Here is a 115,343-nt window from a genome sequence, read left to right as displayed (position 1 = left end):
TTTCTTTCGGCTTAAAAAGCTTATATGGATCTTTTATAAATTGATTATCTTTTAATATTTTAATTGCATCATCATATCTAGTAATTAACCAAGCAGTTTTCTCACTAGGGAGTGAAAAGCGAAATACAGGATTATTTACTCTAAGACTTTCATAAAATAAATAAGCATCTTTCTTAAACTCTGATGAAAATAAATCAATTTGTAATCCCTCTTGATAGGATAACGATTTAAATGACATCTTTAAAACTCCCTTCATTTTTTTAATACATCACTACCGTTTATATAGGGCCTTTAATCTAATATATATGTAATAAAATAATTATAATTTCTCCCTTTTTATTTCTATATATTTACTAGATTTTTTCTTTGATTCTAGATTTAAAAGAAGTAACGAAGGTATAAAAGATGTTACTAAAAGTACAGAAATCCATTTTTTCATCACGTTTAACCCCTTGTATACGAATATGTAATTTTTTATTTATAAAAGAAACCACTTATATACATTAGATGATTATAAGCAGTTTCTTTTTATATGTTTTTGATGATTAATTTCTAACGGTATATATTACTTAATATCTAACTTACGAATGAATTTTAATTATATCCCTCTAAAATAAACAATTTCTTCTAAAGGTGCTCTACTAGTTTTATATTGATTCTGTTCATGCTCAGAATCCCCATATCCAATAGCAATTCCTAACATTATTTTAAGATGGCTTGGAATATCTAAAATTTCTCTCAATTTATCTGGATATGTTACAAAAGTATAAGAAGGAGCTGAATCTAATCCATGAGCTTGTGCAGCTAACATTAAGCTTTGTGATAATTGTCCTATGTCTAATACTGACCATTCAGATAGAGAAACGTCCATACATAAAAATGCTACAACTGGCGCACCAAAAAAGTTAAAATTATTTTCTATATGCTTTTGTCTAGCCTGTGTATCGTCCCGATCAATACCCATATTTTCAAATTTCTCAATAGCCATTTGTTTCATACGATCATCTAATTTTTGGGGCCAATTTTGTGGTCTAGGAATATCTGAATTAATGGGAACTCCATTTTTAAATGCTGTTAAATAAGCTTTTCTTAACTCTTTTAGTTTATCTCCCCCTGCAACAAAAATTTCCCAAGGTTGCGAATTGGCCCAAGAAGGCGATTTTGTTGCATCTACAAATACTTTTTCCAATAGCCCCTTATCAACTTGTATATTTTTATATGCACGGCAAGTATAACGGGATCCAAATAATTTAGTTTCATTTAATGTAGAATTATTCATATTTTCCTCCTGAGAATTTATTTCAAATAATACTCAATAGTATTTCTAATTGTATCTTCCAATTTGTATTTAGTGATAAATCCCTTTTTCCTAATTCTATTATCATTTATTAATCTATTTGTTGAAAATGCCTTAACTGTAAACGGAGTTAAATTATACTTTTCAATTTGCTCACTGGTTAGATTTTTAGGTAAATTAACCGTTTGTGATTCTTTGCCTATTACATCATCGATTGCTTTTTTTAATTGATACCAAGTGGTATTAAATCCCTTTACTAAAAAGACACTATCATTTTCATTATTGCACTCATATGACCCTAACCAAGCCATAGCACGGCCAATATCTCTTGCATCAATAAGAGATACTTCGGGATTCCCTTTTTCTATAAGTGGATATAGATTATTAGAATGAGATTCTAATAATCTTGTGAAAAATGAAGATCTATCCCTAGTTCCAATAGAAATAGCTGGACGTAATATGCAAGTTTTAATTCCGGTTTGTTGACCAATTTCCCGAACTACTTTTTCCCAGTGAATACCTAGTTTTTGAATCTGATATTGAGGATTTGGGACATAGAATTCATCAATATTATCCTCTTTTTGAAAATCGTATATTAAAATTGTGCTTAAATGAATAAACTTAGAAATTTTAGTGTTGGAGGAATAAATAATAAGCTCTTTGGTAAAGTCTATTTCCTCTTCAATATCTTCTAAAAAGCTATTATGTAATTTATCCTCTATGGATAAATTGTAAACAACATCATGTCCTTTGATAATTTGTTGAATTGAACTAATATCCGTTTTATCGAACTGAACAATATTGACTGCCATATCTCTTAAAAAACTTATATTATCGATATCTTGTGTAGCTATAGTTACCATATATCCGGCTGAAATTAGTTGTTCAATAATATGACTGCCAATATAGCCAGTTCCTCCAAAAATTATTGCTTTCATATTCTCATCCTTTCATTTATGAAAACAACTCTTTTAGTAATATAAAGCATATATTTAAAACAGTGTACCTAATGATTCAACTTGGAAAGGACGTAACTCATCAAAACGACCATCACGTACTTTTACTGCCCAAGCAGGATCGGCTAATAAAGCACGACCAATAGCAACTAAATCAACTTCTTCTTGTTCGAGCATATCAATTAATTTATCAATATTCGTATTATTAGCACCTTTACCTTCTAAAAAAGCGCTTAAAAACTCATTATCAAGACCAACTGAACCAACTGTAATAGTTGGTTTTCCGGTTAATTTCTTAACCCATCCTGCTAAATTAAGTTCGGAACCTTCAAATTCAGGTAACCAAAAACGACGAGTTGAACAATGAAAAATATCAACTCCTGCATCTACAAGAGGGCGTAAAAATTCGTCAAGCAATTCAGGTGTTGAAGCTAATTTAGCGGTAAAATCTTGTGTTTTCCACTGTGATAAACGGAAAATAATTGGGAAATCTGGTCCCACAGCCTGACGACATGCCTCAACAATTTCAGCAGCAAATCGCGTACGAGCAACCATATCCCCACCATAGCCATCCTCACGCTGATTGGTTCCCTCCCATAAGAATTGGTCTATTAAGTAACCGTGCGCTCCATGAAGTTCAATTCCATCAAAGCCTAGACGCTGAGCATCAGCAGCCCCTTGTGCAAAAGCTTTAATTACTGCTTTAATATCTTTCTCAGTCATTGGATCAGTTACTTTTACACCTGGTTTTTCTAGACCAGAAGGACCAATTGGTTTAGCTTCAGGGTTTGGTGAATCACCAACTTTACGGTCCATTCCCACATGCCACAATTGTGGAATAATACGTCCGCCTGCAGCATGGACTTCTCGAACTACCTCTTTCCATCCCTCTAATGCATCTTCACCATAAAAGCGTGGAACATTAGGGTCACTTGCAGCTACTGGGTGATTAATGACTGTACCTTCTGTAATAATTAAACCCACACCGTTCTCAGCTCGGCGTTTATAATATGCTGCAACATCAGGTCCGGGAACTCCATTTGGAGAACATTTACGGGTCATTGGAGCCATAACAACTCGATTTGATAAAGTTAAATTCCCAAGATTAAATGATTCAAACAAAGGCGTAACAGATTTGGACAATAAAATTTTATTATTATTCATGAAAATACCTCCAATTTTTATATGAAAATTTTTGATATGTTTACCTAGTTTTTTAATATTACATATTAGCCGCTTCAATTTCAATTTGCATTTTTTTGACTTCTTCATTCGCTAATGCAATAGCTTTATCAATTTCCATTACAGGCTTTAAATTATATATTTTCATTATTTTCTCTAATCTTTCTTGAATACTTCCCGATACTATATGATATTTAATCTCAAGTTCATCGAGTGTTCTAAGTAATAATTCATCCGATAATTGTCTAAACCTTTCTGATACAGGTCGGTGTCCATCTGCCACTAATGGAAATTCTACTGGTAAATGAATAAACTCATCATAATTACGTTTAGCATGCTGTTTCATAACAGCTCCCATATTATCAATGACTTCTTCAAAAAACACCATACTAGCATCTTTTTCTATGTCTTTATTCATTCCCACTGTATCATTTGGGTTAATTCCAACTCTAATTCTTATTTTTCCATACACCCATTCATGGAGTGAGGAACCATCAGATATAAAACCATTTGGCAAATGACTTTCATGTACTGCACGTTCGACCAAACGACGCATACCTAATTGGAAAAGTTCTGCTGGAGTACAATCTTCTAGTCTTTTTCCTGGCAATGCATCAGGTAAAATTTCACGCATAGTTTTTGCATGTGTTCGTGGAATCCCTGTTAAATAAGCTAATGCCAATGTAGTTGTTGTTTTACCTGAAGAATAAGTACCTGAAATCGCTAAGTTCATATTCTATTCACCTCATTTTATTATTTAACTATGTTATTTTTTTACCTAATTAACTTTTTCTTGTAAAAAAATCTTTAATATTATTTCAATCAACAGATGGTAATTCGTGAGCAAGGTAATAATGTAAACTATAATTTTTATATTCTCCAAACATTTCAGTTGTTCTCCACATACTACCTTTTAATTTCAATAAATTACTTTTTGAAATATATGTTGATGCAACAAAGGGCTCATATGGCTGATAAGGGTTTTTATTTTCAATAATAACTTTTCTCATCCAAAGGGTATTACTATTGCTACGATCAATATCATCAACTTTATATATTAGCGCTTGAGCCATTTGGGCAACAGTTATCATACAGTCGATAATTGAGAAAGATGGGTAATAGGCAGCCTCCATCCCCTCCAACTTAAAAGGACTTTCATTTATATGTGTCACATTAACTAACGATGTAACTTTTTGATTTTGAAAATCAAATTGCACATCTTCCATGATTTGTTGTGGATTTTTATACATATCTCCGTAATATCTTTTGCTATGTAATCCTAAAATTTGATCTATGCTATCAAATTTAGCTCCTTCATTGCATTCTTTTTCTATATCGTGTTCTATTTCACACCGAATTTGCATAGAGCCAATCTGAGATTCAAATATAGATACGTTTGTACCTAAAGAGTCAGAAACATTTTTTGTTTTAATATGTTGAGTGCTAATTATAAGTTTATTTAAATCTTCTTGAGGTGTTGTTCCTGCTTTCAAAACAATACGCTTCAGCCATATTTTTCTTCTTTGAGCTTCTGTAATCCCAAACTTTTGCATAATGTAAACTTCATTTAGTTGTAAACTCAATACTGTAGCATCAATAGTACTAAGATGAGGTTTTAAATCTGTATCTTCTGACTTTTTAGACCAGTCAGTAGGATAGCTAATATCAGCTGTTGCTACAACACATTTTTCACTAACCTCTATATCATATATTTGATGATTTACTTTTTTAAATCCCGAGCCAAAAAAACGTTGTTCTCTAGATCCCAAGATATCATCAATGTCTTTATATCTAAGATCAGTAGCTAGCATACTAGTCAACTCCTTCTTATTTTCGATATAAATTTTTTTAACTCTATAAACAAAAATATTGATTTTATTTCTGAAAACAAATTGTTCCTTCTTTACAACTAACTTTACTTGTTATGAATCACCTCCTTATCCTTTTGTTATATTCGATAAATAAATTCCCTTCTTAAGATTCCTTATATTCAAATAACTTTCTTTTACATTTGTTATTATAAACCTATTAGTAAAAAAATTCCAAAGTTATTTTTCTACATTTTTTGACATTTAATTACATTAAATTACTTTTAATTACATAAAATTACACAAATATCCTTATATTTATAAAATAAAAATCTCTTTTCTAGAGATTTATATTTTATATAAACTCCAGAAAAGAGATTTTTATTAAAGTATTTTAAAATTATATTTCAGTACGTACAAATCGCCAAGTTAAGAAAGAAGCCACAAGATAAGCAATACTCATTACCAAGAAAGCAATAGTTGCTCCATTGTACCAACTATGTGCTTCATGAAGTACTACCCCCATTATAGCGACACCTACTAACGCCCCAACTTGACGATTAGCATTTAATGTAGCTCCTGCTATATTTGCATGTTCCTTACCTGCTGCCTGCATTACAGTAGCAGTCATTGCCGGGACCGCAACGCCTACTCCTAAATTAGCAATCGCATAAATAACAGCCAATATCCAATAGGGTGCACTAGAAACACTAAACATTAAAAGTAGTGAACCTATTCCCGCTATTGTAATCGATACTAACATTGGAATTTTAACTCCTAAACGTGTTGTTAATCGTGCAAATAATAGATTTCCTATTACAAATACCGCCATAATTGGTAATAATTCCACGCCAGCTATAAAAGGGCTTGCTCCTTTTGCTTTTTGAAGAAATAAACCAAACATGAAAATTCCTCCAAATAATGCAAAATTAATTAAAAATCCAACTAAATTGGCTGATGAAAAACTTGAATTATTGAATAATTTCATAGGGATAATTGGATCTTTTACTCTACGCTCTATAGATATAAAAAGAGTTGCAGTAACAATCGTTACAATAAGTGCAATTATTATTGAAGAAGATGACCATCCCAATGATGGGCCTTCAATAAGAGTGAAAGAAAGTCCAGCTAAGGTAATGATACCTAGAATATGATTAAAAATATTCAGATTACCTTTTTTCCCAGGGGAAGATGTCACAATAAAATAGGCCATTAACAGTCCGATAATACCTATTGGGATATTAATTAAAAAAATGCTTCGCCAACCAAATGTATTAACCAATACTCCACCAACAAAAGGACCTAAACCTGAAGAGATGGAAACAATAGCAGACCATATCCCAAACATTTTTGCACGTTTGTTCGCATCTGGATAAGAAATTGCCAATAAACTTAAGGAACTCGGCATAAATAATGCTGCTCCAACTCCCTGAATAGAACGAGCTACTATAAGTATAGTTCCAGTAGGTGCTAAGGCACATAATACAGATGCAATCACGAAAATTGTTAGTCCAATCAAATAAATATTTTTAGCTCCATATCTATTTGCTAATGAACCACCCGCTAAAAGTAAAGAAGCAAAAAATAACATATAGCCATCAACAATCCATGTTGTACTTGAAAGACTAATTTGTAGTTTTTCTTGAATATCAGCAACTGCTACATTTACTACAGTAACATCAAGTGTCGCCATGATAAATCCCATTGCTAAAGATACTAAAATCCAAATATCAGAAATAGTGCGGGTATGCGTCTTAAGTAACTCTGCTCTATTATTGTCTGTCTCTTGTATTGTCATTTTTATCCCTTACCCTTCCCTTTAATCTACATATATTGATAGTGATTTTATAGTTTGTTATGAATTTACTATTCATAAACTATTGGAGATCTTAAAATTACATATCTTCTCGTACTATTCATATTATCACCTCCTTTAAACTAATAACCCTTGTGTATTCCGGGAAAATAATTGATGATTAAATTTATTATTTACCATTAGTTCTTTATAAAATATAATAAATGAAGTGCTACAATTATAAAAGTACTGATTTTTTGTATAGTAACTATATTTATATATAGTATCAGGAGGGAATAATGTATGCTTAAACAAGAAGAAGAAAAATTGTCTAAATGCCCTATAGAAAAAACAATGCTGGTAATTGGTGGGAAGTGGACATTTGTTATTCTTAGAGACCTTTTTTCGGGACCAAAACGGTTTGGTGAATTAGAAAAATCCTTAAAAGGAATCAGCCCTAGAACACTATCCATGAGACTAAAAGAATTAGAAAATGAAAAAATTATTCAACGTGTAATTTACTCTAATATCCCACCTCATGTAGAATATTCCTTAACTGATAAAGGACAAACTCTACAGCCTATTTTTAACGAAATGAAGATATGGGGAAATACATGGGATGTATTAGGACTTAAGAAAGAGCAATGCAGAAAATAAATAGTTTGTATGGCTGATTTTAATATTAAAAGTGTAAAGCATGTTCATATAAAAACGAATATTATAGAGTATAATTTAAATTCTTATATTGAACTATAAAAATATGAATACATCTTGTATATAATAATTTTTAAATCCTATTAAAATATATATTTCAAAAGGGATAATACTTTACCAACAGTGTTTCTGTCTCTTTTTAGTTATGTATGCAGAATGAGAAAAGAGAATCCATTAAGATTCTCTTTTCTCAAAGTATTTAAGTTCAACATTCCAGGATAATCCAATTTAGAAAGTTCAGCACCATATGAAATCATTAGGATGGAAACCTACAGACCACCACTGACTACCATTAACTTATTGGTTAGAAGAACAGGAACTAAAGGTTGTGCTCTTGAATACAACCTATGTGAAAAAGTCCAAGAAACTGAACGATATCCGCGAAGGAATGAACTGTACGAACGAACATCTCATAAAGAATCTTCAAGCGGTTTGAAGGCTCGTTCATCAATGAATTAACTGGTACTTCCCTAAGTAGACAAAGGTCTTTAATGGTTGAGAAAGGAAAAACACCTTACAAGATTAATTATAATTCTCAAAAAATTAATCCAATGGAACCTTTTATTAAAACTATGGATACATATTGTATAAAAAAGTTCCATTGTTTTGTTGAACTTTTTATACAAGTGCTTTCTATCGTTAAATAGTGAACTTTTTAACGATACTATTCCAACCTTTTATTTATCGCCAGCAATGATATTCATAAACAAAGAATTCTTGTACACTTTCAATCTCTATCCAACTTGTCGTATAATCATTCTCAATAGTAAATACTATATAATCCTATTCATTGTTCTAACTAAAATCTATTCCACTATATAGTAATCCAATAAACACTATATCGACATTCTGATCAGCAGTAGTAAGGTGTCCAGTAATTCCAATAATATCCTTCGTTAAAATATTGACTTTTAAGACATAAAAAATAAGAAACCCTTTAATATAAGGTTTCTTATTTTAATTTATGCACAATTCATTTTTGTACTATTTTTAGCAGATAAACGAACGGCCAAAGCAAGGACTCCATTGTACTCTTCAAAGTAGTCTACTACTTTTTTAGTTGGGAAATCTATTAGTATTTCCTTCATCTTACGTTGCATGGGTTTAACTTTAAGGGAATCAGTACACCATCGTAGTCTACTATTTCCTGTTGGTGGAAGAACACCTCTACCTAGTAGTTTATACCAATATGAATCTTTCATTAATGGTCTAACACTATGTACTATAAACGGAAGGTTTTGCTTATCCGCATTCTTTTGGATTTTCTTTAATGTACGTGAGATATAAGCAGTCATAACAGGTGTTTCTACCCCAATCTCGGAAGTTAATATATGAATAGGTTTTGTACGATCTTGTAGCGACAGCTCGGAAATCGCATCCCATAGCAATGTCAACATAGCAGAACTATCTTTCCCCCCGCTATAACCTACAAAACAACAATCGCGAGATAAATAGACTTTTTTCATTTCCTCTTTAATTAGTGTGTAAATGTCCATAATTATATTGTTAGCCCCTAGCAAAATAAGATTTTATTTTGTTATGTATGGGGCATTCCTCCTCTTTTTGAGATAGAAAAAGAGAGTCCCTTATTAAGGCACTTTCTTTTATGTATTTCCTCTATATTTAATCGATTACGATTTTATTTATATTTAGCTTGTTTAAGGTCTCTTTATAAAAACGAATTACTTTTTGAGCATGTTGTATAGCTATTAACCCATCTTGAACAGTAAGGGCTTCAAAATACGGATAACGAATGTCTGTAGCATAACCATTCAGCTGCACGCATTGTTCTAAAATCAATGAGAACTCCTCATCTAATCTACAACAAAATTTATGCAGCATTAAAAGGTTATGAGTTTTAGGGACTGGCCTACCGTTTAGTGCAAGAAATCCTTTTAGGAGTTTCTCCACACATTGTTGACTATGATAACAAATAATTGCAGTGGGGAAAGGTTTCATATCAGATAAGTAAATAGCAGAATCTAAATCGGATTTTGCAATGAATACCCACTCTTTTAGATCCTCAATATTTTTCATATAGGACCGTCCCTTCTAGTGCAATCTTATGTTCCATAGTTACAGTACGACTAGCACGTTCTTGAAACTCTTCTGGCCCATACACTAAAATATCAACTGGCGTTTCCATTACATCGTAAATTCCCCAATTAATACGATTAATGACTTCCCTTTTTCTTTCTCCTACACCTTCCACAACAATACAGAGATCAAAATCACTGTCTTCATTTGGTGTGCCATATGCATGAGAGCCAAAAAGGATGATTTTTTGGACAGAAGATACAGTTTCACGAATCTTTTGCACCAATAGGTCCAATTCTCTTTGTACCTCTTCGTTAATCCGAATCACCCCTCGGATAATGTAATTAAATTGACGTTTAAGTATATTATACATGCGTTTCTCTTCTCCCTGCTATTATATATATTTTTTTTATTCATTTTAGCCAAGAAGACTCCTTCTTCAAGGAACGCGAAGTGAGTAGGTGGGAGATGAATTGGCTTCGAACAAGGGATGGCAAGGAGCCATCTTAATTGTTCGACATACATAAGGTGTTACTTCACTATCTATCGAATGTACGTTCGGTGTATAATAATCATATACCGAAATGGAGGTGAATCAAATGATAATTAATAAAGCCTATAAGTTTCGTATCTATCCAAATCAAGCACAAGCAATTCTAATCAACAAAACGATAGGTTGTTCTCGCTTTGTATTCAATCATTTCCTATCCCTATGGGATCACGCATACAAAGAAACTGGGAAAGGTTTAACATATGGTACATGCTCTGCCAAACTACCTGCCATGAAGAAAGAGCTTGTTTGGCTAAAAGAAGTGGATAGCATTGCGATTCAGTCGTCTGTTCGCAACCTTGCGGATGCCTATACGCGCTTTTTCAAAAAACAGAACAGCGCACCGCGCTTTAAATCTAAGAAGAACAACGTACAATCTTATACCACAAAACAAACAAATGAAAACATTGCTGTTGTAGGGAACAAAATAAAGTTGCCGAAACTAGGCCTTGTTCGATTTGCCAAAAGTCGCGAAGTAGAGGGGCGTATTGTAAATGCTACAGTTAGACGGAACCCTTCTGGTAGATATTTTGTGTCACTATTAGTTGAAACAGAAGTACAAGAACTTCCGAAAACACATTCTTACATTGGAATAGATGTAGGACTAAAAGATTTCGCTATTTTGTCAGATGGAACTCACTATAAAAATCCGAAGTTTTTCCGATCATTAGAAGATAAGTTGGCGAAAGCACAGCGCGTTCTTTCTAGAAGAATGAAAGGATCTTCTCGCTGGAATAAACAACGAGTAAAGGTAGCTAGAATTCATGGATACATATCAAATACTAGAAAAGATTACTTGGACAAAATTTCAACTGAAATCATCAAAAACCACGATGTTATCGGTATAGAGGATTTGCAAGTATCGAATATGTTAAAGAATCATAAGTTAGCAAAAGCAATTAGTGAGGTATCTTGGTCGCAATTTCGATCCATGTTAGAATACAAAGCAAACTGGTATGGAAAACAAGTCATTGTCGTATCGAAAACATTTGCTTCCAGCCAATTATGTTCTTGTTGTGGATATCAAAATAAAGACGTTAAAAATCTAAACCTACGTAAATGTGTTTGCCCTTCATGTCAAACACATCATGATAGGGATATTAACGCAAGTATCAATCTAAAGAATGAAGCGATAAGGCTTCTAACCGCAAGGACTGCGGAGATAGCCTAATCAATTAGAGTTCGATAGAACTCTTTACTTAGGAATCCCCCACTTTCACTTCTAAACGAAGTGAAAGTGGGGGTAGTTCAAAATAGATTTTATTATTACTAATATGATTGTTAATAAGATGTAAGACCTAATTGAAAATATTTGTAAAATCCGTTATAATAATGGTAATTAACATATCATTACTCCCATGTAAAAGGACAAATCTACGAATCCTTATTAGGACGAGATTTGTCTTTTTTTCATTGAAAATAAAAAACAACATATCAAAAAGGAAAAGGGTTGTTTGTCCGTTTTCCTTTTTGATATGCCAGCAACCGAGCGTAGCAAAGGGCGGTAGCAGGTCTTTCACTTATTTTTTGTTATAATATATGATAAGAATTTAGATGATTATAATGAACAAGGGTATTAGTTTAGAAGTAGCATTAGAAGGATTTTTTTGCTTATTTAGCAGAAAATGAACGTAAAAAATCTAGGGTTGAACGTTATAATTACGATATTAAAGGTTTTTATAAGTGACTAAGAGTAAATGAGAAACTCCTACATATCGAATCATGGAGTGGAACTACCTAAAGAAAATTATTAGGAGTATTTCTATGAGCTAGAAAACAAGACACAGAATATGGCGGTTCTTAAATAAATTGAACATGTCTAAACTTCAGTATATGATTTTCACCTCTCCTTAATTCCTGATCAATCACTCAGTGATAAGGATTTTATGATCGAAGCAGAAAAAAACTATTAAAACAAACTATACTTCCAACAAAAGGATTAACAGAAAGATAAGTTAAATATCGCCCTCTTATTATGGATAGAAACGCTTTTATAATAGATTTAGTAGTAAAACTATGGGTTGTCCTTACAAGAGCTTGTATCGCCTAATATGAGCCATATACAGCTTGCTAGGAACACTATAATTGTTCCATGTGAAAATGGAGCTACTAGATCTGTCTTCTTAACAGTTGAAGATACACAGCAACTTTACAAATATTATTCGACTAGGCCTGAACCCGTAAGACCTCGACAACACACAAATAATCCCCTATTTGTGGCATTTGATTTTAATGGAGGTACTTATATCGATGGGTTTACGAAAATGATGCGCCTAAGGCTTTGTCTGAGGTTGCTATACAAAAGATGAATCGACTTAAAGTAAAACGAGTAGGGTTGAATAAACGTATCTTGACGCAGCAAATGCGAAATAAATTCATTGTTCGTCTTATTAAGCAAGGCTCTTAATTATTGTTATCGTGAGAGGTTTAGAAGTGTATGAACAAGCGATTAGCTGCTTGTTTATCTGTATTAACCTAGATATTTTGTATAATGTCTGTGAGATATCAGCCATCATAGCAAGTGTTTCTACTCCAACTTAGGAAGCTAAGATATGAATAGGTTTTGTACGGTTCTCTAGCAGAATCTCAGCAATTGTATTACATAATAGTGTCAACGGACTATCTTTTCCCCACTGTAACCTACAAAACAACAATCTCGAGATAAATAGGCTTTTTTCATTTCCTCTTTAATTTCTCTATAAGTATTCATCATTATAAAACATGCCTCTTCTTTTCTACATAGAAAAAGAGAGTCCCTTGCTATAGGAACCCTCTCTTATGCATATCCTCTATTTTTAATCAATCACAATTTCATGTATATTTAGCTTGTTTAATTTTTCATTATAGAAACTCATTACTTTTTGAGCATGTTGAGCCATTAATCCATCTTGGACAGTAAGTGCTTCAAAATACGGATAACGAATGTTTGTAACATAACCATTCAGCTGCACGTATTGTTCTAAAATCAATGAGAACTCCTCATCTAATTTAAGACAAAATTTGTGCAGCATTAAAAGGTTATGAGTTTTAGGGGCTGTTCTAATGTTTAGTGTAAGAAATCCTTTTAGAGGTTTCCCAACACATTGTTGACTATGGTAACAAATAACTGAGGCAGGGAAAGGTTTCATGTGAGTTAAGTACCTAGCAGAATCTAAAATAGATTTTGCAATGAATAGCAACTCTTCTAGATTCTCAGTATTTTTCATATAAAACTTGCCCCCCTAGTGCAATTTTGTATTCCATGGTTACATTACGGTTAGCACGTTCTTGAAACTCTTCAGGTCCATATACTAAAATATCAACTGGTGTTTCCATCACATCGTAAATACCCCAATTGATAAGATTAATCACTTCTCTTTTTCTTGTTCCTACACCATCCACAATAATACAAAGATCAAAATCACTATCTTTATTTGGTGTACCATAAGCATGAGAGCCAAAAAGGATAATTTTTTGGATAGAAGACACGGTCTCACAAATTTTTTGTACTAATAGGTTTAGCTCTCTTTGTACTTCCTCGTTAATCCAAATCACCCCTTGGAAAATAGAATTATATTGACGTTTAAGTATATTATATATGCGCTTCTCTTCTCCTTACTATTACATATTTATTTTCATATTGTGCCCTTATTTCTCAACGTCCTTCAATGCTTAATAACATTTGTAAACCTTCTTGAAGTCTTGTTAGAACCCATCATCACAGATACCTTATTCCTTAACTTTATGAAGGACGAAAGTCCAAAGGTAAGTGAAAGTTAAATTAGGGGTTACTTGTAATAGAATGCTTTGTTCCTCTGTAGTTGTATATGAAGCAATGTTCTGTATGTAAATACATCTAAAGATTACCTTTCCAGTGGTCTTTAGATGTACTCCGCAATTTAAGTTTTTTAGAAAGCCTTTGTTTTTAATAATGATATCTTGGAGGTAGTGGCTGTGGATTGAGTTCTACAAAAGTACCAGGAAGTAGTGGTTGCGGGTTGAGCTGTACAAAAGTATTCCATGACCCATATGGAATATACTGCATAGGATTTGGTGTAAATGATGTATATACCTGTAGATGACAACACGGAACTATATGCATTAATATTTCATCTCCTTCAAAATAATAATTCGTTCATGACAACTTATGTATTTTAGATTTAAGTAAAGTAGTAATACTGCCTAATTTTTAAAAATAGTTAAATCCAATTTACTAGGACAAAAATACATTCATACAATGAATATATTTTTGGATGAGAGGGGATATTTTATGGGATTTGAACCAAAAGACACAGTCTTAAAAATTGCTGAATTGGATAATATCCGCTTAACTAAAATATACTTTGCCCCAGGCTGGATTGTATTCAACAGTAGTACTGGAGATAAAAGCGATGTTTTTATGTCTATATCTAACGTTACTGGTACAGTTATGCTAAATTCTGATAAGAGTAGTCAAGTTAGTTTTTCATACATCCTAAATAACAACAGGACCCTCTTGGGGGAAGTAGTGTGGAATCCGGTTTTTAAGATTCTTTATTTAACCAAAGATGGAGGGTTCCTTACTGAATGGCGGGATATTGTATCACCTGATTGTAGGTTAAAGAACTATACTGTCACGCACACTTGGACTATTCCACGCAATATTTATGATGACTTTGGGAAAATTCGTACTTTTCTTAGTACCTCCTCAGCACCTTGGTATCCTTGTCCTAGGTAACAAAAATTATTAGTCAGATTATAAAAAATAGGATGTCTCAATTTTAAATTATTGGCTTTTATCGCTAAAAATTTAATAAACTGTCATCTAAAAAGAAACTCTAGGTTAGTCAATAATTCGTATAGGGTGCAGTTTCTATTTCATTTACAATATTTATTATACATGCTTCTCTGCAGTGTAATAAAAAAGACATTGAACAAATACGTTTAATGTCTTTTTCCCTCTAATATACTTGCCTTTTTTATCTTGTATTTATATACCAAGTAACTGCTTCTTTTTGGCGTTAAACTCATCTTCTGTAATAACACCCATATCACACAGCTCTTTGAATTTCTTTAATTCGTCTGCTGTTGATATTGGAGCAGATACTGCTTGTGGTTGAGCTTCAGTAGGTTTGCTTTTTAAAGCATCTAGAACTTGATGGATATGATTATTAATGGATTTTGCTGAATCTTTATCTAACGCAACTTTGATCTTTTCTTGCGGAGTATCAATTGTTAGAAAGCCTAACCACATCCCTATTTCAAAAGATATATCATTTATCTTTTCATGATCTACTGCTTTGAATTTTTCACCAGTCATTGTTTTTTGTCCGAACATAATGCGTTTATTACTTATGGCGTAGGCATAATAACCATCATGCTTTGTTGTAGATTGATAATCGTGCATTCCGATATAAGTCATATGAATTTTTTCGCCATTCATCAAGTTATCTTCTAATACCTTGAAGTGTTTTACACCCCACTTTTCATTAAAGCCAGAACCGAATGTATTATCTATACAGAATTGATACATTCCTTCAGCGCATGACAATGGATCCTCAGCAAGTTTTGCTACCTTTGCATCGATTGTAGCTTTCAATTCTTCGATAGTGTCCGTACTTACACTTACAACACCCAAGCCACCTGCTTTATGAAAGCAATCTGGGCATAGCCATGCATCAGATTTTAGTATTTTATAACGATTTAAACCAACCTTTATATCACAAACACCACATACTGCCTTTTTAAAAAAAAACATAATTTTCCCTCCAGTTATATATATCGAATAGTAGCAAACAAACCTAACGTTCTACGGAATATTATAATTTACAAATATAAGTATAACACACCTAAAACACTATAGGATGCCAAACAAAGCCTTAACCATTTGTTCCTCTATAGTTTAAAAAGAAAAAAGACATTGAAACAAACTGTTCAATGTCTTTTTTTCTTTTTAAATGTTTGTATACTCAAAGTATAATTTTTCTGGTTTTCCATATATGTTAATTTCATTTTGATATAGGACAGCTAATGGCTGAGACATCTCAATGCTTTCCGCATAGGATAATGAAGCAGTTGCTTCTATTTTTTCTTTAATCTCATTAGGAATGGCTGAGTAAGATAAGTTATTCATTTTACTTCCTAGTTTAGTATCTGTAGCAGCTTCATAATAAATTTCGGTAATTAAGACTTCATTATCATCTGGATTATACATGTATCCTCGATTAACTGTAATCATATTATATAACTCCTCTCAAGTTTCATATTCTAATTCCTTGTGCTTTTAGCATTGCAACAAGTACTTTACATATTTAAATTTCCTTGTTCTTCCCTTCCAAATGCCATTATGAATTAATAGTTATTATCTTACTTCATCGTCAAATTTTGAAGTTTTCAACAATATAAAGAGGCGATAAAGGTTTTATTTTATAGATAGTAAGTTCATAACTTTTAACGTATTTATTAATTTTTTTCTTTTGAAAGGTTTAAATGATACCCCCTATTGATAATGTTGGCATATCCAAAGTAATTGCATGTTCATATTTCATCATAAATATCCTCTCTTCTAAATAAAAAGCACGAAATATGTGCGTTTTATCCATATTTTTTATGCTATACTCTGTAAAAATTCATATAATCTCTCCTCTAAATTAAACAAAAAGCACAAAATTTGTGTTTTCTCATTTAGCATACTTTTAGTCCTGAAGGTTTATGTATAAGTGATTCCTAACTCGAAGACAACACAAAAAGGACTTCTTCAAGTCGATTAAAATGTGCATAGCAAAATAAGCTATATATACACTAATCGGCTCAAAGAAGCCCTTTCATAATTGAAACAAGAATACAACTTGTTTCTAAAACTCAACCACAACACATAGGGTGTGGGAATAGACGGAATCAATTAAACAATAAATATAGATTTATATTAAACCATTTTTATATTATATTCAATTGTTTTCAATAGAACAGGGATAAGAAGGAAGTTTATATGCAGATCCCACATGTATTGTATAATAATGCCCCTAAATCCCCTGCTATAAATCCCCTCTTATATTCAGGCCCTGGTGTTACTTCATGTACTGTATTTCAAAATATAGTTTTTCGGGCTTTTGATTTTGAACTAAATAACAAAGTATTTCCTTAATATTTTTTTCTTCTACTTCAACATTTTCCATATAGGTCATACTTTCGTTTTCCTGGACCTTTTCAAAAATAGCAATAGGTACTTTAACTGGATCAAATATCCCCATTTTACTGCCTAACTTTTTTTCTGATGTACCATCATAGAAAATTTCATTTACTATTACCTCATTATTATCAGGATCGTACATGTACCCTCTTTGTATACGTAGCAATATAGTACTCCTTTCTTGTATATTCCTCCAATGAAATAACTATATTTGTATATAATGTTATTTTATTAACAGGTATCAAAGAATATTATTTCGCAAAATCCTTGCTTTGTATAGAGGTAGATACAGGATTATTAATTTTGTTAAGTTTTTTTGAATATTCCAAGCTAATTATAAAATAAACAAGCCACCCTTGAAGCGAAAGCTTGTAAGGTGGCTTAGTTTTCTATAAATAGCTTTGTATCTAATTGTTTAATCTCCCCTTCTGCAAGAGGTTGATAAAAAGCGTGTTGTAATCCTTGAAAATGTAAAGATTCCCCTATGCATAACAATACTTTACCAGGAATTAAATCAAGTAATAGTTCATTATTAATTTGCTTTGCTTGTTTTTTAGTAGAAACATAAATAACTAAGATTGTAGGGTTATTCCCTAAGTCCTGCATAATAACATCTTTTCCTGACTCTACAAAAGTCTTCCATCTAGCAATTATTCGTTTTAATCGATCCTTTTGATCAGATAATAAGGTGGAGTATACAACAAAGTTAAATTTACGTTCTTTTCCTCCATTTATTATAAAACTTAAAGAAGGGGTAAAAACCCCTTTACTAATAGATGGATGCATAATATGACCTAAAAATGAAGGAGCGTAGCGTAAATGACAAAGTAGGTCTATGTCATGCCAATAACGCAGGTGAACATATTTACCATGATTGTCAAGACGCTCTGGGGCAAAGAAGAACATATTTCCTTGCCAGTATTTTAGTAGTTTAAATCCATTATTGGATAAGGTATATGTTTCTTCAAAGATTTCCATATCAAAAATTTCTACTTGCCATTTTTCGATAAATTGATAGTAAAGTAATCCTTGAAGTGCATTGTTAATTTTCTTCCGCGAAAATTTATTCTTGAATAGATATAATAAATGATTAAACCGAACGGATGTATGAACACCAATAAAATTGAGTATAGCATATTGTTCCTCTGTTAAAAGCTGCTTAAACTTAACTAATTCGTCATAAGAGTGGAATATATAGGTTTTATCCAAATCATGTATCCGATATATTTGAAGTCCTTGTATATCCTCACTTGATAAATGAGGAATAGAAGGAATATAAGTAGACATTTGTTTCTCTATTGTACGCATAATCATCCATTAAAATTGGTAAATTGACGAATTAGATTTTTTACTTTGGCCTTGCGGATAATTTAGGATACGTACAGTTCCTCTTCTATTTTTAGCATCAATATTAAGCAGCTCACATGTAACAATTGTTTGGTTTACTGCGTCATCCACAGTTGGATTTGCCAGATTACGACCCTTTAGCCCTTTAAACTGAATACCTGGTGCAACTTCTACGAAAATCCCAGCAATAGCATCTACACCTACAATTTTACCTACAAAGCGGTCACGTCGTTTTTTTAATTCTAATAGTTTTTCCATTGGATCCGTTTCAAGTTTCTTTTTATTTCCTCTAAACTCATAGCGCCCATCCTTTTCCACTACTTTATCGATGATAAGCTCTACAACATCGCCAATAATAATATCCGCCGAACGAACGAATGAATGAGACCATTGCGAGTATCTTACTCCTACTGTTACACCATGAACTTCAACCAGAATAGTTTGTGCAGATGGAATATGTCCAGAAACTGTTCCTGTGTATACTTTATTCCCCTCTTGCTCTACTATTTCTTCATATAATTTTCTTTGCAGTGCAAGTTCTCCTGCAGTGATAGATACAACAGCAAAGTTCCCTTCCTCAGTTCTTTGGAAATGCTCAATAATAACGGGTTTTGTTTTACCTATTAGCCATTGAGGATTTTTAGGAATATTTATACCTGCCTCTGTAAGTGGACAATATGCTGTCGTATGAGTACCAATTTGCATTGTGAGCACTTGTATCCGCTCAGATGTCCCGTTTTTAGTTGGGAATAATTTTTCAGATACTATGGTAATTAAGCCTTTCCCTACAGTACGTTCACGTTTCATACGAGCTAATTCTTCTAATTCATGTTCACGTATTCTTTCAAATTGATTGAAAGTTGATTCTATAAAGATGTCCTCTAGCGTGTTATCCGGTTCAAATGCCATCCCTAGTTCTTTTGTAATATGAGTATTTACCTTATCTTCAACCATTATATTTTCCTCCTAGAACGTAAAAAAGGACACACCTGTACCGTTGGAATGGTACGTAAGGTGTGTCCTTCACGTAAGTCATGTTTTATTTGTATAATTATTAATTAAAATATAACGTTTTTATGTAATTTGTGCAAGTATTATTTTTTGAAAAGGGAAAAGTTAAAATACTATATCTAACCTTTCCTCCTAATTTAAGTTAGATTTTCCCTAAAAATATAATCTTGAATAAAAAGTTATTTTAGGTTTCTATAGGTATTAATCAAAAAAATCATCTAATTCCTTACTCATTACATTAGATGTATTTTTATTTTGTTGCTGGTTTTTATTAAGTAGTGAATTTGTATTGTTATACGTATTCTTTTGTTTGGCTTTTAAGTTTTTTTTGCGTTCTTTATAGTCGATATGTTTATCTTCATGCTGCTCTTCATTATTTCTAGTGTTCTCTACCATATTCTTTTCTAAGTTTTGATGAACAGTAATGCTAATAGATTCGTAAACTTTTGCAACCTCTTCATCAAGTTTATTTTCTTTAGTGGGATTAACTGTTTTTGTAGCTGGTTTCAAATTAGTTTTCATATCTGTTTTTGTTTCCTCTAATACTGTGGTTATAAGTCCCTCTGTTAGAAGCTTTTTTTGCAATGGATCAGTTTCTACAGGAATTCCTAAATGAATTGGGTAATCTATATCCCTTTTTGGTTCCAGCATAGTATTAGATACCTCTTTCTTCCGTTCTGCTAGCTCCATATTTTTTTTAGGACCTACTATTTCCCTATGTGTCTCTTTTGTTATATTCGGCAGCTCGCCATTCCGTTGTAGGGCATCTTGTAATCTTGAAGCACGTGTATAATCAATTTTAAATGCGTTCTGTAGTGCATGTATAGAAGAATTCCCTGATGCCTTAACAAAGGCTACTACATCATCATATAGGATGTCTTTAAAGAAGCCTGTTTCCTCTTGCTTTGCTTCTGATTTTTCGTTTGGAATGCTATTTTCTCGTGAAGTCGTATTATCTAAATCTGTATTAGATGAAGGAGTAGTATTGATTTGAGAATCCTTTGATAATATCAACGTATTATTATTGTTTGAAATTAAAACTTTACGAGGGCTATTCCCGGTGTAAGTGCTCACAATGTGATTTTGTTCTAACTTCTCAATAAATTTTACAGCCTTTATATGGCTGATTCTGAATTTTCTTTGCAAAAGAGATGGTGAGATTTGTTGTGATTCAATAACGAATGCCTTAATTTCTTCATACAACTTATTTTCAGTTTCTTCAATAACATTTCCCTGTTGACTGACACCCTTAAAATAATTAGGAAAAGTTACATTTTCTACAGTGTTTGTTTCTATGGAATTATTTTGTTCTATTTTATCACCATGCATAGGTGGAAATGATTCTATCTGTTTTTTATTATTTGCATCTACATGTTTCATAGGATTTGATTTTGCGATAGATTCTTCAATGAGTCGAAGACGTTCAGTTTCCCAATATTGTCCAGACTTGATCTCTACTTGAATGATTGCTTGAGCAAATTCCTCTTTGGGTACAAAGTTACTAGTAATTTGTTGTACAGGTTGCACATGATTGTCTTGTACAATACGCGCAGCACAAATGAAGGCACCTTGTGCCATAATATCTCCTGGTGACATAACGACTTCTTTTAATTTTTGATATGTCGAACCTAAGCGACTAACGGGATTCTCTTGCATAGGAGAAATCCCTTGTTCGGATTCGGATTCTTTAAATTCCTCTGTTTCACCAAACATGTCAGAGAAAATTTTCGCATCATATGGTGTTACATCACCAAATATCATCTTGTTACGGAACGAACCTAGTAAAGTAAACATATACTGCTCTGTGAAATCCAAAGCTAATTGAGATAGTGTTTGACTTGCAATTGTCAGAATGACTTTATATTTACGAGATTGTGCAGGGAACTCTTTGAACGGGCGCACAACATAATCAGGGAATTCATCCACAATAATATGATGGTATGGTGAAATATTTGGTTCTCTTCGGAATACAGCATTTTGCATACTTAGTAATACGAATTTTCCTAGTACATTAGAAAGATCTGCAAGTTCTCCTTTGGCTGTATTTACTAGTAAAATACCACCTTGCTCTAGGTGAACATCAAAATCAAAATCTGATTTTCCAAATAAAACACGTCGTATTAAAACATTTGAGGCTAAATCTTTTAAGATGTTACGCAAACCTTTTACATATTCTTCTTCCCGGTCATAATGCATTGGTTTTCCACGATATTTTCCAGATTTATAAACGGCCGGTTCCCCTTGGAAACCCGTTTTTTCACGAATGGTATTATCGAACCATTCATCGATACCTTTTATAATCTTATATTCGTTTTTTTGATCACGTGAAGCAACACCACTTTGAACAAAATCATATAATTTTTCTACCTGTACTTTTAATAGTTTGTGCATACGGTGTACACGTTCTACATCGTCGTACATATCTATTAAGTCATCAAAGGTCACATCTTTTTGTGGGTTATGTAGTTTTAATAAATAAATATGTTGCTTAAGGTGGTTCCGTTGTGCTTGTTCAAAGAATGCATTATTAGATTCCGACAGACCCTGGATAACCATTGCAAAAACCTCGGCTACTTTATCAACTGGTCCACGTAAAATATTAATGTTTTTGGTATCAGGGTTTGTGGGATCAATATAATAAATTGAACTTTCAGGAATCTTGTGTGCTTGTACTAACTTAAATACCTTTTGACATAAATCATTACTCGGTTCAATAACAGTTATCCCATTTAAAAATGTTCCTTTTACTTCTTCTGTATCATAATTATTCTTTTTATACGTATTTTCAAACTTATTTATAAAACGTACCATCCAGTGTAAATCTTGATTAATCATTGGAATAATTAAACTAGATGTCTTACCAGAACCAATAGGACCAATAATAATTCCATTTAGGGTTCTATCTTTCCCCTTGATTCGAATCATTTCTTTGTGCTTAATATGAGGACCTATATCAACATCAGGATATATTTGTTCCTCTTGGCTATTAAACCACTTTTGCAACTTATGATTTTTATATTCGTATTTTTGTACCCACTTTAAGATTTCTTCTCTGTAACGGATAATATGGCCACTATACCAAAGAGTAAACAAAATCATAAATACGGTCGGTAAGAATACAAATATCATGGTGAGTGTATGGAAATTTCCTGTTAATACATCCCCTATTGCTTGATATTCACCAAAATTAACATGTTTTGCTTTATTCATAAGATAAGGAATAACTTTCGCATGGATAGGAGTAGTTGCAAACCATAAAAACTGAATATCTACTGCAATATGAGAAGCAATTAAAATTAATAACTTGCCATTTTGAAATTGTAAAGCTGGGATACGGCTGTAGAACCTAAAACTAAATTCTCCTAATAGCAAAGAGAAGAACATTAAAAATAGTGGTACATATGTAATTTCTATAGGATAAGACGGTGGTTCAAATGCATAGTAGAGTAACTGGATGTAGTTTGCTACACCAAATCCAAATGAAAGGATAAATCCGCTAATTAAGGCGATTGTAGTGTATAATGGTAATCTTTGCTTAGATGCCTCCATAAGGGTTCACCTACTTTTTAAAGACATAGTTGAGCTTTATGGTGTAATGTAAAACGATTATGAAGTTCTGGCTTGAATTGTTCCTTTGATTTTTTTAGAAAGAACTTCGCTGCATCTTCAGTTTGTTTTAAATATAAGTCAATACTATCTCCTTCACACAATTGGTTATATTCTTCTTGAGAAAGTACTGCAATATTTATCTCTAGTTTGTTACTCGCCGCAGTTTCAATTATTACATCGTACCAATAATAATTAGGTTTCCCTGGAATTTTGATATCTTGTAGGGAAACGCAAAATTTAGCTCCCCCTTCTGTAATATGTTTAAGGACTAGTTCTGGAGTTTTAAATGCTTCTCTTGCTGAGAGCACTCCCCCAGTAGTTGTTGCAAATTGTAAGTTCATTGTCATTTTCCACTTCCACCTTTCTCCATACAAAAAAAGGCAAGCGACACCCACTGTAAAAACAGCGTGTGTCGCTTGCCTTAATTTCATATGTTCTGATTTGATTGTAGTTTTGAGTGTTTAGTTCAAACGTTATTCTATCACCTTAAATAATAAAAATCAATAAAGTTATATAAAAATATATAAAAAATAAACGATTAATATAATTCTACAAGTTTACGTCTTTTCGGATTAACGTTATTTGCAGCATGTACCATGATCTGTTCATCGGTTGCTATATTTGTATTTTGAATGGATAGAAGTAGTACATTATCATAAGTGTCCATCAGTAGAATATCTCTAGGATTTTCACGTTTAGGATAGATAACTACAAGCGGAACGCCTTCATCTCCATCCCTTCTTGAAAACACGACATCATCTAATCTTGCAATCATTCGGTAATCATTTTCATTTCCAAAAATAAAAAAGAAATCTTGAATAGAAGCTTTATCTCTCTTGTATGTGCGTCGAAGGCCACCATCTATTGATTCTTTAAACGTTTGAATTTTTTCGACAAAAGTGTAACGCCAATTGACATCTCCTACTGTACGTTGAGATAAAGGGAAAAGAATATCTTGTTCCAAGTTTTGATTATCATTTGTTCCTAGAATGATATCTGAAATAACATCCCCAGCATCTTTCAATGAGCAAATGTGTACATTTAGATTTGGTATATTCATTAATAATTCATGATGCTTCCGCATAGAAAATAATAGATTTTTCATACGTATGTATGGCGGTTCTGCATCTTCAGCAAGGAACATTGATTTGTCGTACATAACAAAGACAACCGTTACATCCTCATTTGTTTTTTTTGCATATTCTATGTACTTCTCTACTTTTTCAACTAAGATAGAATTTGTCTCTTTGCACATGTCCATCTCAATATGGATATTTTTATCTTGGTATGAAATATGTTCATCAGGAATCAAGGCCAATTGGTTGTCCTCAATTTTTATATTTTTTTTCTGGTAAAAAGAACGAATATCCAATTCATATAATACTTCATTGGTTTGTGTCTTCTTTGTAGTCGCTAAAAGAGTACGGATCATGACTTCACGTGAACACATAGTGTGAAGAGAAGTTGTTCTTGAGTACCGTCTTTTTGAACTTTTTTTGGGAATTCTTCCTATTTCCAATAAGAATTCAATTGTCTTTTCTTTTAAGGAAAATAAAGCGCGTTTCGTAATGCTGTCAGCCCTTTTATCTATTCTTTTAGTTAACATAGCTCCATATTGTGAGTACCGGTCAAGCTTTGTAAATATGCTAGCTTCAGAACATTCTCTTCCCTCAAATGCACTATATAACTGCGTGATTTGCCTTGTTGTAAGTGCTCTTTTGTAATATAAAACTGTAAAGACAAATATGTCAGCTTCTTTTAAGTGAAAATGTTTTTGGGTACCTGATCTTCTATATTTATACACTTTTTCGGACAATGCATACACCTCTTATATTGAATTAAACTAAATTAAATACTTATTATTTTTAATATACTATTACATTGATGTGGTGGTTGTAAAACCTGAAAAGATAAATAAGACATTTTAATTTTTAGAGGTACTTCATTTTGTACGTTGAAGTTGAGATGAAAACTACTCTTATAAATCTCTTATAAATTATTGATTTATAAGGCTCTATTAAATCGTTTGTTTTGTTAGGACGAGCTACTACTAGATACCTAACAATAGTTATAATGAAATTCTATTTATAAAATAATGTTATGACGTCCTAACATTTATTAGATAGCCAAACTACTATTTTAATTGATTAAAATTATTCAAGATTTATAAAAAGGTTTATTGATAATAAAGAATAATTTTTTCTATCCTTAATTCGAAATTCAACTTTTTATTAGTGATGAAACGCTCTTTTCAACTTTTACTATTTGCTCAATGTAAAATTCCACCTTTTTCTTTTATGTTTTTTTCTTGTATAGAATCATAAATTCACTTAGACAAATAATATTAATTGTTTATACCAAATCATAAATAAGTTAACAATATGTCTATAGATACTTAACATATTGGTTTTAGTCAATTGAATTACCTTCACTTTTTCTTCGTTAAACAAGGAGTTATCTTAACTGAAATAATAAAATTGAACAGTTGTTAATTTTATGTGAGGTTGTAATTGCTATCATCATTCCTCCTGCATTACAAAAAATTTTATTATAATGTAAGTATCACTTTGATGTTAATAAGATGAGATTTCACTTTTAATAATCTAGTTTGAACAAATGTTTCTTTTTTATAATAGAGATGTGATTGTTAGCCTACTACTTTTAGAATGTCAAAGTTGATTTATCCTAGTACTCCCTTTTTAATATGTTGAATATCAAGGATATTGATGCTGTTCATATGAAATTAACAACCTCTTCTACTGGCTTTTGAGGAATGAATGAAATTGACAAGGAATTGAATTCAAATGAGGAAAAGAGGATAATTTTTCTTATAACATATATAATAATCTGAACTAACAAGTACTAAGTGAAGAACAGTACATTAACATAACATTAACAATGAGCGGTCTTATAAGTGATAAATCCCGTTAAAACAGCTAGGTAACAAAGAAAAACTTAGTGTGAATTGCTATAAGAATGTCTTGAAATCTCCCTAGTAATATAAATACACTCGAATAATATTTATTGTTGGAATAGTAAAAAAGTTTAGTTGAATTATATAAGCTTTACAAATACAGTTTACATACAAGTTTTATATAAGGGTCTTATATAAAACTTGTATGTAAACTAGATAATTTGTTTTTTGATTTAACTACGATATAAAAGCGTTATTTTATACATTTTATATGTAAAGCTTATATATAAGGTGTATAAGTTTTTCTGGAATTTTTATGCTAAAAAAATTAGTGGTTTTTTATCTGTTTTTTAGAATTTTGATTTGGTTTTTTTAATAATCTTTTTTGAAATGTCAATCACATGAAATTTAAGATTGATATAACATGTATACGCATTATATATAAGGCGTATACATAAACCCTTATAAAATATATATTAATTCTATTTTTAATTTTATAAGTCTTATATACAAGTCCTGTATATAAGTTTTATTTATAATGACTTGATATACGACGTGTAATGATGTACTATGTTTCTAGGAATAATTAACCAGTGTTTTAAGGGGGGGACGACTTGAACGAAGTTTTAAGTGAAAAATATCAAACAATCAAGTTTGCAGATGAAGTAGTAAACATGTTTGCTGATATACTTGAACAAGATGAGATACTCTATAGTGTATTTCTATACATAGGAAACATAGTAAATAAACAATTTCAAGAGACGAAGTACATGAGGGGCATATCTATTAATGAAATAGTGGAAAATGTAGTTATTGATAGGAGAGTAAAGAAAAAAAAGGGAAAATCCTATTCTTTAGAGGTTGAACGTACGAATATATCTAGACGTTCAGCTGAAATAAGTGTGAGTACACTATCATCAATGTCTTTAATCTATGAAAAAACCATGCACCCATATAAATTTTTGATCTCAACTTATAGAGGGCAACAAGTACTGATTGAGTTAGGGAAAAGAAAAAAGATAAATAAGGAGAGATAAAATAATGGCAAAAAACTTCTTGAAGAATGAAGTGGCAGTTAAAATGACGATGGTCGGTTTTGGTCAAGCTGGTACTAGAATGGTAGATAAATTTGCGGAATATACACATACAGATGGTACAGCAGTATATAATTGCTTAGCACTAAATAGTAATGATGGAGATCTAGCTGAATTAAAAAATGTACCCAAAAGTAATCAAGTTTCACTGAAATTAGGTGGTTTAGGTAAGAATCCTGAGCGTGCAGTAAAAGTCCTTGATTCAAATGAGGAAGCAAAAGAAAAGCTAAAAGAATTTATTACTGAACGAGTAAGACCTTCGGATGAACTTGTTTTATTTTTTGCAGGTTTAGGTGGAGGAACTGGAACTTCTACAATCATTAAGGCTATTGAAGAATTTTCGGCTTTTCATAACAAGCCAGTAATCAGACAAGAATTACAAAAAGTTGCGCAGCTATATCCAATGTCTGAAATCAAGGCGAATCAAGCGAAGTTTGCGAGAATAGCCTTTGAAAATGCTATTGAGCGCAAAGACTTTATTAAAATGGGGATTGTTGTAACTCTTCCCGTCCGAGCAGATGGGCCTGATGTATTACGACAAGTAAATAAATTTTCACAGGAAATTTGGAAATTAGCAAATGATAAATCAAAAGGTGTAGCATTTGTTGTGTTTGCTGATAACCAGCATTTTTACGATGAATTTAAGGAATTGAATGAAAATGAGAAAAAAGGTATCGCTAATTCACGAGATTATGCAAATCAACGTATTAGTGAAATTATTCATGAGTTAAATACCGCTGCTAATGGATCTGGTACATCTGTAATACTGGATTCTCAAGATTTTAAACGTATTTTACTTGAGAAAACGGGCTGTTTAGTAATTAATAAGGTTTCACGTAATATGAATCAAATAGAAAATAGCCATGCAATTATAGAAATGTTCCAAGAATCATTAAGAGGAAGCTCTTTCCATCCCCCGATTGATTTGATGAAGAAGAACGATGATGGTTCTGTTGAAGCATCAAAAGTACATCATTTTGGTATGCTTGCTATCCTAGATGAGCAAAAGAATATTAATGATTCCTTTATGGATGACGCTAAGGTAGAAGTTTCAAATAATTTACCTATAAATGGTACAGTTTTTAATGGATATTTGGTAAGTAAGAATGATTTCTTAGGAACTGTATATACCTTCTATAAAACCGATGCATTACCATCGAGATTATCTAAAGGTTTAGTTGAAGAATTTAATGAATTTAAAGAAAGACAAAGCCAAATTCAGTATAAAAAGTCTCAAATTAGTACGATTGAAAGTATAGATGAGGATGAGGATTTAGGTTTTGCATTTGGAGATTTTATTGATATGGGTAGTGACGAAGAAAATAATAATGCTGGAGCAAATGAAGATGAAGATCTAGCAGATTTTCTAGATCCAGATAAGATGTTTGGTACTACAAAATAATAAAAAAGTCTGGACTAAGTTCCAGACTTTTTTATTATTCCACTGAATCCATAAGAGATTTTATATACTCAATAATATTATCTTGTATGTACTGCTCTATGAAGAGTTGTTTTTTACTCAAGTCTTCCTCTTTTTTAAACCAGCCTGCTTTTCTAGTGCGTTCTTCCTCAGGTTTGTTATTCCATAAGCTCTCTGCTTGTTTTCTTAATTCCTGACGTGCCCTATGCTCAATAATAAAATTATCAAGCCTATCTTGGCGTTGGCGTAATTTTAGCGTTTCTACATCTTCTGGTTGTGGTAACTGCTTTAATATACTTTCTACCCTCTCTTCATAATGAGATTCAATATGTTTTATTTTTTCTTCTAACTGTTTAGTTACCATTTTTTCAATAATTTCAGCAGTAGCTTGAAGGTTTAATTCAGTGGATACCTCATTTGTTTGATGTTCTGGTGAAACTGGTCTTAAATCAAATTGGTGTGGTAAAAGGTCAATAATTGCATCTAGAGACCATTTCTCATCCCTTTTCTGCTTTATAAATAGAGCAATTTCAAGATCTAAAGCATTATAGAGTTTTTCATTTGTATTTTGAGTTCTTAAAGTTTCATGAAGTCCCTTTTCTTCTAGGATATTGAACCAATTATAAACTGTATTATGATGACGTCCTACTAGTTTTGAGAATTCTGTTATTCGCCATGCTTTTTCGAAAACATTATCATCTAATATATCATCATCGTTAATTTGATGGTCTTGTTTTTCATTTTTTTGCTCAATCATTGTAACTACCTCCTCAAAAATCAACTCATAAATAACTAATTATAATTAACATGTGAGCTGAGATTAACATGTTAGCTAGTATTTCGATAATATTTGTAAAAATCCCTACCAATCCAGTGAATTACATGAAATATAGAATTAACATGTAAACATATACTTGTTAACAAAACATTGACGTTTAGCATAGAATTCGGTGAATCATTAACAAAACATTACCAATTTGAAATATATAATTGGTAATGTTTTGTTAATGGGAATATATATATTATTGTAGTAGCGCTACTGATAGTTGCTATGAGATTAACAAATTAGGCTACTTAATATTAATGATAAGGAAATAAAGCTATTTTGTAAATAAGTTATAAGGATATAATCCGGTTATATAACGGAAAATACACAAAGTAACGCTCAAAATCTAATTATCACGTATAAAAGCTAGTAAAAAGTAAATAATATTAATGTAGAGTTAGTATTGTTCAATAAACAAAACGGTATTTAAGGATATAGGAGTACAATCATAATGCTTCGAAGAGGTTCGTCCTACTCCCTATTTACTTGCTACATACAAGTTAGGATCTACTTATGTATATTAATTTAGTATAGAATGTACAATTTAAGTTGTATATTGCATGTCATGATAGAAATTTATGTAGTCAGTATCAACAAAATGATCTTTATCAGTATTAAAGAACAGATTGAGCCTGTGAGTTGACATTAACATGAAACATGACATTGACATGAAATCAATACTACAACCACCTACTAATAACATACGAACACCTATTGTTAATGTTTTGTTAACTATAATAGATATAGATCAACCCTTTGTATACATGCTGATCTAAAAAGATTACCTTTTAACATGAAATGTGAACCATAAACGAAGGATTTTATAGATAATTTTGAGGAAGTTTTTAAGATACTAAGGTTCGACTTAGAATACTAGAATAATCCAAGTGATGTATTTTGTAGATATCCGATTTCTAGTATATGTTTACATATATTAATAAGATCATAAACAAGACAATGAGATTGATATGTTAACGAAAATTAGATAAGCATACTTCGAATATCCATAAAGATAACATTGACATAAAATGAGGTATTGCTATGAGATTAATACGACATTAACAAAAAACACCCAAACAAAGGATAAATCATCCTAATTGTTAATGTCATGTTGATCAGAAATAGAAAACTACCATTTACATTTAGAGATACTAGTTATTCTAATGGGTGTTTATGACTTAAATACCCATTAGAAAGTTAATAAAAGTAATTAGTAATAAAATATAGCATGCGCTGGTTTGTTAGTTATTACATTTCAGTAACTAATGATAATAAATGTAGATCTACTAATTGGTTTTACGTTAATTTATATCTGAGTATCATCGGATTGATATAACACATAAAATATCAATATGAAATTAACATCTGTACATTTTTATTTCCTTTCATATCAATGTCAATTGATATGTTAATTTCATTCGAGGGTATTAGTGTTGGTTAATTGTTTATATGACATTAACAAATTTGGGTTGTGTACTTCAAATTGTGTTAAAAATTAAATGGAGATAGACTTTCTTTGAAACCTTCTTGATCAAGGAGGTTTATAAAAAGAACGGTGTAGCATATTGGGAGTTTTGGTTATAAATAGCAGTTGTAATACTTAGGTATACGACTTATTTATTTGGGCATACTATAAGTATGAGTTCTTTTCTATGATAAAAAAAGTGCAGCTAATATCTTTACAATCTATAATTATAGATTGTAGTTTTTATAGTATTTGAGTAGAAGAAATGATTTTGTGTATCATTCCAATATAAGTATATACTAACTAAAAGTCATTTTAATTGTTACAAGAAAAATATGTTATGGATGTATATTCATTATTAGCGTGCTTTTTGTCTAATAACTAAAATAGGAACTTAAAAGCAATTTTATAATTTTTGTTTGCGAAATATGTAATTAATAAATTGGCTTAGGTATGAACTGGATGGTTAGTTTAACTTGTATTCATCTCTCAATATGAAATTTCATGTCGATGTCAGTTGATATGTTAATATCAACTGAACGAGTTTGTGTCGCTTTATTGTTTACATAACATTAATATGCTTTAGTCGTTTGCTGTTAGTTATGCTATGAGTAATATAAAGATTGTTTTATATTTAAAGTTCTCTAAGGTAAGGAATATATTAAATGAATGTTTTTTACTTTTGAAATTTAGTTGTAAATAAAAAAATCGAAATTTTGTTATGAAAATCCTATACTTAGATATACTAATAGTATTAACTGAATTAGGTTATTAAATGACATATGCAAAAAAGAAAAGGTTAATCAATTAGAAGCATTATTTTTGTGAGTTTATTTAATAATTGCGAAGTAGTATTGACATTTAGATATTATATAGATAGTCTTATACATAAGTTTTATTGTTTAAAATTAATATACAAATCGAGAGATATTTAATTCTTGCTAAACGGACACACCGAGGGCATATACCTGCCATTGGTGTGTCTTTTTTTATTTAATAACTAGAAAATGATAAGGAGAGTATTAAAGAATGAATGAAATTATTAGTGAAAGTAAAAGAAGATTTGATAAATATTGTAAAGATAATCAAGTTTTTGAGGAGAGAATTAATTCTCTTATTAACTACTATTTTTTACTGCTTGCTGATCGTGTAAACATTTTACAAGATAGAGAATTTAATAACGAGGTCGAAGAGAAGCAATTTAAAAGCAATCTCAAAAGATTTGAAACATTATTCCCAGCTGCTGCTAAGAATGCATTTCTAAAAGGATATCAGCTTGGTTTAGAGTTTTTCAAACATCCAGAGACAGTGATTCCGGATTCTCTATTTATAAATCCTAATTTTGTACAAGATATTCCTTTTGCAATTGTAAATGCAGCGGAATTTAGCATGTATGAATTAGTTCGAACGGATGAAACACAAGAATTTAGTGTATTTGCTGTTCGAACGTATGAAGGCATTAAACCCATAATGGAACAAGTATTTTGTGAAATTGCATTGTTTGGTGCGGAAATTTCGCTTGAGCATGAACGTGAGGAAAGAGGACTGAAAGTAGTTGAAGGAAAAACAACTACTTTTACAAATGTTCCAGTAGATCGTTTATTTACAATTACTCCATCTGTAGCTGCTAATGTTGTGCATGCGGATGGCCGCTGTGAAATCTGGAGTCTAAACTGGAATACAAAATTAACTTTAGATAATCCTTTTATTGAATTAGCACAAGTAACCATTGTTTACAAAGACAAGACAGAAATACAAAAAAATCTTCAGGATGGATTTATATATGAACAGAGTTTATTTAGTGCGATGCCGTTAGAAGAAATAGAGGATCGTTTAGAGGTTAGAGTCAAATATAACCTTATTGATAATATGCCATGTAATTTGGATGGATTTGAAATAGAATCGCTTCTCACCGAACTATTAACAAAAATACAAAACGCAACAAAAGTGCCTTTTGAAAACATGCTATTACTTTAAAGTGATTTTCTATCAAAGAGGAGTTTTTTATAATGAAAAAGATTGTATTAGCTATTAGTGATACTGTGTATACGGCATATTTACGTGAGGATTTTGTTGGTGCAGGATTTGAAGTAGCTGATAGTGATGTTATGCACATAAAGTATTTAGATGAAATTCTAGATACGGAGCAACCTGATATTCTATGTATTAATGACAAACGATTAAATATTGATGCGGGACACGAAGATAAGCGAGAATTAATTATTTTACAGAAGTTAAGAGACATTCGCTTTCAGCGGGATATTCGCATTGTAGTATTTACAGAGCGTGAAAATAATGATGAATTTTTAGCGAAGCTGATTTATTTAGGTATCTATGACATTTTTAACTCTCGTAAAATTGATATTGATAATAAAGTCATCCCGCAGCTGCTACAGGAATCGGATATTAAAAATGTGGTGGAAATTGTAGGAGCAAGTCAAGCACCGCAACATACGAAATTGCCTGAAGTGCCTTTTGATGAGGAAGAAGCGAAAGTATCAAGTGAATTAGAGGAAGGTAACAACAGTGAATCACACTCTAATTTAAAATTATTTAAAAACAAACAAAAGCGTAAGTCTATTCAGGAAGAAACGCCAAGAGCGCCAATTATAAAAAAACAGTATAAATTGGCTTTTGAGCCAGTATATGAGAAACAAATTGGTATTGCTATTCCAAGAAGAACAATTGTTGTGGCCAACATGAATAGGAGAAGTGGTGCCACTTTTGTTTCACATCTTTTAGCCGCTTACTTAAATGAACTACAGATTGATGTGAATTATATAGAGAATCTATATGATGATGGTTATACGTATCCGTTATTAAAGGGATATACAGAAGCTCCAGAAAACTATCGTAGTGAATTTATGTTGCAGCGATATAAAGAGATGCTACAGAAGGAATCTGATATATTATTAATTCCAAAATGGAAGCAAGGAAGAATAAATTATATTGTAAAGAATCCTATAGTTGACCAAGAGCTTCAAAACGAAACAGAGCAGGACTTCGACCATTTTATTAAGGTTTTATTGGCCAACCAAGAAGCACCTATATCTATTATTGATGCAGGGAGCGATTGGGATAAAGATTTATACCATGAGATATGTGAAATGGCGGATTACATATTCTTTGTAGCGGAACCAGATCTGCATCAATTGCTAAAGATAGCGCATCCTCTTACACAAAAAGAGAGAAAGCTCGTTTCTTACTTAGGTTTAGAGAAAGTGAGGATCATTGGGAATAAGTTTTCTCCTGTACTTTTAAAGCATGAAATAGTAGAAGAATGCTTTGGAGATAAGGTATTAACTGCTTTACCACCATATGAAATAGAAGATGTGTTTGAGTCACAATTGAATAGTAGTACGTTACTATCAAGTCGCAACTATTATAAAGAGTTAGAAGGAATAATGAAGGAAATAGCAGAGTTATTGCTACCAAATCAATTGTTGAATTCCAAAAAAAGTTCCATTTTAAGTGGATTTCGATTTCGAAAGTCTGAAAGTTAAGGAGGCTGAAGAGGAATGCAAAAGTTTATTGTTGCAGCAAGTATGTTGCTGTTATTTGTAGGTTGTCTATTCTTTGTAACTGATATGGTGATTGGAGATACAACACATACTGATAATAAATCGTCTTTAGAAAGGGGAGGTGAGATAGCTGTGGCTAAGTCTGTAAAAGTAGGTACTCTGCGTGCAGAAGAAGAAATAGCTATTGATCCAGAAAAAGCGAAACAAGAGTTTGAAAAGGCGTATAACGGTAATGCGGATTTTAAAGATCCCGCTTCAAAACGTAACTTCACTGTACATGATGTACAGGAAAAACCAGCAATGATTGCTGTCGAAGGTGATGCAGAAGCTGCTAGTTATTTTAAGCAATTTGATGAAAAAAAAGAAACGATAAAGAGTAAAGCGAGAAGTATTATTATTTATGATGCGAATGGAAAAGAAAAACAATTAGGTGGAAACGTAAAATAAAGAAAAAGAGTAGGTGCATTAAAAATGCAAAATACAGTAACTACGGCTCTATTCCTTACCTTTTCTTTATTATTAATTAGCCTTTTACCCGAAGGCGTTTTGTATGGAATACAGTTAGTGAAAGCACATAACCTTGCTGCCGATATAGTAGAAATTGCAGAAAATAAGGGTGGATTTCAATATGATTACAATGGAAAAAGGGTGGATTTAGTCCCTGGGATTGAGAAAAGAATGAAAGAAGAAAAGATGGATGGATGGAAGTATGAGTATACAAAGGGACGCATCGATCATAATCAATCCCTTTCTTTTAAGGTGAAAGCAGAACACCATTTCTTCATATTTAAGCTGATTGGTGTAGATGGCATAAAAGCTCCGATATGGGCGAGTAAAGAGGGATTGGGACAAGTATATTTTAAATAATGAAAATTCTAAGATTTGTACTATAAAAGACTATGCTAAAAAGTATAGTTTTTTTGCCAGGAAAATATACCTATATAGAACAGAAGTTATAAAAAATGTTAATTAATTAATTAATTTATATGTTAAATTATCTGGATTTTATGTTTAAATTAGGTACAATAAAAGAATCTATGAAAAATTAATATATTTGGAGGAACAATCAATGGCTAACAAATTTTTAAAAACAGCAACAGCACTAACAATTATGGGTACATCATTACTAGGAGCAGGAGCATTTACTGCTAAGGCTGATAACACAGACTCATTAAAATTCAATGATGTTCCAGCAAATCACTGGTCTACAAAAGCAATTTATAATTTAACAAATCGTAAAGTAGTGCAAGGGTACGGAAATAATATCTTTGGCTTTGGTGACAATGTAACTCGTGGGCAAGTTGCTCGTATGATTTATATGTACGTAAAACCAGCAGATGCAGATGCTAGCTTCAAAAATCCTTTTACTGATATTAAAGGACATTTGTTTGAAAAAGAAATCTTAGCACTTGCTAAAGCAGGACTTGTAAATGGATTTGGTGATGGAAAGTATGGTCCAGATGATATTTTAACTCGTGAACAAATGGCGCAAGTGCTTACAAATGCTTTTAAATTTAAGGCAACGAAAACAACAAAATTTGCAGATGTTGATAAAAATTCTTGGTCTTACGGTGCAATTAGTGCATTAGAGGAAAATGGGGTTACAATTGGTACAGGAGATAATATGTATTCTCCAAAAATGTTTGTAACACGTGAAGCGTATAGTCAATTCTTATATAACTCTATTAATGCAGTTGAAAAAGAAACAAAACCAGAAGTGAAGCCAGATCCAAAGCCTGAAACAAAACCAGAAGTGAAACCAGATCCAAAGCCTGAAACAAAACCAGAAGTGAAGCCAGACCCGAAACCTGAAGTTCAATTGCCTGCAGGTATGGATTCTAATCTAGTCACAGAGAATATTGAATATTACCCTGAAGCAGTTGAAAAAATGCCAGTTGTAAAGCAACAAGTTTCGAATGAAGCACAAAGAATAATAAAAGAGGTTAATGGAAGATTCGGTACAAATTTAAAGTATAGTGAAATTAGTAACGATGTATCTTTACTCGATAAAAATATGTATCTTCCTGCAGGTACTATTGGAGCGCAATTTGTTGTGCAATCAGATAATGAAGGGAATTATAAGATTATATTTTTAGATAACAACAAAGCTACAGTATCTTTAACTAAAGAGTGGACGAAATTATTAAGTGGTTTGAACTTAGATAATGAGTTACAGGAAGCAATTGATACACAAAAAACAAAAGTATTTGAGAAAGATAATTTTAAAATCCGTATTGCACACTCAACTGCGGAACATATGATGTATGTTGAAGTGGAAAAGAAATAAAGTTGTTATTATCAGAGAAATTTGATATCATTATACACGTAATATAACAATAAAATAATTTTACGATAATTACGTAAAGGACACACCTTACGTACCTACTAAAGGTACAGGTGTGTCCTTTTTTGTTTTTTAGGGGGATAAGATATGAAATTAAAAAGGAAATTATTAATTAGTTGTACGTCTGCATTGTTGTTATTACCTACATCGGCACATGCAAAGAATAGTGATGTACCCTTCTTTGATGGGGATGAAGAAAAATTTATGAAAGCAAAAGAACTGCAAATGCCAGGAAGGTTTTATCGTCCAGGAAGTGGGTATGCCGCAAAGGAATCACTATATTTAAGTGACTTACATTATCCAGCTGTATATAATGGTTCTTTTAGTTGGGATAATTCAAATGAAAACAAAGTACAAAATGAAGAACTCTCAGAACCTTTTGTTCGTATTGCTAATGAAGGATACCTAAACAATTCAGTTCCAGCAGGAGATCGTATGGTAACCGAAGTACAAAGAATTAATGATGACATAATAGCTAGTAAGTATTGGGGGAATCCTGAATTTGTTTTAGCAGAAATACTGAAGTATAGACTTTCGCAGTATCAAGGAAGTAAAGTATATGGCGATTTTTACTGGATTCGTGATATTGCCTATTTATCCGGAGGGTATGCTGGATCCGGAGGAAACGCTAATAAATATAATTTGTGGTTTGTACGTACAAGTAAGCCTGAAATAAAAGACATTAAAGCCTCTAGTAGCAAAAAAGATGTACCTGTTAAATTTATATTCAACGGTTTTGAATATGTAAGTAAAAATAAAGGATATAACGATCGAGATCCTAATGGAACAACAGTAAATCCTTATCAAAGAGCTGCAGGTGAACGTAATCGAGTCAAGTGGATTCTTGATATTATAAAAGATGGCGAAACTGTTCATCATCAAGAAAATTACTTACGTTCAACTCCACAAAAAGATAACCAAAAACCAAATGAAGGAGATGCAGGGCAATTTAAGTCAGAAGAACTAAAGTGGCAGCCACAAATGTGTGGACGATATACTGCGAAATTTAAAGTCCTTGATGCTGTTCAGAGGGAATCAAACGAGAAAACTGTTGATTTCACTATAGATGGTAACTGTGGTACTGAAGTAACACCTAACCCAGATCCAGGAGATGAAGATGATTTTAAGTATAAAATTGATTTTTCTGCTGATCGAATTGAAGGAGAAACAGCAAGAGAAGGAAAGAATATCAAAACAAGAGTAGATGTATCACGTGATACACTTAAACTAGAGCGTAATCAATATAGAGCAAAGGTAAATAATAATATTAATAAGTCCCAGCAAGAAATAAACAGCGCTGAATCTGATAGAGATAGTGCACAATCCAGCTTAAGTTATTGTCGTCGTAATCCAATTCATGAAGTAGATGCCGAGGGAAAGGACCACTATTATGATAGAGACTGCTCTTGGGAAGAAAATAAACTAGATAGTGCGGCAAGTAGGCTAGATAATGCAAGGCAGAAACTAGAAAAAGAAAAAAATAAAATTAAAAAGTTAGATGTATTAGAAGAAAAATATATGAATCCTGAAACAGTAGTTGTGTTAAAACATAACGGACAACAAGTATCATCACAAAAGGTAAGATTAACTGAGGGAGAAAGGAAAACCTTGAACCTTGACTGGCAACATAAAGGGAAAGGAACAATTCAGGCAGAAATTAACCCAGATGGTAATCGTATAGACATAGAGGAAACTACGTATAAAAATAATCCTATTAAAACCGCTATCTATGAGCCTTCAAAAGAAAAGGCAATGTGTGGTGTAACGAGTGTGAAAGGTGTAGTAGAGACAGTAGGTGAACGTGTGTCGAAAGAGGATACGGTGGGAGAAATGTTCTATGAAACATTAAGTGGAAGTATAGATAATTTGGCACCATCTAAGCTTCATTCTGGCTATGGGTTTTCGTATGAAGTAAACGGAACATATAAAAATCAGTGGAATGAAAATTATCCTGGTGTATTTGCAAAAGCAACGGCACAATATCCGTTTGCTGATGAGGGATTAAAATCTAAGCAAGATTTAGAATCTAAGAAAAATACAGGTTCTATATCAAGTTTTTCTCCAAAAAATATGTATCTATCGGAGAAAACGGGCCATGTCTTCGATAGTAAAAGACCAACTAAGTCTTTATATTGGGATGGACAAGAGAAAATCATTGATGGTGGCCAAAAATGGTATTCACCACTGAAGACAAAAGATGGTGTATACACTTTTAATGTAGAAACAGCTCCAGCAGGTATCAATGAAATGAGTCTATGTTTAATTGAGCAAGTAGAGATTAAGGGTGTTGCGTATGATGATTTCATAAAAAGAAGAGTATTTCCTGACGATCCATTTCCTGGAGGAAGTGGAGTTGGTTGGAATTGGGTTGGTAAGGAAGACGTACTTTATAAATTAACAGATTGGTATTACATGAGAAATAGGAAATGAGAATAAAATATAGTATAATTAGATGAATCAACACAATAAGATATCCTTCTTAAACTAGTAGCTGAATGGATAAACCAAAGGCACATCCCTTAATGGGATGTGTCTTTTTTTGTAGAAAGGGGAATATTGAATGGATAAAAAGAAAAAACAACGTATGAAACGTGTAATTTTCATTGGAATTATCGTAATGATTGCATCGTTATATATTGGAAGTGAATTTCAGGATCGGAATGGGAAAAGTTATGCTCCTGCAAAGTATTTTGAAACAGGAACAAAATTGATTTCGTTTTAATAATAATTTTGCCTCTTGCATCAACTATTGTGAACAGTATTTCCATGCGATCGCTTCTTTTCTCCATAAAATGAAAGAGAAAGGATAGCAACCGACCACCTTGGAATATTCAGTTGTGTTAGATTAATTACAACATATTTTTGGGACGCTTAATAGGTTAGAAACCTTGTTATAACAGGGTTTTTGGAGCGAGATTAATTATCGATTACGTGTTTTAAAATAGAAAAAACAGATATTTTTTAGAAATGATTGACATGAAACTATATATATCATAATATTGAGATTGTAATATTAAAGAAAATAAATCCAACATTTTCATATAGACTTTAGATTAGCTAAAAGGACACACCTAAGGCGTTTTACGCCATAGGTGTGTCCTTTTTTGCGTTTAAAGGCTACATAAGGAGGAATATAAACATTGAAGCCGTCTAAGTTTCAAAAGAAGCAGATTACAGCGGTAGGTTTAGCTGCTATAACAGTAGCGGGTATCTATGGATACAATCATTTTGCAGTAGAAAATGCAGTAAAGCCAACGAAAGTTGTTGTAGCTGCAAAGGATATACCTGCGCATACAGAGATTAAAGAAGAAATGCTAGTGGAACGAACATTACCTGGTGATGGGATTCCTCCAAATGCATTACGCGTAAGTAAAAAAGAGGTTATAGGTAAGTGGACAAATGATGGACAGCCCATCACCGAAAATAGCTATCTTTTTAAAAATAAAGTAGTAAAGAAAGAGGAGTTACCTGACTCTGCAATTTTAAATTTGAAAGATGGAGAAGTTGCATTCCCGTTACTCGTTGATTTGGAAACAAGTTCAGGTAATAGTATCATCCCTAACACTTATGTGGACTTGTATTTCAAGCAGGTTGTGAAGGACGGGGACAATGAGAAGGTAGTATTCGGTGGTCTTTTCCAAGGTGTACGTGTTACGGCTGCAAAGGATAGCAATACAGAAGATGCATTTGTACTAGAAAAGAAAGAATCAAAAGAGGAACAAGAAGGAAAACAAAAGCCAAAGGTAACGCGATTATATACATTGGCTGTTTCACCAGAACAACTTCAATATCTAAACCGTGCGAAAACACTTGGAGATGTAATTCCTGTTGCAGTTGGACAAAAGGTAGAACAAACAGGGAAAGAATTAGAACCAGCAGAAGGATTCTCGCAAATATCTGACCAGAAAAATATTTTAGACTATGTAGAGAAGCATTCAACCAATCCCATATCTAAAAGTGTAAAAGAATATGTTGCACAGTATCTGAACGAATCCAAATAAGGAAGGGGCTTTTAAGATGGACCGGCAAGTAAGAATGGTTGCCTTTTATGCGACAAACGAAAACGTAGGAAAAAGTACGTTAAGTATTGCGATGGCAAATGAGTTAGCTCATTTAGGGAAAAAGGTGCTTTATGTAGAAGCGGACCAAGTAAGACCAAACTTCGCGGTTGGAACAGGTCTTAGCCATGAGAGTAAAAATATGCTAGGGCTTGTAAGAAAAGAAAATGAATACAATCTCTTGCAGTATATTTGTACCAAGCAAGATTTACTAGAAAAAAAAGTGAATCCAAGGTTGACGCAAAAATTACACGATAAGATGGATTTTCTGGTGTTTCCATCAGGTTATAGTTTAACTCAATTCCCAGAGATTCAAAACAAAGAATTGTTTGTAACGACATTTATCGAATCACTTGTAGATACAGAATATGACTACATCATCCTATCGGTACCAACTGAATTATCCGAGGTGCTTAGTTACCCAATCCTATACCAATCAGACCTTGTTGTTCATGTGCTAAATGGCAACCCTCGTGGTGCGTTAGCAATTAAAAGAGAATTACAACTAATAGAAGAAGCAAAGCTAACATTACCTCGTATGATTCATGTTTTGAATATGGGAGACGAGGACTATGTAGAAGATATTGAAAAGCTTTCTTCCCAAAACATTGCAGTGACAATTCCGTATGACAGAGATCGTACGAGTTATGAATGGGGGATGCAATTTGGTTCCCCGCAAATTAATGCAAAGGTCCATCATATTATGGAAGTAGCTGGTCTTAATATTCCATCCCAGCACTCCTCTATGAAAAAGGGTCTCTTTGGTTTACGAAATTAAAAAGGTGGCAAGTAGTATGTGGGGCTATTTACAGGAAAAACAAGTATCCTTAAAGCGAAATCGAGTGGATTTATATCACTTTGGTTATAGGATTCGTTCTAAATCGGTTCGAAAGTTAGGAACAACTACAGCTCAACAAATTAAAGATATTACAGATGAAATTCGTGCATTTTTAGTAAAAGAACATCGTGATATCTTAAGCGAATCCTTTATGAATAAAGAGAAGAGAACAGCTGTGGAGCAAATTATTAAAGGCTTTTTACTAAGCAATCAAGTCGTTGTTTCAGATGTACCTTCGGAACAGTTACTAAATATGGTGTGTGATGAAATTGTTGGATTTGGGATTATAGAACCTTTAAAAGAAGATAAGGATGTAACTGATATTTATATCAATGGCACAAAAGAAATCATTTACGAAAAAATCGGAGAGGGAGAATGTACATTTCCTTACCGATTTGAGACAGAAGAAGAAGTGAAAGCCCTAGCTTATAAGATGGTAAACAGTACATCAGAGTCATTAAATACAGCAAAGCCGTATGTGGACTGCGTATTTCCGTATATAAGAATCAATATAGCCCTAGATGAGCTAGGGGGGCTAGGAACAACAATAACGATTCGTAAGAATGCAGATCACCTCCGTGCCTCTAAAGAACGTATCTTATCTACCAATCAAGCATCGGAAGAAATGTTACACTTTTTGGCTGCAGCTGTGAAAGCCAAAATGAATATTTTAGTCGCTGGAGCAACAGGTACAGGAAAGTCAGAGTTTATGAAGTATCTTGCTTCTCATATTCCAAATGGGAGGAAGAAAGAACGTACTCTCGTAGTAGAAGATAACCCCGAACTCTATTTACATCGCATATTTCCGGAACATCACTTCGTTCCGATGCAATGTAGGGCATCGGAAGTAGAAGAAAATGTAATCGATTTTGACAGACTGTTAACAAATGCTTTACGTCAGGGACCAAAGCGATTAATTGTAGGGGAATCGAGGGGGAAAGAAGCGTTAAAAATGATTAACTTCTTTCAAACAGGGCATCCTGGTTTCACCTCTGTACATGCAAGAAGTGCAAAAGAAGCAGTTAGGCGTTTAATGCTTATGTGTCTGCAAAGTGGTGCGAATATTGATGCTCAGTATTTATATGAATTAATTTCACAGACATTTGATGTGATTGTCTTTTTAGAAAAGAAAGATGATGGGAATCGCTATATTACAGAGATGATTGAATTGTTGGATTATCAAGATGATATACAGTTCAATCAGCTTTCTCAATTTATTCCGTCGGGTAAGGAATACGATGAAATGAATGAGAGAGTAGGAAAGATTCATGGAGATCATATCATTACAGCAAAAATGTCAGCTGAAATGGAGAAGAAATTCCGTTCTTCTACTGTAAATCCAGCTCTTTATGCGCCATTCCTCTCACAACAGGAGGTGCAGTATGCATAGTTTATTGGCTTATGGATGTATATTTTTAATCTTTATTAGTGTTGGATTGCTCGTTTTACTTTTTACAAAGTCTAAGGGTTCTGCTCTCTCTCAATTTGTACAAGAAAACGAGAAAGAAGAAAGGCGTTTGGAATTAAGGAATATTAAAGGGATACGAATGTATCTACCACAATCCGTTATCCAAGAAGCTCAAAAGTACGAATGGAAATTGACAAAGAGTATGTACTGGGTATATACGATTCTTTCCGGAATGAGTATTGCAGCAGTATTCTATTTTTCCTTTGGTAGAGATCCTTTTACACTGATTACCGTTTTATCTGGGTTTTTAGTTCCAAGGTTTCTTCTCTATCGAAGAAAAAAACGTTACTACTTGGTTGTCATTGACCGTCTTTCTATCTATATGAAAGCTGTAGCAAATGCACTTCAAATTAGTAACAATGCAAAACGGGTATTAGTTCAGGTGAAGCCAATGATGCATGAAAGCATTCAAGAAGAAATAGAGAAAGTTTCTCTTTTATTAGAAGGTGGAACCACAATGCATCGTGCATTTAGAGGATTCAATGAAACGTTTAACTTTAGAGAATTGGTTTTCTTCCATGAAATGTTGGAAGTGTGCAGCCGAGAAGGTGGAACAAATTCAGTTCAAGTCTTACTAGATATTGCAGAAGATTTCGAAAAACAAAAGCTATACCTGGCAAGATTGCGTTCTAGTTTGTCGCAAGCGCAACGTGCCTTTGTACAGAACTGCTTAATTGTCATTGCTATGCCGATTGTTATTATGTTGATGTCAAAAGAAGCATATGGATTTTTAGCAGGTTCTATGATGGGAAAAATCGCGTTAGCGGTAAATATGTTCATTGTCTTTTTCTTAGCAACCCGTGTAGAAAAGATTGCAAATTATAACCCAACAGAAAGAGGGGAATAAGGTGGCTACGATTTTAGCTGTAGTGGTATTCGTTGTCATGTACTGGGTATTCTCTACCTTTCTACAAAGTAAAAAAGATAGCGGTAGCTTACTTACGAACTATGTAGAAAATGCAAAACGAATTGAAAAGAAGAATTTAAATCAGATGATGCTCGCGCCCTTCCAGTCGTTATCACATAAGTACCTGACAGAAGAAAAGAAAGAGCAGATTCAGAAAAAATTAGAAGAAGCTGGCCTGGATACGAAACCAGAAGAATATTTAAAGATGAAGGTAGCATATCCCATCATTTTCACCTCTGTTTTCTTGATATGTACGGTGTTCCATGATTACTACTTATTTAAAGTGGGAGTTTTGATTTCACCACTGCTTTACTTCTATCCTGATTATCTATTAAAGAGAAGAATCAAGCAGGCGATAGAAGCTAGGAAGTTCGAATTACCAGAGTATCTAATTCCTATGCTGCAGCTGTTAAAAACACATACAACATTAGAAGCAGTAAAAAAGGCAGAGATATATGCTGTAAGACATCTTCGTCCGTATGTATCTACACTTACTGCGGAATTAGAAATGTATGCTGGCTCGGATCAACCATTTCGAAACTTTGCTGCTGCTTTAAATAGTCCAGAAGTAAATACCTTTACGATTGCATTGCAACAAGCGCAAAAAACGGACAAGGTACAGAGTCTTCGTATTATGGATGCACAGATTAAAATGATGCGTGAGTTAAAACATGAGAACTATAACCGTCTCATTCAAAATAAGCCGATGGAAATGAATAAATTTAACGTCGCAGTTATTGGATGTATTGTGATTTATCCAATGGTGATTGTTATTCAATCCTTAATGCAAGGATTTGCAAGTTTATAGAAGACGTTATCAAAAATGGAATAGGTAAAGGAGCATTACACATGTTAACAAAAATGAAGAATTGGTTAAAAAACGAAGACTCACAATTATCATCAGAAAACGGTATGTTAATCGCGTTAGCGGTGATTATCGTATTAGTAATTGGCCCGTTTGTATGGAAAGCAATTCAAGGCGGGTATGATACAATTCTAGCTCGATTTACAAAAGCATCAAACAATGCAGATGTGAATTCTTGGAACAAGTAATAGAAGTTTTAGATGAATGATGTTTATTACGTATAGCTCAAATAAATGGAGAAGGGAGATTCAATCATGTTAGCAAAAATGAAAAATTGGTTAAAAAATGAGGATTCGCAACTATCATCAGAAAACGGTATGTTAATCGCTCTGGCGGTAATTATCGTATTAGTAATTGGCCCATTTGTATGGAAGGCGATCCAAGGTGGTTATGATACGATCCTGGCAAGATTCACAAAAGCATCAAGCAATGCAGACGTAAATTCTTGGAATAAGTAATTAAAGATTTAAATAGATAAGTTCTAATTTTAGTAGATACTTAAAACTGATATATAAAGGAGACGAAATGAAATGTTAGCAAAAATGAAAAGTTGGTTAAAAAACGAAGACTCACAATTATCATCAGAAAACGGTATGTTAATCGCGTTAGCGGTGATTATTGTATTAGTAATTGGCCCGTTCGTATGGAAAGCAATCCAAGGTGGTTATGATACAATTCTAGCTCGATTCACAAAAGCATCAAGCAATGCAGATGTTGATTCTTGGAACAAAAAATAAATATAAAAATAAACGAGGGGGCTACTCTAAAAGTGGTTCCCTTTTTTACACAGTATTTTTATATGAAATTAAGAGGGGAGTAAAGAAAATGAGCCTGTATATCATGGGATTATTTCTAAGTTATATGGTACTTAATGTATTTACCGACTTAAAGTATAGAAAAACAAAAAATATATGGCATTTCATTTTTTTAGTAGTAGGTTTAGGTATCACGTATTTTGCTGGAATACGAACGGGAAAAGAGATTGTAATTGTACTAACTATGGCCTTAGTATGTGGCTTATTGTTAGAGACATTTAAATTTTCTTCACCCGGTGATACGAAAATGCTTGTGGTGGCAGCTCTATATGTTAGCGATGTAGCAGAGGAATCGGCTATGCTTACCGCTATTACATTAACAGCTTTCCATTTACTATTCTTTTGGATTGCTAGCGTGTATCGTTTAATTAAAATTCTAGGGTTTGTAGGAGCGATTAAAGACCAATTGGAGCATGCTGCTTCTATATTTGGGGCAAAACTACCAAAGAAAGAAATACAGCTGATACAGAGCTTTCCAGGGGCTTGTTCTATTTTATTAGGAGCAATTGTGTATATTGCTTTCACTATTTATCAAAATGGAGGTATCTTGGCTTGAACAGTAGAATCATTCATCAAAGAGAAACCTATATTTACCTTACAATTTTTGCTCTAATAGGCGTTATTATTTTAAACATGTTTATTAATATATTGTTTGTATTAGCATATCCTTTACTAATAGGATTAATTGTGCAGGTTATCTTGTTGCAGAAGATAAAGAAGCCATTTTATCGGAGCGGAAAAGAATTAACAGAACAGTTAAAACTAAAAAATATGTTTCTAGTAGAATCAAATATTTTAGGAGATGAAGAAGGAACAGTTTATGAGGTGCATCAAATGCCTTTTACAATCTCTAATGGATTAATTAAAAAAGATAAGACTTATAAAGTGATAAAACAAGAGTATGAGAGAAAAGTCAAAGAGGATTTAACGAAAATTTCTAAATGGCAAGTTACAACAAAAGCTAGACTTGTTACGACAACTCATTTTCGTTTATATACAATTTGGCAGAAAAATAGTACCGGTTATCAATTGAAAAAAATTGAGGAGTGTGTTGATCCACACGCCAAGATGAACCTTATACAATGGATGATTGCTTCATTTTGTACGACTGGTCGTATTAAGTACGATAAGAAACCAAAAGAGTGGGCAAGCTATGAATGGATTACTTTAAGGTAAATAAAAAAGATAGAAAATAATAAAATGTACCCTATAGAATTGACACTAGAAAAAAGTCTATTCTATAGGGTACATTTTACATTGTATGTGTTTTTTCTCTTTGTGTAGTTTTTCAACGAAAAGAGCGCTTTTAAGGCGCTTTATGGCCAATAACTATATTGATAAAGATGCTCAGGATTCCATTGTATGTATGTCTTTTAGATATGTGTAGGTTTAGACAAAACCGTTATCTCGTAGTAAGCAAAAAGAGCATACATGTAAGTATGCTCTTCGATAAGAAAGGTAGATCTCTATGAGCGGAGAGACTACATACAAAAGCGTATGTTTGTTTCCTTTAAATGTGAAGAAAAAATCAACAAAAGGTCAACGTGAACTCAATAAAAATGCAACAAAAACGCTATTTTATAAAAAAATCAAGTCAGAAATAAATATCTGATTTGATTTGAAATTAAAAATATAAACCTTTGCCTACTGGCTGAACAGTTTCTAGCACAGTATCAACCATTTCGTCATTAATTAATGTTCTTATAATCCAAGCTGAGAGGTCTTGTGCAGCAAAGCAACCTGCAGCAGTCGAAATATTGCCTTCGTTTACGAAACTTTTTTCAATAACGTCTACATCAAACTCTTTAAGTTGTTCAACTACGGATGGATATGTAGTTGCTTTTTTGCCAGTTAACAATTTTTTAGCTCCTAGTAGTAGTGAACCAGAACACATAGAGCCTATTAATTGTCTTTGAGGATCTACATGGATTTTATTAAGATATTGTTGATTTTTATATAAATCTTGTACACCCTTACCACTTGCAAATATTACAGCGTCAGCAGAAGGGATATCGGATATGCTTCCTGTCATGGGTATACGTAAACCAGACATGGATACATGAGTCTTTTCTGTTCCTAATAGTTGGACCTCCCAATCAGAAATACCACCAACTAGACGTACACGATTTAATAAATCCCATGGTAAAAAAACATCTATATCAGTAAAGTTATCGAAACAGACTATTGAAATTTTCATTCTCTAATCCTCCGTAATCGAAATGTTGGAAATGTTTAAATTATAACACTTTCAAATATAGTTAGTAAGGTTTAAGTTTTTCACTAAGGATAGTAGATAGGAAAAAGTGTATTGGATTGTAGAGAAACATCACAAAAATTTCAATTTGTATTAAGTTGGAATATAAAAAGAGTACTTAGTAATGTGCTCTCGTGACGAGCCTCATTTTATAACGACTATTTTATAAAGAAATGAACTCAGAATATTATATGTGCGCAGTCAATTGAGTAACTTGTACAAATAAAGAGCAGCTAGCAAAAGCTAACTGCTCAGGTAATGGAATATGGTTCGAAATGGGTTGTCTACAGTATTGACGGAATATTGGTTTTTATTCGTGAAGAATTACGTTTAACTTAATGCATAGCCAACGGTCAAAGTTAGTGTTAAAAACACTGATAATAAAAGTATTAGTAGAACGGTTGCTATGTTTCTAAGCATCGCAACCCAATTATTTATTTTAGAAAATCCTTTCATACCAGCAAAAAAAGTTCTTATTGTTAAAACTAGTAAAAAAATAAAGGGTAGATAGGTAGTGAATTCATAATAAAGGTTTTAACGATTAGGCATATTTAAGAATCTCGAACATAAGATGGTAATGACACCGAGAAGAATTCATTGTGTTCGCTACTCGCGTTAATACGTTTCGAAAAGGCACCTATTTAGGTGCTTTTTGTTTGCATCTTTCGAGATGGACGAGCATATATTGGAATGTGTGGATGGAAACCAATTTATATATCAGAGCACCTATCAATTATGGGTGTTCTTTTATTATGTAAACATTTTAACATTTTAGCCAAGAAGACTTCTTCCTCAAGGAGCGTAAAGGACCAAAGCTTAGTGAGTAGGTGGGAGATGGATTGGCTTGGAACATGGGATGGCAGGAAACCATCCTAATTGTTCGGCATACAGAAAGTGTTACTCCACTATCTATAGAACGTACGTTTTGTGTATAATAGTCATATACTGAAATGGAGGTGAATCAAATGATGATTAATAAAGCCTATAAGTTTCGTGTCTATCCAAATCAAGCACAAGCAATTCTAATTAACAAAACGATTGGTTGTTCTCGCTTTGTATTCAATCATTTCCTATCCTTATGGGATCACGCATACAAAGAGACAGGAAAAGGCTTGACCTATGGTACATGCTCTGCCAAACTCCCTGCCATGAAGAAAGAGTTTGTTTGGCTAAAAGAAGTGGATAGTATTGCGATTCAGTCGTCTGTTCGCAACCTTGCCGATGCTTATACGCGCTTTTTAAAAAAACAAAACAGCGCACCGCGCTTTAAATCTAAGAAGAACAACGTACAATCTTATACCACAAAACAAACAAATGAAAACATTGTCGTTGTAGGGAACAAAATAAAGTTGCCGAAATTAGGCCTTGTTCGATTTGCCAAAAGTCGTGAAGTAGAGGGACGTATTGTAAATGCTACAGTTAGACGGAACCCTTCTGGCAGATATTTTGTGTCACTATTAGTTGAAACAGAAGTACAAGAACTTCCGAAAACACATTCTTACATTGGAATAGATGTAGGACTAAAAGATTTCGCCATTTTGTCAGATGGAACCCCTTATAAAAATCCGAAGTTTTTCCGAGCATTAGAAGATAAGTTAGCGAAAGCACAGCATGTTCTTTCTAGAAGAATGAAAGGATCTTCTCGCTGGAATAAACAACGAGTCAAGGTAGCTAGAATTCATGAATACATCTCAAATGCTAGAAAAGATTACTTGGACAAAATCTCAACTGAAATCATCAAAAACCACGATGTTATCGGTATAGAGGATTTGCAAGTATCGAATATGTTAAAGAATCATAAGTTAGCAAAAGCAATTAGTGAGGTATCTTGGTCACAGTTTCGAACAATGTTGGAATATAAAGCAAAATGGTATGGCAAACAAGTCATTGTCGTATCGAAAACATTTGCTTCCAGCCAATTATGTTCTTGTTGTGGATATCAAAATAAAGACGTTAAAAATCTAAGCCTACGTGAATGGGACTGTCCTTCTTGTCGTACACACCATGATAGGGATATTAACGCAAGTATCAATATAAAGAATGAAGCGATAAGGCTTCTAACCGCAAGGACTGCGGGGTTAGCCTAATCAATTAGAGTTCAGTAGAACTCTTTACTTAGGAATCCCTCACTTCTAAACGAAGTGAAAGTGGGGGTAGTTCAAAAGTTGTGTGAGAGTTGATAAATAGTATATTATCTTTCTCAATGTACATATTAAGAAAAGTTTTTAATATCATACATAAAAGGCGGGATAATATGAGTGAAAATAAGAAAAAGGAAGAATTGAATAAGATAAAGAAGTATTATTTTAATAAGGACAATCAACCAGTAGCTGGTATAGAGTTAATTTTGCCGCCGGATATAGGAATCATGTTAGACCCGAAATCAGTTAATGATGAAAGTAGAGATATTGATAATGAATAAGTTTAATTTAAGCATCCATGCGGGTGCTTTTTTCTTTGTTATATAGAAATTACACATTAGCCCCTTTAATACATGACTTAGGCATAGTTGGGAATGAGATCATATAATGATACTGAACGGTGTCCAACATGTTTCCCTATATTTTTTTAAGCGAGAGCACTTATTGGGGGAGTGCTCTCTTTTGCTTGCACATAAGGAGGCTTTCATCATACAATATTGAGTCAATGCCAACCAACTTATTCCTTTTCCGAGAGCTATATATATTCCGCTATAAAGCTCTTTTAGGTTGCGCCATTAGAACGGGCAAGGCATTGTCGTATATTTTATACTCAGAAGCTTAGGGCACTTTATAGTGTTCTTTTTTTATTGAACAAAATGGACATTTGAATAGAAAACATATCCTTAAAATAACCTTAATTTAACCATGGATTTAATAATACCTGAAAACTAAATGGTATAATTTTCTAAAGAAACTCAAATAAAGTTTATTTTAGAAAAGGGGTAGAGGAAAAATGTTTCAGAAACTTAAATTTTATTTAATGAGCATATTAATTAGTGCATTTTTAGGTGGGATTATCATAGGTGCTAATTTCTTGGTACATAACATATATAATTTAGTTGCAGGTAAAGAATATCAATTTAATATGTGGTCTTCTATTATTATATTTAGTGTTGTATTTATTTCGGGTTTCTCGTACATGTTGAAGAAGGGACCAGATATACTTGTTAATGATTAAACCAATAGCAATTATCGTAGGCGCTGCCGTGATCTGGGTAGCGTCTTGTTTGTTGTTAAGGAAAGATAAAGGATGAAATAGACTTGCAAATTGAAATATTATTAGTCTAAAACATAAAATATAGACTAATAAACAAGCTGTTTTCACCTTTTAATCATAGAATATGATGAATTCTATTTTTAGAGGAGGGAATCATATCTATGGGATGGAATAATAATTTTGGACATTCTCGAGATTGTAATAGATTTTGGGATGATTTAGTATTTTGTGGATGCGGTCGTAGACGTAGAAGAAACGATTTTAACGACTGTCATTGTAGACGCGATTGCGATTGTGATGAGTGTCGTCGTAGACGTGATCATGACCGCAATCGTGATCATGATCATGGTGAACATCGAGATTGGTAAAGTCTTTTGAAGGAGTGCATATCTTAATAGCACTCTTTTTTATTTTATAAAGAATTCACTTTAAACATTTCTTATAACTAAGAATACTTATGTAAATATGGGAAACATATTTAATTCTTGGAATGAGGGGATCGATGTGGATATAACGCAAAGTATTGCAAGAATAGTTGTTAATGGGATAGATCTTCCGTTTACTTCAGTTAGAACAACTGCATGGATTAATGGACCTGCAAATGATTTAATTGTTACGACTAGGCAAAGAGTGAATGAGCTTTATCGTGTTATGTGGTCGCGGGTGCCAGTCATGCTAACAATGTATTTCATTCATGGGGCGGACATAGTGAGATTTGCTAGAGTTGCAGGAGTTGATGAAAGTATAACGGGAGAATATATATATCATTTTATTTGGTGATAAGACAAACTTTAAGTAGCCTAACAGCTGCTTTTTTATTTTATAAAAAAACCTGCAAACCTGCAGATTCTCCTGATAATGATTTATGGAGCAAGACCCGAAAATATAATATAATAATTCGAAAATGAGTTCAAGTAAATAAAAAGAACAAGCTGGAGTTCGGGCCCTTTCAGAAGTGATGATGTATTCTCGGCTTGGGAACTGAGAAAAACACAAAAATATAATACATCGAGTTTTAGAGAATTTCAATATTAAATTAAATATTATCGTGGAGGGAGTTATATCATTTGATGAAGAAAACAAGGTAGTGATAAAGCATATGAATTTTAAAAAAAATGAGCAGGGTATCTTAAGAAAACATAAAATTATTGAATTTTTTGTATGAATTCATTAATATGGAATTATATTTATTGTTTAATTGATTCCGTTTATTCCCACACCTTATTGTTTTGTGGTTGAGTTGTAGAAGCAAGTTGCGTCTTGTTTCATTTATGAAAGGGCTTTTTGAGTCGATTAGTGTATATATAGCTTATTTTGCTATGCACATTTTTAATCGACTTGAAGAAGCCCTTTTTGTATTGTCTTCAAGTTAGGAATCATTTGTAAAAAGGTCTTTAGATTTAGGTATACAAATAAAAAAGGGGGAATCTATTTGTATCATGTCTATTTCAATGGATGTATACGAGATTTCCTTTTTTATTGGAGAGATGCTTTAGAGGGAAAAGTTATCGATTTACTGCAATCCGTGATTTTCTAGAAATGGATGCCCATTCTACACAGCTATCATGTAAAAACTGCAGATGTAGATTGTCTTTTTAATGTTACTTGTTACTCGTTATAGGGAAAGTTATCATGCAATGAAGAGTGAGAAATCAAGAATTATAAAAAATATAGTATGTTGGAAATAATATATTTAGATGTTATAATTAAAATCTCTAAAACTACCCAAAAAAGACTACCAATATGAAATTGTACCCCAATTGTTAATTATGTGTCTAACAATTGGGGTGCACTTCACAAATGGTGATCTTTTTTATATAGGTGAGATTGTACTAGTATGATAAAGTAGAATTAACTGTATATTGTGAGGGTGATTATTTATTCCTTCTTTCTATTTGAAAGAAAAGGGGGAGAGAATATATCTATAGATTTTTTGTTTGAGCTTCTAAAAGAATTTGTGAAAGCAATTGTAAGTGAAGTTTCTGCGTATGTTTTTAGGAAACAAACTTTAGAAAAAAGATAACAAAAAACAATCCCCGTTGCCATCGGAAGCAAAAGGGTAGGTTTCGTAAAAATAAATGATATAACTACCATCCTGACGGTAGCAATTACTAGAAGTGAAGTTAGCGCATCTCTTCTTTTTTATGTACATTTGACATAAAAAATTAATGAGCACGTAATAGATATAATGTACAAAAGAAAAGACACTCAAAAGTGTCTTCTTACGATTTGAACCGTCGTAATATGGCATTGGATACCAATCCGAGCATTATTTTCCCACGTTAAATAATTTTGGTTATTGAGAAAGAATAAAAGCACTCTTTCGAGTGCCTTCAACTATTCAACTTTTAAATTAATTTCTTTACCTGTCATACCGCCACTTGCTTTTAAGAAAAGACCTTCAGCATCTTTTGGTATATCAAATACAATTTTACCTGTCTGTGTTAGACCAGGATTCAATTGTTTTAAGAAGAAGTCAGTTTTCCCACCATTAGCTAAGTCAAAAGATGTTTGACCTTGTGTTGAATATGTGAATTCACGACCTTTGCTATCTACTAATTTAAAACTATTAGCATCAACAGTGATAGCGTCTTTTTGATTATTAGTAAGTGTAACTTCTAAAATTTTAAAGACACCTTGTGCTTGTTCTTTTGTATATTCATTACCCACAGAATCTACTGTTTCCATAGATCCTACAGCGATTTTTACATCAGAAGATACACCTTCTTTTGATACTGCTTTAGTGTCTGTTGAAGTTTTTTCAGTTGTGTCTCCACCACCAGCGACCATAGCAATTATTCCGATTACAAATAAAGCTATAATGCCTAGGCATCCAAATTTGAATATTTTTCCCACGTTTGTTCCTCCAATTATGTAAAATATAAGATTGCCAAGCTAATAATAACAAACTATATATAAAGATATTGTCATATTATGTCGAAAGGAAATAAAAAAGATAGTTTAGAATTTTCAGGCTAAAATTCCGTCTTATAACCTATTTTTCCTCGCATCTTGGCTGTACTTCTTATTCATAAAAAAAGACACCTAAAGGTGCCTTCTTCCTACTTAAACCACTTTAATTTTTGGGCTCTCATTCTTACCGAATGGAAAGTAGAGATGATTCAATTATGTACCGATCTGGAGCGTCTCCTATATAGTCAAAAGGATAACAAGTTGTTAATGTTGGCTCAATTTTTTCTACAATAACTGTTCGATCTTCTGAATCTGTTATCCAATGCTTGTTAATTTTATATGTATATGTTTTATTTTCATATTCCACGATAAGTTGGTCATTTTCCTTTAGTTGACCAAGATCGGTAAAAACAGTATCTCTATGTCCACTTAAAACTGTATGACCATTTCCAGATGGTGTAGTAGTTAAGCCACTAACAAACATACCTACACCCTTTTTTAGTACTTTATCATCAGCTCCCCAATATACAGAGTATTTCTTTATTTGAATAAAAAATGGTCCTTACATTACGTAAGAACCTCATAATCGAAGAAAAAAGTCGTATGTGAAACCATGTAGGAATCACAATAATATTTCAACACCTATATATAGTTGTCTATATATGATTGAACAAAATAGTTATTTAAACGAAGGAGCTCTAGATTTAGGGATCTAGAGCTTCTTGTGTTGGTATAACCCACACGGTTTATGAAAAGAAAAGAACTTACTGAAGATAACACATGAATGTTTCATAAATGTATCAAAAAAGTGAACAAAATAGTTATTTTATTAAAGAAAAAACATGCACAAAAATTGCGCATGTATAATAAAAATCTATGTCTTGTCTATGTAAATATATGATTGGCTTATAAAAATCGTGAGGGTGTTTGAAGAAAACGGTTATTTATTAACAAATCAAAAGAGCGCTTTTTAAGGCGCTCCATGACCAAAACTAATATTGACAAAGAATACCACATGATATTTTATGTATGTTCTTAATAAATGTGCAGTTTTTAACCAAATTCTTATTTTGCACAACAAAGCAGCTAGTTCATAAAACTAACTGCCTGTTGTACAAAGGAAAAGCCGCACTTACAGAAATAGTTTGTAACTTTAAGTTACAGAAATAGTATGAGCAGATTTGAAAATGTTATTCGGAAATAAAAGAAAATAAAAAAGACCAGCTAGCAAAAGCTAACTGCTCTCCAGAAAAGCATTAAGAAGGAAGTTCAGAACTCAAGTGCATTTATAGTATGGACCAAAATATCAAGTTTATGTAACAAAAATAAAAATCGAGCAGTTAATGGGAGAAACTACTCGATTCGATACAACATGGGTAAGAAGCAGATTGTATTGTGATTAACATTAACGGAATATTGAATTTTATTCAACTTTTAACAAAATCGTTATTTGAAAATAAATAACCACAATAACGTCAGGCAATCAAGTTGCCTGCTATGTTCTTGCATGGTAAATGATAGATTTCCCTACAAAAGAGAAAAATAATAAAAAAGGTTTTTAAATGAAATTCATAAAAGTTTGATAGGCCATGCCGAGGGAAAATACCGTTGCTACCGCATGGGCAGTCCATTTAGGCATATTTAACTTTAATATAGTGTTGTATAAGATTCCATATACGATACAAATGGCTAATACAAATGCAATTAATTGAACTGCTAACAGAAATAGTGGTTGTTCTAAAGCACTAAATTCAAGTTGTTCCATTAATTTATCACACCCTTTATTTAATATATTAATATAATTAATTAAAAAATAAAGGATTTATTTCTATAAAGTTCCAAATGTATGAGGTTATAGAGTAAGAAAGTGAATTTGAACCAAAACGCTATTTTAATAAGAGTTGGTTCTCACTCGAAAGCAAGGATTGTATAGGAAGTCCCAAAATGTTCTTTTTAGATGTATTAATAGTTAGGGAAACATAAATCTGGAAATAAAACTTGATATTCTGGGATTAATCGAAGGTCAACAGTTGTACTTGCAAAGGATTTATATTTTGTTTCTAATTCAGCTAGTGTAACTAGGTGATGCGTACCTAAGCCCTTCTGTATGCTATGTTTAGAAAGGGTTGGACCAATTTGTAATTTTCGATTTTTCATAGCTATGTTCCATGGACTGTAAAAGAATTTTAAAACGAAAGCAGGGTACATGTAAACGATAAAGGAATGATTTGACCAATGCCTTCCGGCTATATAGTTACCATGCGAATAATTGTGGATTAGTCTACCTCCGTAGTATGGGGCAGGTGGAGTAGGATGGATTATTCTCCCGTGATAACGCTGTTTGACAAGGGGAATTCCGTATCTCGGATTGGAATAACCATGAGTCGGGTCATCTACCATCAGAATAGTCCTAATAGCATACATGTTTTGCCCTAAAGTGACAAGAGATGAGAAAAAGGCTTCCTTATCAAAACAGCAAAGAAATTCAGTGGTATTTAATACCATTTTCCACCCTGTAATTTCTTTTTCTATGTTCATTACTTCTTGATCAACTAATATGGCATCAAACTCTACTACTTTTGAATGGCGGATTTCCCAATGAGGTGCAAATAATCTACATATTTCTACTGAGCGATCAGTAGATCCTCGATTAATAAGAATACCGTGATCAAATAGTCTTGTGTGGTGCATTAGCCACCATGGGAGTAGATACTCTTCATTGTAAAAATGGGAAATTAAAGTTGTATTAATGAAAAAACCCTCCTTATAAATATGGATAAAATATTTCTTGCACTAGTATAATGTTTATCCTAGTAAATATGCATGTCGTGAGTATATTTGAGCAAAATGTTTATTGACAAATATAAAGAGCGCTTTTTAAGGCGCTCTAAAACAAGATATATTTTGAAAGAGGAATCAAAGCATTATATGCATACTGTTTTAGAATGTTGTAGTTTGAAAGTTTAATTGTAATAAAAAATAAAGCCAACATATAAGTGTGCCTTTATGAACGCTTTGAATGTGTATAGTGACTAGCTAGTCACTATACACCATTATTAGGATTTTAATTCCAATAATGGTTGTTGAGAAATAAAAATCTTATTTTGCACAACAAAGCAGCCATCTCTAATTAGCTAACTATTTGTTGTACAAAAGAAATTAGGCCCTACAAGTTCGGATATGTAACTTTAAGTTACAGTTATAGTATGTACAAGACTCCACATGTTATGTGGGTGCAACTTAATAAAAATTTCATTTTGTATTAAGTTGGAATATAAAAGAGCACTTAATAAAGTGCTCTCGTGACGAGACTCATTTTATAACGACTATTTTATAAAGAAAGGAACTCAAGATATTATATGTGAACCAGTTAATTGAGTACCTTGTACATATAAAGAGCAGCTAACAAAAGTTAACTGCTCAGGTAATGGAATATAGTTCGAAATGGGGTATCTACAGTATTAACGGAATATTGAGTTTTATTCAGGGAAGGTGCTGTTAGTTGAGGAAATGGATCCAACTGAAAAAATTGAATGGAAATGTATTGGATTTCCGAGCTATAAAACCTTAGAAGAGATTTATAAGGAGAAAGAAATAAACAATTTGGTCTGAAGATACGCTGTGTGTGGTTGTAAGTTTAGAAAACTGAACAAAATCATCCTTTTAAAATAAAGTGAGGTTAGGAAAATGAGAGTGAGCTTAGAAGGTGTGAAATTTTTTATAGAAATACTCGATGGAGAAAGTGTGGAAATATAGTAGACATAGTAAAAGATGCTGGTAGTAATGGAATGTTCGAACTCGCCATTAATGAAGAAGTAAAAGATGGATATACACTGCATTCAGTTGTTCCGTAATTAGGTCCAAGTGGTGAAACTGAGAAATACATTATGATCTTTTTCTATGTTCACGATGATGAAGAAGATGAAGAATAGATAATAAAGAAAAGGGAATCCATAACGAGTGCTTTTTTCTTTGTTATATAGAAATTACACATTAACCAGTTTTAATAGATGTATTAGTTATAGTTGGTGAATCCATATTATAATAATACTGAACGGTTTCCTACATTTACCCTTATATTTTTCAAGAGAGAGCACTTATTGGGGAGTGCTTTCTCTTGTTTTCACCTTTTGATGAGGACAAGCATATATTGAAGTGTAGGGCAGGCTTACTGGCTTGTATCTATCCTTATTTTAATGCTCATTGAAAACCCTTATCACATTAAGAGGATCTACTGGCGCAGGTCCTCATTTTTTATTGAACAAAATGGACATTTGAATGGATAATGCCTTCCTTAAAATAACTGTAATTAAAAAATAGTTTTTATAAAAAGTGTAAAATTAATGTTATAATGACCTAAATAACCCCAAATAAAGTTTATTTTAGAAAAGGGGGTAGATGGAAAATGTTTCAGAGGCTCAAATTTTATGTAATGAGCATATTAATTAGTGCATTTTTAGGTGGAATTATCATAGGTGCTAATTTCTTGGTACATAACATATATAATTTAGTTGCAGGTAAAGAATATCATTTTAATATGTGGTCTTCTATTATTATATTTAGTGTCGTATTCATTTCGGGTTTCTTGTACATGTTGAAGAAAGGGCCAAATATACTTGTTAATAATTAAAACAATATCAATTATCATAGGCGCTGCCGTGATCTAGGTAGCGTTTTGTTGTTGTTAAGAAAAGATAAGGTATAAATCAAAAAAAGAGAGCTAATGCCCTCTTTTTAAACAAAACCTAAGGTTTATGCACAAATTGGAATCCCTAATGCTATTAAAGTCAATGCTACTTGAAGAGAAAGCTCTAATCTAGCAATTTCGATTCCGGCAACTGAGACCACTAAAAAAGGTTGTCCATTAACGAATAAAACACAACTGTCCATGCTTACGCCTCCTTTCTAGTAATCTACTACAGTATATGAATAAAATCTTTATATGTAATAGTTGAATTAATCGATTTAATAGAATTGATAGATTTGTCCTGTTTTACAAAACAAACCAACACAAAGAACGAACATAAATGTCCTGTGTACCAGTCTAAAAGTTGATGCTTTTAGATAATGCGGAAAAATTATTGAAATCACACCTTAAATCCATCTAAGGGTTAGTCTGAAATAAAATATGCAAAACAATGATAACTCTTAAATAGTATCAGGGGATGATGATGGGATATCCAAGAGCTAGTATAAGAGAGGAAGATCTAGAATTACAATTTAACATGGTAGAAACATATGGTTGTACAAAAATATTCATTCAAAAGGAGAATAGGGCGAAAAATCTTAAGGAAATATAAAGTTGTTGAAATTTTTGTGTGAATTCATTAATATGTAATTGTATTTATTGTTTATTTGATTCTGTTTACTCTCACACTTTATAAGTTGTGGTTGAGCTGTAGAAGCAAGTTTCGTCTTGTTTCAATTCTGAAAGGGCTTCTTTGAGCCGATTAGTGTATATATAGTTTATTTTGCTATACACATTTTTAATCGACTTGAAGAAGCCCTTTTTGTGTTGTTTCCAAGTCTATTTAATTGGGAGAACCAATTATCAAATTGGGTAAAAATTTTCATTTAGGGGGATTTAATTATGATAATCAGTTATGAAGTATCATTATTTTATTCTGCACATCCTGATGATCCTATTCAGAGTTTACGTGCATTACAAGCACTTAATCTGATAAAAGAGGATGTATTCTCTTTAATAGGTGTCAGTGTATCGTAATGAATAATTTACAGAATTAAATGGTAGTATGCAGACAGAGGGAATGACAGAAATTCGTAGTGAAGAATTACTATGAATTTCTGTCTTTTATTTTATCAGGAGCAATAAAGACACGTATGGAACGTAAGATTGACAAAGAATTCAAGAGATTTACACAAATGTTGGTTTATTTTTATGAAAAATAGGTGGAAAATTTGATGGAATGTCTTGTCGAGCGAAAGTGTCTGTGTACTTTGTGATACAACAATTAAGTTAGATAAGAAGAGAAGCAAAAAGTATTAGCCTACAAATCACGAGATGTTTGCTAGAGCATTTGAAGCATACGTAGAATCGGATTTGCAAAATCAAGAACATAGAAATGATTATTTAGTTTGTAATGCGTATCCTTTTGTATATCCATTAGGTGATTATACGTAATATCCTAATGTAATTATAAAAAGTTTAATGGAAGTAATAGTCCCATATATAATAAACAGTATATAAGGAGTGGGGAAAAATGAATTATAACATTCAAAAAGGACAGTTTCGTTTAACAAGTGCTTATCCGAGAGGTAGTTGGTGGGAGTTTTACCGTATACCTTGTCCAGTTTGTTATGATACAGGCAATTGTATGCTGCACGTTTCGCAAGATAAGGTAGCATGTACACGTGTAGAAAGTAAATGGATTTATGGAAAAAACACGGGTAATCCAAGCTACATTCACTACATAAAAGGAAAAGATAAATATCAATTGCCTGAGGTGGATGAAATTCAGATTCATGATAAGAAAAGTAATGAGGAATTAAATGTGTTTAATCGTAAATTAATGGAGTTCATATCATTAAAAGAGCATCATCATGCACATTTATTAAGAGATAGAAAAATGAGCGAGGAACAACTACAAGTACGTCAATATCGTTCTTTCTTAAAACAACAAATTGTGTTAGAGGAGGATAATACGTATACGACTGTTTGGGAGCAGCTATTTAAACAGATGGGGAATAAAAATTGCTGGCAGGGGATCCCGGGTTTCTATGAGATGAAGAAAGGTCAACTTTCTCTTCGTTTGATGTCAGGCTCTCCTGGTATGTTGATTCCTTTTCGGAATCAGTACAATCAAATTGTTGGATGGCAAGTTCGTGTGGATGAAGTGAAAAACTCCGTTCATGTGAAATCTGCACCTACTGGAGTTCAAACAGAATTAATCGAACAGCCTAATGTTGTGAAGATAACTAAAAATGGTAATTGTATCTTTGAAGGCGAACTAGAAGTGAGCAAAAAGGTAGAGATTCCATTTCAAGAGGGACAAATTGTTGTAAAGATACATAAAGGGCAAAAATATCTCTGGCTCTCATCAGCAAACAAAAATCATGGAACTGGGGCAGGCGGTAGTGAAAATCCACTTCCTGTGCATGTGGCGGTACCAAGTTCTCATTTAAAACATTGGAATTCTGGTACACTTCATCAAACTAAATCAGTAATGATTACAGAGGGAGCTATGAAAGCAGATCTGGTTGCTGATTTGCTTTCAGAGAGATTTAATAAAGAGGAGCTTTCTGAAATAGGAACAACCGTTCTTGCGATTCCTGGTGTAAATGCTTGGCGAATTACTATGCCTGTATTAAAGGATATGGGTGTAGAAAATGTCTATTTAGCGTTTGATGCCGATTTAGTAGAGAATCAAAAAGTAAGAAAAGCTCTTATAGACTTTGCGACAAAGTTAAAGACAGAGGGCTATAACGTAATCGTAGCTGCATGGAACCCAGCACAAGGTAAGGGGTTGGATGATGCAATGCAAGCGGGATTTAAACCTGTATTTCAGATATTGTGAAATTTAAAAAGTAGGTTGGTATTTTCATAAATAGGTAGATTGAAAAAGATAGAATTTTTAATTCTATCTTTTTCTTATATCCAATTACCACAAAGGATAAAAATTCACTAAAAGAAAGGTAGAAGAGAATATGAATACATCTATGAAAAAAAGTCTAGTAAATTTACGAGTTGATTTTGCTTTCAAGCGCTTGTTTGGAGTAGAAGGAAACGAGGATATACTCATTGGTTTTCTTAATGCGGTATTACAATCCTCTTTAGATGAGGAAATTATTTCTTTGCATTTAGATGATCCACATCTTCCAAGGGAACAAAAGGATGATAAATTGTCTATTTTAGATTTGCGAGCTACCCTTAATAGTGGTATAAAATTAAATATAGAGATACAGGTTCGCGACAAAAAAGACATGATCGAGCGATCTTTGTTCTACTGGGCTGGCATGTATTATTCTCAAATGACTCGGGGGATGAAGTATACAGAATTAAGACCAACTATTTGTATTAATATAGTGGATTTCATTCTGTTTCCAGGAGAAGAGGACTTTCATAATGTCGGTGTAGTCATGAACAAAAAATCGGTGCACATAATTTCAGAGAATATGCAATTGCACTTTCTTGAGATTCCAAAGGTTATTCGAGAATGGCAAGAAGATCGAATGGATCCATGGGAGGATATATTAGCACGTTGGCTATTATTATTTCCTGCATATGAAGATGAGAATTTAACTACAATCCTGGAGGGAATCGCGATGGAAAAAGATCCAGTTTTGAAAAAGGCAATAGAGGATTGGGAGCGTTTAAGTAGTGATAAGGACTTTTTACGCTTATATGAGGCGAGAGAGAAGGCAATAAAAGATAGAATATCAGAAATAGAGACGGCAGAAGAAAAAGCTGCAAAAGAAGCTAGAATAGAAATGATTCATAATTTAATTAAAGTAGGTGTACCTATAGAGAAGATAGCGGAAGCCACTGAATTAAGTGTCGAAAAGGTTAATGAAATTTTAAGAAACAAAGAGTAGATAGAAGTAGTGAAAAACAGGTACTTGTGAAAAACGCACAATTACCTGTTTTTTGTTTCTAATGAATAGTTTGATAAACACAAGGCTTAGACACTCCTTAATAGGTAGTATACTCTTATTAAGGAGCATAATAAGTTGTTGGAGAGATTAAAATGAATAAGAAAAAAGAAGCGCATACCCTTAGAGATAAAATTCCAAAATGGATAAAATAGAATTATGTTGCTCACTGAAAGAAGAAATGAATGCTCTAGGTCTTAAGGACGGTAATATTTTTAAAATTCTTATAGTATGGTACGATCCTAACAAAGAGGGTAGAAATAAAGGTGTAAACAAGGACTTGTTTTTTTAAAATCGTATTGCTATAATATAAAGGTAATAAGATTTTACAATAAAAATATAAAATTAATCAGTTCGCATATAAGAGAAGACCTCAATATGCGCCATGTCCTTAGGGGACGTGTGCGTGTATTGAGGTCTTTTTGCGTTTTGCGAGCAAAAACACACCTGGAGGTGCAGGAATTATGTTGAATTGGTTGTCTGCAAAACTTATGACAACATCAGTAGGAGATTTCCTATTGGCAAAAAGTAGCTTTACGAAGGGTCTTGGTGGTAGTGGTAGTGGTGCCAATGCTGAAACCGTTCAAAAAAGCATGAACACTTTGGTGAAAACCTTAATTGGTTTTGGGGGAATTTGGGTGGCAGCTTGCGTTGTATTTGCAGCTATTAAACTATCTGGTGCACAAGGGAAGAATCCTGAAAACCGTACACAAGCTATGATTGGTTTAGCTTGCGCAGCAATTGGAGGCTTTGTAATGATCAAAGCGTACGATATCGCTGCTTGGGTTACGACAATCTAACATAAGAGTTTGTACAAGCTCTCCTCGATTTGGGGAGAGCTTCTCTTATACAAGGGAGGAAAAAGAATGAGAAAAGTAACCGTTCCTGTTGATATGACTTCGGAACAAAAAACACTACTAGGTGTGCTGAGCAAGCGCCAATTGATTTATCTATTGGGTGGCGGAGCATCCCTTTATTTATATGTACCATTTTTATGGCGACTATTTGCACCTATTGATGCAGTAGTAGCATTTTTTATTTGCTTAATTTTAGCACTACCAACGGTAGTAAGTGTAGTAGCGTTTGCGTTTATATATAAAGAAAAACAACACATGTATCTAGATAAGTATTTAATTATTAAAATGCGTAGCCGCTCCGAAAAAGGTAAGTGGAGAAAAGGGTACGAGCCAACTACATGGGCAAAGGAGAATCTGTAAATGTTAGAAATGATATATTTTGCGGCGATAGCCATTGTAGGATTTTTCTTTTATCGGAAAATGAATGGAAAACCGCTGTTTGGTTCTAAGAAAAAAGGGAAAAAGCAAGGTGGAGTAGAGAAACACACTACTGAAAAAGCTGGAAAGAAAAATAAAAAAAATATGTCTGCTGAATCGGAAATTGATGAGGATAATGTTGACTTCTTTCGTATTTTTGTAGAAGACATTAAGGAAATTGATAATCATATGATTCGGTATCATGATGACACATTTGTCCTGATTGCGGAAGCACATCCAGTTAACTATTATTTACTTTCCAATATGGAACAAGAAGCGATTGATATCAAAATTGAATCATGGTTAACCACATTAGAGTTTAATACGAAAGTATATATTCAAAGTAAGTTTGTAGATTTAACAGATCCTGTACGAAAAATGACAGAAACGATGAAAGGTGCGAAGGACCTTACACCAGAGACGGTTCTATATGGTCAAGAAGTTATTGATAATTTAGAGTACTGGCAACGTTCGCAACCTCGATATGAACAAAAACGTTATTTAATTTATCCATACAAGGTTGATATTAGTACGATTACGGCTGATACAGAGGACGAGTTAGAAGAAAAGATTGTAGATAAGGCATTTAACGAACTATATCGTCGTTATAATGCATCTCGAAATCTACTATCGAAAGCAAAAATTAATGTAGAAATGTTAACGAAAGATAAATTAATAGAACTTTTATATGTAGCATTTAACCGTCGTAAAGCTATAAAAGCTCGTTTCCAGGATTTAATTGAAAACGAGAATTTCTCCCTCTATTCAACAGGGGAAACGAATGAAAGAAAACTAGAGTTAATGAAGAAAGTGCTAGCGGAAGAAAAGGCAGAAAAATCAAATAACGGGGTGGCGTAAACATGAAGTTGTTCGGAAAAAAGAAAAAGGAAAAGAAAAAAATAGAAGCAGAAGAGAGGGACGAATTGGAGCTAGAGGAGGAAGAGTTGGAAGAAGAGGAAATACCGACGCAATTAGACAATCAAACAACAGTGTTTGATGTTATTGCTCCAGAAGGAATGAAAATTGATGCAGAAGATTATGGGGTCATTAAACAATCTTTAGGAAGTAATACGTTCTTTCGTCCGTTTTATATTCCACGTGATGGGTACCCGCGTATGATGCAAACCAATTGGCTCAACATGTTAACTTCGGCTGGGGAAGTGGATGTCATGATCGATATTCATAAAGAACCAAAAGCTAAAGCAATGCGATCATTAGATATGCAGCTGACGATGTTACGTTCCAATCTTTCTTTCCAACGTACACGAGGAAACATTGACCAAGAAAAAGACTTAGATGCAAAAATTCAAGATACAAACAATTTAATGGATGAAATCCAGTTCAATGAAAACGACTCCTATATGGTGAGTACAATGGGTGTTGCTTACGCAGAATCAAAGAAAGAATTGGACGTTTTATGTGAGTATATTGAAGATGAAATGCAAGCATCTCACTTTAAGATAGCAAGTACTTGGAATCGTGTGAAGAGTGGTTTGAAAGCTGTTATGCCGCTAGGAGCACTAAATACGTTACAAGATACCTATCGAAATATCGATAGACGTGCGTTATGTACATTTGCACCTTTTGTGTCAGGTTCTGGAAGGTTTAATGGTGGGATACCAATAGGAAAGAACAAAATTACTGGGCAAGTAGAATTTTTAAATTCATTCGGGAATGCAGATTATCGTCCTCCAAACTATAACATTGGTGTAACAGGGATCTCAGGTTCCGGAAAAAGTTTACTTTTAAAAATGAAGTTAGCCCGTGAAACGTCACTTGCAGATACGCATGCAATGATTATCGATCCAGAAGGAGAATTCGTAAAAATTACAAAACGTCTAGGTGGCATTAATTTAAATATTTCACCTGAAAGTAATATCATTATCAACCCTTGTGCAATTGCTGTAACAGAACTTCAGATTACGGATAAAGATGAAGAGCTAGAAGCACTTGAACAATATGATAAGAAAGAACTTGTAGAGCGTGATGGCGTGAAGTATGTAAGGTTTGTACCGATTTTAGAGAAAATCAATGAAATACTTGGATTCTTTGACATTATTATTCGCGGACAAGACTTTGATCAACCAGGATTAAATGTATTCCAGCGTACAATGCTAGAAGATGCAATTCGTGAAGTGTTTGATAAACATGGTATTACCTCACACCCTTCATCTTTATATATGGATGAAGTGAAGAAGGTGGATGGACAATTAATTCAGTCTCAAGTGAGAAAGCCAGAACCAGAGTTAAAAGAAATCTACGATGTCATAGTAGAACATCATGGAGACGATGTGAAAGCAGAAGAGTTAATTGCTGCGATTCGTCCATTCTTACGCGATGGTTCAAAACCATTATTTGATGGACAAAGTCATTTTGGCCGTGGTGTAGAAACACAGTTAAATGAATCTCGTGTTGTTAATTTTAATATTAGTCATTTAGAAGAAGGATTCTTAAAACCAATCGCTTTCCACGTTATCTTGAACTATATTTGGGAGCATTGGATTAAGAGTCCAGAACACGCTATCAAGCGAAAAGTATTATATGTGGATGAGATGTGGCAGTTTATCGACTATGAACAAACGGTTAACTTCTTGGAAAAAGTAGCACGTCGTTCACGTAAAAGAAATGCTGGTATGTGTTGGGCGAGTCAGGACTTCGTTCGTATTTTAGAAAATGTAAAAGCTCGTGGTATCTTGCAATCTACTTTCTCCTATTTCTTCTTAGAACAAAATAAGATAGATAAGAAAAAGATCCAGGAGAACTTTAACTTAACTGCTGGGGAGCTTGATATTATTCTCAACAACCCTGGAAAAGGAGAAGGGATTTTCCGAGTAGGAGATAGTTCGGTTTGGATTCAAACTGATCCATCTGACAAAGAAATGATGTTCATTGAATCGAATGAAGCGGTACTACAAGAGCTTTTAAACAATATGAAGAAAGTACAAGGGTACGCAGGATAATAGCGTACTCTTAAAAAGGAAGGTGAAATTATGCTTGAGAAAATAGTAGAGTGGGTCGGAGGCTTAATTATTGCTATAGTAAAGGCTTTTCTTAGTCCGGTATATGCAACTTTGGATCCGCTGCCAGTTTTAGTGTTTGGAGGAGAGGGAACAGAAGGAAAGGGGACAAACTTAGATTTCTTATTTTCAGGTAATTCTTTAACCAAAGTATTAGACACAGGCATGCCTGTCATGTTCAAGCTTGTTGCTTTTTGTGTCCTTGTCAGTGTAGTTATTACGGCGGCAAAATATTCGGCAACAGCTATTAATCCTAATAATAGAACAGCATTAATAGAGTATGCGAAGGATTTGATGATCATTTCAATTTTTCTTTGGCACCTCGATTACTTCTATACACTCATATTTGAAATCAATTCTTGGATAATAATAGAGTTTAGAGACGCTGTTAATGTAGCAAGTGGGGGGGATTTTGATCCAGATAAGGGTACTAAATTTCTACAACCTGGATTTGGTGGGGCTGGACTTACCATTACTGAGCTGGGTTTGAAAGGTCATGAAAATGACTATATGTTTATTATATTTGGTTTGTTTATAGAAGCTGGTCTCATCGTCTGGGCAAACTTTTACTACTTAATGCGAGCGGTGTCACTATACGTTTTAATGTTAATTGGTCCGTTAATGGTAGGTATGTGGCTATTTCCACAAAAGAAACAACAGACATTATATTGGATACGTGAATTTATAGGAGCGGTGTTCATACAAGCAATTCATGCGATTACCTTATGGCTCATTATTTTTTTAATTGGAGCAGCAAATAGTCCGTTAATCAAATTAATTTTACTTGCTATGTTTATCCCAATAGGTGAGATTGTGAAAAGTTTTATTGGCCTTAGTACCAATGCATCAGGTGGTATTCATAGAGCAGGTACGATGATGGGTATGGGTGCTTTAGCAAGTGTGGCTGGACTGGTTAAAGGTGTTCGTGATGACTATCGTAATTCAAAAGCAAAACCTGATGATAAAGGGGATAAAGAAAAGACAAAAGAAGATGCTGATAACCCGAAAGATGCATTAGGAGCGAATTTAGGGACAGATGTTGGTACAACATCTCGTGCAGCTCGTATGTTAAAAGCTGGTCAAATTGGAAGTTCAATTGGTAAAGCGGCTGGTGGACTTGCAGGTATGACAGCAGGAGCTGGTCTTGGACCAGAAGGAATGGCAATAGGGACATTCGCTGGCAGTAAAGCGGGCGGATTTACTGGTGCAGTTACTGGAAGATCTGCTGCTGCAGTTGGCGAAGGGGCTGTAGCCTTAGGAAAACATATTGGTTCCAGTGTAAAGAAGGGTGCGGACACGTATTCAAATCTAAATGGCGAATCTTATCCGGAACTAACCGATGAAGATATCGCACAGGATTTAGCTACAAAAGACTTTGAAAATTGGAAAGCAGATAATCCGGATTCTGCAGTGGCAAGTCGCTTGAAACAAGCATTCCCTGGTGCGTCCGATGCGGAGATTGCTAAAAAAGTAGCGAAAACAAATAGTGATCAAATGTCTCGTTTCTCAAATCAGCGGAAACAGGATTTACAAAATATGAAGAAAGCCGCTACACCATATGGAAATGCTAGAGATTTAGTAAAGGCTGCAACGAATGCATTCCAAAAGGGTTATGAGGCAGACCATAAAGATACGTTTATGAGTCAGTTACCAGAAAATATGTCAGCAGAAGAGAAAGAGAACCATTGGAACGACCATCTGAACACAAAAGTACAAGGATTTAGAAACCACGCAGAACAAGCTGCAACAAAAGCAGGAGCCATGCCAGTTGATGCGAAGGACAAACAAGGAAATAATCTGTTTGATAAGTCCTATGTGAATAAAGATGCGTTTGCTTCCCGACTTGCATTAGGAAAAGTCGGAAAAGCAGTCGAGGATGTAAAAGGAGAAACGTTGGAAAGTGGCCATCAAAATATGGGACAAGTCGGTGCTCTTGTCGGTGCTTCTACTGCTGCATTTAAGAAAGCGTATAGTGCAGACCATAAGGCTGGATTTATGAAACAATTCCCTGCAGATATGCCGCAACAAGAAAAAGAAGCAGCATGGAATAAGCATTTAGATCAAAAAGTACAAGGCTTCAAAAATTATGCACAACAAGCGGCGGAATCAGCTGGTATTGTACAGCAAAAAGACGGTACAAACTATGCGAATAAAGAAGCTTTCGCTTCTCATTTATCACAACAGTTACAAAAAGATCCTGGTTTAAATGCTATGGGTATATCCAGTTCGGCAGGTATTCAGAAGGCAGTTAATGGTGTGAAAACACACGGTTTGACAAGTGGAAATGGAAGTCAGCAAGCAAAACAAGTAAGTAATGTTGGGAACCTAGTACAAGCCTCTACAGAATCCTTTAAACAGGGCTATGCAGCAGAACAACAGGCAAGCTTTATGAAAAAGTTGTCTCCAACTATGTCTCAACCACAAAAAGAGCAAGCTTGGCAGTCGCACCTAAATGAAAAAGGAAATGAATTTAAAGCAGTTGCACAACAAGCGGCAGTACAAGCGGGAGCGATGCCCGTACAGGCAAAAGATACGAGTGGTAAGAGTCTACATAATCAATCCTATATTAATAAAGATGCCTTTACTTCGCAATTAACAAAAGGTTTACAAAGCCATGCAAGTCTTGGAAAGGTAAGCCAACAAGTAGGTTCTGGAATTACTAGTGCGATTCAAGGTGTTCGTTCACATGGTGTTGAGACAGGTGGCGCAATCAATAAAGCTGTATATGCAGCGACACAAACGCAAGCGAGTATAGCACGTGCAGGAGGTTTTTCCGTTGCGGAAATTGAACGCTCTTATGCAGATGCATCAACAAGTGTAGCAAATATTGCACAAAGTGCTGGTAAAATGTCTATCCCAACATCTGCAGTGGGACGTATGACACAGCAGAGTACAAAACTTGGCATGAGTGTAATGGAAGGTGCGAAACACCTTATGCTTGCGGATAGCATTGATACAGTATCAAATGCATACTATAGTGCTGCGAGTGCTGTACAACAATCTGGAGGGAATGCAGTACAAAGAGTGATAAGTGGAACTAATGCTGCTGTTAATACATCATTAGGAGGGAATGCAGCAGAGCGTCACTATAATGTGACAAAAGGCTTAAGTTACGCCGCGGGTGTGATTGGTGGTGCGGGTGCTTATCAAGCGACTGCACGTATGGTAAGTAAACATAATCCTTATAACAATGCTGTTCAAACAGAGGCAAAAGAAATTCAAGAGATTCAGAGAATGGTACCAACAACAACGGATGCTACTGGAAAACAATCGGTTGTTCAAGGTGCAGTACGTCTTGTTACGACAAATAATAAATCCTGGATTGAAGCAAAAGATTCTAGTGGTGTGACGCAAGTTGTATCTCGTTACGCTAGTGGTGATAGTAGTATTGGTTCGGGACAAGTCGTATATCAAGATTTAAATATTTCGGAGGGACAATTAACGCAGTACCGTAATGGTATGAAAGCTACACCAGCGTATGTTCAAGATTCTAGTGGTGGAAAAATCAATATCAATCGCTCGATCAATGTAAATCCAAATCAATTAGTAGGAAACCAAAATCAAAGACCGTTACAACAGAAACCGGTATTTAATGAACCACCACTTACGGTCAATCACAAAGTAGACAATGGTCACTTCTATATGTCTGATTTAGACCAAGGTGGCTATAAGAATGTACAAATGGTTGTAGAAAGAGATCGTAGTTACATGGTTGCGACAACAACAGACGGTACAGTGTCACGTATTTCGCCATTCGGAAAAGGAGATACGCGTTTACAAGCAAACCAAAGGATAGAAAGAGCTTGTGAAGTGAAAGACAGTAGTATTAAGCCAAGAGAAGAAATCTTAGTAACACAAACACAGGAAGAAGTAGTCCGTACAGAGACGCATTTAAATTTATCAGAACATGACCCACAAAATCTGATTCCATTTGCGCCAAACCCTCGCTTAGCACAGCGAAGAGGAAGAAATTCTCAAAATGGAAAATATGGTGTGATAAGTCTATGAGTCAAAATCCTAACGATCCAAATGAACAGAAAAAAAGTAATCCTTTAAAAGATGTAGCTTCCCACTTTATTAAGAAAAAAGGGATGCAAGCGCGCGGGAAGATGGCAAAATTGGCAGGAAAAGCAGGAAGGGCGGCAGCGAAAGCTGCTGCCAAAATGCTAAAAGCAGGTATATTAAAAATTGTGGGTGCTGTTGTGGCAGCGGTTGGAGTACCTGCCGCTTTAATTATGGGAGTAATTATTGCTGTGTGTGTGATTTTAGTCTCTTTTGTACCTTTTACCGATGATGAAGGTAAGACAGAGGAACAAGTAAAAAAATATATGGAAGTTTCAATGGCATTGAATGTGGATTGGAAAGAGGTTGTCGCATTTGATATGGCGCGATACGATAATGATTTGACTGGTAAAGATCCGCACGATGCTATATCATATTTCTTGGATATCCAATATGAAGAATATACGGAAAAAGAGGTATGTGAGGCAGGACCGAATGGTCCTTGCGAAAAAAAGAAAAAGGAGATGCAAAAAACAAAATCTGAAAGTTACTCCGGACCAGATGTAAAAAAGATATTAGGAGATACAGATTTTAAGAAAAAAATAGATGAGATTAATGCGAGTGGAAGTAAAAAAGTGACAACATCTTCTCATGGGCTAGAGAAAGCGATGGAACTCGCAAAGTTTAGTAAAAGTCAAAAAGAGCGTGCGCGTGAGATATTAGAAGCCGGGATGTTAGAAGGTATGTATGGACATCTTGCTCCTACTACTGGTGGATTTATTGGTGGTATGTGTGTAGGTAATGTGAGTCCTGGCGGAGAGCCTGTTAACCTTAATGCAAAAGTTACAGGATATCTTCCTAAGATTAAAGAAATGGCAGAAAAACATGGTGTTGCTCAATATGTTGGTATTTTGGCTGCTCAAATGATGCAGGAGTCACAAGGAGAGGGAAATGACCCGATGCAAGCGGCAGAAGGGAGTCATGGAAACTTAAGTTCATACTGTGTAGGTCTAAAAGGAAGTGCCCGTATAGGGTGTATTAAAGACCCGAATATTTCCATTGAAGCAGGCGTACAAGAGTTTAAAGATGTGTTAGGAAAGGCAAATGGAGATATAGCACTTGCCTTACAGAGTTATAATTACGGTCCTGGATTTATTAGTTATGCATTAGCAAGAGGTGGATATTCAGAAGAAACAGCTATTGCGTTTTCTAGGGAGCATGCTGATGAAAATAGAGCTGGGTGCAAAGATCCAAACAATTTTAGAACTAAAGTCGGAGCGTGCTATGGGGATTATACTTACGTTTCCAAAGTTTTGAAATATTACAAAGATTTAGGTTGTGTAGCAGATGTATCTGGCGAATGGATATCTGATAAAGGTTGGAAATGGCCAACGAAAAGCGGGCGTATTACAGGTACATTTGATGAAATTCATGCTAGCAAACCGCATAATGCTGTAGATATTGGGGCCATGACCGCCGGAAAACCAGGAGACCCCGTATGGTCGATGGAAGCTGGTATGGTTACGGATAAAACAGGAAATGTAAACAACGGTGGTTTAGGAGTCTATGTTGACCATGGAAATGGCATTGTATCTCGTTACTTACATTTGAGTAAAATCTTAGTTGCACCAGGAACTATGGTAACAAAAGGACAGATTATTGGGGAAATGGGGGGATCTAACTATGTCGGTGGTATTCTTAATATGTTTGGATACGCTGTCCATTTAGATTTCCAAATTCGTATTAATGACCAGCCAACGGATCCAATGAAATTCTTTAAGAAAAATGATGATCCAGGGTTATCATCAGGTGGTGCTCCTACAATGACAAATGCTAAACGACAAAAAGTATTAGAAGAAGCAAAAAAATGGCTTGGGCAAGGGAAAGTGAGCTATGTATCCGGTGCTAGAAATCCAGCTGCAGGTAGTGCAGATTGTTCTGGATTCACACAATATGTATTTAAAACCAGTATAGGTGTCCAGCTAGGAGATTGGACAGGTGCTCAAATTGGACAAGGAAAACAGGTGCCAGATATCGGTCGTGCACAACCAGGAGATTTAATTTTCTATGAAAATCCGAACCATGTATCAATTTATTTAGGAAATCAGAAAATGATTCATATTGGTGATAATAAAGGTGTACAAATTACAGGTCTAAACTATACTGCTAGAGGACAACATATGACGCAAATACGTAATGTTATAGACTGATTTGGGATGTGAAGAAATGAAGAAAGTCATGAATATGTTAGCGAATCTGCCTCGTAAGTACTTAGTTATATTGGGGATTATTGTGTTAGTAGTAGGCGTTGCTACTTATAATACTATTCATCGTTACATGATGAAATCTCAAGTACAAGAGGAAGAGCAAGTAAATCAAGATGAAATCGAGATGCTTGGAGATAAGCCAAAGGGATTTGATACAAAAGAAGAGGAATATATCGCAAAGACAAAAACTGTAGAGGATTTACTACGAAAAATTTCTAATAGTAGTTATGATGTACCGTACTTGTTTACAAAGGCTGGATTTGGTATTGAACCAATGAAAATGACAAGCAATGAGCGTATGCTGGCTACAGAAGCTGTTCAAAGGTATTTCCTAAATGGGGATAAGTTTTACAATGCGCGAATTACCAAAATTGACCGTGGGAAAAAAGTAGATACGTTTCATATTGAAGTTTTAATTCAACAGGTAAACTTCTTAGAACCACGACAATTTAAAGTGCAGGTAAACAAATATGCACAAATTGTAACACCAATTGCAAAAATTCCACATGGACAAGAAGAAGTACCTGTGGATTAAGAAGGAAATGAGGGTTGTGGAAGAAAAAACACAACCCTTTTATAAAAAAATAAAGAGTACCTAATTTTTTTATTTAATATTCGTAATTTTCCGATATAATAAAACCATAGTTAAATAAAATTTGTATATAAAGCTAAAACGATGTGGATATGGAGAAATACAAATGAGAATGTTAATTGGAACAGCTGCGAATTATGTTTCTGGGTATTATATAGGACGAAATTCTGGATTATTAGGAACGTTGCTTGGCTGGGCTTTTCTGTTGGGTGGTGGCTATCTGTTAATAGAAAATTGGGATAGTATCACAGTATGGATGCATAGTTTGAATATTGTACAAGGACTAGATGGTTACGAAGACATGAGCAATAGCTTTATTTTATCTGCTTGGTAGTAAGTGGCTTTATTCTCATCTTGTTGTCACCGATTTTCGTTATATTATTAGTAATTTGTTTCGTGTTGATGAATATTTTAGCTTGTACACTTGTGTTATTAACATCACCAAGTACATACATAAAGAAGAAAGATAAGGAGAGTGAATGGGGATGAGTACAATTCTAGTTTTAGGTGGATCAAATGGAAGAACGTTAGAGAAGTAGGCCAAAAAAAAAGAGACTGCCAGGTTATTTTCCATGATGGGAAAAATCACGGAGGCGTAAAGAAAACCTTTCGAAGTGTTATAAAAAAATGTGATGTTATTGTCATTCAAAAAGGTGCATGTGGCCATGTATCTATTGATGTAGCAAAAGAGTAAGCAAAGAAGTATGATGTCCCCTTTTTATTTAATCAAGGGTTTGGGGGAACTGGTGCGCTTGAAATAGGATTAAAGCATTTGCAGGCTGCATGAGGTTTGATACATAAGAATGGAATAATTATTTTAAAATTAATATATAACATTAAAAAGGTAGTGGCACGCAAGTGGTTTTTCTAGAAGAGTTTAGAGGGTATTTTGCAGTTAAGTTTTTACAAGAAATTAGTTTGTTAGAAAACTAAGCAAAATAGTTATTTGGGAGAGATTAGTAGCTGAAATGCTAGATATCTAGCATTTCAGTGGGGTGTTTATCCATTTTTATTATGGGAGTTTTTCAACTTGCTATTAGAAGAAATAACTCCACAAAATATAGCAATAAAGATTGCGGCCCAGGTTCCCATAGACATAGAGATTCCTCCTAGTAATAAAATGAATTACTTCTATATTTTAACATTATTAAATGTTCTGTTGTTAAAAAATTGATATATTACACAAATGAGATGTTATAAAATTAAACAAAATCCTTATTTAAATAGAGAAGCCCTAGAGTTAGGGGGTCTAGGGCTTTAGGTCTGAGTATATCTCACACGGTATTATAAAGAGAAAAGAACGTATTGAAGATAACATATGAATGTTTCATAAATGTATCAAAAAAGTGAACAAATTTTTTATTTTATTAATTTGTAGGTTGATACAGTTCCCCAAACGAAAAGAACCAAGTAGAAAAGTCTTTGTAGTAGGCCTGCAGGTAAGGGGAAAAGAAAAACAAGCGAGATAAGGATTGTTATTACTATTAAGCTTATTAAACAGAAATATGTCCATTTTCTAGCTTTTTTAAGATTCTTAGCAAAAATAAATAGTCCTGGAAATACAGTAAGCATACCTATCCAAACTAGAATAGAATGTCCAATTAGGTTTACATCTGCAGGAATTAACCCTGAAACTATAGTGGAGACTCCTATTATAAGTATAAAAAGTGTTGCTATTCTATTAATTCTTGTTTTTTCTAGATGTTGTGAAATATATAGTATTCCAATACAAAATGTTATTCCATTAATAACAAAGAGTAAATTCATCCAAAAATGATAAGGAGAGCATATTTCATACGGAGCTATTTCGTAGGTGAATTCTCCACAGGTTGTTACACCTAGATCACTCATTGCGTGACGCAAATAGTTATAAGGTGCTGTAGAAGTGAAAATAAAGAAAGGTTCAATTAAAAAGTATATGCAAGTTGCAATCCAGCTAAATAAGCCAAACTTGTTTGATATATGCATTAGATTCCTCCCTTGGAAAAAGTATATTTCCATTATAAGTTGTTACATCATTAAAAGTGAAAATTTTCAAGTTGGGATTCGATAACCCTGTTCAACAATATGAGATTTTCTGGAAAAATGTGTTTAGCGGAAAGACGTAGAAAAAATGGATAAATCAAAATTTAACAAAATTGTTTATTAAATAACAAAAAGTGGAGGGTAAATACATAAACATGAATAATAGTAATATACATAAATCAGGTTATATCATACTTATATATTTTATAATGACTCAATTTGTTGGAATTATAGGTGTACAATTGCTAGCGAAGACGGGCTGGTATGATATTCAGGGAAATCAACAGCAAGCAATTCAACAACTTCTTGTGCATTGGGAACTAATTGGGTTTTCACTTACGCTAATAATCATTTTTCTTATATATATTAAAGAATTAATGAACAATCCAAAGTTATCGATTAAATTATCAAGAAAATCATTCATATGGATTTTAGTTGGGATCATATTAGTATTTCTTGCGCAGATGGTTGGTAGTGTATTAGATAAGAGTGTATTTCAGCTAACTACGCAATCAGCAAATACGTCTAATACAGTCGCTGCTGCAGCAATATCTCCTGTGGCACTTATTTCAATTGTTCTTCTTGCACCGTTAGTAGAAGAGTTTGTTTTTCGTTATGCGGCCATAAACATTTTAATGTCTAAGTTTAAGCAAACTTGGAGCATACTAATAAGCGCATTGTTCTTTTCTATCATGCATTTTGATTTTCCGTTTATATTTGGATATTTTTTAATTGGACTTGTACTTGCTGTAGTATATGTGCGTACCAATAGGTTACTAGTATCATTTGTTGTCCATGCTAGTATGAACTTAATTGTTGTTATACTCCAGATTTCTTGATGAAAAAGCAGCGGATTCGCGCAACTTACTAGTGATTTAGTTTTTTTATGTTTATGAATTTAAAATTATGGTAGACTTAATAAGACTATATTTGAAAATGTGGGTTCAAGTTGCTGTATTGACTGAATTGCACCAAAAAACCAATTCCATTACACGGGAATTGGTTTTTTGGTGTGTGTTGTTAGCATAATTATTGACGGCCTAAAGGAGATTTGTTTCTTTGTAGTTTAGTATAACTTAGATAAAAAGAAAATTCAAAAACAAAATGATTAATTTTTACATATTTTTAAATTACAACACAAAAATGTAAAGATATGGTTTATAATGAGTGGTGAAACACTCTCCTATGTTTCTAGTGATTGTATTTTTTATCTGTTTTTGGTGCGAAATCTGTTGATGGATTTTGCACTTTTTTATTTATTGTTTAATAGGTTTAATTTAATTATTTGAAAGGGGGAAATTAGTATGTTTGGGAATAAAGAAAATGAAATTAAAGAATACCTTATACAAGAAGGTTATGAGATTAAAGAATATTTAAGAAAAAATGGAGATTGGTACTATTTTAAAGTACATACTTTTTGGTCTGGAAAACATTTAGTAAAAGTAAAAGATGGAGTATTTGGTTTTAGAATAGAAAAAGCGTAAATCCCATAATAAAAATACTGTAACTAGCAAAATTAAAGTTTACTTTCATTTCTTTCATCTTTAACCCAATTAGTTCTATAAGGGGTCTTGCAAACAAAACGCGGATTTCGTACGTTATCAAGACCTAAATCCAAAAAATACTTAAAATATCACGATCCTAACATATTGTATATGACTAATATGTTAGGATCATTTATTTTGGTAATGAGTTTTGAAACTAAATTTGAATAGTATTTTTCTCAATCTGGATAGAAATAAGAAAAATACCATAAACGGTCATTTTTAGGACTACTTTCTCTTAAATTTGATAGATAAAATACCTTATTAATGAAAAATCACTTAATTTGCCCTTACGGGAAATATCAAATATTAATATAAATATGAAAATTCATATAATTATATATAAAGAAATCATAAAATTAGCACTGATATAGAGGATATATCTTGAAAAATAGAATAGGAGGTAAATTTGTGAAAGTAATTAAGAAATTATTTTTAAGTTTTATGACATGTATTTTATTATTCAGTACATTAGGAACAACTTTTGCAGAACAAAATAGTCAAGGGAATGCATTATCTTTTATTGACGTACCTAAAACGCACTGGGCGTATAAAGAAATGATGTATATGGCTGAGAATAAGATTATAACAGGCTACGGAAATGGGTATTTCGGTGCTGCCGATCCTATTATTCGCGAACATCTTGCTGCTTTCTTGTATCGGTATTTAAAACCGCAAGATAGTACAAAAAATCCATTTGTTGATATTGGTGACAGCAATTTCAAAAAGGAAATCTTGGCACTTACTGCACGGGGCGTATTTAGCGTAAATGCAGAGAAACAATTCAACCCCAAAAATATTATGACACGGGCTGAAATGGCTGCAGTGCTTGTTAGAACATTCGATTTAAAACCGCAAGGAAATGTTGAATTTACAGATATGAAAGGTCACTGGGCCAATGAATATGTAAAAATTTTAGCTAGCAATAACATAACGAATGGTACAGGTGACGGTAACTTCAATCCAAATGGTTTAGTTACAAGAGAACAATTTTCTGTATTTTTATATCGAGCAATTATGAAAGTAACAGATATAAAAAATAACGAATCGGTTGCAACGTATAAAGAGTATGTCATACAACGGCCGACTTTGTTATATAGTGAGCCTTCTTATTTGAAACTAGCAAACGATGACATCAATCCCCGTACTGTCACGGTAACAGAAGAAAAGGAGAATGGATGGAAGAAAATAAAAACGCAAAACGGAGAAAAATGGGTTGCACCAGAAGGACAAAAATATAATTTACAATCCAATGTAAAAATGTATCTTAAGCCTTCAATAGAGGAAAAAAGCACGGGAATATTGGGTGCGCAAATGGTAACGCTACTGGATGAAAAACCAGATGGTTGGAAAAAGGTTCTTACGGATAATGGTACGCGCTGGATTGCACCAGAGGGTATAAATTATAAGGTAGAAAACGGGCAAACACTTTATTCTACGCCAGATTTTAAAAGTACTGCAGTAGGTAGCATTGCTCCGCAAACCGTAAAAGTCGTTGATGCTTTGGAAAATGGCTGGCTGAAAATCAAAACCTATATGGGTGACACATGGATTGCTCCACAGGGTGTTACATATGAATTAAAACAAAATGTAGCCATGTATAGAGGAGCATCCTTTCTTGTAGACAAAGAAGAGTATGGATTAATACCGCAAAAAGTAATTTTGCTAGAAGATAGACCAAATGGTTGGAAATGAATTAAAACAGCTTATGGGGATCGATGGATTGTTCCAGATGGTGTATCCTATCAAATTTCAAAACCCACACAACTGTATAAGGACTTGCATTTTAATAATCTTGAAGGATCGATTATTTCTGAAAAGGTAACTGTTATAGGTGAACAACCAGGCGGATGGTATCGAATTAATAGCTCAAAAGGCACCCATTGGATTGCCCCAAACGGTATAAAATATAGAACGACAAAAGATATAAATTATTCGGCATCCAAAGACATTCTAAGTCCGAATGTAGGTGTCATTCCAAAAGATACTTTTATTACAGTAGTCGACAACGATAAAATTTTATGGAATGGTCAATATGTTTATGGAACTCTTACTTATTTCTCAATGGAACTTGTGGAAGAAACAGATAACAAATACATAAAACAACCTTTCATATACGCATCGTTACCTCAGATAAAAAATGTAGTTACAAATGGACATGATGATGGGATAAGTGATCAAATATTTAATAACTTATCAAATTTAGCGTTTGACAAGCAAAATCTTGACATACCCGACATCAACATTCCTGACATGAGTATTCCTGATCTTAACATTAATATTAAAATTAATATGGATTTCACAGATTTTGATAAGGCTATGAAAGAATTGGAGCAAATCACTAAAGAATTACAAACCAATAATGTGAAATTAGAAAAAACAATTAAAGAAATGAACGATGCAATATACCTTGCAAATGAAGGCATGAATGAAATGAAACAAGGGGTTAAGCAAGCAAATTCGGCTATAGACCAAGCTAACAAAGGCATGGAAGAAATGAATCAAGGGATTAAGCAAGGGAATTCGGCTATAGACCAAGCCAACAAAGGCATGGAAGAAATGAATCAAGGAGTTAAGCTAGTAAATTCGGCAATGAAAGGCATGAATGAAGGAATAAACCAAGCGAATAAAGGCATGGAGCAAATGATTCAAGCGGTTAAACAAGCGAATTCAGTTTTACGAGGAATGAACAATGCAGTTGACCAGGCCAATAAAGGCATGCAACAAATGCTAAATGCCACAAATAAAATGCAAAAAGGATTAGAAAAGACGATTAGTGGTGTAGACGTATCCGTTAAAGAAATTAATAGTATATTTGACGCACCTAAGAAAGCGCCACAGTCAGATTTAAAAACAATTCATTTGGATTTTGATTTCTCTAATATCGTACCTACAAGTTCACCAGAAGAAAAATTACGTCAGCAACAGCGTGATGAAGCAATGTCTAATATACTTGCTTTTATGCCAGTTACAGGTAACTTCGTCTCTCTTGCTGAATTACTTTCAGGTAAAAATTTAAATAGTGATGCTGATTTACAAGCGTCTGATTATGCATTAAATATGCTAGCCGTACTCGGTGGTGGAGAAATTAAAGCTGGTGCAGCTTTTTTAGGCTCAATAAGTAAAGTTACCAAGAGACAGAAATTTACCAACACGAAGATAGATTTATCTTGGTTAGATAAGTTTGGTGATAAATATGCAGCACATGAAGTGACAGGTACTGTTAAAGTGGCTGGGCAAACTAAAGATATTAGTAGAAGGGTTTACCGTATGAAAAATATAGATTGGGATTACGTCGCTCCACCATCCGTTAATAAAAGCGGAAAGTCGAATCTTCAATTAGCTTTAGATGGCGGGGTACCTTTTACAAAAGATAACCACAAAATTGAGTTACATCATTTAACGCAAAAAGAACCTGGAGCAATGGTTGAAATACCAGCTAATAAACATGATGAATTCACTAAAGCATTGCATGGTTTAGTAGAATCAGGAGAAAGCTTTAGAAACGACAAAGAGCTATATAAACAGTATAATAATTTTAGAAATAACTATTGGAAAATGAGAGCAAAAGAACATTTAGAAGGGAAATAAATAGATGAATGACAAGATTATTTCAATCATTTCCACATATGAAAAAGATGACGATTTTATGGGAGGGGTAAATGAAGATACAATTCGAGAAGCAGCTCAAATGCTAAACATTAATTTCCCAAACAGTTATCATTGGTTTTTAAAACAGTATGGTAGCGGCGGACTGGATGGTATGGATATCCATGGTTGTGAGACAACAGCTGAGGATTCTTCCGTTGTTTACCACACCAAGTTATATAGAGAAACATATAACCTTCCTGAACAATACATTGTTTTAAATGATATCGATGGTACTGTGACATGTTTAGATACCAATCAAATGAAAGATGGCGAGTGCCCTGTTGTCTTTTGGAGTCGTTTTTCAAAGGAACTGTATGCCATTACTTATGAAAACTTCAGCGAATATCTATTAGATTCTTTACAAGAATCTGTAGATAATTTGTATGATGAGGATTAATTGATTATAGAATACTCAGAATCATATTTTATGTAATAATATATATTTATAGGTTTCATATGATTTTATTGTTTTGATTTACAAAGAAAAAGCCGATTATCTCTAAACTTAGAGGAAACGGCTTTTTTTCTATGAAAATTTGCTTAGCGTACGCTAAGGAATTATTCGGTGTCTTTTTTTAATATATCAATTAATAAAATGAGCTATATAAATAATTTGTTATACTTCCGTGTACCCTAGCTGATATAATGTATAAGGCAATTATTGGTTAATGAATAGCGTACATATATTAGGGAGGTACATAAGTCATGGAGTTAATAGTTTCTTCATTTGTATTAGTGGTAGTATTCTTTATTCTTTCGATAGTTTTAAGTGGTAAAGGTCAGCGAATAGCAAAAGAAGTTTTAAAAGAGCTTATTAATGGTCCTGAGGGGAAAATGTTGGTAGGTTTTTTTGGAACTTTAGCAGTTATAGGAGTAATTTTTGTCATTTGGCTTTTATTGAACTAAGCATTCCGGTTACTCAGGCTGATACAAGGTGCAAGAAAATTACTGGATAATTAAAGGTACATATATATTAGGAGGTACATAAAACATGTTAGAGTAAATTACAGCATTTTTCTTACTAATTCTCCATTCCATTGTTTATCTCTTTTCAAGTGGAGAAACAAAGCAAATAGCAAAAAAACATATAAAAGAAATTCTTAATAGTCCGGATGGAGTAATAATATTAATTGTTGCTGCGGCACTTTTAATCGGGGGGATATATTTATTATCATTATGATTTCAGATACCTTAGCTTAAAACGTATAAGGAAATTAATAGTATACATATAGTAGGGAGTCATAAGTAATGATATTTATAATTGTGCTATTTTTCATATTTATCATATCTATTATTCTTTCATTATTTTCAAAAGGTGAAACTCAGCAAGAAGCAAAAGAAGTTGTAAATGACATTGTTACCGGTCTTAATGGGAAAACACTCTTAATCGTTGCTGTGGTATTTGTAATCGGAGGGGTATTTATTGTTGGTAGTATTGTAAATAATGGCTATGAACCAAATACACATCCAAGTATACGAGACGATCGTAATCCTTTAGGATGTGCTCATTATGGTGGCGAATGGGACACTGGCGGTCTTTTTGGAGAAGCCAAATGTGTTTATAATAAAACTGATGAATCGGATAATAAATAATATACATAAAGAAAAGGCTCCCATATAAGGGTGCCTTTTCTAATAGTTTTTTAGCAGAAGCAAGCAGCTCCAACTATGATTAATAAAATAAATAATACGACTAATATGGTGACCCCTGGTAATTTGGGCTTTTATAGGTTGTTTACTTAATTATGTATGGACAATTCTCTAAATATGTTAGTTTTAAATATACTCTTAAGATAACAGAGCAAAATTGGAATTGATCAATTTTGTATTTAGTGAGGTGATAATTTATGCCAGGATATACAACTCAGGAGGATGTTATTGATTTTAAAATTTGTAATGAATGTTCACTAGCTAATACTCCATTTTATACTTATCCAGGAGTTCCTTTATTGGGAAAAATAAAACAAAGTACAGGATGTGGGGCTGCACATCCTGGAGCACTTGATTTGGAGGTTCCGAATATTAAAATAGGCACTCCAGTATATGCTGCAGAAGCAGGGTATATTAATGTGTTATCATCTGGTAATGAACCATGTGGATGTAAAAACGAGTGTAATAAGGGTAATTTAGTTTCGATAAGAAGTTTTAGTGATAAATTTATTACTCAATATGTCCATGTAACTCCGCTTCCTGGTCTTAAACCAAAGGATCAGGTATATGTAGGTCAACAAATTGGTACAGTTGATCAGTCAGGTAGTTCTTGTAATCCTCATGTTCATATGGCTAGGTATACTCCTACTGGGATTCCTACTTGTAATTGGCAATTAGGTGTAACGGCTCATACTGTTCCATCTCATCCTTATCCTTATCCTCATTATCCTTATCCTCATTTTCATCCTACTCAACCTAGCGCGCCATACAATCCTGGGGGAGTAACAGCTCATCCTTATTTGCCCCCTGCAGGGCCAGGTGGTTATCATCCTAGAGTTTATCTGATTCCTTCTCCGTATTTATATTGGTAAAGAATTTATATATGTAGTTATAATACATTTTTTGTTCTCTGCACATGGTGTAGGGATTTTTTTTATAAAGAAAGAGCACCTTTACAAGTGCTCTTAAAATAATGCTGTAATATATTCAGGGTTTTTAATTGCTATAACGATAAATGCAAATAGCAGTACCATAAAAACCAGTTGAATATATTGTCTAGTTTGATTAGGAATTATACTTTGAATCCAGTCTGAGAAAATCGCAAGTCCAACACATAACGCGATAAAAATCATTAAAATAATCCCTGCAATCTCAGGAACTCCTTGGAATGGATTAGATATATTTATTTGGAAATCCATATTACTTTCCTTTCTAATGAAAATCATTTTATATTAATAATGCATTATATGTTTTATAAAGAAAAGACACCACAAGGTGCCTTTCTCTGACTTGAACCACTTTAATTTTAATAACACCATTTTACAACTACAAATATATCTTTAATCTTTCATATAATATTTTAACATTTTTTTCAGTTAATTGCATGTAACTGGTAAAAAATAGTCTATTTCTTGTAAACTCCTTTTCTCCATACCCACTCAATAGGACCATAACGGAAATATTTACTCCAAATCTTGCTGAATATGATTTGTACAAAAATAATTACAAGCCCAAAGATACATAGTTGCCAGTAATATACGTGTGAGACATCTTTAAAGCACCACGAAAGAATGACAAGCGTAATTATGCTTTGAGTGATGTAATTCGTTAAAGCATACTGGCCAACGTTCATAAAGGGGTGCAGGCATTCTATATATTTTTCATTCTCACAAACTCTCAGTAGAGTACAAATATAGAATATAGCTAGCATTTTCCCTCCAAATAGAATCCATAGTTGTACATCCTGAGAGTAATAGACATCTGTTTTTATAAAGTAGTAGAGAATAGGACAAGAGAGAAGGCATGAGATACATAACGAACTCCACTGTAAAAATCTAATTTTCTTTATTAATTCCGGTACCCTTTTAAAAATATTTTTCTTACCAGCCCATAACCCTATTAAAAATAAGCCTATATATTCAGGAATTCCTATTAGTAGTTGCTGGAATTCCTGAGTCATTAGAAAGAAAAGACGTGCTTTTACTTGATGAGAATAATGTATAAATAGATTTACAATGTGATTGGTAGTGTTACCTGTAAACATATATTGATAGTAATTTGGTACTTCAGTAATAGAAGAACTTGCTCGTAAAAATACAATAATATGTAATACATAACTAACCGTTAGGAAACTACAACCAGCTATAAAAATAAGCTTAGTAGATCGCTTATAAAAGAACAATAGAATAAATCCAGCTATAGCATACGCATGTAGAATATCTCCATACCATAGAAAGGTGAAATGGAGTAAACCGAAGACTAGTAAAATACATAGTCTCCGGGTAAATAGCTTATACATAGGATATCCTTTTGCTTCTGTATTTTTCATAAAGATATAAAATCCTACTCCAAATAAGAATGCGAAAATAGTGTAGAACTTTGCTTGTACAAACAAATCTACTAAAAAACGAATCGTTTTATCTGTACCGGTGTAACCTGCCTGATTAAAGGGATCTAGTCCCGTCATAGTGGGTAGATTCGCAAATAGGATACATAGTATGGCGATACCTCTTATTATGTCTAACGAATGAATCCGGACGTTTTGTTGCATGTTAATTCTCCTTTCTTACAAAGAAAAACGAGCACTATACTAGCTAGCGCTCGAATTACGTCTTGCAAAGAATCCATCATAGGTAGCAGCTGAAACAGCTCCTTCTAAACGTTCAACTTCTTCACCTCTGCTATAAGCTACAACAACTGGAGTACCTGGAATGTCGAACTCTTGAAAGGCACTTTGATTTTCTGGTGTAGAGATATCAATACGATAAATGGTTCTATCATGCTTTTTTGACATACGATTGATATCCGGTGCAGCTTTTTTACAAAAATGACAGGTTGGTTGATAGTAATACGCAATGAACTCTTCATGGGATTGTATTTTTTGCTTTATTTCTTCTTTGGAAATATCTTTTATATTTTCAGGTGCTCCTTTTACATCTGCAGCAGATACAATTGTTTTTTCTGGTATTATAGTTTCTGTATTGACTGATTCATTCTTAGTTAAAGTAAAGATCGCAATACAAGCAACGCATAAAGTTGTGATAACTGCTCCAATTTTGTAGACTTTTTTCATAGTAAATTCCTCCTTAAAGTAAAAAAAAGGACAAACCTCGCCCGAGTTAACTGGGCGTAAGGTTTGTCCTTCACGCTACGTACAATAGAGTATAAACAATGGAAACAAATTTTCTATCTCTATAATACCATAAAATTCATATAGAATGCTATAAGAATTTTAAAAGGAAAGGAATAATTTAGTTTATATAATTTCATGTACCAGAATGTATACAAAAAATTATAAACACAGCAACAAGGGATTCTCTGTGTTGTATCCAATTGTTGATGTGTTTTTGCCCCCCCTCGAAAAGGGGGAATAAGAAAAGTACCCATTTTCAAGAATGGGTACTTTTTTGTAAGGTATATTCATATTCCTTAACTCATTTATAAAACGTATTACTTTTCATTCTTACTTTAAGAAAAATTTGGCCCATTTTCTTTATTTTATATTTTCTTTGAATTCTATAGTTGCAACAACTTGGGCATGATCAGATTGTGTTTTATTTTCAATATCATCACATTTTAAATGATGGTCGAGTACTTTATATGCGCTTACTCGACCAACGTGCTGTTCGTTTTTCCAATTAAGTGCATTAGATACAAAAATATAGTCAAATACGTTTCCTACTTTTTTATAATAATGTGTGGGCAATCTTTTTTGTCCACTTTGATTTGGAGCTAAGTCAAAAGCATCGTAAAGTTTATAGTTATATACAATCTTTTGTTTATTATCATCCTCAATTGATTCACCGTTGATTTTTAAAAGCTTTTCCCTATTAGTTAATGCTTCTATGGGAATAGAATGTTCATCATCGTTTAGATCACCAAGCAAGATAACTGGAACTTCTTTATGAGTGTGTAGAGTTTCGGATATCTCATGATATAATGCCGCCGCTTCTGCGCCACGTTGTCGTAACGATATTACATGTCCTATCGACCTTGCTCGTAAAGTTGCTAATATCTTATTTTCCAATGCATCACTAGGATTTAAATGTAAATCTCTAACTGCTGGGTTTTTGGATTTCAAATGCGAAACATAAAAAATAATATCACCAGAACCATCAATATGTATCGTAGCCTTTATTGGAATACGACTGAATTTAAAATCTTCATTAACAGGTATTTCCTCCATAATGGAATCTGGTACTTTAACAGGATTTACTGATATTATTGGATATTTTGATGCTATTGCAACTACAGGTTTTATAAATACTGATGGATCATCTATATCTGTGACAGGGGTTTCTACTGTTTCAAAATGAATAAATCCTAATTCCTCAACTAAGCTTTTCAAAATAGCTGAGCTAAATACTTCTTGAAAACCAATAACATCGCATTTCATTTTTAATATTTGTTCTTTAATCCATTCTTTCTTCATCAACCATTCAGTATCTGAATATTTGTTACCAGGCTCATACCATTTGAAAGGAGGTTCAGCAAATTGGTATAAGTTAAACGTTCCACAGCGAATCTGCACAGTGTTTCTCCTTCTTTCTATATGTATTATACAGAATACCAATTAAGTTAAAATAAGCGGATGTTTGGTCATGAATGGCAAACAACCACCTTTATATGTTTATTACACATAATGAAATAAATTTTAAGAGATATTTTACTATAAATTAGATTATCTCCTAATTAGCAATGCATTATGCAACCCATTGCTAAGAAAAGGAGCTGAATACAAAAGAGTAACCAATTCTAATTATTTTGCTCCGAAATTTTAAGAGAACTGTTTCATTAAAACGCCTATTGTGATTTTGAAATAATGATAATCTCTCTTTTCTTAATTCGACGAGAATCAGTGAGATTTTATTTACATGTGATACAACATAAAGTCAACTGAAATAACCTGGAGTGTCGTTTTAGAACCATTTCTATGATATAGATTGAAAATTGTATCTAAGCTAATCAATGAGGTAACAAACAAGTACTAGCTAGTTCAATTGAATACTAATTAAAAAAAGGTAAAAATACATATATTGGTATTTTAAAAAAGGAGGATAGATTATATGTCAATGAACGAGAATTTAGAGGATGAACATAATAGAATGAATCTTTCTGGATTCCAATTTATCTGTTTTTGATTCATTATGTTTCTCGTGTATGGTGAAAGCCTGTTACAATAGTAAAGAATAACTTGGTTACAAATTGATAATGAAAAGGGGAAATATGCTGGATGAAAGCAACCGGAGTAACTAGAAAAGTGGATGAATTAGGGCGTATAGTAATTCCAAAGGAACTTAGAAATACGCTTGGGATTAAAGAAAAATCACCATTAGAGATTTTTGTAGAAGGGGAAGACATCATTTTACAGAAGTATCAGCCTGGTGCTGTTTGTGTATTAACAGGAGAAGTGTCAAATCGTAACATAGCATTAGCAAATGGTAAGATCACATTAAGCCCAGAAGGTGCAGAACTATTAATAAAAGAAATAGAAAAGTATCTTGTAAAATAAGTGCTCCTTTCAAGGGGCTTTTTTAGTAAAGATATTTAAAATTTCACGTACCTTGATATTTAATAAAAAACAAGATACATAATCAATAGTCTACATTGAATCTTATGTTGAACTCATCTGCTAAATGGAGTCCCTTCTCTTTTGTCCAGAATCCTGTAGACGTTTTTTTTTAATTCCCACTCTTTAAAACGATTTGGATATAATTCATTCAACATATGATAAGGACGACTACCCAAAAATTATAGCGCATTTAACATAGCAAATGGACTTGATTTCCATAACTTTATACAAGGAGTTTGGAGTCGATGTTTTAACAACCATTTTTGTGAATATACATCTATTAACTCTTCACGAGACAAGTAAACGGACCTTTGTTTAATACTTAAATTATCATTCCGATTTTTACCACAAATTCTTTTTAATTGTATAGCAGGTGAGAATTTTCTGTACTTATTTCGTTTTAGCTTCCATACTTTATGTATGTAGTGCATTCTTATCAATTTTCCCCATTACTTTAACTCGTAGGGGCATTAACTTTAGAACTCTACTAATGGATAAGCAAGTTAATAATTATACTTGAAAATGGAGTGATACGATGAATAGGACGTATGATGTCATCATTACCGGTGCAAGATGTGCTGGCTCTACCCTTGCAATTTATCTTGCTAAGGCAGGTTTCCATGTGTTGTTAGTGGACCGAGCGAATTTTCCAAGGGACACATTATCAACCCATACCTTTTTCAATAATACTGTCGCTCTTCTTCGAGAAACCGGTGTCCTGGACAAGTTATTGGAAACAAAAGCACCGCCGGTACGGGATATTAAATTTCAATTTGAGGATACCGTGATAGAAGGTCTCATCCCTGAGGTTTACGGAGAGGAAAGTTGTTATTGTATTAGAAGAACTTATCTCGATCATATTCTACTTGAACAAGCCAAATCCCAAATGAATGTAACTGTTTTAGAAGGATTTCGTGTGACGGATGTCATCCGTGATGACGAAACAGTGATAGGCGTGAGAGGTTTAGACGGCGACAACGAGAAACAAGAATTTTTAGCTCGCCTGGTAGTCGGGGCAGACGGCCGATCCTCTATTATTCGCAAGCTGGTAAAAAGTGAACTCAAAATAAGTATTCCGGCAACAGTCGGCATCTATTTCGGGTATTTCTCTGGATTTCGCCACGATAATGTCCCTAAATTTGAAGTATACAAGATAAAAGATAACACAGCCATTCTCTTTCCGACGAATGATGATTTATATGTAATTGTCGGCATTTTCCCATTAGAAAATAAGGAATTGATAGAACGGTTGAAATTAAATCCGGAAAGCTGTCTACGCAATTTCTTTACAGATAACTTTCCGAATACAACAATTGGGGCGCGCTTGAAAAATGCAGAACTAGTAGAACCGGTCAAAGGCATTCTCGGATATGATAATTACTGGTATAAAGGAATGGGAAAAGGATGGGCGTTGGTTGGAGATGCAGTTTGTTTTAAAGATCCTGGCATGGCGCAGGGTATCCATGATGCTATATGTGGAGCACGTATATTATCCAATATTCTATCAAAATATAAGGGACAATCCGATCAATCAAATCAAATGTCTGAAGAATATCAAAAGGCAATAGAAGATGAGTTTATGGTTCGGTTTCACATGGGATGCCAAATTTCGAAGAATGAACGCATATCTGAACAACAGGATGCTGTCAACAAGCTAATCAGTTCCCATCCAGAGGCTATAGAGAAGTTTTTAGGGATTTACAATTATGCAAACGAGCCCGCTGCTTTAGAAAAAGAACTCGCACGAATTATGCAATCGATCTAGCAATGATTTTAGAGATTAAGTAATTTAAGTACAAAAATAATTCACTATGAACCTCCCCCACTTACTCGCTTCCGCTTGAAGTGGGGATTTCTTAGCATCAACAAAGACAAGGTCCCATGAGAAGCGGATTTTCCATCTCCTCTCTGCACCTATGCAGGGACTCCTTTTCTTGATTTGACTAAGCAACTTCTGCACATGCAGAAGGGTGGGACCACACCGTCTACTACTTTTTGCTTACGCAATCCACAAATACTTTCTCTTCGTTTCTTCCGGGATATGACACATCTTTCCGTACAGTTCTTTTACCAAAATGTTGCGGGCACCGTGAATGTCCCAGTGTTCTTCGTAGCCGCACACACAAACGTAGTTACGTGTCCGCACTTTCTTCTTTGGCAACAAGGGCATGTTTGAGAAGTGTATGCTTCGTCTACGAGAAACAATAGAGGTACCTTTAGCAATCTAACCTATTTCGATGCTGGAGCCAGAGTGACTTCGGGTGATGCTACAAAAGCCCTCAATAACCACCGTTTGGTAAATATTGTATCTGCAACCCATTTTTACACGTATCTCGGCTGAACCCCTATAGGGGTAGCTTCAGGAAAATGCAGATGCTTTGTGGGACTGTTTAACTGGATTTATCATTTTAGCCAAGAAGACTCCTTCCTCAAGGAGCGTGAAGGGGCACAGCCCAGTGAGTAGGTGGGAGATGAATTGGCTTCGAACAAGGGATGGCAGGAAGCCATCTTAATTGTTCGACATACAGAAAGTGTTACTTCACTACCTATCGAATGTACGTTTGGTATATAATAGTCATATACCGAAATGGAGGTGAATCAAATAATGATGAATAAAGCCTATAAGTTTCGTATCTATCCAAATCAGGCACAAGCAATTTTAATCAATAAAACGATTGGGTGTTCTCGCTTTGTATTCAATCATTTCCTATCCTTATGGGATCAAGCATACAAAGAGACAGGAAAAGGCTTGACCTATGGTACATGCTCTGCCAAACTACCTGCCATGAAGAAAGAGCTTGTTTGGCTCAAAGAAGTGGATAGTATTGCGATTCAGTCGTCTATTCGCAACCTTGCGGATGCTTATACACGCTTTTTTAAAAAACAAAACAGCGCACCGCGCTTTAAATCTAAGAAGAACAACGTACAATCTTATACCACAAAACAAACAAACGAAAACATTGCCGTTGTAGGGAACAAAATAAAGTTGCCGAAACTAGGCCTTGTTCGATTTGCCAAAAGTCGCGAAGTAGAGGGGCGTATTGTAAATGCTACAGTTAGACGGAACCCTTCTGGTAGATATTTTGTGTCACTATTAGTTGAAATAGAAGTACAAGAACTTCCGAAAACACATTCTTATATTGGAATAGATGTAGGACTAAAAGATTTCGCTATTTTGTCAGATGGAACACACTATGAAAATCCGAAGTTTTTCCGATCATTAGAAGATAAGTTGGCGAAAGCACAGCGTGTTCTTTCTAGAAGAATGAAAGGATCTTCTCGCTGGAATAAACAACGAGTAAAGGTAGCTAGAATTCATGAATACATATCAAATACTAGAAAAGATTACTTGGACAAAATTTCAACTGAAATCATCAAAAACCACGATGTTATCGGTATAGAGGATTTGCAAGTATCCAATATGTTAAAGAATCATAAGTTAGCAAAAGTAATTAGTGAGGTATCTTGGTCACAATTTCGATCCATGTTGGAATACAAAGCAAAATGGTATGGCAAACAAGTCATTGTCGTATCGAAAACATTTGCTTCTAGCCAATTATGTTCTTGTTGTGGATATCAAAATAAAGACGTTAAAAATCTAAACCTACGTGAATGGGACTGTCCTTCTTGTTGTACACACCATGATAGGGATATTAACGCAAGTATCAATCTAAAGAATGAAGCGATAAAGCTTCTAACCGCAAGGACTGCGGGGTTAGCCTAATCAATTAGAGTTCGATAGAACTCTTTACTTAGGAATCCCTCACTTCTAAACGAAGTGAAAGTGGGGGTAGTTCAAAGGTCTTCCTATAACAATAGAATGGGAATTTTTCGAGAGTACTCAAAAAATGTTAGGACCTTATGCGGATTTAATTTTAAAAATATTTCAAGATGCACAAAATGAAATGCCAGGTAAGTTCTATATTGTTGTAAAATAATTAAAAGGATCTTAGGTAAAAATAAAAACCGTGGAAATATTTAATTTCTACGGTTTTTATTGTATCAATTAGGTTTTCTTTCATAGTGGCCCCCTCATACCTCGAATCGTTTCCGTACGCCTACAATGTAAAACCAGAATCAATAACAAAAAAGCCATGCAAATGCATGACTTTGATTAATCAATATGTATCTCTGTTAAATCAAGACATTACAATTCTACGGGCACCGTATATACCTTCCCTAAGTTTCGTTAATAACATCGAATACAAACAAAAAGGTATATAGCTATAATTGATGAGAGGTCTGCTGAATAAACAGACCTTTTCATTTGAATTCCGCAAAAAATTTTGTGTCTATAATTCCAAAAGCGACTTTACAGGGGAATGGATTTTTTCCTTCTGAAGCAGCATGCATACAAGAAATCACCCAATATTCAAGTTCTAACGGTAAGCGGTATATTTGAAGGCTACCATCATTGTTTTTTGCTGTTACGATCGGTGCATTTACCCTGGTTGTAGCAAAACCATCCGTTGTTATCATTGCTACTGCATCATTAGCTTGAAAACCAGCGTTTAACACCTCATAAATGATCCCATCTTTCTTATTAATAATCATAGGTATATTTAGAATGGGATATCTATTAATATTATTATGAATAATTGCTCCTGCGGCGTTCTTTCTTAACTGATTTCCTTGCATTTTTACACTCCTTTTTAATAATCCAAACGTGATTACATCAATTCACTTCATTTAACATCTATTATATTAGAAAATTGCAGTTTCATCTTATTATAAAAAGCATCCGTACATATAACAGCGCTATTTGAAGGATCAATATCAACAACGGTCATATAACTAGTGAGTAAATAACCATCCTCATAATATGTAATCATTATTTCTTCTTCAGATACTAAGGAACATAATAACATGTTTTCAATTCGTTCTTTTTCCTCAGTTGTTAAGATCGGACGGGTTACTTTGTTTTGTTCCTTAATCATTTCACGTATCCCATCAAATTGAGATGTTAATGCAGCGAACGGAGTCCACTTGACCATTTTTCTTCCTTTTGGCATATTAGCGTTATTCATGATTTGTGTCCCCCAATTAGTGTATTTCTGTATCTAGCTGTGGCGCTATGCGTGTAGGAAATTCCCCGCAATATACTGTTCTTCCCAAACTTTGTGCGTATTTCATCCATTACTTTTGTTAATTTTACTTCTTGTTCCCGCTGCGTTATGTTATCAAAAAGAGAAATTTGTTCTTCTCCTTCTTGAAGAAGGTTTGTTAAGGATATGTTTATGCTGCGAATGGGTTCTCCAGTATATTGCTGATGTAAAAAGTATGTACAGATCTTATAAATATCCATTGTTAGGTTAGTTGGACGACTTAAAGTATGTGTTTTTCTAATACCACCGTTATAAGTCTTGCTATAACCGACTGAAAAATGAACGGTTTGAGCAAGCTTATTTTGTCTTCTAAGCCGATAACAAACTTCTTCAATATGTTCCAGTAGAACAATTGAAAATTCTCCTATTGTGTAATCGCGCATGAGTATTTGGCTTTTCCCAACAGAAGTTGTGGCAGGAACATATTTTTCTGAAATGCGACTAAAGTCAATTCCGTAGCTATGTAAGTGTAATTCTTCTCCAATCTTACCGAAGCTCTGTTTTAAGTATTTAAGAGGGTAATTGGCTAAGTCTCCTATAGAATGTATTCCTTTTCGATTCAACTTTTCTTCCGTTTTGTACGAAATGCCCCAAAATTTATTGAGCGGTCGTATGCTCCATAATTTTGTTGGGACATCTTCATATTTCCAATAAGCGATGCCGTTTTGATTCTTCTTTGCTTCAATATCTAAAGCTACTTTGCTCATTAAAGGGTTAGGGCCAATTCCTATTGTGCATTCGATCCGTGTTTTCGCATATATTTCATTTTTAAATTTCAATGCGAATTCATAGGGATCGTTAGCAAATAAATGAATACTATCCGTAATATCCATGAAGAACTCGTCGATGGAATATTGGTGAAAATCCTCAATAGGAACGTACTGTAAAGCTAGCTTTGTTATGTAATTGGAGCAATTTATGTAAGTACCCATAATTGGATTGACAACAAGAATGTCTTTTCTGCGAGGAATCTCGTATAATCTGGCCATCCTTTTTACACCTAATGCTTTTAATGGTGAAGTGGCAGCTAGAACAATTGAACCGTTTCTATTTACATCACCGACTACTGCCAATTTTGTATACATAGGATCTAACCCCATTTTGATGCAACTTACTGAAGCGTAAAAGCTTCGTAAATCCACACATAAGATGATTCTATTCGGTAAGATAGAATAGTCATACACTGTTATTCCTCCTTAAATAAAAAAAGAACGTTTGTTCTTATTATATACGAACTTGTGTTCTTTTATAAAGGTTTTTTTGTTTGAAAATATTTTTTTGCATAAAGAAAAGACACTCGTATACGAGTGTCTTTCAGATATTCTGTAAATCATGTAATTCATGTAATTCAAAATAGCCTAAATCTCTAATATACAAGTCTTTTGTTCGAATGGTTTGTAGGCTTGTTGAACCAAAGGTTTTATCATTTTCTCTTCCTTCTCCTACATAAACGTGCAGGAAATTCCCACTCAATAAGTCATACTCTAATTGAATTTTAACTCCTGCTGTATGGATACTTCCCCCCGCGCCTTGATAATGTAAAGAAAACTTATCTGGAAACTGAAATGTTGTAGACTTTAGACTCTAGAATCCGAATGTGCTTAAAGGTCGTGGTGTATTGATAAATTATTTCTTGTGTTGAATGAATTCTTTGAGTTAGAAGGTTAGCTAGAACTTGTTCAAGAAACTTGTACTGCGGAAGCATTAAATCGTTGGTTAAGCCCTTCATGGCTGATAAGAACAACTGTAGATACTTCAAGACAGCTACATAATTGTGTGAGTGATGTACTTACAACCTGTAGGCCAAGCCTTACATATAAAGCAACTAATTCCTTTGCTTGATATTTACTCTTTCGATGAACAAATCCCATTTCTTTAGCTAAGTGCTCTAGAACATAGGAACACATATGTCGTTGTAATTCTTCAGCAATTAGTTGAAGTTCTTCAAGAATCGGAAAATCCATAATAAAACTCCATCCTTTCCTATAATTCTACAGAAAGATTAGCATATTTTTTCATTTTAGGAAGGGACTTTGTTTTGTTAGGTTCATATGGAGAGGACGGGACCTTCTTTTAGTTTTGGATAATCATTTGCTTTATCTATTGTAAATAATTTTGAGTCCGATGGATCTCTTATTCTTGGCGTAAAATTAAATCCTAATAAATGAGTAAATCCGAAAATCTATTTTGTGTAACCGACTGTGTCTGTATACAGCAATATGACTTTACTTGGTGTAATAGGTATGATAGGCTCGTTATTCAGAAAAGATTCCGATTGAAAAAAAGCACATCCATAGAGGAGGATTGGTAACCATGAGTGATAAAGTACTTATTTTGGAAGATGAACGCGAAATTGCAGATTTGGTTGAGCTATATTTGAAAAACGAGAATTATACGGTTTTCAAATACTATACCGCCAAAGAAGCACTGGAATGTATAGATAAGAATGTGCTTGACCTTGCAATATTGGATATCATGCTTCCCGACGTAAGTGGTCTCACTATCTGTCAAAAAATAAGGGACAAGCACACCTATCCAATTATCATGTTGACAGCGAAAGATACGGAAGTAGATAAAATTACAGGGCTAACAATTGGTGCGGACGATTATATTACAAAACCCTTTCGTCCACTAGAGTTAATTGCGCGAGTCAAGGCGCAGTTACGCCGATATAAAAAATACAATGGAGTAACGGCACAGAACGAGAATGTTATCGTTCACTCTGGTCTTGTCATTAATATAAGCACGCATGAGTGTTCTCTGAACGAGAAGCCGTTATCTCTCACTCCCACTGAGTTTTCAATCCTGCGTATCCTCTGTGAAAACAAGGGGAATGTGGTTAGCTCTGAGCAGCTGTTTCATGAGATATGGGGTGACGAATATTTCAGCAAGAGCAATAACACTATCACCGTGCATATCCGACATCTGCGAGAAAAGATGAACGACACGGTTGATAATCCGAAGTATATAAAAACGGTATGGGGGATCGGCTATAAAATTGAAAAATAAAAATAAGAATAAAAATAAGAATAAAAATAAGAATAAAAAAATCGATTATTCAAAATTAAAACGAAAACTCTACCAATATATCCTTACGATTGTCATGGCAGCAGTTGTATTTGTGCTGTTTGTGCGTCTATTTATCCAAGGGACACTGGGGGAGTGGATCGTACGTTTTTTGGAAAACAGTTATCATTTAGAGCGTTGGGACGCAATGATAATATATCAGTATACTATACGGAACAATATAGAAATTTTTATTTATGTGGCGGTTGCCATTAGTATTCTTATTCTATGCCGAGTTATGCTTTTAAAATTTGTAAAATACTTTGAAGAGATAAATACCGGTATTGATATACTTATTCAGAACGAAGATAAACAAATTGAGCTTTCTGCGGAAATGGAGTTCATGGAACAGAAGCTCAACACATTAAAGCGAACCCTTGAAAAGCGAGAGCATGATGCAAAGGTGGCCGAACAAAGGAAAAATGAAGTTGTTATGTACTTGGCACATGATATTAAAACGCCTCTTACATCAGTTATCGGTTATCTGATCCTGCTTGACGAGGCACCAGACATGCCAAGAGAGCAAAAGGCAAAGTACGTGCATATCACGTTAGACAAAGCGTATCGCCTGGAACAGCTAATCGACGAGTTTTTTGAGATTACGCGATATAACCTTCAAACGATTACGCTCACGAAAAAGCACATAGACCTATACTATATGCTGGTGCAAATGACTGATGAATTTTATCCCCAGCTTGCTGCGAAGGGGAAACAGGTGGTACTCCATGCTTCTGAAGATTTGACCGTATTTGGTGACCCTGATAAGCTAGCGAGGGTCTTTAACAATATTTTGAAAAACGCCGCTGCATACAGCGAGAACGACAGTGTAATTGACATTACGGCGGAACTCTCCGATGATGTGGTATCCATCGTTTTTGAGAACGCCGGAAACATCCCGAAAGATAAACTCGCTACCATATTTGAAAAGTTTTACAGATTGGATGATGCCCGTTCTTCTGATACGGGCGGCGTGGGACTTGGATTGGCGATTGCAAAAGAAATCATTGTTCAGCATGGCGGACAGATTTACGCGGAAAGTAATGATAACTCTACGACTTTCACGGTAGAACTTCCAGTCTTCCAAGACTCGGTTGATAAAGGGGATTCTTAGAAAATAATCATTATTTCTTAAGAAATTCTTAAAGTTATCTCTACTTTTTCTTAGGAAATTAACAATTTAATATTAAAAAATGGTTCGTTCTTATGCGGTAGACTTAAACCATAAGAACGAGCTTTTTTTATTTCGTCAAAGAAAGATATGATAACTTATGCGTGGATTAAAATAGCTCAAATGTTTAGAAAAAGAGTGACACAAATATTTCTTTTCTTTTTAGCGAATTGTGCCAAATGAGCAATCTACTGTTTTGGATGTTCCTGCACACCACTGAACAGAGTATACACATCTAGATATAGCATCGCTTTACAGAAAGTAATCGTTAAGAGTTTCATATCCGAAATCTTCAGCGTTTGAATCAGCGTGACATTATCATCAAGTCATTTACCTAAGGAGGAAGCTGAAAATGAAGAAGTGGTGTTTTTTTATTGTTATTTTTCTTAGGTTTTGCTTTCATGAATAAAGCACTGTTTTTTCAGAATAAAGTAGAGGTTCAAAAATATGATCAAAATCACAAAGATAACATAGATAATACAGGGACTACCTCAATTATTCAAAAGAAAGAGATTGTAAAAGAACACATCTATCAAGGGAATCTGCTCTTAATTAACAGTAAATATCCTATGCGCCAAGTGGACTTTACCATGAGATGGAGGCTGATTATGCCTTACCAGCAGGTTATAGTGAACATAATTCAGGTTTATCACTTGATGTAGGATCAGGCTTAACGCAAATGGACCGAGCACCTGAAGGGAAGTGGATAGAAAAAAATGCTTGGAAATACGGCTTTATCTTACGCTATCCCTCGGATAAAACGGATGTTACAGGTATTCAATCTGAACCTTGGCATATTCGCTATGTCGGTTTGCCTCACAGTACGATTATGCAAAAAATGAATTTAGCCTTGGAGGAATACCTGGATTATTTAAAAGAAGAAGAGAGCATTTCAGCAAGTATTGAGGGGGAAAAATATACGATGTCATATTATCCCTTTTTTCAAAGCAAGACAATTGATGTTGAAATACCTGTAAAAGATATGGGTGGGGTAATTATGACCACCCGTTCTTGAATTATATTCTAAAATGACAAAGTTATAGATTACAATGTAAAGTTAGGAGATTTTAAATGCATTCAGGAGTTTTGATTAATTATTTATATACTTATTTTTTTACTATTATTTTTTGTATAATGTTTCAAATTGGATTTTATTTTAAAACGAAAAAAAATATATCTATTCAGCATTTTCTATGGGTGTATGTTTTTCTATTCTACCTTTCACTAGTGTATAAGGTGACGCAGATAGGGACTATATGGGACATAGGTAGATACGAAACATTAATTCGTGCAAATCAAATTAACTTGATTCCATTTGCTTCTGAAGGTATGACTACTTATGTCTTAAACATTTTACTGTTTATGCCATTAGGTTTTTTATTGCCGGCTATTTGGCCGCAGTTTAGAAGAGTGAAAAGTACTGCCTATGCTGGATTCGGTTTTTCATTGGCTATTGAGTTAGGTCAATTGCTAGATAATAGAATTACAGATATTGATGATTTATCTATGAACACCCTGGGAGCAATTATTGGGTATTTATTATATAGAGTATTATTCAAAATGTTATATAAAAGAGATGAAAAAAAGATTGATAATAATATTTCTCTAGTAATAAAATACGAGGCTATTTTTTATTTGGTTTGCTCATTTGTAGGTATGATGTTAATTTATTATCCAGTTTTATTTAGACGGCCTCTAATCCTTCAATAAGGTGATTAAGATGCTGTCAGATAATTATATACATATAGTAAATTGATTCTTAAATAATAGGATATTACAAATACCCATTTATATTAAATTCTCATAGAAATCTTTCAAAACTACTCTTATTGAAGGTTGAGTGGTTATTGAATTGATTTCTATTGCCCCCGTTTTATATCATAGTACCAGCCTTTAATTAACAATTATATCCATTGCGAAAAAATAAGATAGGCTTTAATATTTACCAGTATTTAAATGCCAAAAATTGTTTAAGGCATTTCAACCAAAATTTAAGAGGAGCATACAATGAACAAACTAAAAAGGTTATTGAAACGTAAAACGACTTGGATAATTCTTATCCTATTCGTATTTGTTTATGTAAATAACAGTTCTTTTTTTGCTAAGAGGGATGATGGAACTCCTCTTCTTCTTGCTCACCGAGGACTTTCGCAAACATTTAGCATGGAAGAGATTGAGAGCGATACATGTACAGCAGAACGTATAAATAAACCTGAACATTCTTATTTAGAAAATACAATTCCATCTATGGAAGCGGCATTTAAAGCTGGAGCTGATCTAGTAGAGTTTGATGTTCAACCAACTAAAGATAATAATTTTGTTATTTTTCATGACTGGACTCTTGATTGCCGTACTAATGGTAAAGGTGTTACAAGAGATTTTACAACAAAAGAACTACAAGCACTTGATATTGGTTACGGTTATACAGCTGATGGAGGTAAAACATTCCCGTTACGTGGTAAAGGGATTAATCTTATGCCAACACTTGATGAAGTACTTAACCATTTTCCAGATCGTTCTTTTCTTATTCATATTAAAAGTGATGATGAAAATGAAGGAATCCAATTGGCTGCTCACCTTAAGAAATTACCAGCGAAACGCCTTGATCAACTAACTATATATGGTGGCGATAAACCAATTGCTGCGATAAAAGAGCGCATCCCTAGTTTACGAACAATGTCAAAAGCGACCATGAAAAAAGATCTTATTACTTATATGGCATTAGGGTGGACTGGCTACATACCTTCAAGCCTGAAGCATGGAGAGTTACATATACCAGACAAAGTAGCTCCTTGGCTTTGGGGATGGCCAAATCGTTTTCTTAATCGAATGGATAAAGCAGATACTCGAGTTATCGTTGTAGGAGGAAATGGGTTTGGATTTTCAAGTGGATTTGACTCATCTGAAGATATAAAACGCCTTCCTGACGATTATACAGGTGGAATTTGGACAAATCAAATTGATAAAATAGCACCTTTATTTAAGAAATAAGGGACAATATAATAATTGAAGTTTTTCATCTGTTTAACCATCTATATTTTAAAAGAAGACTTATTAATAATGTTGAAGTTTTATATACTGAAAAACACCCCTAATTTCCTATACATAATGGAAATCAGGGGTGTTTTTGGATAAATGGGACTTACTTTATTTATATTCAAACAGAAGTACAACAACTATCAAAGAATAAACCGCTAGATGTATAAAATGAGCTGATGTAGATAAGTAAATTTTTCGTTTGGGGGTACCTTCACATGCCCATCAAGTTAATCAAGTAATTTACTAGGTAAGAAATAATCCTTGTTTCAAAACTAGCAAGTGATAAAAAGTAGGCATGCTAAATAAGCCTATTAAAACGCGATTTTTTTGCTAGGCAGCTTGTCTATGCTTCACCGTCGTTTTATACACAATCCCTAGAATATCAAAGACGGTCATCTGCTTATGTCTATGACATTTACGACCATTCTTTTTGAGCAGTTGATAAAGGCGATGCAGAATTTTTAAAAGTTCTGCTGTGCCAACAGCTATTGCTTGAAACAGTGACGGAAAGTAATCTTTAATCATATAAATCGCTTTGTATTCACTCAGCTCCTGCTTTTTCTTTTCAAGTAGAAACTGGCGCATATGAAACATCGTAGAAGAACAGAGGAGAATGCCTATGAGCTGTCCATATAAATGGCACTCTAGGCGTTCTCTTTTTATATTTTGACATTTATCAATTTTAAAGAATGACTTCCACGTTTTAAACAAAATTTCAATCTGCCAACGAAGTGAATATAATGAATGCACGTAGTTCGTCGGTACTTCTTCTAGTGATGTATTCGTGATATATACATTCATGCCCATTAAACGTTTACTTTTATCCTTCATGATAATGCCTTTCTTCTTTTCACGTATTGCTTGGTTTTTCAGACGTGTTTGCGTTTGATTATCGGTTAAACGATGGATAATGACACGTGCTGGAAGTTTCTGATTTTGACCAATGTATGCCTCGGGGATTTCCATCGTTTGACCGGGGATTAGATCAGACATCATTTGTGTCATATCAAGCTGGATGTATTCTGTTTGCTTTTTTAACGTACCATTATTGAAGTATTCTGGGTTAGGGTTCTTGATATAAATGCGTGTATTCAACTTCAACCGTGAGATATAGTAAGCCTCTTTATCATGAATGGTTTGTAAGTCTCCTAAATCGAAGTAACCAAGATCACGTAAACACAAATCGCCTGCTTCTACGGTTTCAAGACAGATGGTACCATATGTTTTATCATTATTCTTTCCTGGTCCAAGCTGCACGTTAATGAATTGACCGCTAAGTAAATCATATTCCAATTGAATTTTCACGCCTGCCTTATTACTACTCCCACCTGAACCTTGATATTCTGTGGCGAATTGATTAGGTAGTTGAAACACTGTTGCATCTAGAATACGGATACGATTGAAAGTAGAGATTATATGTGCAGAAAGTGAGTGATTTGAACAGAGTTTTTGTGTGAGAAGCGCAGTAAAGACTTCTCGAAGAAATGCGACAGCTGCTGGATTAAAGCGTTGATTCAGTCCTTCTGGACTCATGAGTGTAGCTGTATTTGCATAAAGCTGACTACATAATCGAGTAAGAGAATCGCTTGCTACGTGTTGACTAATCCAAATACATAAAGCGACCAAATCTCGTGCGCCATACTTACTTTTACGTTTTACGAAACCCGTCTCCTGTGCGAGCTGTTGAAGGATACTTGGAGATAGATACCGCTGTAGTTCTTCAGCGAATAAATGAAACTCATCTTGAATCGATAGAGTCATAAAAAACGCCATCCTTTCTGTATATTTCTACAAAAAGCATAGCGTTTTTTTTATTATATGGATACAAATTTATCTTAGCTTAATAGCGATGAGGTAGCACCAACAAAACGCGAATTCCGTACGCTAAGCAAGATTTTATAAAGAAAAAGCCGATTTCCTGTACGCTAAGATAATCGGCTTTTTACTACTAAATTATCTGTAATGGTCGTAGAGAGTCTAATGGAGAAATGTGTTTTAATAGTTCTTCATCAAATTGTTCTTTTTTCTTCAAAACATTCGTTTATGGTACTTGGTATATAGAATTTAACGCTAATTATAAAGGCATCAAGAAAAGTTTTTCACCTAAATAACTTAAAAGAACTTAAACCAAAAGGTATTACGTACTGAATAACTTAAACCAACTTGAAAAATGACTTAAATTAACTTAAAGTATCCTTAAGGAGGTTATTTATGAATCAAGAAGAACGATTGATACGAGTCCTTAATTATTTAGAAACACATAAAACCATGAATATTAAACAGATGTGTGAAATGTTTCATATCTCACGAGATACTGCAAGAAGAGATATAGTAAAACTTTCACAAAATAAAGAAGTATCTAGAATCTATGGTGGAGTAGCTTTAGCTACTTTTCATAAGAAAATTGATAATTATCAAGAGCGATCACAGACTGAATTAGAAACGAAAAAAATAATTGGAATGAAAGCTGCAAATATGATAACGACTAGTGACATGATTTACTTAGATGTTTCAACTACAGTCAATTTCGTAGCACAATATTTACAATCAAAAAACGTAACTATTGTGACGAATTCGATCGATAGTGCTTATATGTTAGCTCAATCTGAAGATACAACTATTCACCTTTTGGGAGGAACACTAAATAAAGCCTCTCGACATGTTACTGGGTATTCTACCACTGAAAAGCTTAAAGATTATCACTTTAATAAAGTGTTTATTGGGGCCGCGGGTATCACAGAAGAGGGTATATACTATGGTTTTGAAGAAGATATTTATTTCAAGCGTGAATTAATAAAACATGCTGATCAAGTTATTTTAGTGGCGGATCACACCAAATACAATCAACGACAGAATTATAAGGCTTTAACGTTTGAATATATTGATACATTTGTCACAAATCAAGTTATGCCTAATGTTTTATATAATACTTTGAAAGAAAATGGTATTGAAATAGTAATTGCAAGTAAAGAGTGAAAAAATTGGGAGGTTTTATTTTGATTACATCTTTTATTTTTGACGTGGATGGTACAATTTTAGACACAGAAGAAGCAATCCTAAAATCGCTACAAAAAATTTTAAAAGAAGAATTAAAGAAAGATTATGCGTTACATGACTTAAGATTTGCATTAGGGATTCCAGGAAAAGAAACGCTAAAAAAATTAAACGTACCAAATATAGACGTTGTTCATCCTAAATGGTCAAAAGCTGTACTAGATTTTTCTAATGAAGTTTCCGTATTTGAAGAATTAGAAGACGTTATTAAAGAGTTATCTCTTAGTAAATTAAAACTAGGTATTGTTACATCAAAAACTAAGCAAGAAGTAATAGAAGAGTTCGAGCCATTTGGTTTAAGTGGTTACTTTGAACATACAATTTGTGCATGTGATACTGATAAACATAAACCACACCCTGAACCATTATTAGCTTGTTTACAAAAATTAGATGTTCCTAATAATGAAGCAATTTACATTGGGGACTCTATATACGATATGCAATGCGCAAAAAGTGCTGGTGTAAAATTCGCACTCGCTTTATGGGGTTCAAAGACAAGGGAAGGGTTTGAAAAAGCTGATTATGTATTGAATACACCAAAAGATATTTTGGATTTAATTTAACCAAGCTTGAATCTAATAAAGACATCAAGTTACTCATTAAAAATCACATTTATTCTTTTTTCAATACTATCAAATAAATGGGTGTGAATTCAGACAAAGAATATATCTTCTATCTTAAGTAATAAGAACATTCATTTACTTGCTACATTCACCTGTTCTTTTTTTATTATTTAGTCTTAAAATGAAAAATGGGCGCTTATCCTTGTTCCGGGATAGTTCTTTAATGGAATAAATGAATTAGCGTCTCAGTCTTTAAAATTAATTAATTCTACTAGGGGATGATTTTTTTATGAAAGCTATTATTTTTGACTTTGATGGAACTTTAGCAAATACATTGCCAATTTGTTATTATTCATTTCAGAATGTCTTTAAGGAATTTGATAATAAAGATCTTTCTTCAGAAGAGATAAAAGCAATGTTTGGTCCTTCAGAAACTGGGATTATTAGAGAAAATCTTACTAATGTAAATAAAGAACAAGCAATTGAATTGTATTATACAAAATATTTAGAGAATCATTCTAATTTAGTTAATCCTAATAAGGAAATTAATGAAATGATAAGGTTTTTGAAAGACAGTGGCATAAAAATAGGAATTGTTACTGGAAAGGCGAGAAGGAGTCTAGATATTTCCTTAAAGGCCCTTCAAATGGATAAACTTTTTGAGGTCATCATAACAGGTGATGATGTTGTTAATCCAAAGCCACATCCAGAAGGAATAATCAAGGCGTTATCTTTATTAGGTGTGCAAAATAATGAGGCTGTGTTTATCGGAGATAGTGATGCAGATATACATGCAGGAAATCAAGCAAATGTACATACGGTGGGAGTACAGTGGTTGCCAGATTATCAAACTTTAGAATTTAATGCAGAACCTAATTCTTCTTTTAACAGTGTTAGGCAGCTTATTGACCTTGTAAATAAAGGTATTCAAAATGAGTTATAAATGGTTAGAATGGGCAAAGAGGATACAATCATTATCTCAAGCAGGATTAACCTTTTCAAAAGATGTTTACGATATTGAACGTTATGAAGAATTAAGAAAAATAAGTGCTGAGATAATGGGAGAATATACTGATTTAGACATGGAAAAAATCAAGGATTTATTTATTAATGAAAAAGGATATCAAACACCTAAAATAGACGTTCGTGGAGTAGTATTTAATGAAAAGAAAATCTTAATGGTAAGTGAAAAAATTGATGATAGATGGTCCTTACCTGGTGGTTTCTGTGATATAGGTTTATCTCCTAGTGAAAACATTGTAAAAGAAATAAAAGAGGAATCAGGATTCGATGTAGTACCTACAAAGTTACTCGCTTAATGGATATGAATAAGCATCCTCATCCTCCTCAACCATATCATTATTATAAGTTGTTTGTTCACTGTGAGATTATTGGAGGGAAAGCAAGAAATGGTTTAGAAACAAAAGGAATAGACTTTTATGATGAAGATAATTTACCTGTACTTTCTTTCGATAGAAATACAGAGACTCAAATCAAAATGCTTTTTGAATTTTTAAGAAATCCTAGTAAAAATACAATATTAGATTAACAATTTTGAAGTTAACAGATCTATTTTTAGATAAAAATAGATTGTTGATTTTCTACAATAGAGCTTCCTGCTTATTCAAGAATTGGGCGCTTTTCTGGAGTAAGACAATTATTTATGGACTGAACGGTAAAAACCAATCGGTCTATTTTTTATCAATAGGGTACATCCCATCACTATCAAACTAACAAAAGAAGATCCCCCTACGCTAATTTCTCAAAGTAATCAACTGTAGTGAATGAATATTTTCATTTTGTGGTACATTAAAATTCTAGCTTGATCGCCGTGTGATGCTTCTCCTTATTTAGAAAAAGCGGTTCTTTGAAGAGCAAATAACTAACGTCTTTAGACTAAAAATACGCGGAATTCTTGTTTTGGGGGAATAACCAATTTCTTAGGTTGATGGGCATGGGGTACCTTCAAGATCTTAAGCTTGATGGGCATGGGGTAGCACCACACATCCATCAACTTAAGGATTTAGACTATTTTTGAAGTTAAAAGCACGTTACTATTTTCTTATGTTAATGAGAAAGGGTGACGTGTTTTTTATGAATATGAATCAAAAACAAGAATTATCTTTATTCGCTGAAGAGTTATATCGATATATGTCTCCCGCTACACTTAATCAATTAGCCATAGAAGCAGGCGGAATGAAACGAAAACGTAAGTGCCACGGGCACCATTTCTTATCTTTGTGTGTATGGCTAAATCAACAAGTCACTACTACCTCTCTTACTCAACTATGTAGTCAATTAGAAACTTCAACAGGAGTTTTATTAAGTCCGGAAGGACTTAATCGGCGATTTAACTCTGCTTCTGTAGCCTTCTTTCGAATTGTATTTACTACACTTCTACAAGCTAAAATTGGAGGCGTATCTAAGATTTCTCATTCTCTTTCTTCCTACTTTGAGCGCATTCGCATCCTTGATTCTACAACCTTTCAGGTTCCAGATCGATTCGCATCTACCTATCCTGGTGCCGGAGGATGTAGTCATAAAGCTGGTGTGAAAATTCAACTAGAGTATGACTTGTTGAGTGGGGAATTTTCTGATGTGAAAATTGAACCAGGAAAACGAAGTGATCAGGCGTATGGTGCGACTCGAACAGGCATGATACAAAAGAATGAGCTGTATATTCGTGACTTAGGATATTTTCGTCTACAAGACTTTAAGTCTATTCAAGACAAGCAGGGGTATTATTTATCTCGTCTTAAGTTACCAACTAAAATATATAGAAAAGAGTTCGAAACAGTGGTATTTAAAACAAAACCCTCTCAATTGAAAACAGTATATATACAAATTCATTTGGAAGACATTATGAAACAACTACAACCTGGCCAAGTGTATGAATTACACGATGTATATGTAGGGAGTAAGGACAAATTGCCTACTCGTATTGTAGTTTATAGATGTACCGAGGAGCAAAAACAGAAACGCCTACGTGACCGAGCTATTCGTGAAAAGAAAAAAGGAATTACATATACAGAGCGTACAAAGCTTTTACAAGGTATTACGGTATATATGACAAACATTCCTACGGAATGGGTACCAAAAGAGAAAATCTATGATTTATATTCATTACGTTGACAAATTGAGCTGTTATTTAAAATATGGAAATCTTGGTTTCAAATTCATCGTTGTAAATCTATTAAACAAGAGCGATTAGAATGTCATCTTTATGGACAACTCATTAGTATTCTATTATGTTCTTCTACTATGTTTAAAATGCGAGAACTCCTATTACGTAAGAAACAGAAAGAGCTAAGTGAATATAAAGCGATGTACATAATTAAGGATTATGTACATCGCTTTATATTCACTTTTTTACCAAGCATTACACAAAAACACCCAAGAATTATCAAAGGTTCTCCTTCGTCTGTTTAACCTCCTACAGCACAACGGACGAAAATCTCATCGATACGAGAAAAAGACAGTCTTTAATATTTTGGGTGTTGTCTATGAGTATACCACTTCTACTCATCAGGTAGCATAGTAAAAAATTGAAACCCGTCAGGGTTTATTTGATATGCCCGCTTTTATAAAATCTACAAAAGATAATAAAAAACTATATGGAAAGACCGCATTTTGTTTGAAAATATACCTTAAGTTGATGGATGTGGGGTAGCACCACATGGCCGTCAACTTAAGAAGAATAAACGCCACCAAAACAAAAAAAGCCCCAACTTATTTTTTTTGAAAATAAGTTGGGGCTTTTGAAACAGAAAAGTATATTTTTAACTATGAAAACTACGATAAATTTTTCCTTTTTTCCTACTTGCTAAATTCAGCAAGTAAAATATTTTTAAAAGGATTAGGACTATCAGTTCTACCCAAACTATTCCAATTGACGACCAACGTATGCTTGCCTCCAAGTTTACCTCCAACAAGAGTTGTAAACCCTAGAATGCCACCTGTGTGTCCCCATATCGAGACACCGCTTGGAAGCTTAGTTTCATAGATTCCAAGACCATATCCATCGATTCCTTCTTTTCCTGTAGGAACTGTAGTAAGCATTTGTTTTAGTTGCTGTTCCTTCAGTAATTTGCCACCGAGCAAGTAAGAGAAGAATTTGTTTAAGTCGTCAGCAGTAGAAATCATATCTCCAGCAGAGCTACCTGCACTTGGGTTATAATAAGTAACGTCTTTTAGCTCACTTGCTCCGTCTGGTTGGACATATCCACGGGCATGGTTAGTGCCTGGAATAACGCTTGAATTGCCTGGTAGGAATGTATTTGACAATTTAAGTGGTTCAATAATTCGATTTTCAATCTCTTCCGCATAGCTGTTTCCAGTTACTTTTTCAATAAGGATACCCAGTAATACGTATCCTGTGTTTGAATAAGACCAGCCCTTTCCTGGAGCAAAGTCTGGGGGAAGAGAAATCCCCATCTTCACTAAATCTTCAGCCGTATACGATTTTTTTGTATCCGTAAAATCAGCGTCTTTTGACCTTGAGTATTCAGCGATACCACTTGTATGGTTCAATATCTGCCGGATAGTAATCTTGTTACCATCATATCCATTTCCTTGAATGACACCAGGCAACCAGTCTTCGATGTAATCGTCTAGCTTCAAGCGATTCTCTCCAACTAATTGAAGTACAACTGTTGCGGTGAACGTCTTCGTCACACTCCCAATGCGAAAGCGAAAATCTGTTTTCATTGGTTTCTTGGTTCTCAGATCCGCTATTCCAGCGGCATACCCCCACGTTTTTCCACGCTCAGAAGTTTTAGCAAGTATCCCCGGGTATCCAAGTTGCAATGTATCCCGCATTGCTTGCTTGACGGAAGTATGATCTCGTTGAGTATTTGTTTGTAACGTACTAGATACATTTTGAGTAGGCTCTGCTTTTACAATTGAGGTTGGTGTTGTATATAACAGGGAACTTCCAGCTATTAAAAGGGCCAGACTTGCACATGTAATTTGACTACGTATATTCATATGGCATTCCTCTCCTCTATTCATATTGTATAAGTGTTTGCATACTATTACTTCCTGACAAGACTTAGGGAAAGGCCCTCACGCATATAGATTAAAGTCCCAGTACAAAGGTATCTATTAATACCAACAATTTGAGCCAGTTAAATCTCCATCCCTTCTACAACAAAATTATTCAAAGGTATGAAAGCATATTATGTACCCTTAGTTATTGTTAGGATTAACACAACATGAGACATAGCCCCAACCCATATTTTACTTTATTTATCCATGATATGTATTGAGAAAGAATGTAAATTCGAATCCTTTCCGTACCCCAACTATTGATCGTTTTTTTCATCTATTATAATTAATTATTTAGAATTTCTTAATAAAAAACTGTAAAAAAATAATGAGTTCCTTAACGAACAGGAAGTGGCTGAAAAATATGTCTAAACGCACAATTATCTTTTTTTGATATGGTGACCCCATCGCTATCAACCTAAAAAATTAAAATCCCTCATAACGAAAATTCTATTGATTGTTGACTACTTATAATGATAGGTTATGTAAACTTTACATGAATAAGGTATATAATATATAAATAACGATTAACTGAGGTGAGAGTATGGAAGATACATATAAAATCCCAAAATTAGAAACAAAGCGTCTTTTATTAAAAAAACTAGATTTTCATGATTTAGATGATTTATTTGAAGTCTATTCGGATCCTCAAACAACTACATATGTACCTCGAGAGGTACATCAGAATAAAGATGAAACTCGTATTTTTTTAGAAAATACGATGGATACAGCTAAGAAAGGTAAGTCTTTCATATGGTCTATTATCTTTAAGGGGGATCAGAAAGCTATTGGCACCTGTGGCATCTGGAAATTATCACACAGTAGCGCTTCTTTAGGAGCCGTTATTAACCCACTGTATTGGGGAAAAGGAGTTATCGTTGAAGCTTTAGAAGAACTAATAAAGTTTGGCTTTCAAGAATTAGATTTAAATCGTATTGAAGGAAGATGCGACATAAGGAATACAGCGTCTGAACGAGTTATGCAAAAGCTAAAAATGACATATGAAGGAACATTAAGACAAAGTGTAATGATCAATGGTATGTATTGCGATTCTAAGGTATATTCTCTTTTAAAACATGAATACGGTAACTTTCGATAACGAAAATTATGTAAATATGTAATGTTATCAGACGACTAAATGAGGTACCGTCACATTGCCATAAAGCTAAGGTTTCACACTGTTCATTAAGCAAAAAAGACGTTATTCTTACTGTAGAATTATAGGAAAGGATGGCGTTTTTTGTATGTCTAATTCTGTATCTGATGACTTACAATTATTTGCACAGGAGATTAAGAGTCTTTTATCCTCAAATACCTTACAGAATCTAGCTAGAGATGTTGGATTTGTACAGCGAACAAGTAAGTATCAAGCACAAGATTTAGTAGCTTTATGTGTATGGATGAGTCAAAATTTCGCTAAAACCTCTTTAACTCAGTTATGTAGCTGTTTAGAAGCATCAACAGAAGTGCTCATCAGTCCTGAAGGACTAAATCAACGGTTTAATGAGGCGGCTGTCCAACTTTTGCAACGCCTACTAGCTGAACTACTAAACAAAAAAATGGACGCATCTATGCCGATTTCTTCGCCATACACTTCTGTTTTCAAGCGTGTTCGTATTTTAGATTCAACTGCATTTCAACTCCCAGATATATTTTCATCGGTTTATCCAGGTGCAGGAGGATGCAGCCATACAGCTGGAATAAAAATTCAACTTGAGTATGATTTGTTAAGTGGACAGTTCCTACATATTCATACAGGCCCCAGGTACACAACATGATCGCACTTACGGCTCTCTGTGTGCCCCAACTGTGACAGCGAATGATTTATGTATCCGAGATTTAGGTTATTTTCATTTGAAAGACCTTCAATATATACAAGATAAGGAGGCCTACTATATCTCTCGTATCAAGTCGAATACACGTATTTATCAAAAAAATCCTACCCCTGATTATTTTCAAGATGGAAGAATTAAGAAAGGTACAGAGTATATACAGATAGATATGGAGACGTTAATGAACTCCCTTCAACCAGGACAAACATGTGAAATAGCTGATGCTTATGTAGGAATGATTGATAAAATGCCAGCTCGTGTAATTGTTCATCGATTAACAAAACAACAGCAACAAAAACGATTACAAGATCAAATTGTAAGAGAAAAAAAGAAAGGAATGAAGTATTCTCCTCGTAGTAAACGACTCAGTGGTATCAATGTATATATGACAAACACCCCTACAGATATTGTCCCGACGGGACAAGTACATGATTGGTATTCTTTACGTTGGCAAATCGGCGTGTCCAGATAAGGACACATTATCTAGTTGGTGAAAGTCCAATCGGGAGAATAGACTCCACTCCCGTAGCCTGAGAGGCGCCATGAAGTGAAAGCGACATGGCGAAGCCCTCTGACATCACATGCAAAAGGCATGTGGGCAAATCTCCAGGTTGTAACGTACAGTGAACGTAGATGTAGCCTCGTTACACGCAATTCCGGTGGCTGAGACGGTCGATAACGTGCGAAAGCAACAAGAACTGACCGAAACGAGTCTGGAACGGCAGTTCTCACCGGCGGGGTATCAGCGGCGACATGGAGAGAAAGATAATGTGGAAACTGGAGAAGCCCTCGACACCCGATGAAGAAACCTCATCGAGGAGACCGTCTCTATAACCGCGATCGGGAAGTGAGAACGGTAGGTGTCAGGGTGGCGGAACGGATCGTAGTACCAGAGATCTGCGTGCAGCAAAACGCGCGGGGAGGAAAGGGTCCGAACCTGTAAACATTTCGTATGACTAAAGGAGGCAAGGGTGCCATGACAAAAACACCCATCACTTTGCAGGAATTAAGGCAACGAATCTATCGAAAGGCGAAGTCTGAACCTACGCACCGGTTTTGGGGGCTATTTACCCACATTACCAAAATGACAACCCTTCACGAAGCATATCAACAGGCGAGGAAAAACAACGGTGCTCCAGGCATTGATGGAAAAAGTTTTACTGATATAGAACTAGAAGGAGTTATCCCATTCTTAACGGGTATTCAAGAGGAATTGCAAGCTGGAATATACCGACCACAAGCCAATCGAAAAGTAGAAATCCCAAAGGCAAACGGCAAAATGCGAACTCTGCAAATTCCGTGTATACGAGATCGTGTAGTACAAGGAGCGCTAAAACTCATATTAGAAGCAATTTTTGAAGCTGATTTCTGTCCAAACTCGTATGGGTTTCGGCCGAAACGCTCTCCACATCAGGCATTGGCAGAAGTACGACGCAGTATATTGCGTCGTATGACCATAATAATTGATGTTGATTTGTCGCGCTACTTTGATACAATCCGACACAACATATTATTGGAGAAAATCGCGAAACGTGTCCAAGACCCACAGGTTATGCATCTTGTAAAACAGGTAATTAAGGCAACAGGAAAGATCGGTGTCCCGCAAGGGGGGCCATTTTCTCCACTAGCCGCGAACATTTACCTTAATGAAGTGGATTGGACATTTGATACCATTCGACGCAAAACAGCTGAGGGCAATTACGAAGCTGTAAACTATCACCGTTTTGCCGACGATATAGTTATCGCTGTAAGCGGACACTCCAGTAAAAGTGGATGGGCTGAACTGGTATTACGACGACTGTGGGAACAGTTAAAGCCTTTGGGAGTTGAACTGAATCTGGAGAAGACTCAGATGGTCAATGTTCTAAAAGGAGAATCCTTCGGATTTTTAGGATTTGACCTGAGACGAATACCGAGCCGAAATAAGAATGGATTCTTCGTTTTCATGATCCCGAAGAAGAAAGCTCGCACGACAGTGAAAGCAAAAATTCGCGAACTCATTCAAAACGCAGGAGCGAAGCCAGCACAAGACTTAATAAAACAAATCAATGCCGTACTGACTGGATGGGTGAACTACTTCCGGGTTGGGAACTCTAGTCAAGCTTTCAGTGAAGTACGTGATTATACGGAGATGAAAATTCGCACACTGTTAACGAGAAGGAAACGAAGACGAAAGCGTAGCATCGGATGGCAGAGATGGAGTAACGAATATCTCTATGGTGTACTGGGGCTTTACTGGGACTGGAAAGTCCTTCCCCTGAAAAGTGCAGAGAGTTTCCGATGAAAGTGTCTGCCATTTGATAGGTCTCATAACCCTTTTGATGAAGTTTATGGGGTGAGCTGCTTGAGGGAAAACCTCACGAGCAGTTCTTATGGGGAGAGACTGGAAACGGGTCACAACTGATACCGCGCCAGTCTTTTACCCGACAAATCTTGTTCAAAACATGGAAATCTTTCTTTCAAATTGACAAGTGCAAAGAAATCAAGAAAGAGCGTTTAGAATGCCATTTATATGGACAACTCATTAGTATTTTACTTTGTTCATCGACAATGTTCAAAATGCGTCAGTTACTCTTGAATAAGAAAAAGAAAGAGCTAAGTGAGTACAAATCCATCTATATGATAAAGAATTATTATCTATTGTTTTATGAAGGATTACAGAAGGGCATTCATGAATTATTAAAAGTTTTACTGCGTTTGTTTTGTCTTTTAGAGAAAAACGGGAGAAAATCTCACCGGTACAAGAAGAAAACAGTCTTTGATATCTTAGGCGTCGTATATGACTTTACTATGTCTCACAATCATGTAGCATAATTAAAAAAATTGAAACCCAATAGGGTTTATTTCGTATGCAAATCTTTAAAGAACCTCAATGGATCTTCAGAAAAAAGAAAAAATCTCACGTAAAATTAAACGTATATAATTTTAGCTTGATGGGTATGGGGTAGCACCAACAAAACGAGAATTATGTAAATAAGCTGTCCATATGGACAGCTTATTTACATAATTCTCGTTATTGGAAGTTACTTTTCAATTATTAATAGACGGTCAAGTTGAGTTTCGTGATAACTCTACAGGCTTAAAGTGTTCAACTGTTGGAAATGGATCATAAAAGTGATGCAATAATGCTTTCCACTCTTGATATTGTTCAGATTGACGAAATCCTATCGTGTGGTCTTCTAAAGTTTCCCATTGCACAAGGAGCAAATATTTTCCTTTCTGCTCCATACAGCGTTGTAATTCATGATTTATGTATCCTGGCATGGAAGAGATGATTGAGGATGCTTGCTTAAATACTGATTCATACTCCGTCTCCATACCGTCTTTTATTTGCAACATGACTGCTTCTAAAATCATTTTGAAGTTCTCCTCCTTTTCTTAATTGTACCATGTGAGGGGAACGCTGGATGAGGAGTTTTGATGTATAACATATACACGTGAAGTTAACATAACGTCCTATTATTAACAATCGTATATTCGTTAAAAGCTTTTTGGGATAGTTACGATCCTATTGGGAACATTAAATTTTATGGAGGTGATTGTAATGAATAATAACAAACAACCAAACAAAACTTCTGTAGGAACAAATGCTGCATCTAACAAATTTGGAACGGAATTTGCTAGTGAAACAGATGTACAAGCAGTAAAACAACAAAACGCTCAAGCAGAAGCTAAAAAGAACCAACAATCTAGCCAACAATAAAGAGTTAAGAAACAAAGGATATTTTCTATAATTGTGGGAAATACCCTTTGAGTAAACTATTCAAGATGCGATAAAGCATCATTTATGGAACCAAATTACGTAATAGAAAAAGACTACTTCTTTTAACTGGGAAATGAACTGAACCCAAAAAATTAGACAAATATATTAAGCAGCTACTAAGGATTGAACTCTGTATTGCACAGGGGACAA

At 33.9% G+C, this 115,343-nt stretch carries 94 protein-coding genes and 20 pseudogenes (1 of these 114 running past the window's edge); 70 read left to right on the top strand and 44 right to left on the bottom strand.

The features are described from left to right. From AB6801_RS23155 to AB6801_RS23125, 7 genes are all read right to left on the bottom strand, one after another. Positions 1-238 carry the 5' portion of a hypothetical protein gene (locus AB6801_RS23155; protein ID WP_002063056.1) on the bottom strand. 32 nt of this gene lie to the left of the window's left edge, so 238 of the gene's 270 nt are visible here — the first part of the coding sequence; its start codon is at positions 236-238; its stop codon lies off the left edge, out of view. Between the two features lie 360 nt (positions 239-598). Then, positions 599-1,279, bottom strand: a complete 681-nt coding sequence (locus tag AB6801_RS23150; protein WP_001066121.1) for a nitroreductase — start codon at positions 1,277-1,279, stop codon at positions 599-601. A 17-nt stretch (positions 1,280-1,296) separates the two neighbouring features. After that, positions 1,297-2,235 (bottom strand): NAD-dependent epimerase/dehydratase family protein, encoded by a 939-nt coding sequence (locus AB6801_RS23145; protein WP_000643934.1) that lies wholly within the window; start codon positions 2,233-2,235, stop codon positions 1,297-1,299. A 54-nt stretch (positions 2,236-2,289) separates the two neighbouring features. Further along, positions 2,290-3,417 (bottom strand): NADH:flavin oxidoreductase, encoded by a 1,128-nt coding sequence (locus tag AB6801_RS23140; protein WP_001063575.1) that lies wholly within the window; start codon positions 3,415-3,417, stop codon positions 2,290-2,292. Positions 3,418-3,475: 58 nt separating this feature from the next. After that, on the bottom strand, positions 3,476-4,168 hold the full coding sequence (locus tag AB6801_RS23135; protein WP_001046571.1) for an ATP/GTP-binding protein: 693 nt from the start codon (positions 4,166-4,168) through the stop codon (positions 3,476-3,478). 85 nt (positions 4,169-4,253) lie between these two features. Beyond that, positions 4,254-5,246 (bottom strand): AvrD family protein, encoded by a 993-nt coding sequence (locus AB6801_RS23130; protein WP_000881482.1) that lies wholly within the window; start codon positions 5,244-5,246, stop codon positions 4,254-4,256. Positions 5,247-5,643: 397 nt separating this feature from the next. Continuing rightward, the gene (locus AB6801_RS23125; RefSeq protein ID WP_097796855.1) at positions 5,644-7,041 is read right to left on the bottom strand and encodes an MFS transporter; all 1,398 of its coding nucleotides are present in this window, start codon (positions 7,039-7,041) and stop codon (positions 5,644-5,646) included. A gap of 300 nt (positions 7,042-7,341) precedes the next feature. Between AB6801_RS23125 and AB6801_RS23120 the strand changes: the two genes are divergently transcribed. Beyond that, entirely contained in the window at positions 7,342-7,695 is a 354-nt protein-coding gene (locus tag AB6801_RS23120) for a winged helix-turn-helix transcriptional regulator (protein ID WP_000917567.1), read from the top strand. A 1,058-nt stretch (positions 7,696-8,753) separates the two neighbouring features. On the opposite strand, the pseudogene AB6801_RS23115 reads toward AB6801_RS23120, so the two are convergent. From AB6801_RS23115 to AB6801_RS23105, 3 genes and pseudogenes are all read right to left on the bottom strand, one after another. Then, positions 8,754-9,251 (bottom strand): annotated as a pseudogene (locus AB6801_RS23115) (phosphoadenosine phosphosulfate reductase); the annotation flags it as partial. A gap of 124 nt (positions 9,252-9,375) precedes the next feature. Continuing rightward, the gene (locus tag AB6801_RS23110) at positions 9,376-9,789 is read right to left on the bottom strand and encodes a HEPN domain-containing protein (protein WP_000789088.1); all 414 of its coding nucleotides are present in this window, start codon (positions 9,787-9,789) and stop codon (positions 9,376-9,378) included. Next, complete coding sequence (locus AB6801_RS23105; protein ID WP_000282361.1) at positions 9,776-10,162, bottom strand: nucleotidyltransferase domain-containing protein; 387 nt, start codon at positions 10,160-10,162, stop codon at positions 9,776-9,778. Before AB6801_RS23105 ends, AB6801_RS23110 begins: the two co-directional genes overlap by 14 nt. 226 nt (positions 10,163-10,388) lie before the next feature. On the opposite strand from AB6801_RS23105, the gene tnpB (AB6801_RS23100) reads away from it, so the two are divergent. Together tnpB (AB6801_RS23100) and AB6801_RS23095 are read left to right on the top strand one after the other, a co-directional pair. After that, on the top strand, positions 10,389-11,510 hold the full coding sequence (gene tnpB / locus AB6801_RS23100) for an IS200/IS605 family element RNA-guided endonuclease TnpB (RefSeq protein ID WP_103652983.1): 1,122 nt from the start codon (positions 10,389-10,391) through the stop codon (positions 11,508-11,510). Positions 11,511-11,902: 392 nt separating this feature from the next. Further along, a pseudogene (locus AB6801_RS23095) lies at positions 11,903-12,740 on the top strand (integrase); the annotation flags it as partial. A gap of 139 nt (positions 12,741-12,879) precedes the next feature. On the opposite strand, the pseudogene AB6801_RS23090 reads toward AB6801_RS23095, so the two are convergent. The 3 genes and pseudogenes from AB6801_RS23090 to AB6801_RS23080 form a co-directional block, all read right to left on the bottom strand. Then, a pseudogene (locus AB6801_RS23090) lies at positions 12,880-13,052 on the bottom strand (phosphoadenosine phosphosulfate reductase family protein); the annotation flags it as partial. 82 nt (positions 13,053-13,134) lie between these two features. Then, entirely contained in the window at positions 13,135-13,545 is a 411-nt protein-coding gene (locus AB6801_RS23085) for a HEPN domain-containing protein (protein ID WP_000798890.1), read from the bottom strand. Continuing rightward, positions 13,532-13,918 (bottom strand): nucleotidyltransferase domain-containing protein, encoded by a 387-nt coding sequence (locus AB6801_RS23080; protein ID WP_033667292.1) that lies wholly within the window; start codon positions 13,916-13,918, stop codon positions 13,532-13,534. The genes AB6801_RS23085 and AB6801_RS23080 overlap by 14 nt, the downstream gene beginning before the upstream one ends. Before the next feature lie 670 nt (positions 13,919-14,588). Between AB6801_RS23080 and AB6801_RS23075 the strand changes: the two genes are divergently transcribed. Further along, a complete protein-coding gene (locus AB6801_RS23075) occupies positions 14,589-15,035 on the top strand; it encodes a hypothetical protein (RefSeq protein ID WP_000505330.1) in 447 nt (148 codons plus the stop codon). A gap of 252 nt (positions 15,036-15,287) precedes the next feature. Here AB6801_RS23075 and AB6801_RS23070 read toward each other — a convergent pair whose 3' ends face one another. The 8 genes from AB6801_RS23070 to AB6801_RS23035 form a co-directional block, all read right to left on the bottom strand. Beyond that, on the bottom strand, positions 15,288-16,055 hold the full coding sequence (locus tag AB6801_RS23070) for a PH domain-containing protein (protein ID WP_370941178.1): 768 nt from the start codon (positions 16,053-16,055) through the stop codon (positions 15,288-15,290). A gap of 195 nt (positions 16,056-16,250) precedes the next feature. Next, positions 16,251-16,535 carry a hypothetical protein gene (locus AB6801_RS23065; protein WP_097842789.1) on the bottom strand — a complete coding sequence of 95 codons (285 nt, stop codon included), beginning with the start codon at positions 16,533-16,535 and terminating at the stop codon, positions 16,251-16,253. Between the two features lie 829 nt (positions 16,536-17,364). Further along, complete coding sequence (locus AB6801_RS23060) at positions 17,365-17,652, bottom strand: hypothetical protein (protein ID WP_002183131.1); 288 nt, start codon at positions 17,650-17,652, stop codon at positions 17,365-17,367. Between the two features lie 215 nt (positions 17,653-17,867). Continuing rightward, a complete protein-coding gene (locus AB6801_RS23055) occupies positions 17,868-18,794 on the bottom strand; it encodes a hypothetical protein (protein WP_001259114.1) in 927 nt (308 codons plus the stop codon). Positions 18,795-18,803: 9 nt separating this feature from the next. After that, positions 18,804-19,787, bottom strand: a complete 984-nt coding sequence (locus tag AB6801_RS23050; RefSeq protein WP_370941177.1) for an RNA-binding protein — start codon at positions 19,785-19,787, stop codon at positions 18,804-18,806. A gap of 258 nt (positions 19,788-20,045) precedes the next feature. Next, positions 20,046-23,393: a DNA translocase FtsK gene (locus AB6801_RS23045; protein ID WP_097842790.1), complete on the bottom strand. Its 3,348-nt coding sequence runs from the start codon at positions 23,391-23,393 to the stop codon at positions 20,046-20,048. A gap of 17 nt (positions 23,394-23,410) precedes the next feature. Continuing rightward, a complete protein-coding gene (locus AB6801_RS23040) occupies positions 23,411-23,884 on the bottom strand; it encodes a hypothetical protein (protein ID WP_370941176.1) in 474 nt (157 codons plus the stop codon). Between the two features lie 107 nt (positions 23,885-23,991). Further along, the gene (locus AB6801_RS23035) at positions 23,992-25,269 is read right to left on the bottom strand and encodes a replication-relaxation family protein (RefSeq protein ID WP_001291941.1); all 1,278 of its coding nucleotides are present in this window, start codon (positions 25,267-25,269) and stop codon (positions 23,992-23,994) included. A gap of 1,712 nt (positions 25,270-26,981) precedes the next feature. Here AB6801_RS23035 and AB6801_RS23030 point away from each other — a divergent pair. Together AB6801_RS23030 and AB6801_RS23025 are read left to right on the top strand one after the other, a co-directional pair. Beyond that, entirely contained in the window at positions 26,982-27,404 is a 423-nt protein-coding gene (locus AB6801_RS23030) for a hypothetical protein (RefSeq protein ID WP_001006726.1), read from the top strand. Between the two features lie 4 nt (positions 27,405-27,408). Further along, a complete protein-coding gene (locus AB6801_RS23025) occupies positions 27,409-28,863 on the top strand; it encodes an FtsZ/tubulin family protein (RefSeq protein ID WP_001097031.1) in 1,455 nt (484 codons plus the stop codon). Between the two features lie 34 nt (positions 28,864-28,897). On the opposite strand, the gene AB6801_RS23020 is transcribed toward AB6801_RS23025, so the two are convergent. Then, positions 28,898-29,638 carry a MerR family transcriptional regulator gene (locus tag AB6801_RS23020; RefSeq protein WP_000572539.1) on the bottom strand — a complete coding sequence of 247 codons (741 nt, stop codon included), beginning with the start codon at positions 29,636-29,638 and terminating at the stop codon, positions 28,898-28,900. Positions 29,639-32,201: 2,563 nt separating this feature from the next. On the opposite strand from AB6801_RS23020, the gene AB6801_RS23015 reads away from it, so the two are divergent. The 17 genes from AB6801_RS23015 (at position 32,202) to AB6801_RS22935 (ending at position 47,164) form a co-directional block, all read left to right on the top strand. Then, on the top strand, positions 32,202-33,149 hold the full coding sequence (locus AB6801_RS23015) for a hypothetical protein (protein WP_370941175.1): 948 nt from the start codon (positions 32,202-32,204) through the stop codon (positions 33,147-33,149). Between the two features lie 32 nt (positions 33,150-33,181). Further along, positions 33,182-34,675 carry a hypothetical protein gene (locus tag AB6801_RS23010; protein WP_370941174.1) on the top strand — a complete coding sequence of 498 codons (1,494 nt, stop codon included), beginning with the start codon at positions 33,182-33,184 and terminating at the stop codon, positions 34,673-34,675. A 15-nt stretch (positions 34,676-34,690) separates the two neighbouring features. Continuing rightward, complete coding sequence (locus AB6801_RS23005) at positions 34,691-35,140, top strand: hypothetical protein (protein WP_001168897.1); 450 nt, start codon at positions 34,691-34,693, stop codon at positions 35,138-35,140. 24 nt (positions 35,141-35,164) lie between these two features. Further along, positions 35,165-35,560, top strand: coding sequence for a DUF4320 family protein (locus AB6801_RS23000; RefSeq protein WP_001181730.1), 396 nt, complete (start codon positions 35,165-35,167; stop codon positions 35,558-35,560). Positions 35,561-35,762: 202 nt separating this feature from the next. Next, entirely contained in the window at positions 35,763-36,980 is a 1,218-nt protein-coding gene (locus AB6801_RS22995) for an S-layer homology domain-containing protein (RefSeq protein WP_370941173.1), read from the top strand. A gap of 144 nt (positions 36,981-37,124) precedes the next feature. Further along, entirely contained in the window at positions 37,125-39,467 is a 2,343-nt protein-coding gene (locus tag AB6801_RS22990) for a hypothetical protein (RefSeq protein ID WP_370941172.1), read from the top strand. A gap of 130 nt (positions 39,468-39,597) precedes the next feature. After that, on the top strand, positions 39,598-39,759 hold the full coding sequence (locus tag AB6801_RS22985; RefSeq protein ID WP_000358416.1) for a hypothetical protein: 162 nt from the start codon (positions 39,598-39,600) through the stop codon (positions 39,757-39,759). Between the two features lie 418 nt (positions 39,760-40,177). After that, positions 40,178-41,038 (top strand): Flp pilus assembly protein CpaB, encoded by an 861-nt coding sequence (gene cpaB / locus AB6801_RS22980; protein ID WP_000804787.1) that lies wholly within the window; start codon positions 40,178-40,180, stop codon positions 41,036-41,038. A 16-nt stretch (positions 41,039-41,054) separates the two neighbouring features. Then, positions 41,055-41,873: an AAA family ATPase gene (locus tag AB6801_RS22975; protein WP_000375878.1), complete on the top strand. Its 819-nt coding sequence runs from the start codon at positions 41,055-41,057 to the stop codon at positions 41,871-41,873. 16 nt (positions 41,874-41,889) lie between these two features. Then, entirely contained in the window at positions 41,890-43,323 is a 1,434-nt protein-coding gene (locus AB6801_RS22970; protein ID WP_065845673.1) for a TadA family conjugal transfer-associated ATPase, read from the top strand. Then, positions 43,316-44,248, top strand: coding sequence for a type II secretion system F family protein (locus AB6801_RS22965; RefSeq protein ID WP_000555826.1), 933 nt, complete (start codon positions 43,316-43,318; stop codon positions 44,246-44,248). The genes AB6801_RS22970 and AB6801_RS22965 overlap by 8 nt, the downstream gene beginning before the upstream one ends. Before the next feature lies 1 nt (position 44,249). Continuing rightward, on the top strand, positions 44,250-45,116 hold the full coding sequence (locus AB6801_RS22960) for a hypothetical protein (protein WP_370941171.1): 867 nt from the start codon (positions 44,250-44,252) through the stop codon (positions 45,114-45,116). 41 nt (positions 45,117-45,157) lie between these two features. After that, complete coding sequence (locus tag AB6801_RS22955; protein ID WP_000956352.1) at positions 45,158-45,361, top strand: hypothetical protein; 204 nt, start codon at positions 45,158-45,160, stop codon at positions 45,359-45,361. Between the two features lie 66 nt (positions 45,362-45,427). After that, positions 45,428-45,631, top strand: coding sequence for a hypothetical protein (locus tag AB6801_RS22950; protein ID WP_000879955.1), 204 nt, complete (start codon positions 45,428-45,430; stop codon positions 45,629-45,631). A gap of 72 nt (positions 45,632-45,703) precedes the next feature. Then, on the top strand, positions 45,704-45,910 hold the full coding sequence (locus tag AB6801_RS22945; protein ID WP_000879960.1) for a hypothetical protein: 207 nt from the start codon (positions 45,704-45,706) through the stop codon (positions 45,908-45,910). 88 nt (positions 45,911-45,998) lie between these two features. Then, the gene (locus AB6801_RS22940; protein WP_000061106.1) at positions 45,999-46,544 is read left to right on the top strand and encodes a hypothetical protein; all 546 of its coding nucleotides are present in this window, start codon (positions 45,999-46,001) and stop codon (positions 46,542-46,544) included. Continuing rightward, the gene (locus AB6801_RS22935; protein WP_370941170.1) at positions 46,541-47,164 is read left to right on the top strand and encodes a hypothetical protein; all 624 of its coding nucleotides are present in this window, start codon (positions 46,541-46,543) and stop codon (positions 47,162-47,164) included. The genes AB6801_RS22940 and AB6801_RS22935 overlap by 4 nt, the downstream gene beginning before the upstream one ends. Positions 47,165-47,612: 448 nt before the next feature. On the opposite strand, the gene AB6801_RS22930 is transcribed toward AB6801_RS22935, so the two are convergent. Both AB6801_RS22930 and AB6801_RS22925 read right to left on the bottom strand, forming a co-directional pair. Then, complete coding sequence (locus AB6801_RS22930; RefSeq protein WP_000703254.1) at positions 47,613-48,185, bottom strand: DJ-1/PfpI family protein; 573 nt, start codon at positions 48,183-48,185, stop codon at positions 47,613-47,615. A gap of 387 nt (positions 48,186-48,572) precedes the next feature. After that, positions 48,573-48,772, bottom strand: a pseudogene (locus AB6801_RS22925) (hypothetical protein); the annotation flags it as partial. 435 nt (positions 48,773-49,207) lie between these two features. Here AB6801_RS22925 and tnpB (AB6801_RS22920) point away from each other — a divergent pair. The 6 genes and pseudogenes from tnpB (AB6801_RS22920) to AB6801_RS22895 form a co-directional block, all read left to right on the top strand. Next, a complete protein-coding gene (gene tnpB, locus AB6801_RS22920) occupies positions 49,208-50,329 on the top strand; it encodes an IS200/IS605 family element RNA-guided endonuclease TnpB (protein ID WP_277559172.1) in 1,122 nt (373 codons plus the stop codon). A 167-nt stretch (positions 50,330-50,496) separates the two neighbouring features. Continuing rightward, entirely contained in the window at positions 50,497-50,664 is a 168-nt protein-coding gene (locus AB6801_RS22915; RefSeq protein WP_001293562.1) for a hypothetical protein, read from the top strand. A gap of 512 nt (positions 50,665-51,176) precedes the next feature. Beyond that, positions 51,177-51,401 carry a hypothetical protein gene (locus AB6801_RS22910; RefSeq protein WP_000486797.1) on the top strand — a complete coding sequence of 75 codons (225 nt, stop codon included), beginning with the start codon at positions 51,177-51,179 and terminating at the stop codon, positions 51,399-51,401. Positions 51,402-51,601: 200 nt separating this feature from the next. Beyond that, a complete protein-coding gene (locus tag AB6801_RS22905) occupies positions 51,602-51,808 on the top strand; it encodes a hypothetical protein (protein ID WP_016090324.1) in 207 nt (68 codons plus the stop codon). A 97-nt stretch (positions 51,809-51,905) separates the two neighbouring features. Beyond that, on the top strand, positions 51,906-52,220 hold the full coding sequence (locus tag AB6801_RS22900; RefSeq protein WP_001999512.1) for a hypothetical protein: 315 nt from the start codon (positions 51,906-51,908) through the stop codon (positions 52,218-52,220). Positions 52,221-52,842: 622 nt separating this feature from the next. Continuing rightward, positions 52,843-53,037 (top strand): annotated as a pseudogene (locus AB6801_RS22895) (hypothetical protein); the annotation flags it as partial. 740 nt (positions 53,038-53,777) lie between these two features. Here AB6801_RS22895 and AB6801_RS22890 read toward each other — a convergent pair. The 4 genes and pseudogenes from AB6801_RS22890 to AB6801_RS22875 all read right to left on the bottom strand — a co-directional run bounded on the left by AB6801_RS22890 (position 53,778) and on the right by AB6801_RS22875 (position 57,044). Continuing rightward, positions 53,778-54,296, bottom strand: a complete 519-nt coding sequence (locus AB6801_RS22890) for a DUF4352 domain-containing protein (RefSeq protein WP_061663059.1) — start codon at positions 54,294-54,296, stop codon at positions 53,778-53,780. A gap of 241 nt (positions 54,297-54,537) precedes the next feature. Further along, positions 54,538-54,894 (bottom strand): annotated as a pseudogene (locus tag AB6801_RS22885) (sortase); the annotation flags it as partial. A gap of 1,017 nt (positions 54,895-55,911) precedes the next feature. Then, positions 55,912-56,118, bottom strand: coding sequence for a hypothetical protein (locus tag AB6801_RS22880; RefSeq protein ID WP_109140968.1), 207 nt, complete (start codon positions 56,116-56,118; stop codon positions 55,912-55,914). A gap of 197 nt (positions 56,119-56,315) precedes the next feature. Beyond that, positions 56,316-57,044, bottom strand: coding sequence for a glycosyltransferase family protein (locus tag AB6801_RS22875; protein ID WP_000546552.1), 729 nt, complete (start codon positions 57,042-57,044; stop codon positions 56,316-56,318). 1,714 nt (positions 57,045-58,758) lie between these two features. Between AB6801_RS22875 and AB6801_RS22870 the strand changes: the two genes are divergently transcribed. Beyond that, positions 58,759-58,983, top strand: a complete 225-nt coding sequence (locus AB6801_RS22870; protein WP_370941169.1) for a hypothetical protein — start codon at positions 58,759-58,761, stop codon at positions 58,981-58,983. Positions 58,984-59,105: 122 nt separating this feature from the next. On the opposite strand, the gene AB6801_RS22865 is transcribed toward AB6801_RS22870, so the two are convergent. Next, complete coding sequence (locus tag AB6801_RS22865; RefSeq protein WP_000376551.1) at positions 59,106-59,243, bottom strand: DUF3956 domain-containing protein; 138 nt, start codon at positions 59,241-59,243, stop codon at positions 59,106-59,108. Positions 59,244-59,943: 700 nt separating this feature from the next. Between AB6801_RS22865 and AB6801_RS22860 the strand changes: the two genes are divergently transcribed. The 14 genes and pseudogenes from AB6801_RS22860 to AB6801_RS22795 all read left to right on the top strand — a co-directional run bounded on the left by AB6801_RS22860 (position 59,944) and on the right by AB6801_RS22795 (position 74,902). After that, complete coding sequence (locus AB6801_RS22860) at positions 59,944-60,078, top strand: hypothetical protein (RefSeq protein ID WP_016078541.1); 135 nt, start codon at positions 59,944-59,946, stop codon at positions 60,076-60,078. A gap of 92 nt (positions 60,079-60,170) precedes the next feature. Beyond that, positions 60,171-60,561 (top strand): annotated as a pseudogene (locus tag AB6801_RS22855) (LPD1 domain-containing protein); the annotation flags it as partial. Positions 60,562-60,574: 13 nt separating this feature from the next. After that, positions 60,575-61,888 carry a DUF3854 domain-containing protein gene (locus AB6801_RS22850; RefSeq protein WP_001108744.1) on the top strand — a complete coding sequence of 438 codons (1,314 nt, stop codon included), beginning with the start codon at positions 60,575-60,577 and terminating at the stop codon, positions 61,886-61,888. A 130-nt stretch (positions 61,889-62,018) separates the two neighbouring features. Beyond that, on the top strand, positions 62,019-62,906 hold the full coding sequence (locus tag AB6801_RS22845; protein ID WP_098871808.1) for an Rpn family recombination-promoting nuclease/putative transposase: 888 nt from the start codon (positions 62,019-62,021) through the stop codon (positions 62,904-62,906). A gap of 152 nt (positions 62,907-63,058) precedes the next feature. After that, positions 63,059-63,255, top strand: a pseudogene (locus tag AB6801_RS22840) (hypothetical protein). Between the two features lie 86 nt (positions 63,256-63,341). Beyond that, positions 63,342-63,763 (top strand): annotated as a pseudogene (locus tag AB6801_RS22835) (hypothetical protein). A 66-nt stretch (positions 63,764-63,829) separates the two neighbouring features. Then, complete coding sequence (locus AB6801_RS22830; RefSeq protein WP_065845669.1) at positions 63,830-64,180, top strand: PrgI family protein; 351 nt, start codon at positions 63,830-63,832, stop codon at positions 64,178-64,180. Then, complete coding sequence (locus AB6801_RS22825; protein ID WP_000892006.1) at positions 64,181-65,095, top strand: hypothetical protein; 915 nt, start codon at positions 64,181-64,183, stop codon at positions 65,093-65,095. A 2-nt stretch (positions 65,096-65,097) separates the two neighbouring features. After that, positions 65,098-67,197, top strand: a complete 2,100-nt coding sequence (locus AB6801_RS22820) for a VirB4 family type IV secretion system protein (RefSeq protein ID WP_088344572.1) — start codon at positions 65,098-65,100, stop codon at positions 67,195-67,197. Positions 67,198-67,227: 30 nt separating this feature from the next. Continuing rightward, positions 67,228-71,262, top strand: a complete 4,035-nt coding sequence (locus AB6801_RS22815; RefSeq protein ID WP_370941168.1) for a hypothetical protein — start codon at positions 67,228-67,230, stop codon at positions 71,260-71,262. After that, positions 71,259-73,466: a lysozyme family protein gene (locus AB6801_RS22810; protein ID WP_370941167.1), complete on the top strand. Its 2,208-nt coding sequence runs from the start codon at positions 71,259-71,261 to the stop codon at positions 73,464-73,466. The genes AB6801_RS22815 and AB6801_RS22810 overlap by 4 nt, the downstream gene beginning before the upstream one ends. A gap of 16 nt (positions 73,467-73,482) precedes the next feature. Then, entirely contained in the window at positions 73,483-74,058 is a 576-nt protein-coding gene (locus AB6801_RS22805; RefSeq protein WP_000757463.1) for a hypothetical protein, read from the top strand. Positions 74,059-74,221: 163 nt separating this feature from the next. Further along, positions 74,222-74,604, top strand: a pseudogene (locus AB6801_RS22800) (hypothetical protein). Then, positions 74,601-74,902: pseudogene (locus AB6801_RS22795) on the top strand (DUF2325 domain-containing protein). The pseudogenes AB6801_RS22800 and AB6801_RS22795 overlap by 4 nt, the downstream one beginning before the upstream one ends. Before the next feature lie 572 nt (positions 74,903-75,474). Here the strand turns inward: AB6801_RS22795 and AB6801_RS22790 are convergent. Then, on the bottom strand, positions 75,475-76,083 hold the full coding sequence (locus AB6801_RS22790; RefSeq protein WP_370941166.1) for a DUF998 domain-containing protein: 609 nt from the start codon (positions 76,081-76,083) through the stop codon (positions 75,475-75,477). A 212-nt stretch (positions 76,084-76,295) separates the two neighbouring features. Here AB6801_RS22790 and AB6801_RS22785 point away from each other — a divergent pair, with 212 nt between their 5' ends. From AB6801_RS22785 to AB6801_RS22760, 6 genes and pseudogenes are all read left to right on the top strand, one after another. Then, the gene (locus tag AB6801_RS22785; protein WP_001065852.1) at positions 76,296-76,979 is read left to right on the top strand and encodes a CPBP family intramembrane glutamic endopeptidase; all 684 of its coding nucleotides are present in this window, start codon (positions 76,296-76,298) and stop codon (positions 76,977-76,979) included. Between the two features lie 465 nt (positions 76,980-77,444). Beyond that, positions 77,445-77,624, top strand: a complete 180-nt coding sequence (locus AB6801_RS22780; protein WP_000467736.1) for a hypothetical protein — start codon at positions 77,445-77,447, stop codon at positions 77,622-77,624. A gap of 471 nt (positions 77,625-78,095) precedes the next feature. Further along, positions 78,096-81,275 (top strand): annotated as a pseudogene (locus AB6801_RS22775) (S-layer homology domain-containing protein). 4 nt (positions 81,276-81,279) lie between these two features. Continuing rightward, complete coding sequence (locus AB6801_RS22770; RefSeq protein ID WP_080478551.1) at positions 81,280-81,732, top strand: SMI1/KNR4 family protein; 453 nt, start codon at positions 81,280-81,282, stop codon at positions 81,730-81,732. Between the two features lie 308 nt (positions 81,733-82,040). Beyond that, positions 82,041-82,241: a hypothetical protein gene (locus AB6801_RS22765; protein ID WP_000420484.1), complete on the top strand. Its 201-nt coding sequence runs from the start codon at positions 82,041-82,043 to the stop codon at positions 82,239-82,241. A 342-nt stretch (positions 82,242-82,583) separates the two neighbouring features. After that, the gene (locus AB6801_RS22760; protein ID WP_065845913.1) at positions 82,584-82,928 is read left to right on the top strand and encodes a hypothetical protein; all 345 of its coding nucleotides are present in this window, start codon (positions 82,584-82,586) and stop codon (positions 82,926-82,928) included. A gap of 50 nt (positions 82,929-82,978) precedes the next feature. Here the strand turns inward: AB6801_RS22760 and AB6801_RS22755 are convergent. Further along, positions 82,979-83,044, bottom strand: a pseudogene (locus AB6801_RS22755) (YjcZ family sporulation protein); the annotation flags it as partial. A gap of 138 nt (positions 83,045-83,182) precedes the next feature. Between AB6801_RS22755 and AB6801_RS22750 the strand changes: the two are divergent. Further along, the gene (locus AB6801_RS22750; protein ID WP_065845914.1) at positions 83,183-83,857 is read left to right on the top strand and encodes a M23 family metallopeptidase; all 675 of its coding nucleotides are present in this window, start codon (positions 83,183-83,185) and stop codon (positions 83,855-83,857) included. A gap of 93 nt (positions 83,858-83,950) precedes the next feature. Here AB6801_RS22750 and AB6801_RS22745 read toward each other — a convergent pair whose 3' ends face one another. From AB6801_RS22745 to AB6801_RS22730, 4 genes are all read right to left on the bottom strand, one after another. Next, on the bottom strand, positions 83,951-84,184 hold the full coding sequence (locus AB6801_RS22745; RefSeq protein ID WP_065845915.1) for a hypothetical protein: 234 nt from the start codon (positions 84,182-84,184) through the stop codon (positions 83,951-83,953). A gap of 206 nt (positions 84,185-84,390) precedes the next feature. Beyond that, entirely contained in the window at positions 84,391-85,536 is a 1,146-nt protein-coding gene (locus AB6801_RS22740; RefSeq protein WP_370941165.1) for a DUF418 domain-containing protein, read from the bottom strand. A 39-nt stretch (positions 85,537-85,575) separates the two neighbouring features. After that, on the bottom strand, positions 85,576-86,058 hold the full coding sequence (locus AB6801_RS22735; protein WP_000758637.1) for a thioredoxin family protein: 483 nt from the start codon (positions 86,056-86,058) through the stop codon (positions 85,576-85,578). 420 nt (positions 86,059-86,478) lie between these two features. Then, entirely contained in the window at positions 86,479-87,516 is a 1,038-nt protein-coding gene (locus AB6801_RS22730; protein WP_001167026.1) for an endonuclease/exonuclease/phosphatase family protein, read from the bottom strand. 702 nt (positions 87,517-88,218) lie between these two features. Here AB6801_RS22730 and AB6801_RS22725 point away from each other — a divergent pair. Both AB6801_RS22725 and AB6801_RS22720 read left to right on the top strand, forming a co-directional pair. Then, positions 88,219-88,497 (top strand): AbrB/MazE/SpoVT family DNA-binding domain-containing protein, encoded by a 279-nt coding sequence (locus AB6801_RS22725; RefSeq protein ID WP_000648341.1) that lies wholly within the window; start codon positions 88,219-88,221, stop codon positions 88,495-88,497. A 595-nt stretch (positions 88,498-89,092) separates the two neighbouring features. Further along, the gene (locus AB6801_RS22720) at positions 89,093-90,322 is read left to right on the top strand and encodes an NAD(P)/FAD-dependent oxidoreductase (RefSeq protein WP_044585206.1); all 1,230 of its coding nucleotides are present in this window, start codon (positions 89,093-89,095) and stop codon (positions 90,320-90,322) included. A gap of 302 nt (positions 90,323-90,624) precedes the next feature. On the opposite strand, the gene AB6801_RS22715 is transcribed toward AB6801_RS22720, so the two are convergent. After that, entirely contained in the window at positions 90,625-90,762 is a 138-nt protein-coding gene (locus AB6801_RS22715; RefSeq protein WP_198284614.1) for a zinc ribbon domain-containing protein, read from the bottom strand. A gap of 400 nt (positions 90,763-91,162) precedes the next feature. Between AB6801_RS22715 and tnpB (AB6801_RS22710) the strand changes: the two genes are divergently transcribed. Both tnpB (AB6801_RS22710) and AB6801_RS22705 read left to right on the top strand, forming a co-directional pair. Continuing rightward, positions 91,163-92,281: an IS200/IS605 family element RNA-guided endonuclease TnpB gene (tnpB, locus tag AB6801_RS22710; RefSeq protein WP_016078507.1), complete on the top strand. Its 1,119-nt coding sequence runs from the start codon at positions 91,163-91,165 to the stop codon at positions 92,279-92,281. A gap of 79 nt (positions 92,282-92,360) precedes the next feature. After that, positions 92,361-92,495, top strand: a pseudogene (locus AB6801_RS22705) (barstar family protein); the annotation flags it as partial. Between the two features lie 325 nt (positions 92,496-92,820). Here the strand turns inward: AB6801_RS22705 and AB6801_RS22700 are convergent. The 5 genes and pseudogenes from AB6801_RS22700 to AB6801_RS22680 all read right to left on the bottom strand — a co-directional run bounded on the left by AB6801_RS22700 (position 92,821) and on the right by AB6801_RS22680 (position 95,844). Further along, on the bottom strand, positions 92,821-93,195 hold the full coding sequence (locus tag AB6801_RS22700) for a hypothetical protein (RefSeq protein ID WP_001161905.1): 375 nt from the start codon (positions 93,193-93,195) through the stop codon (positions 92,821-92,823). Positions 93,196-93,242: 47 nt separating this feature from the next. After that, positions 93,243-93,584, bottom strand: a complete 342-nt coding sequence (locus AB6801_RS22695) for a YolD-like family protein (protein ID WP_326049344.1) — start codon at positions 93,582-93,584, stop codon at positions 93,243-93,245. After that, complete coding sequence (locus AB6801_RS22690) at positions 93,581-94,846, bottom strand: Y-family DNA polymerase (protein WP_000272587.1); 1,266 nt, start codon at positions 94,844-94,846, stop codon at positions 93,581-93,583. Before AB6801_RS22690 ends, AB6801_RS22695 begins: the two co-directional genes overlap by 4 nt. A 136-nt stretch (positions 94,847-94,982) precedes the next feature. Beyond that, positions 94,983-95,626 (bottom strand): annotated as a pseudogene (locus tag AB6801_RS22685) (IS4 family transposase); the annotation flags it as partial. 83 nt (positions 95,627-95,709) lie between these two features. Further along, complete coding sequence (locus tag AB6801_RS22680) at positions 95,710-95,844, bottom strand: Tn3 family transposase (RefSeq protein ID WP_119781447.1); 135 nt, start codon at positions 95,842-95,844, stop codon at positions 95,710-95,712. Positions 95,845-95,975: 131 nt separating this feature from the next. Here AB6801_RS22680 and vanR-A point away from each other — a divergent pair, with 131 nt between their 5' ends. The 5 genes and pseudogenes from vanR-A (at position 95,976) to AB6801_RS22655 (ending at position 100,887) form a co-directional block, all read left to right on the top strand. Continuing rightward, a complete protein-coding gene (gene vanR-A, locus AB6801_RS22675; protein WP_070183588.1) occupies positions 95,976-96,671 on the top strand; it encodes a vancomycin resistance response regulator transcription factor VanR-A in 696 nt (231 codons plus the stop codon). Continuing rightward, a complete protein-coding gene (gene vanS, locus AB6801_RS22670; protein WP_370941164.1) occupies positions 96,661-97,839 on the top strand; it encodes a vancomycin resistance histidine kinase VanS in 1,179 nt (392 codons plus the stop codon). Before vanR-A ends, vanS begins: the two co-directional genes overlap by 11 nt. A gap of 458 nt (positions 97,840-98,297) precedes the next feature. Then, positions 98,298-98,911, top strand: a pseudogene (locus tag AB6801_RS22665) (M15 family metallopeptidase). A gap of 56 nt (positions 98,912-98,967) precedes the next feature. After that, a complete protein-coding gene (locus AB6801_RS22660; RefSeq protein WP_000555583.1) occupies positions 98,968-99,606 on the top strand; it encodes a VanZ family protein in 639 nt (212 codons plus the stop codon). Between the two features lie 297 nt (positions 99,607-99,903). Next, positions 99,904-100,887: a glycerophosphodiester phosphodiesterase family protein gene (locus AB6801_RS22655; RefSeq protein WP_044585210.1), complete on the top strand. Its 984-nt coding sequence runs from the start codon at positions 99,904-99,906 to the stop codon at positions 100,885-100,887. 378 nt (positions 100,888-101,265) lie between these two features. On the opposite strand, the gene AB6801_RS22650 is transcribed toward AB6801_RS22655, so the two are convergent. Beyond that, positions 101,266-102,696, bottom strand: coding sequence for an IS4 family transposase (locus AB6801_RS22650; protein WP_370941163.1), 1,431 nt, complete (start codon positions 102,694-102,696; stop codon positions 101,266-101,268). Positions 102,697-103,146: 450 nt separating this feature from the next. Here AB6801_RS22650 and AB6801_RS22645 point away from each other — a divergent pair, with 450 nt between their 5' ends. The 5 genes and pseudogenes from AB6801_RS22645 to AB6801_RS22625 all read left to right on the top strand — a co-directional run bounded on the left by AB6801_RS22645 (position 103,147) and on the right by AB6801_RS22625 (position 108,090). Then, positions 103,147-103,911 (top strand): DeoR/GlpR family DNA-binding transcription regulator, encoded by a 765-nt coding sequence (locus tag AB6801_RS22645; protein ID WP_370941162.1) that lies wholly within the window; start codon positions 103,147-103,149, stop codon positions 103,909-103,911. A 20-nt stretch (positions 103,912-103,931) separates the two neighbouring features. Beyond that, a complete protein-coding gene (locus AB6801_RS22640; protein ID WP_370941161.1) occupies positions 103,932-104,552 on the top strand; it encodes an HAD family hydrolase in 621 nt (206 codons plus the stop codon). A gap of 289 nt (positions 104,553-104,841) precedes the next feature. Continuing rightward, positions 104,842-105,495: an HAD family hydrolase gene (locus tag AB6801_RS22635; RefSeq protein WP_370941160.1), complete on the top strand. Its 654-nt coding sequence runs from the start codon at positions 104,842-104,844 to the stop codon at positions 105,493-105,495. Further along, positions 105,485-106,101 (top strand): annotated as a pseudogene (locus tag AB6801_RS22630) (NUDIX hydrolase). The gene AB6801_RS22635 and the pseudogene AB6801_RS22630 overlap by 11 nt, the downstream one beginning before the upstream one ends. Positions 106,102-106,646: 545 nt before the next feature. Beyond that, positions 106,647-108,090: pseudogene (locus AB6801_RS22625) on the top strand (IS4 family transposase). Positions 108,091-108,368: 278 nt separating this feature from the next. Here the strand turns inward: AB6801_RS22625 and AB6801_RS22620 are convergent. After that, the gene (locus AB6801_RS22620; RefSeq protein WP_088360975.1) at positions 108,369-109,538 is read right to left on the bottom strand and encodes a serine hydrolase domain-containing protein; all 1,170 of its coding nucleotides are present in this window, start codon (positions 109,536-109,538) and stop codon (positions 108,369-108,371) included. 604 nt (positions 109,539-110,142) lie between these two features. Here AB6801_RS22620 and AB6801_RS22615 point away from each other — a divergent pair. The 4 genes and pseudogenes from AB6801_RS22615 to AB6801_RS22600 form a co-directional block, all read left to right on the top strand. Continuing rightward, positions 110,143-110,697, top strand: coding sequence for a GNAT family N-acetyltransferase (locus AB6801_RS22615; RefSeq protein WP_087947882.1), 555 nt, complete (start codon positions 110,143-110,145; stop codon positions 110,695-110,697). A gap of 145 nt (positions 110,698-110,842) precedes the next feature. Beyond that, positions 110,843-111,893, top strand: a pseudogene (locus AB6801_RS22610) (IS4 family transposase); the annotation flags it as partial. A gap of 513 nt (positions 111,894-112,406) precedes the next feature. Then, positions 112,407-113,714, top strand: coding sequence for a group II intron reverse transcriptase/maturase (gene ltrA, locus AB6801_RS22605; protein ID WP_097861763.1), 1,308 nt, complete (start codon positions 112,407-112,409; stop codon positions 113,712-113,714). A gap of 143 nt (positions 113,715-113,857) precedes the next feature. Beyond that, positions 113,858-114,244 (top strand): annotated as a pseudogene (locus AB6801_RS22600) (IS4 family transposase); the annotation flags it as partial. A 234-nt stretch (positions 114,245-114,478) separates the two neighbouring features. Here AB6801_RS22600 and AB6801_RS22595 read toward each other — a convergent pair. Further along, positions 114,479-114,787 (bottom strand): antibiotic biosynthesis monooxygenase family protein, encoded by a 309-nt coding sequence (locus AB6801_RS22595; protein WP_000599690.1) that lies wholly within the window; start codon positions 114,785-114,787, stop codon positions 114,479-114,481. A gap of 187 nt (positions 114,788-114,974) precedes the next feature. Between AB6801_RS22595 and AB6801_RS22590 the strand changes: the two genes are divergently transcribed. Then, entirely contained in the window at positions 114,975-115,133 is a 159-nt protein-coding gene (locus tag AB6801_RS22590) for a gamma-type small acid-soluble spore protein (RefSeq protein ID WP_001063580.1), read from the top strand. The last annotated feature ends 210 nt before the right edge of the window (positions 115,134-115,343 follow it).

Origin of the sequence: Bacillus sp. RCC_6_1 (assembly GCF_041360755.1) — a bacterium.
GTDB lineage: Bacteria > Bacillota > Bacilli > Bacillales > Bacillaceae_G > Bacillus_A > Bacillus_A cereus.
Note: the sequence above shows the minus strand (reverse complement) of the source record. Positions and strands in the feature narration are given on the sequence as shown.

What these genes read in the sequence shown, in the direction of transcription:
- AB6801_RS23125 (WP_097796855.1), bottom strand. Translation starts at nt 7,041, where the DNA reads ATGACAATACAAGAGACAGACAATAATAGAGCAGAGTTACTTAAGACG.
- AB6801_RS22950 (WP_000879955.1), top strand. Translation starts at nt 45,428, where the DNA reads ATGTTAGCAAAAATGAAAAATTGGTTAAAAAATGAGGATTCGCAACTA.
- AB6801_RS23110 (WP_000789088.1), bottom strand. Translation starts at nt 9,789, where the DNA reads ATGAAAAATATTGAGGATCTAAAAGAGTGGGTATTCATTGCAAAATCC.
- AB6801_RS22940 (WP_000061106.1), top strand. Translation starts at nt 45,999, where the DNA reads ATGAGCCTGTATATCATGGGATTATTTCTAAGTTATATGGTACTTAAT.
- AB6801_RS22645 (WP_370941162.1), top strand. Translation starts at nt 103,147, where the DNA reads ATGAATCAAGAAGAACGATTGATACGAGTCCTTAATTATTTAGAAACA.
- AB6801_RS22825 (WP_000892006.1), top strand. Translation starts at nt 64,181, where the DNA reads ATGTTAGAAATGATATATTTTGCGGCGATAGCCATTGTAGGATTTTTC.
- AB6801_RS22700 (WP_001161905.1), bottom strand. Translation starts at nt 93,195, where the DNA reads ATGCAAGGAAATCAGTTAAGAAAGAACGCCGCAGGAGCAATTATTCAT.
- AB6801_RS22595 (WP_000599690.1), bottom strand. Translation starts at nt 114,787, where the DNA reads ATGATTTTAGAAGCAGTCATGTTGCAAATAAAAGACGGTATGGAGACG.
- AB6801_RS22770 (WP_080478551.1), top strand. Translation starts at nt 81,280, where the DNA reads ATGAATGACAAGATTATTTCAATCATTTCCACATATGAAAAAGATGAC.
- AB6801_RS23040 (WP_370941176.1), bottom strand. Translation starts at nt 23,884, where the DNA reads ATGAAATTAAGGCAAGCGACACACGCTGTTTTTACAGTGGGTGTCGCT.
- vanR-A (WP_070183588.1), top strand. Translation starts at nt 95,976, where the DNA reads ATGAGTGATAAAGTACTTATTTTGGAAGATGAACGCGAAATTGCAGAT.
- AB6801_RS22995 (WP_370941173.1), top strand. Translation starts at nt 35,763, where the DNA reads ATGGCTAACAAATTTTTAAAAACAGCAACAGCACTAACAATTATGGGT.
- AB6801_RS22955 (WP_000956352.1), top strand. Translation starts at nt 45,158, where the DNA reads ATGTTAACAAAAATGAAGAATTGGTTAAAAAACGAAGACTCACAATTA.
- AB6801_RS23085 (WP_000798890.1), bottom strand. Translation starts at nt 13,545, where the DNA reads ATGAAAAATACTGAGAATCTAGAAGAGTTGCTATTCATTGCAAAATCT.
- ltrA (WP_097861763.1), top strand. Translation starts at nt 112,407, where the DNA reads ATGACAAAAACACCCATCACTTTGCAGGAATTAAGGCAACGAATCTAT.
- AB6801_RS23005 (WP_001168897.1), top strand. Translation starts at nt 34,691, where the DNA reads ATGCAAAAGTTTATTGTTGCAGCAAGTATGTTGCTGTTATTTGTAGGT.
- AB6801_RS22915 (WP_001293562.1), top strand. Translation starts at nt 50,497, where the DNA reads ATGAGTGAAAATAAGAAAAAGGAAGAATTGAATAAGATAAAGAAGTAT.
- AB6801_RS22660 (WP_000555583.1), top strand. Translation starts at nt 98,968, where the DNA reads ATGCATTCAGGAGTTTTGATTAATTATTTATATACTTATTTTTTTACT.
- AB6801_RS23025 (WP_001097031.1), top strand. Translation starts at nt 27,409, where the DNA reads ATGGCAAAAAACTTCTTGAAGAATGAAGTGGCAGTTAAAATGACGATG.
- AB6801_RS23150 (WP_001066121.1), bottom strand. Translation starts at nt 1,279, where the DNA reads ATGAATAATTCTACATTAAATGAAACTAAATTATTTGGATCCCGTTAT.
- AB6801_RS23140 (WP_001063575.1), bottom strand. Translation starts at nt 3,417, where the DNA reads ATGAATAATAATAAAATTTTATTGTCCAAATCTGTTACGCCTTTGTTT.
- AB6801_RS22905 (WP_016090324.1), top strand. Translation starts at nt 51,602, where the DNA reads ATGGGATGGAATAATAATTTTGGACATTCTCGAGATTGTAATAGATTT.
- AB6801_RS22810 (WP_370941167.1), top strand. Translation starts at nt 71,259, where the DNA reads ATGAGTCAAAATCCTAACGATCCAAATGAACAGAAAAAAAGTAATCCT.
- AB6801_RS23050 (WP_370941177.1), bottom strand. Translation starts at nt 19,787, where the DNA reads ATGGTTGAAGATAAGGTAAATACTCATATTACAAAAGAACTAGGGATG.
- AB6801_RS22780 (WP_000467736.1), top strand. Translation starts at nt 77,445, where the DNA reads ATGTTTGGGAATAAAGAAAATGAAATTAAAGAATACCTTATACAAGAA.
- AB6801_RS22785 (WP_001065852.1), top strand. Translation starts at nt 76,296, where the DNA reads ATGAATAATAGTAATATACATAAATCAGGTTATATCATACTTATATAT.
- AB6801_RS23065 (WP_097842789.1), bottom strand. Translation starts at nt 16,535, where the DNA reads ATGATTACAGTTAATCGAGGATACATGTATAATCCAGATGATAATGAA.
- AB6801_RS23135 (WP_001046571.1), bottom strand. Translation starts at nt 4,168, where the DNA reads ATGAACTTAGCGATTTCAGGTACTTATTCTTCAGGTAAAACAACAACT.
- AB6801_RS22695 (WP_326049344.1), bottom strand. Translation starts at nt 93,584, where the DNA reads ATGAATAACGCTAATATGCCAAAAGGAAGAAAAATGGTCAAGTGGACT.
- AB6801_RS23045 (WP_097842790.1), bottom strand. Translation starts at nt 23,393, where the DNA reads ATGGAGGCATCTAAGCAAAGATTACCATTATACACTACAATCGCCTTA.
- AB6801_RS22750 (WP_065845914.1), top strand. Translation starts at nt 83,183, where the DNA reads ATGCCAGGATATACAACTCAGGAGGATGTTATTGATTTTAAAATTTGT.
- AB6801_RS22985 (WP_000358416.1), top strand. Translation starts at nt 39,598, where the DNA reads ATGGATAAAAAGAAAAAACAACGTATGAAACGTGTAATTTTCATTGGA.
- AB6801_RS22865 (WP_000376551.1), bottom strand. Translation starts at nt 59,243, where the DNA reads ATGGACAGTTGTGTTTTATTCGTTAATGGACAACCTTTTTTAGTGGTC.
- AB6801_RS22615 (WP_087947882.1), top strand. Translation starts at nt 110,143, where the DNA reads ATGGAAGATACATATAAAATCCCAAAATTAGAAACAAAGCGTCTTTTA.
- AB6801_RS22870 (WP_370941169.1), top strand. Translation starts at nt 58,759, where the DNA reads ATGTTTCAGAGGCTCAAATTTTATGTAATGAGCATATTAATTAGTGCA.
- AB6801_RS22965 (WP_000555826.1), top strand. Translation starts at nt 43,316, where the DNA reads ATGCATAGTTTATTGGCTTATGGATGTATATTTTTAATCTTTATTAGT.
- AB6801_RS22830 (WP_065845669.1), top strand. Translation starts at nt 63,830, where the DNA reads ATGAGAAAAGTAACCGTTCCTGTTGATATGACTTCGGAACAAAAAACA.
- AB6801_RS22815 (WP_370941168.1), top strand. Translation starts at nt 67,228, where the DNA reads ATGCTTGAGAAAATAGTAGAGTGGGTCGGAGGCTTAATTATTGCTATA.
- AB6801_RS22725 (WP_000648341.1), top strand. Translation starts at nt 88,219, where the DNA reads ATGAAAGCAACCGGAGTAACTAGAAAAGTGGATGAATTAGGGCGTATA.
- AB6801_RS22650 (WP_370941163.1), bottom strand. Translation starts at nt 102,696, where the DNA reads ATGACTCTATCGATTCAAGATGAGTTTCATTTATTCGCTGAAGAACTA.
- AB6801_RS23075 (WP_000505330.1), top strand. Translation starts at nt 14,589, where the DNA reads ATGGGATTTGAACCAAAAGACACAGTCTTAAAAATTGCTGAATTGGAT.
- AB6801_RS23130 (WP_000881482.1), bottom strand. Translation starts at nt 5,246, where the DNA reads ATGCTAGCTACTGATCTTAGATATAAAGACATTGATGATATCTTGGGA.
- AB6801_RS22845 (WP_098871808.1), top strand. Translation starts at nt 62,019, where the DNA reads ATGAATACATCTATGAAAAAAAGTCTAGTAAATTTACGAGTTGATTTT.
- AB6801_RS22945 (WP_000879960.1), top strand. Translation starts at nt 45,704, where the DNA reads ATGTTAGCAAAAATGAAAAGTTGGTTAAAAAACGAAGACTCACAATTA.
- AB6801_RS22910 (WP_000486797.1), top strand. Translation starts at nt 51,177, where the DNA reads ATGTTTCAGAAACTTAAATTTTATTTAATGAGCATATTAATTAGTGCA.
- AB6801_RS22850 (WP_001108744.1), top strand. Translation starts at nt 60,575, where the DNA reads ATGAATTATAACATTCAAAAAGGACAGTTTCGTTTAACAAGTGCTTAT.
- AB6801_RS22790 (WP_370941166.1), bottom strand. Translation starts at nt 76,083, where the DNA reads ATGCATATATCAAACAAGTTTGGCTTATTTAGCTGGATTGCAACTTGC.
- AB6801_RS22990 (WP_370941172.1), top strand. Translation starts at nt 37,125, where the DNA reads ATGAAATTAAAAAGGAAATTATTAATTAGTTGTACGTCTGCATTGTTG.
- AB6801_RS22745 (WP_065845915.1), bottom strand. Translation starts at nt 84,184, where the DNA reads ATGGATTTCCAAATAAATATATCTAATCCATTCCAAGGAGTTCCTGAG.
- AB6801_RS22655 (WP_044585210.1), top strand. Translation starts at nt 99,904, where the DNA reads ATGAACAAACTAAAAAGGTTATTGAAACGTAAAACGACTTGGATAATT.
- AB6801_RS23070 (WP_370941178.1), bottom strand. Translation starts at nt 16,055, where the DNA reads ATGTTTTTTTTTAAAAAGGCAGTATGTGGTGTTTGTGATATAAAGGTT.
- AB6801_RS22805 (WP_000757463.1), top strand. Translation starts at nt 73,483, where the DNA reads ATGAAGAAAGTCATGAATATGTTAGCGAATCTGCCTCGTAAGTACTTA.
- AB6801_RS22735 (WP_000758637.1), bottom strand. Translation starts at nt 86,058, where the DNA reads ATGAAAAAAGTCTACAAAATTGGAGCAGTTATCACAACTTTATGCGTT.
- AB6801_RS22760 (WP_065845913.1), top strand. Translation starts at nt 82,584, where the DNA reads ATGATATTTATAATTGTGCTATTTTTCATATTTATCATATCTATTATT.
- AB6801_RS22930 (WP_000703254.1), bottom strand. Translation starts at nt 48,185, where the DNA reads ATGAAAATTTCAATAGTCTGTTTCGATAACTTTACTGATATAGATGTT.
- tnpB (WP_277559172.1), top strand. Translation starts at nt 49,208, where the DNA reads ATGATGATTAATAAAGCCTATAAGTTTCGTGTCTATCCAAATCAAGCA.
- AB6801_RS23020 (WP_000572539.1), bottom strand. Translation starts at nt 29,638, where the DNA reads ATGATTGAGCAAAAAAATGAAAAACAAGACCATCAAATTAACGATGAT.
- AB6801_RS22820 (WP_088344572.1), top strand. Translation starts at nt 65,098, where the DNA reads ATGAAGTTGTTCGGAAAAAAGAAAAAGGAAAAGAAAAAAATAGAAGCA.
- AB6801_RS22875 (WP_000546552.1), bottom strand. Translation starts at nt 57,044, where the DNA reads ATGCACCACACAAGACTATTTGATCACGGTATTCTTATTAATCGAGGA.
- AB6801_RS22765 (WP_000420484.1), top strand. Translation starts at nt 82,041, where the DNA reads ATGGAGTTAATAGTTTCTTCATTTGTATTAGTGGTAGTATTCTTTATT.
- AB6801_RS23105 (WP_000282361.1), bottom strand. Translation starts at nt 10,162, where the DNA reads ATGTATAATATACTTAAACGTCAATTTAATTACATTATCCGAGGGGTG.
- AB6801_RS22590 (WP_001063580.1), top strand. Translation starts at nt 114,975, where the DNA reads ATGAATAATAACAAACAACCAAACAAAACTTCTGTAGGAACAAATGCT.
- AB6801_RS23010 (WP_370941174.1), top strand. Translation starts at nt 33,182, where the DNA reads ATGAAAAAGATTGTATTAGCTATTAGTGATACTGTGTATACGGCATAT.
- AB6801_RS22975 (WP_000375878.1), top strand. Translation starts at nt 41,055, where the DNA reads ATGGACCGGCAAGTAAGAATGGTTGCCTTTTATGCGACAAACGAAAAC.
- tnpB (WP_016078507.1), top strand. Translation starts at nt 91,163, where the DNA reads ATGATGAATAAAGCCTATAAGTTTCGTATCTATCCAAATCAGGCACAA.
- AB6801_RS22860 (WP_016078541.1), top strand. Translation starts at nt 59,944, where the DNA reads ATGATAATCAGTTATGAAGTATCATTATTTTATTCTGCACATCCTGAT.
- AB6801_RS22900 (WP_001999512.1), top strand. Translation starts at nt 51,906, where the DNA reads ATGGGAAACATATTTAATTCTTGGAATGAGGGGATCGATGTGGATATA.
- AB6801_RS22740 (WP_370941165.1), bottom strand. Translation starts at nt 85,536, where the DNA reads ATGCAACAAAACGTCCGGATTCATTCGTTAGACATAATAAGAGGTATC.
- AB6801_RS23145 (WP_000643934.1), bottom strand. Translation starts at nt 2,235, where the DNA reads ATGAAAGCAATAATTTTTGGAGGAACTGGCTATATTGGCAGTCATATT.
- AB6801_RS22620 (WP_088360975.1), bottom strand. Translation starts at nt 109,538, where the DNA reads ATGAATATACGTAGTCAAATTACATGTGCAAGTCTGGCCCTTTTAATA.
- AB6801_RS22880 (WP_109140968.1), bottom strand. Translation starts at nt 56,118, where the DNA reads ATGGAACAACTTGAATTTAGTGCTTTAGAACAACCACTATTTCTGTTA.
- AB6801_RS22720 (WP_044585206.1), top strand. Translation starts at nt 89,093, where the DNA reads ATGAATAGGACGTATGATGTCATCATTACCGGTGCAAGATGTGCTGGC.
- AB6801_RS22635 (WP_370941160.1), top strand. Translation starts at nt 104,842, where the DNA reads ATGAAAGCTATTATTTTTGACTTTGATGGAACTTTAGCAAATACATTG.
- tnpB (WP_103652983.1), top strand. Translation starts at nt 10,389, where the DNA reads ATGATAATTAATAAAGCCTATAAGTTTCGTATCTATCCAAATCAAGCA.
- AB6801_RS23055 (WP_001259114.1), bottom strand. Translation starts at nt 18,794, where the DNA reads ATGCGTACAATAGAGAAACAAATGTCTACTTATATTCCTTCTATTCCT.
- AB6801_RS23015 (WP_370941175.1), top strand. Translation starts at nt 32,202, where the DNA reads ATGAATGAAATTATTAGTGAAAGTAAAAGAAGATTTGATAAATATTGT.
- AB6801_RS23000 (WP_001181730.1), top strand. Translation starts at nt 35,165, where the DNA reads ATGCAAAATACAGTAACTACGGCTCTATTCCTTACCTTTTCTTTATTA.
- AB6801_RS22970 (WP_065845673.1), top strand. Translation starts at nt 41,890, where the DNA reads ATGTGGGGCTATTTACAGGAAAAACAAGTATCCTTAAAGCGAAATCGA.
- AB6801_RS23120 (WP_000917567.1), top strand. Translation starts at nt 7,342, where the DNA reads ATGCTTAAACAAGAAGAAGAAAAATTGTCTAAATGCCCTATAGAAAAA.